The sequence below is a fragment of the Flavobacterium arundinis genome, assembly GCF_038289855.1.
GTDB lineage: Bacteria > Bacteroidota > Bacteroidia > Flavobacteriales > Flavobacteriaceae > Flavobacterium > Flavobacterium arundinis.
This window is the reverse complement of sequence record NZ_JBBYHR010000003.1, coordinates 115,343-230,685: the sequence shown is the minus strand read 5'-3', so window position 1 is coordinate 230,685 and position 115,343 is coordinate 115,343. Positions and strand designations below refer to the sequence as shown.

Annotated in this window: 109 protein-coding genes and 1 tRNA gene (1 of these 110 cut by a window edge); 45 read left to right on the top strand and 65 right to left on the bottom strand. The window is 42.8% G+C overall.

The genetic code is table 11. From position 1 onward, the window contains the following. Positions 1-28: 28 nt before the first annotated feature. From AAEO56_RS06685 to AAEO56_RS06675, 3 genes are all read left to right on the top strand, one after another. On the top strand, positions 29-646 hold the full coding sequence (locus AAEO56_RS06685; protein WP_341696259.1) for a hypothetical protein: 618 nt from the start codon (positions 29-31) through the stop codon (positions 644-646). A 163-nt stretch (positions 647-809) separates the two neighbouring features. Continuing rightward, positions 810-1,043 (top strand): hypothetical protein, encoded by a 234-nt coding sequence (locus AAEO56_RS06680; RefSeq protein WP_341696258.1) that lies wholly within the window; start codon positions 810-812, stop codon positions 1,041-1,043. 163 nt (positions 1,044-1,206) lie between these two features. Beyond that, on the top strand, positions 1,207-1,437 hold the full coding sequence (locus AAEO56_RS06675) for a hypothetical protein (protein ID WP_341696257.1): 231 nt from the start codon (positions 1,207-1,209) through the stop codon (positions 1,435-1,437). 41 nt (positions 1,438-1,478) lie between these two features. Here the strand turns inward: AAEO56_RS06675 and hisS are convergent, their stop codons facing one another. Continuing rightward, entirely contained in the window at positions 1,479-2,903 is a 1,425-nt protein-coding gene (hisS, locus tag AAEO56_RS06670) for a histidine--tRNA ligase (protein ID WP_341696256.1), read from the bottom strand. 180 nt (positions 2,904-3,083) lie between these two features. Between hisS and AAEO56_RS06665 the strand changes: the two genes are divergently transcribed. Further along, entirely contained in the window at positions 3,084-4,322 is a 1,239-nt protein-coding gene (locus AAEO56_RS06665; protein ID WP_341696255.1) for an ABC transporter permease, read from the top strand. 71 nt (positions 4,323-4,393) lie between these two features. Here AAEO56_RS06665 and prmC read toward each other — a convergent pair whose 3' ends face one another. Together prmC and AAEO56_RS06655 are read right to left on the bottom strand one after the other, a co-directional pair. Continuing rightward, complete coding sequence (prmC, locus tag AAEO56_RS06660; protein ID WP_341696254.1) at positions 4,394-5,239, bottom strand: peptide chain release factor N(5)-glutamine methyltransferase; 846 nt, start codon at positions 5,237-5,239, stop codon at positions 4,394-4,396. A 96-nt stretch (positions 5,240-5,335) separates the two neighbouring features. Then, on the bottom strand, positions 5,336-5,833 hold the full coding sequence (locus AAEO56_RS06655) for a GNAT family N-acetyltransferase (RefSeq protein ID WP_407934955.1): 498 nt from the start codon (positions 5,831-5,833) through the stop codon (positions 5,336-5,338). Positions 5,834-5,886: 53 nt separating this feature from the next. On the opposite strand from AAEO56_RS06655, the gene ribD reads away from it, so the two are divergent. Together ribD and AAEO56_RS06645 are read left to right on the top strand one after the other, a co-directional pair. Next, the gene (ribD, locus tag AAEO56_RS06650) at positions 5,887-6,984 is read left to right on the top strand and encodes a bifunctional diaminohydroxyphosphoribosylaminopyrimidine deaminase/5-amino-6-(5-phosphoribosylamino)uracil reductase RibD (RefSeq protein WP_341696253.1); all 1,098 of its coding nucleotides are present in this window, start codon (positions 5,887-5,889) and stop codon (positions 6,982-6,984) included. Continuing rightward, positions 6,977-7,594, top strand: coding sequence for an HAD family hydrolase (locus AAEO56_RS06645; RefSeq protein ID WP_341696252.1), 618 nt, complete (start codon positions 6,977-6,979; stop codon positions 7,592-7,594). Before ribD ends, AAEO56_RS06645 begins: the two co-directional genes overlap by 8 nt. Before the next feature lie 156 nt (positions 7,595-7,750). Here the strand turns inward: AAEO56_RS06645 and AAEO56_RS06640 are convergent, their stop codons facing one another. The 3 genes from AAEO56_RS06640 to AAEO56_RS06630 are packed head-to-tail and all read right to left on the bottom strand — an operon-like array spanning position 7,751 to position 9,269. Then, positions 7,751-8,317, bottom strand: coding sequence for a hypothetical protein (locus AAEO56_RS06640; protein ID WP_341696251.1), 567 nt, complete (start codon positions 8,315-8,317; stop codon positions 7,751-7,753). A gap of 15 nt (positions 8,318-8,332) precedes the next feature. After that, a complete protein-coding gene (locus AAEO56_RS06635) occupies positions 8,333-8,920 on the bottom strand; it encodes a transglycosylase domain-containing protein (protein WP_341696250.1) in 588 nt (195 codons plus the stop codon). 4 nt (positions 8,921-8,924) lie between these two features. Beyond that, positions 8,925-9,269 carry a hypothetical protein gene (locus AAEO56_RS06630; RefSeq protein WP_341696249.1) on the bottom strand — a complete coding sequence of 115 codons (345 nt, stop codon included), beginning with the start codon at positions 9,267-9,269 and terminating at the stop codon, positions 8,925-8,927. Positions 9,270-9,363: 94 nt separating this feature from the next. Here AAEO56_RS06630 and AAEO56_RS06625 point away from each other — a divergent pair, with 94 nt between their 5' ends. Then, positions 9,364-9,975, top strand: a complete 612-nt coding sequence (locus AAEO56_RS06625) for an IMPACT family protein (RefSeq protein ID WP_341696528.1) — start codon at positions 9,364-9,366, stop codon at positions 9,973-9,975. A 60-nt stretch (positions 9,976-10,035) separates the two neighbouring features. On the opposite strand, the gene AAEO56_RS06620 is transcribed toward AAEO56_RS06625, so the two are convergent. Then, a complete protein-coding gene (locus AAEO56_RS06620) occupies positions 10,036-10,440 on the bottom strand; it encodes an acyl-CoA thioesterase (protein WP_341696248.1) in 405 nt (134 codons plus the stop codon). A gap of 188 nt (positions 10,441-10,628) precedes the next feature. On the opposite strand from AAEO56_RS06620, the gene dnaA reads away from it, so the two are divergent. The 6 genes from dnaA (at position 10,629) to AAEO56_RS06590 (ending at position 16,808) form a co-directional block, all read left to right on the top strand. Further along, positions 10,629-12,056, top strand: coding sequence for a chromosomal replication initiator protein DnaA (dnaA, locus tag AAEO56_RS06615; RefSeq protein WP_341696247.1), 1,428 nt, complete (start codon positions 10,629-10,631; stop codon positions 12,054-12,056). A gap of 3 nt (positions 12,057-12,059) precedes the next feature. Continuing rightward, positions 12,060-12,524 (top strand): low molecular weight protein-tyrosine-phosphatase, encoded by a 465-nt coding sequence (locus tag AAEO56_RS06610; RefSeq protein WP_341696246.1) that lies wholly within the window; start codon positions 12,060-12,062, stop codon positions 12,522-12,524. Beyond that, positions 12,521-13,237, top strand: a complete 717-nt coding sequence (locus tag AAEO56_RS06605) for an SAM-dependent methyltransferase (RefSeq protein ID WP_341696245.1) — start codon at positions 12,521-12,523, stop codon at positions 13,235-13,237. The genes AAEO56_RS06610 and AAEO56_RS06605 overlap by 4 nt, the downstream gene beginning before the upstream one ends. 119 nt (positions 13,238-13,356) lie before the next feature. Continuing rightward, complete coding sequence (locus tag AAEO56_RS06600) at positions 13,357-14,928, top strand: vWA domain-containing protein (protein ID WP_341696244.1); 1,572 nt, start codon at positions 13,357-13,359, stop codon at positions 14,926-14,928. Between the two features lie 91 nt (positions 14,929-15,019). Then, positions 15,020-16,198, top strand: coding sequence for a Na+/H+ antiporter NhaA (gene nhaA / locus AAEO56_RS06595; protein WP_341696243.1), 1,179 nt, complete (start codon positions 15,020-15,022; stop codon positions 16,196-16,198). A 199-nt stretch (positions 16,199-16,397) separates the two neighbouring features. Then, positions 16,398-16,808, top strand: coding sequence for a hypothetical protein (locus AAEO56_RS06590; RefSeq protein WP_341696242.1), 411 nt, complete (start codon positions 16,398-16,400; stop codon positions 16,806-16,808). A gap of 23 nt (positions 16,809-16,831) precedes the next feature. Here AAEO56_RS06590 and AAEO56_RS06585 read toward each other — a convergent pair whose 3' ends face one another. The 4 genes from AAEO56_RS06585 to dapF form a co-directional block, all read right to left on the bottom strand. Further along, positions 16,832-17,482, bottom strand: coding sequence for a peptidoglycan-binding protein LysM (locus AAEO56_RS06585; protein ID WP_341696241.1), 651 nt, complete (start codon positions 17,480-17,482; stop codon positions 16,832-16,834). Between the two features lie 269 nt (positions 17,483-17,751). Then, positions 17,752-18,792, bottom strand: a complete 1,041-nt coding sequence (mltG, locus tag AAEO56_RS06580; RefSeq protein WP_341696240.1) for an endolytic transglycosylase MltG — start codon at positions 18,790-18,792, stop codon at positions 17,752-17,754. Positions 18,793-18,810: 18 nt separating this feature from the next. Next, positions 18,811-19,335: a GNAT family N-acetyltransferase gene (locus AAEO56_RS06575; protein ID WP_341696239.1), complete on the bottom strand. Its 525-nt coding sequence runs from the start codon at positions 19,333-19,335 to the stop codon at positions 18,811-18,813. Beyond that, entirely contained in the window at positions 19,329-20,111 is a 783-nt protein-coding gene (gene dapF, locus AAEO56_RS06570; protein WP_341696238.1) for a diaminopimelate epimerase, read from the bottom strand. The genes AAEO56_RS06575 and dapF overlap by 7 nt, the downstream gene beginning before the upstream one ends. A gap of 107 nt (positions 20,112-20,218) precedes the next feature. Here dapF and AAEO56_RS06565 point away from each other — a divergent pair, with 107 nt between their 5' ends. Next, positions 20,219-21,616 (top strand): S1C family serine protease, encoded by a 1,398-nt coding sequence (locus AAEO56_RS06565; RefSeq protein ID WP_341696237.1) that lies wholly within the window; start codon positions 20,219-20,221, stop codon positions 21,614-21,616. A gap of 108 nt (positions 21,617-21,724) precedes the next feature. Here the strand turns inward: AAEO56_RS06565 and AAEO56_RS06560 are convergent, their stop codons facing one another. From AAEO56_RS06560 to AAEO56_RS06510, 11 genes are all read right to left on the bottom strand, one after another. Continuing rightward, entirely contained in the window at positions 21,725-22,429 is a 705-nt protein-coding gene (locus AAEO56_RS06560) for a hypothetical protein (RefSeq protein ID WP_341696236.1), read from the bottom strand. Then, complete coding sequence (locus AAEO56_RS06555; protein ID WP_341696235.1) at positions 22,430-22,924, bottom strand: hypothetical protein; 495 nt, start codon at positions 22,922-22,924, stop codon at positions 22,430-22,432. It lies immediately after the preceding gene. A gap of 86 nt (positions 22,925-23,010) precedes the next feature. Next, entirely contained in the window at positions 23,011-23,637 is a 627-nt protein-coding gene (locus tag AAEO56_RS06550) for a DEAD/DEAH box helicase (RefSeq protein ID WP_341696234.1), read from the bottom strand. A gap of 16 nt (positions 23,638-23,653) precedes the next feature. Next, entirely contained in the window at positions 23,654-24,409 is a 756-nt protein-coding gene (locus tag AAEO56_RS06545) for a hypothetical protein (RefSeq protein ID WP_341696233.1), read from the bottom strand. Positions 24,410-24,418: 9 nt separating this feature from the next. Next, positions 24,419-25,582 carry a sigma-54-dependent transcriptional regulator gene (locus tag AAEO56_RS06540; RefSeq protein ID WP_341696232.1) on the bottom strand — a complete coding sequence of 388 codons (1,164 nt, stop codon included), beginning with the start codon at positions 25,580-25,582 and terminating at the stop codon, positions 24,419-24,421. Between the two features lie 147 nt (positions 25,583-25,729). Further along, positions 25,730-27,025, bottom strand: coding sequence for an ABC transporter permease (locus AAEO56_RS06535; protein WP_341696231.1), 1,296 nt, complete (start codon positions 27,023-27,025; stop codon positions 25,730-25,732). Then, positions 27,026-27,958 (bottom strand): ABC transporter ATP-binding protein, encoded by a 933-nt coding sequence (locus AAEO56_RS06530; protein ID WP_341696230.1) that lies wholly within the window; start codon positions 27,956-27,958, stop codon positions 27,026-27,028. A gap of 352 nt (positions 27,959-28,310) precedes the next feature. Further along, positions 28,311-29,444: a molecular chaperone DnaJ gene (gene dnaJ, locus AAEO56_RS06525; RefSeq protein WP_341696229.1), complete on the bottom strand. Its 1,134-nt coding sequence runs from the start codon at positions 29,442-29,444 to the stop codon at positions 28,311-28,313. Between the two features lie 32 nt (positions 29,445-29,476). Further along, entirely contained in the window at positions 29,477-30,046 is a 570-nt protein-coding gene (locus AAEO56_RS06520; RefSeq protein ID WP_407934954.1) for a nucleotide exchange factor GrpE, read from the bottom strand. Positions 30,047-30,218: 172 nt separating this feature from the next. Then, positions 30,219-31,124, bottom strand: a complete 906-nt coding sequence (locus AAEO56_RS06515; RefSeq protein ID WP_341696227.1) for a TIGR01777 family oxidoreductase — start codon at positions 31,122-31,124, stop codon at positions 30,219-30,221. A 175-nt stretch (positions 31,125-31,299) separates the two neighbouring features. After that, positions 31,300-31,755, bottom strand: a complete 456-nt coding sequence (locus tag AAEO56_RS06510; RefSeq protein ID WP_341696226.1) for a DUF4442 domain-containing protein — start codon at positions 31,753-31,755, stop codon at positions 31,300-31,302. A gap of 146 nt (positions 31,756-31,901) precedes the next feature. Between AAEO56_RS06510 and AAEO56_RS06505 the strand changes: the two genes are divergently transcribed. From AAEO56_RS06505 to AAEO56_RS06480, 6 genes are all read left to right on the top strand, one after another. Further along, on the top strand, positions 31,902-32,354 hold the full coding sequence (locus AAEO56_RS06505) for a DUF4870 domain-containing protein (protein WP_341696225.1): 453 nt from the start codon (positions 31,902-31,904) through the stop codon (positions 32,352-32,354). 152 nt (positions 32,355-32,506) lie between these two features. Then, positions 32,507-32,839 carry a PadR family transcriptional regulator gene (locus AAEO56_RS06500; RefSeq protein WP_341696224.1) on the top strand — a complete coding sequence of 111 codons (333 nt, stop codon included), beginning with the start codon at positions 32,507-32,509 and terminating at the stop codon, positions 32,837-32,839. Between the two features lie 3 nt (positions 32,840-32,842). Beyond that, the gene (locus AAEO56_RS06495; RefSeq protein WP_341696223.1) at positions 32,843-34,606 is read left to right on the top strand and encodes a PspC domain-containing protein; all 1,764 of its coding nucleotides are present in this window, start codon (positions 32,843-32,845) and stop codon (positions 34,604-34,606) included. A 17-nt stretch (positions 34,607-34,623) separates the two neighbouring features. Further along, entirely contained in the window at positions 34,624-35,361 is a 738-nt protein-coding gene (locus AAEO56_RS06490; RefSeq protein ID WP_341696222.1) for a head GIN domain-containing protein, read from the top strand. Between the two features lie 74 nt (positions 35,362-35,435). Further along, on the top strand, positions 35,436-35,927 hold the full coding sequence (locus AAEO56_RS06485) for a nuclear transport factor 2 family protein (RefSeq protein ID WP_341696221.1): 492 nt from the start codon (positions 35,436-35,438) through the stop codon (positions 35,925-35,927). Positions 35,928-36,146: 219 nt separating this feature from the next. Next, positions 36,147-36,980, top strand: a complete 834-nt coding sequence (locus AAEO56_RS06480; RefSeq protein WP_341696220.1) for a GIN domain-containing protein — start codon at positions 36,147-36,149, stop codon at positions 36,978-36,980. Positions 36,981-37,346: 366 nt separating this feature from the next. On the opposite strand, the gene trxB is transcribed toward AAEO56_RS06480, so the two are convergent. Further along, the gene (trxB, locus tag AAEO56_RS06475; protein ID WP_341696219.1) at positions 37,347-38,300 is read right to left on the bottom strand and encodes a thioredoxin-disulfide reductase; all 954 of its coding nucleotides are present in this window, start codon (positions 38,298-38,300) and stop codon (positions 37,347-37,349) included. 336 nt (positions 38,301-38,636) lie between these two features. On the opposite strand from trxB, the gene AAEO56_RS06470 reads away from it, so the two are divergent. From AAEO56_RS06470 to AAEO56_RS06455, 4 genes are all read left to right on the top strand, one after another. After that, positions 38,637-38,840, top strand: coding sequence for a hypothetical protein (locus AAEO56_RS06470; protein WP_341696218.1), 204 nt, complete (start codon positions 38,637-38,639; stop codon positions 38,838-38,840). Between the two features lie 74 nt (positions 38,841-38,914). Further along, positions 38,915-38,989 (top strand) — tRNA-Pro (locus AAEO56_RS06465). Between the two features lie 300 nt (positions 38,990-39,289). Further along, a complete protein-coding gene (locus AAEO56_RS06460) occupies positions 39,290-40,549 on the top strand; it encodes a site-specific integrase (protein WP_341696217.1) in 1,260 nt (419 codons plus the stop codon). Positions 40,550-40,558: 9 nt separating this feature from the next. Next, on the top strand, positions 40,559-41,578 hold the full coding sequence (locus AAEO56_RS06455; protein WP_341696216.1) for a PDDEXK nuclease domain-containing protein: 1,020 nt from the start codon (positions 40,559-40,561) through the stop codon (positions 41,576-41,578). A gap of 159 nt (positions 41,579-41,737) precedes the next feature. Here AAEO56_RS06455 and AAEO56_RS06450 read toward each other — a convergent pair whose 3' ends face one another. Genes AAEO56_RS06450 through AAEO56_RS06435 form a run of 4 tightly spaced genes read right to left on the bottom strand, consistent with a single transcriptional unit; the run spans position 41,738 to position 47,896 of the window. Further along, the gene (locus AAEO56_RS06450; RefSeq protein ID WP_341696215.1) at positions 41,738-42,703 is read right to left on the bottom strand and encodes a hypothetical protein; all 966 of its coding nucleotides are present in this window, start codon (positions 42,701-42,703) and stop codon (positions 41,738-41,740) included. Then, on the bottom strand, positions 42,700-45,933 hold the full coding sequence (locus tag AAEO56_RS06445) for a DNA repair protein Rad50 (protein ID WP_341696214.1): 3,234 nt from the start codon (positions 45,931-45,933) through the stop codon (positions 42,700-42,702). Before AAEO56_RS06445 ends, AAEO56_RS06450 begins: the two co-directional genes overlap by 4 nt. Next, complete coding sequence (locus tag AAEO56_RS06440; RefSeq protein ID WP_341696213.1) at positions 45,930-46,577, bottom strand: condensin complex protein MksE; 648 nt, start codon at positions 46,575-46,577, stop codon at positions 45,930-45,932. The genes AAEO56_RS06445 and AAEO56_RS06440 overlap by 4 nt, the downstream gene beginning before the upstream one ends. Beyond that, a complete protein-coding gene (locus AAEO56_RS06435; RefSeq protein WP_341696212.1) occupies positions 46,547-47,896 on the bottom strand; it encodes a hypothetical protein in 1,350 nt (449 codons plus the stop codon). The genes AAEO56_RS06440 and AAEO56_RS06435 overlap by 31 nt, the downstream gene beginning before the upstream one ends. 415 nt (positions 47,897-48,311) lie before the next feature. On the opposite strand from AAEO56_RS06435, the gene AAEO56_RS06430 reads away from it, so the two are divergent. Genes AAEO56_RS06430 through AAEO56_RS06390 form a run of 9 tightly spaced genes read left to right on the top strand, consistent with a single transcriptional unit; the run spans position 48,312 to position 53,545 of the window. After that, on the top strand, positions 48,312-48,761 hold the full coding sequence (locus AAEO56_RS06430) for a single-stranded DNA-binding protein (protein WP_341696211.1): 450 nt from the start codon (positions 48,312-48,314) through the stop codon (positions 48,759-48,761). A gap of 28 nt (positions 48,762-48,789) precedes the next feature. Further along, positions 48,790-49,833, top strand: a complete 1,044-nt coding sequence (locus AAEO56_RS06425; RefSeq protein WP_341696210.1) for a DUF932 domain-containing protein — start codon at positions 48,790-48,792, stop codon at positions 49,831-49,833. A gap of 48 nt (positions 49,834-49,881) precedes the next feature. Next, the gene (locus AAEO56_RS06420) at positions 49,882-50,070 is read left to right on the top strand and encodes a hypothetical protein (RefSeq protein ID WP_341696209.1); all 189 of its coding nucleotides are present in this window, start codon (positions 49,882-49,884) and stop codon (positions 50,068-50,070) included. 6 nt (positions 50,071-50,076) lie between these two features. Continuing rightward, a complete protein-coding gene (locus tag AAEO56_RS06415) occupies positions 50,077-50,724 on the top strand; it encodes a prtrc system protein e (protein WP_341696208.1) in 648 nt (215 codons plus the stop codon). Next, a complete protein-coding gene (locus AAEO56_RS06410; RefSeq protein ID WP_341696207.1) occupies positions 50,669-50,887 on the top strand; it encodes a PRTRC system protein C in 219 nt (72 codons plus the stop codon). Before AAEO56_RS06415 ends, AAEO56_RS06410 begins: the two co-directional genes overlap by 56 nt. Positions 50,888-50,909: 22 nt before the next feature. Next, a complete protein-coding gene (locus AAEO56_RS06405; protein WP_341696206.1) occupies positions 50,910-51,083 on the top strand; it encodes a hypothetical protein in 174 nt (57 codons plus the stop codon). A 23-nt stretch (positions 51,084-51,106) separates the two neighbouring features. Next, on the top strand, positions 51,107-52,090 hold the full coding sequence (locus AAEO56_RS06400; RefSeq protein WP_341696205.1) for a hypothetical protein: 984 nt from the start codon (positions 51,107-51,109) through the stop codon (positions 52,088-52,090). After that, complete coding sequence (locus tag AAEO56_RS06395) at positions 52,059-52,760, top strand: PRTRC system protein B (protein WP_341696204.1); 702 nt, start codon at positions 52,059-52,061, stop codon at positions 52,758-52,760. Before AAEO56_RS06400 ends, AAEO56_RS06395 begins: the two co-directional genes overlap by 32 nt. After that, positions 52,760-53,545: a PRTRC system ThiF family protein gene (locus AAEO56_RS06390; protein WP_341696203.1), complete on the top strand. Its 786-nt coding sequence runs from the start codon at positions 52,760-52,762 to the stop codon at positions 53,543-53,545. The genes AAEO56_RS06395 and AAEO56_RS06390 overlap by 1 nt, the downstream gene beginning before the upstream one ends. On the opposite strand, the gene AAEO56_RS06385 is transcribed toward AAEO56_RS06390, so the two are convergent. From AAEO56_RS06385 to AAEO56_RS06325, 13 genes are all read right to left on the bottom strand, one after another. Further along, entirely contained in the window at positions 53,531-53,683 is a 153-nt protein-coding gene (locus AAEO56_RS06385; RefSeq protein WP_341696202.1) for a hypothetical protein, read from the bottom strand. The genes AAEO56_RS06390 and AAEO56_RS06385 overlap by 15 nt on opposite strands. Before the next feature lie 88 nt (positions 53,684-53,771). Then, a complete protein-coding gene (locus AAEO56_RS06380) occupies positions 53,772-54,935 on the bottom strand; it encodes an IS3 family transposase (RefSeq protein ID WP_341696201.1) in 1,164 nt (387 codons plus the stop codon). Between the two features lie 30 nt (positions 54,936-54,965). Continuing rightward, the gene (locus tag AAEO56_RS06375) at positions 54,966-56,072 is read right to left on the bottom strand and encodes an IS3 family transposase (RefSeq protein WP_341696200.1); all 1,107 of its coding nucleotides are present in this window, start codon (positions 56,070-56,072) and stop codon (positions 54,966-54,968) included. A gap of 129 nt (positions 56,073-56,201) precedes the next feature. Next, complete coding sequence (locus AAEO56_RS06370; RefSeq protein ID WP_341696199.1) at positions 56,202-56,453, bottom strand: hypothetical protein; 252 nt, start codon at positions 56,451-56,453, stop codon at positions 56,202-56,204. A gap of 286 nt (positions 56,454-56,739) precedes the next feature. Then, the gene (gene traN, locus AAEO56_RS06365) at positions 56,740-57,630 is read right to left on the bottom strand and encodes a conjugative transposon protein TraN (protein WP_341696198.1); all 891 of its coding nucleotides are present in this window, start codon (positions 57,628-57,630) and stop codon (positions 56,740-56,742) included. Positions 57,631-57,647: 17 nt separating this feature from the next. Beyond that, complete coding sequence (traM, locus tag AAEO56_RS06360) at positions 57,648-58,943, bottom strand: conjugative transposon protein TraM (RefSeq protein WP_341696197.1); 1,296 nt, start codon at positions 58,941-58,943, stop codon at positions 57,648-57,650. Between the two features lie 31 nt (positions 58,944-58,974). Beyond that, positions 58,975-59,208, bottom strand: coding sequence for a hypothetical protein (locus AAEO56_RS06355; RefSeq protein ID WP_341696196.1), 234 nt, complete (start codon positions 59,206-59,208; stop codon positions 58,975-58,977). A 12-nt stretch (positions 59,209-59,220) separates the two neighbouring features. Then, positions 59,221-59,844: a conjugative transposon protein TraK gene (traK, locus tag AAEO56_RS06350; RefSeq protein ID WP_341696195.1), complete on the bottom strand. Its 624-nt coding sequence runs from the start codon at positions 59,842-59,844 to the stop codon at positions 59,221-59,223. A 17-nt stretch (positions 59,845-59,861) separates the two neighbouring features. Next, a complete protein-coding gene (gene traJ, locus AAEO56_RS06345; RefSeq protein ID WP_341696527.1) occupies positions 59,862-60,857 on the bottom strand; it encodes a conjugative transposon protein TraJ in 996 nt (331 codons plus the stop codon). 15 nt (positions 60,858-60,872) lie between these two features. Further along, on the bottom strand, positions 60,873-61,502 hold the full coding sequence (locus AAEO56_RS06340) for a DUF4141 domain-containing protein (RefSeq protein WP_341696194.1): 630 nt from the start codon (positions 61,500-61,502) through the stop codon (positions 60,873-60,875). A 24-nt stretch (positions 61,503-61,526) separates the two neighbouring features. Continuing rightward, on the bottom strand, positions 61,527-64,022 hold the full coding sequence (locus tag AAEO56_RS06335; RefSeq protein ID WP_341696193.1) for a TraG family conjugative transposon ATPase: 2,496 nt from the start codon (positions 64,020-64,022) through the stop codon (positions 61,527-61,529). Continuing rightward, a complete protein-coding gene (locus AAEO56_RS06330; protein ID WP_341696192.1) occupies positions 64,019-64,351 on the bottom strand; it encodes a DUF4133 domain-containing protein in 333 nt (110 codons plus the stop codon). The genes AAEO56_RS06335 and AAEO56_RS06330 overlap by 4 nt, the downstream gene beginning before the upstream one ends. Before the next feature lie 10 nt (positions 64,352-64,361). After that, positions 64,362-64,667, bottom strand: coding sequence for a DUF4134 domain-containing protein (locus AAEO56_RS06325; protein ID WP_341696191.1), 306 nt, complete (start codon positions 64,665-64,667; stop codon positions 64,362-64,364). 273 nt (positions 64,668-64,940) lie between these two features. Between AAEO56_RS06325 and AAEO56_RS06320 the strand changes: the two genes are divergently transcribed. Further along, positions 64,941-66,506 carry an SIR2 family protein gene (locus tag AAEO56_RS06320; RefSeq protein WP_341696190.1) on the top strand — a complete coding sequence of 522 codons (1,566 nt, stop codon included), beginning with the start codon at positions 64,941-64,943 and terminating at the stop codon, positions 66,504-66,506. Positions 66,507-66,643: 137 nt separating this feature from the next. Here AAEO56_RS06320 and AAEO56_RS06315 read toward each other — a convergent pair whose 3' ends face one another. From AAEO56_RS06315 to AAEO56_RS06305, 3 genes are read right to left on the bottom strand one after another with little or no spacing between them, the layout of a single operon-like run. Further along, on the bottom strand, positions 66,644-67,210 hold the full coding sequence (locus tag AAEO56_RS06315) for a conjugal transfer protein TraD (RefSeq protein WP_341696189.1): 567 nt from the start codon (positions 67,208-67,210) through the stop codon (positions 66,644-66,646). A 2-nt stretch (positions 67,211-67,212) separates the two neighbouring features. Next, positions 67,213-67,623 carry a DUF3408 domain-containing protein gene (locus AAEO56_RS06310; protein WP_341696188.1) on the bottom strand — a complete coding sequence of 137 codons (411 nt, stop codon included), beginning with the start codon at positions 67,621-67,623 and terminating at the stop codon, positions 67,213-67,215. Between the two features lie 5 nt (positions 67,624-67,628). Next, entirely contained in the window at positions 67,629-68,396 is a 768-nt protein-coding gene (locus tag AAEO56_RS06305; RefSeq protein WP_341696187.1) for a ParA family protein, read from the bottom strand. Between the two features lie 647 nt (positions 68,397-69,043). Between AAEO56_RS06305 and mobA the strand changes: the two genes are divergently transcribed. Next, on the top strand, positions 69,044-69,481 hold the full coding sequence (mobA, locus tag AAEO56_RS06300; RefSeq protein WP_341696526.1) for a conjugal transfer protein MobA: 438 nt from the start codon (positions 69,044-69,046) through the stop codon (positions 69,479-69,481). Positions 69,482-69,483: 2 nt separating this feature from the next. Further along, positions 69,484-70,752, top strand: a complete 1,269-nt coding sequence (mobB, locus tag AAEO56_RS06295) for a conjugal transfer protein MobB (protein ID WP_341696186.1) — start codon at positions 69,484-69,486, stop codon at positions 70,750-70,752. A 35-nt stretch (positions 70,753-70,787) separates the two neighbouring features. On the opposite strand, the gene AAEO56_RS06290 is transcribed toward mobB, so the two are convergent. Further along, entirely contained in the window at positions 70,788-71,702 is a 915-nt protein-coding gene (locus AAEO56_RS06290) for a helix-turn-helix domain-containing protein (RefSeq protein ID WP_341696185.1), read from the bottom strand. Between the two features lie 69 nt (positions 71,703-71,771). Next, a complete protein-coding gene (locus tag AAEO56_RS06285) occupies positions 71,772-72,545 on the bottom strand; it encodes an SDR family NAD(P)-dependent oxidoreductase (RefSeq protein WP_341696184.1) in 774 nt (257 codons plus the stop codon). A 230-nt stretch (positions 72,546-72,775) separates the two neighbouring features. Between AAEO56_RS06285 and mobC the strand changes: the two genes are divergently transcribed. Beyond that, positions 72,776-74,776 (top strand): conjugal transfer protein MobC, encoded by a 2,001-nt coding sequence (mobC, locus tag AAEO56_RS06280; protein WP_341696183.1) that lies wholly within the window; start codon positions 72,776-72,778, stop codon positions 74,774-74,776. A gap of 40 nt (positions 74,777-74,816) precedes the next feature. Here the strand turns inward: mobC and AAEO56_RS06275 are convergent, their stop codons facing one another. The 6 genes from AAEO56_RS06275 to AAEO56_RS06250 all read right to left on the bottom strand — a co-directional run bounded on the left by AAEO56_RS06275 (position 74,817) and on the right by AAEO56_RS06250 (position 81,308). Continuing rightward, positions 74,817-76,880, bottom strand: a complete 2,064-nt coding sequence (locus AAEO56_RS06275) for a type IA DNA topoisomerase (protein ID WP_341696182.1) — start codon at positions 76,878-76,880, stop codon at positions 74,817-74,819. Positions 76,881-76,897: 17 nt separating this feature from the next. Next, complete coding sequence (locus AAEO56_RS06270) at positions 76,898-78,289, bottom strand: DUF3945 domain-containing protein (protein ID WP_341696181.1); 1,392 nt, start codon at positions 78,287-78,289, stop codon at positions 76,898-76,900. Between the two features lie 74 nt (positions 78,290-78,363). Beyond that, the gene (locus tag AAEO56_RS06265; protein WP_341696180.1) at positions 78,364-78,672 is read right to left on the bottom strand and encodes a helix-turn-helix domain-containing protein; all 309 of its coding nucleotides are present in this window, start codon (positions 78,670-78,672) and stop codon (positions 78,364-78,366) included. Positions 78,673-78,815: 143 nt separating this feature from the next. Next, the gene (locus AAEO56_RS06260; RefSeq protein ID WP_341696179.1) at positions 78,816-79,658 is read right to left on the bottom strand and encodes an RteC domain-containing protein; all 843 of its coding nucleotides are present in this window, start codon (positions 79,656-79,658) and stop codon (positions 78,816-78,818) included. Between the two features lie 63 nt (positions 79,659-79,721). Further along, positions 79,722-80,558, bottom strand: coding sequence for a helix-turn-helix domain-containing protein (locus AAEO56_RS06255; RefSeq protein ID WP_341696178.1), 837 nt, complete (start codon positions 80,556-80,558; stop codon positions 79,722-79,724). 51 nt (positions 80,559-80,609) lie between these two features. Beyond that, positions 80,610-81,308, bottom strand: coding sequence for a hypothetical protein (locus AAEO56_RS06250; protein ID WP_341696177.1), 699 nt, complete (start codon positions 81,306-81,308; stop codon positions 80,610-80,612). 317 nt (positions 81,309-81,625) lie between these two features. Between AAEO56_RS06250 and AAEO56_RS06245 the strand changes: the two genes are divergently transcribed. Then, positions 81,626-83,308, top strand: coding sequence for an AraC family transcriptional regulator (locus AAEO56_RS06245; protein WP_341696176.1), 1,683 nt, complete (start codon positions 81,626-81,628; stop codon positions 83,306-83,308). Between the two features lie 100 nt (positions 83,309-83,408). Here AAEO56_RS06245 and AAEO56_RS06240 read toward each other — a convergent pair whose 3' ends face one another. The 9 genes from AAEO56_RS06240 to AAEO56_RS06200 all read right to left on the bottom strand — a co-directional run bounded on the left by AAEO56_RS06240 (position 83,409) and on the right by AAEO56_RS06200 (position 96,901). After that, positions 83,409-84,821: a 5-methylcytosine restriction system specificity protein McrC gene (locus tag AAEO56_RS06240; protein ID WP_341696175.1), complete on the bottom strand. Its 1,413-nt coding sequence runs from the start codon at positions 84,819-84,821 to the stop codon at positions 83,409-83,411. Next, a complete protein-coding gene (locus AAEO56_RS06235) occupies positions 84,821-86,845 on the bottom strand; it encodes an AAA family ATPase (protein ID WP_341696174.1) in 2,025 nt (674 codons plus the stop codon). The genes AAEO56_RS06240 and AAEO56_RS06235 overlap by 1 nt, the downstream gene beginning before the upstream one ends. 48 nt (positions 86,846-86,893) lie before the next feature. Further along, on the bottom strand, positions 86,894-88,192 hold the full coding sequence (locus tag AAEO56_RS06230; RefSeq protein WP_341696173.1) for a restriction endonuclease subunit S: 1,299 nt from the start codon (positions 88,190-88,192) through the stop codon (positions 86,894-86,896). Continuing rightward, on the bottom strand, positions 88,182-89,801 hold the full coding sequence (locus tag AAEO56_RS06225; RefSeq protein WP_341696172.1) for an HsdM family class I SAM-dependent methyltransferase: 1,620 nt from the start codon (positions 89,799-89,801) through the stop codon (positions 88,182-88,184). The genes AAEO56_RS06230 and AAEO56_RS06225 overlap by 11 nt, the downstream gene beginning before the upstream one ends. Positions 89,802-89,806: 5 nt before the next feature. After that, positions 89,807-92,881, bottom strand: coding sequence for a DEAD/DEAH box helicase family protein (locus AAEO56_RS06220; protein WP_341696171.1), 3,075 nt, complete (start codon positions 92,879-92,881; stop codon positions 89,807-89,809). A gap of 137 nt (positions 92,882-93,018) precedes the next feature. Then, a complete protein-coding gene (locus AAEO56_RS06215; RefSeq protein ID WP_341696170.1) occupies positions 93,019-93,939 on the bottom strand; it encodes a restriction endonuclease in 921 nt (306 codons plus the stop codon). Positions 93,940-93,964: 25 nt separating this feature from the next. After that, a complete protein-coding gene (locus tag AAEO56_RS06210; RefSeq protein WP_341696169.1) occupies positions 93,965-94,702 on the bottom strand; it encodes a Shedu anti-phage system protein SduA domain-containing protein in 738 nt (245 codons plus the stop codon). Positions 94,703-94,750: 48 nt separating this feature from the next. Then, a complete protein-coding gene (locus AAEO56_RS06205; RefSeq protein WP_341696168.1) occupies positions 94,751-96,502 on the bottom strand; it encodes an OLD family protein in 1,752 nt (583 codons plus the stop codon). Between the two features lie 132 nt (positions 96,503-96,634). Continuing rightward, entirely contained in the window at positions 96,635-96,901 is a 267-nt protein-coding gene (locus tag AAEO56_RS06200; RefSeq protein ID WP_341696167.1) for a helix-turn-helix domain-containing protein, read from the bottom strand. 572 nt (positions 96,902-97,473) lie between these two features. Here AAEO56_RS06200 and AAEO56_RS06195 point away from each other — a divergent pair. The 3 genes from AAEO56_RS06195 to AAEO56_RS06185 are packed head-to-tail and all read left to right on the top strand — an operon-like array spanning position 97,474 to position 104,504. Then, positions 97,474-100,491, top strand: a complete 3,018-nt coding sequence (locus tag AAEO56_RS06195) for a SusC/RagA family TonB-linked outer membrane protein (protein ID WP_341696166.1) — start codon at positions 97,474-97,476, stop codon at positions 100,489-100,491. Between the two features lie 12 nt (positions 100,492-100,503). Then, complete coding sequence (locus tag AAEO56_RS06190) at positions 100,504-101,877, top strand: RagB/SusD family nutrient uptake outer membrane protein (protein ID WP_341696165.1); 1,374 nt, start codon at positions 100,504-100,506, stop codon at positions 101,875-101,877. After that, positions 101,877-104,504, top strand: a complete 2,628-nt coding sequence (locus AAEO56_RS06185; RefSeq protein ID WP_341696164.1) for a S9 family peptidase — start codon at positions 101,877-101,879, stop codon at positions 104,502-104,504. The genes AAEO56_RS06190 and AAEO56_RS06185 overlap by 1 nt, the downstream gene beginning before the upstream one ends. A gap of 59 nt (positions 104,505-104,563) precedes the next feature. Here AAEO56_RS06185 and AAEO56_RS06180 read toward each other — a convergent pair whose 3' ends face one another. The 4 genes from AAEO56_RS06180 to AAEO56_RS06165 all read right to left on the bottom strand — a co-directional run bounded on the left by AAEO56_RS06180 (position 104,564) and on the right by AAEO56_RS06165 (position 107,630). Next, positions 104,564-104,863: a DUF6520 family protein gene (locus AAEO56_RS06180; RefSeq protein WP_341696163.1), complete on the bottom strand. Its 300-nt coding sequence runs from the start codon at positions 104,861-104,863 to the stop codon at positions 104,564-104,566. Positions 104,864-104,953: 90 nt separating this feature from the next. Then, positions 104,954-106,444, bottom strand: a complete 1,491-nt coding sequence (locus AAEO56_RS06175; RefSeq protein WP_341696162.1) for a MauE/DoxX family redox-associated membrane protein — start codon at positions 106,442-106,444, stop codon at positions 104,954-104,956. A 167-nt stretch (positions 106,445-106,611) separates the two neighbouring features. Continuing rightward, a complete protein-coding gene (locus AAEO56_RS06170) occupies positions 106,612-106,857 on the bottom strand; it encodes a hypothetical protein (protein ID WP_341696161.1) in 246 nt (81 codons plus the stop codon). 8 nt (positions 106,858-106,865) lie between these two features. Further along, positions 106,866-107,630 carry an XRE family transcriptional regulator gene (locus tag AAEO56_RS06165; RefSeq protein WP_341696160.1) on the bottom strand — a complete coding sequence of 255 codons (765 nt, stop codon included), beginning with the start codon at positions 107,628-107,630 and terminating at the stop codon, positions 106,866-106,868. Between the two features lie 87 nt (positions 107,631-107,717). On the opposite strand from AAEO56_RS06165, the gene dinB reads away from it, so the two are divergent. The 4 genes from dinB to AAEO56_RS06145 all read left to right on the top strand — a co-directional run bounded on the left by dinB (position 107,718) and on the right by AAEO56_RS06145 (position 115,076). Then, the gene (gene dinB, locus AAEO56_RS06160) at positions 107,718-108,872 is read left to right on the top strand and encodes a DNA polymerase IV (protein ID WP_341696159.1); all 1,155 of its coding nucleotides are present in this window, start codon (positions 107,718-107,720) and stop codon (positions 108,870-108,872) included. Positions 108,873-108,874: 2 nt separating this feature from the next. Then, on the top strand, positions 108,875-111,952 hold the full coding sequence (locus AAEO56_RS06155) for a DNA polymerase III subunit alpha (protein ID WP_341696158.1): 3,078 nt from the start codon (positions 108,875-108,877) through the stop codon (positions 111,950-111,952). A 68-nt stretch (positions 111,953-112,020) separates the two neighbouring features. Next, a complete protein-coding gene (locus tag AAEO56_RS06150) occupies positions 112,021-112,632 on the top strand; it encodes an alpha-ketoglutarate-dependent dioxygenase AlkB family protein (protein WP_341696157.1) in 612 nt (203 codons plus the stop codon). A gap of 656 nt (positions 112,633-113,288) precedes the next feature. Further along, complete coding sequence (locus AAEO56_RS06145; RefSeq protein WP_341696156.1) at positions 113,289-115,076, top strand: hypothetical protein; 1,788 nt, start codon at positions 113,289-113,291, stop codon at positions 115,074-115,076. Positions 115,077-115,184: 108 nt separating this feature from the next. Here the strand turns inward: AAEO56_RS06145 and AAEO56_RS06140 are convergent, their stop codons facing one another. Then, positions 115,185-115,343, bottom strand: partial view of an IS1182 family transposase gene (locus AAEO56_RS06140; RefSeq protein ID WP_341696155.1) — the 3' end only. It continues 1,389 nt past the right edge of the window; 159 of the gene's 1,548 nt are visible here — the last part of the coding sequence; its start codon lies off the right edge, out of view; its stop codon occupies positions 115,185-115,187.

The following is a 115,343-nucleotide window of genomic DNA, read 5'->3' as shown; positions in this document are numbered from 1 at the left end:
CCTATCTTTACGTTTTAATCAAATTTCTATGAAAAAATTACTTGCTTTATGCGGGCTGCTGCTTATCCTGACAGGCTGCGATTCGGCCTCTTCCGGAACTAACGCGCCACAATCATTCAGTGCTGCTTCAGAGAAAGGCCTTGCCATCGGTACCATTACTTTTGAAGGCGATACGCCGGCCAATGATATTTACCGATTTTTCTATGGCCCAACATCCGGCGACAAAAAATTCGTAAGGCGCAATGCCGGGAAAATAATGATGAAGGCAGGAAGGGAGAACGGCAGGAATTTTACCGGAGATTTTAACGACAGTAAAACCTATCTCTTTATTATTGAAGCAGATCCCGGCAGCTACGCTTTCACACAGTACAATCACCTTGACCATATAGGCCCTATGGGCACGCTGACCAATAGCCGCAAATTCGCCATACCTTTTGAAATAAAAAAAGGAGAAATAGCGTATATAGGGGAACTCAATTACAAGGACAAGGCTGAAGCGGGGACACCTAAAATATTCGTCTCAGGCTCTTTTGAGCGGGACATGGCTGAATTTATGAGGAAATTTCCGGGCATCGACTGGAGCAGTACACAAAATAAAACTGTCAAAACCGGCGACAAAGGCAATGGGATGGTTGAGTTCCTGTAAGAATTTCAATACCATTTAATAATTTTAACAAGAATTTATACATTAATCCAAACAAAATAGCCTGTCAATGTTAAAATATTAACTTTTAACAGTTTTTATTGCGATTTTACCAAAGCCTCTTCTTACATTTATATGAATTAAACTTATAAACTTAATTAGGCTTATGGAAAAAATTACTTACGACGGAATGAGGAATTTTATTATTGAAAGAGAATTGACTGACAGCGTAGCACTATCGCTTCACCCTGACAGTTTTGACGATTTGGTAATGGATTATCTTGACATCAATGGCAACCAAATTGAACGCCCTTTTGAAATCCTTGGGATCGAGATCCTGCAGGACAATACGGGAAGCGTTCCTAAAAACCTCGTGCAGGTACTTGACATGGTCGGATAAGCACGGTTTACTCATCTTACAAAAATTATCAAAAATCCCGTTCACGCAACTGAACGGGATTTTTCATTGGGCAATTTTGTAAGTATTTTGGCCAATTGCATAACACATAAGTAAGATATTTTCGCCTGCTTGCGCTATATTTTCAACAACTAAAAAAGTAGCTATGTACAGCAGCATGATGAATTTTGACGGAATGAGGAATTTTATTATTGAGAATGAATTAACAGATAGCGTGGTGATAGCACTACACCCCGAAAGTTTCGATGCCCTGGCTCTCGACTACATCAGGATACACGAAACCATAGAGCGCCCTTTTGAGATTTTAGGCATCGCCATAGTGGAAGACACTTCGGATACTATACCGAAAAATAAAATACATATAATAGAGCTATAACTCTATATACCGAGAAACCCTGCTTTGCGGCAGGGTTTCTTTTATTTTATCTTTTCAGCAAGTTCTGCCAGGCTCACGCTTTCCTGTGTACCTGAAGCCAGATCCTTCAGCGTGAACGTTCCCGCTTCCATCTCTGCATCGCCTGTCAGTACAGCGAAAGGTATCCCCCGCTTGTCGGCATGCTGGAACTGCTTCCCTATCTTGGCGGCATCAGGATACATTTCTACCTTGATGCCCGATTTTCGCAATTCATTCACCGCCTTCATCGCGTATAGCGCTTCTTTGTTGCCAAAATTTATAAACAATGCCCTTGTGATTTCGGTAACGGTAGCAGGGAAAAGCCCCAACTCTTCAAGAACAAGATAGATCCTGTCCAGTCCGAAAGATATGCCCACACCACTCATATTCTTTAACCCGAAGATTCCGGTTAGGTCATCATACCTGCCGCCGCCGCCAATAGATCCCATCGCTATTTCTTTCGGTGCGGTAACTTCGAATATCGCACCGGTATAATAGTTCAAACCCCGCGCAAGGGTAACGTCAAGGTCAAGCTCGCTTTTTCCAAGGCCAATTTCCATTACATTTTCGCAAATGAAACGCAGCTCTTCAACACCTTTCATTCCTTCTTCCGAAGAAGCAAGCAGTTCCGCCAGTTTTTCAAGCTTTTCAGATATTGTCCCTGTAAAATTAAACAGCGGCTGGACTTTTTGAATAGCATCAGCGGTAATGCCTTTTTCGAGCATTTCTTTCTTAACGCCGTCCTCGCCTATCTTATCCAGCTTATCTAATGCGACGGTAAAATCGATCAGCTTGTCTTTTGCTCCAATAACCTCAGCAATGCCGGAAAGTACCTTGCGATTATTTATTTTGATCGCTGCGCCATTAAGGCCAAGCGTTGTAAATACATTATCGTATAACTGCACCAACTCCACTTCCTGCCATAATGAGGTCGAACCTACCACATCGGCATCGCACTGGTAAAACTCGCGGAAACGGCCTTTCTGCGGACGGTCGGCACGCCATACGGGTTGTATCTGGTAGCGTTTGAATGGGAACTCGATCTCATTCTGGTGCTGTACCACATAGCGGGCAAATGGTACGGTAAGGTCGTATCGCAGGGCTTTTTCGGATATCCTTCCTGTGAACTTATTCAATTCAACTAACTGTTCCGTAGTAATGGTTTCAGAAGAATTTACCAATAGCTCTTCAAGTGAATCAGGCAGTTCGATTTTCTTCTTATCGAAAAAGAAATTACCCGAGTTGAGTATCTTAAAAATAAGCCTGTCGCCTTCCTCGCCATATTTTCCCATCAGGGTTTCGGAATTCTCAAACGTAGGCGTTTCGATAGGCTGGTACCCAAAAGTCTCGAAATGATGTTTTATCGCCCCTATAATATATTGACGTTTAGCCACCTCTGAGGGTGAGAAATCTCTTGTGCCTTTTGGAATACCCGGTTTCTGTGCCATTTTATCGAAATTACGTTTGTGCAAATATAGTCATTTCAGATTTTAGATTTCAGATTTCAGATTCCACTCAAACCCTGTAAATCATGCGTAATCTTATGCGGCAAGAGTGAAGCTCAATCTGAAATCTAAAATCTAAAATCTGAAATAATTACGTACATTAGTGCCTTAAAACGACATTCTATGTTCAGCCTGATCAGGGAGAATAGTAAAATAGCCTTCGATTCTATAAGGAGCCAGAAGCTCCGCACCTCATTGACCGTACTCATTATCGGCATCGGTATATTTGCATTGGTAGGAATACTCGCTGCGGTGGCCGTGCTGAAGAGCAGCATTATGGGGAACTTTTCGTCTATGGGTGCCAACACATTCTCTATTTCACGTTACGATTTTTCGCAGCAAATAGACAATGAGAACACAAAGGTAAACCCGATAATCAGCTACCCGCAGGCAAAGGAATTCCAGGAAAAATACACGTACCCTTCGGCGGCCACATCGCTTTCGTTTACCGCAGCCAGTAATGCCGAAGTAAAACATGAGGACAGAAAAACAGATCCGGAGATCACGATATTGGGTGCAGACGAATACTTTCTGCCCAACTCCGGCCTTGAAACCACGAGCGGGCGGAACTTCAACAATTTCGATATCAGTAATAACAATTATGTATGTATTGTTGGCTCCGACTTCGAGAAAGGGCTTTTTAAAGATATGAACCCTATCGGGAAAACCGTTTCGGTAAGGGGGGCAAGGTTTAAGGTGATCGGTGTACTAAAGGAGAAAGGCTCTACCTTTGGCAGCCGCCAGGATTTAAGGCTCATCATCCCGATACAGGTGGCACGTTCGCTTTTTACAGCACCAAGGATCGACTATGAAGTTAAGGTAATGATCGCAAACGGTGATATGCTGGCATCTGCGGTAGATGAAGCTGAACTCACCATGCGCCGCGTGCGCAGGCTTAACCCTGTTGCGAAAGATGATTTCGGCATCGAGCGCAGTGATGAACTTTTAAAGCAGATGATCGAAGAGCTATCGTTCCTTGGTATGTCCGCATGGGTAATTGGCATAATAACCATTTTTGGTTCCTCTATAGCGCTTATGAATATTATGCTTGTTTCGGTAACTGAACGAACCCGCGAGATCGGTGTACGAAAATCATTGGGAGCAACAAAACTGACCATTGCCATGCAGTTTTTTACCGAAACACTTATCATCAGCCTTATGGGCGGCGCAATAGGTATAATCCTCGGATTGCTTGTTGGTGGCGTGGGAGTGTCGCTGATTTTAAATATTGCATTCCCAATGCCATGGGAAGCGATCATATGGGCGTTGGTTACGGTAATACTTGTCACGCTTGTCTCCGGACTTGCACCTGCTGTTAAGGCCGCCGGGCTTGATCCTGTTGAGGCGCTGCGTTATGAGTAGTTTAGTTTTCAGTCGCAGTCGCAGTTTTTCAGCGCTTCCGTCATCTCGAGGAACGAAGCGATCTTTCCAAGTCAACGAATAGCACTAACCATTCTGTCATTACCGTAAATATCCTTTTTTAAAGTAACCTCACTGAATTTATATTCCTCAAGCATTTCAACCGTTTCATTTCCCAAATACTGGTTGATCTCAAAATAAAGCCTGCCATTTTCCGTAAGCCCACTTTTTGCAAGGAGCGCTATTTTGCGGTAAAACAAAAGCGGGTCGGAGTCCGTTACGAATAATGCCAGATGGGGTTCGTATTCCAAAACGTTGGGATTAATCTCAGCCTTTTCAAGCTCGCGCACATAAGGAGGATTTGAAACAATGATATCAAACGTATCAGGGAGCGACACAGCTTCCAGTATATCCTGAAGTAAGAACTTTACGGTAACGCCATTAGTGCCGGCATTTTTTTTGGCTACAGCCAATGCTTTTTCCGAGACATCAATGGCAAAAACTTCGGCGTCCGGAAGATTCTTCGCTAACGAAATGGCAATGCAGCCGCTGCCGGTACCAATATCCAGTATCTTTATTTGACCCTTGTACTCATTTTCTTTTATGATCCACTCCACCAGTTCTTCAGTTTCCGGCCTGGGGATTAGGGTATTCTCATCCACTTCAAACTCCAAACCGTAAAAATGTGCCCTGCCAAATATATACTGTATGGGCTTGTGTTTTTCAAGTTGTTCAAGAACATTGTTCCATTGTATAATCTCATCATCCTTCAAAACCGCATCAGGGTTCATGGCAAGATCAATGCGCTTCCATCCTTTCAACTCCTCTAATGCAATATTGAAAAAGCTCTCTGCCTCCATAGCATCATATAAAGGAGTTAGTTTTTCGAGAAAAGAAGTACGGTAGTCTTTTAGTTTCATTATTTGAGTTTCAGTTGGCCTCACCCCAACCCTCTCCAAAGGAGAGGGAGGAGCTACACTCTTGCCTATTAAATACTGAGTTACACATTACTCCGTTTACTCCCCCTTTGGGGATAAGGGGGCTAACATCCACACCTGGCAGGAGCTGTGGCCGGTATCGCCCATCGGGGCATCGAGGTATTCAAATCCGTTCTTTAAATATAGTTTCTGTGCGGCTTCCATGTACGGCATCGTTTCGAGATAGCATTGGGCAAACCCAAAAGCTACAGCTGTATTTAGGCATTTCGCTATCATTTGGGAGCCAACGCCAAGTCCGCGTGCTTCCACAAGAAAGTACATCTTCTGGAGTTCGCAAGTATCTACGGGGCCATTTTCCAGAGGTGCAGCTCCTGCCCCACCGATAACCCTGCCGTCTTTTTCCACGACAAAATAAGCGGCATTGGGCTGGTTATAGGTCTCGAACATACAGTCCAGCGAGACATCGGCATAAGCGGTACCAACTTTTGGCACATTGTGCTCAATAAGTACATCGCGTATCACTTTCGCAATCGCGGCGTTGTCTTCTTTTGAAATTTTCCTGATTATAATGCTCATGATGCAAAGCTAATCATTTTGGTAACGCCGGGAAACTTTGTAACTTTGAGACTTTGCAACTTTCAACGAAAAAAGTGACCCACGAAACCTACATGCAGCGGTGCCTCGAGCTTGCCCAGAACGGATTGCGTGCGGCAATGCCCAACCCATCCGTTGGCGCTGTGCTGGTACATAATGGCAGGATCATTGGCGAAGGCCATACCTCCCCTTACGGCGGCCCACACGGCGAAGTGAACTGCATCAATTCGGTTACCGAAGCAGACCGGCACCTTATTCCTGAAGCCATACTATACGTTAGCCTGGAACCGTGCAGCCACTATGGTAAAACACCGCCTTGCTGTGACCTTATAATCCATAACCATATAAAGAATATAGTTGTTGGCACCATAGACCCCAATGAAAAAGTGGCAGGCAATGGCATCCGGAAACTTCGCGAAGCCGGAAAAAATGTGGTTGTAGGCGTACTGGAAAAAGAATGCCGCGAATTCAACAGGCGGTTTTTTACGTTCCATGAAAAGCAGCGACCTTATATTATACTTAAATGGGCCGAAAGCGCCGATGGATATTTAAGCCCATTAAACAGAACATTAGATTCTTCGACTGTTGGATCGTTAGGGGATAAGAAACCTGTATGGATCACGAATACCAATTCCCGGCAGCTGGTACATAAATGGCGCAGTGAGGAAACAGCCATACTCGTTGGTACCCAAACCGTGCTGGACGACAATCCGCAACTGGATGTGCGTGACTGGAATGGACCAAATCCGGTGCGTATTGTACTGGACAGAACCGGTAAAATATCAGATCATTATTTTGTTAAAAATCAAAAAATAAAGACAATTGTCTTGACAGAGCAGGCAGATTTACCTAACTTAGAGAACCTGCTATACGAACAGGTGTCTTTTGATGACAACCTGCCACATGCAATTGCAACAGTTTTACACAGGTACAACCTGCTGTCGGTAATTGTAGAAGGCGGCCGCCAGACCCTGCAAACGTTTATAGATTCAGGGCTGTGGGATGAAGCTAGAGTTTTTAAAGGCACCACTGTTTTGCACGGCGGAACGAAGGCTCCTGATTTTGAATGGAAGCCCGTAACCCGGCAGGAACTACTAAATGATGAACTCTTAATTTTCAGGAATTATGGTTAACGCAATAATATTTGATTTGGGCGATGTGTTTTTAAACAAGGATGGCGATGCGAAACGCGCAGCTTTTGCAGAACTTGGCCTGCACGACTGGAATGATGACCTCGAAAAGCTGGAGAAAAAACTGGAAACCGGAAAGATTGACGAAGAAGGTTTCCTGAAAGGGATACAGCCGTTTACCAATAACGCCTCCCTGGAACAAATAAAGGAGGCCTGGAACCTGGGTATTGCCGATTTCCCATTATACCGGCTGGAATTCCTGCAAAAGCTGGCTGCCAATTACCGCCTGTTCCTGCTTAGCAATACCGATCCTATCCATATAGAGAAGTTTGAGCAGGAGGCCGGGGCTTCTTTCTATAGTGACTTTTACCAGTGTTTTGAAAAGATCTATTTTTCCCATGAAATAGGCTACCGGAAACCGGATGGCGAAGCTTATGAACACCTTATTAACAACCATGACATCCAGCCAAAGCGTGTGCTATTTGTAGACGACAAAAAATTCAATACCGATGCTGCCGAATCGTTGGGCTTTCGCGTTTGGAACCTGCAGGTAGGCGAAGAAGATGTGGTAGACCTGTTTGACAAGAAAATAATAGAGCCGGATGAGGTTTAGACAGTTTTCAGTCGCAGTCGCAGTTTTCAGTTGGACACGTCATCGCGAGGCACGAAGCGATCTTTCCTTAGCAATCATTAATTGACCAATTTATATTGTTTAAGGCTCTCGTCCAGTTTACCGGCAAATTTGCTAATAACAGCCTGATAGCTATCATCATATTTTTACTAGTTTATTCTTAAGAGCTTTGACTTCGTCATTGATAACATCATATTCATTAACTTCATGTGTAATAAATACCTCGCCCATTACATAGCGGGCCCAATTCTCCATATCTTTATCGTTAAGAATAGGTGATTCAGCAAAATATTTGGAAAACGCTACAGTATGGTTCAAGACAAATCTATATGACGAATAATCCAGTGCTTCTGAATAAAAACCGTCAGACCCATTCATCGATTTGGTGAAAACCATAAAATAGAAGAAATCCTTTTTTGTATCCCTACTGAACAGGCTATCCGTAATGGTTAGCATCTTATCATCATCTGCTATGACAAGCCTTCCTTTCGTATAAGTTTCCTTATAGTAATCATCTATTAAAGGATCATTCAAGGCATTATTAAGTTCTTTTTCAAGTGGAGTTACTTGTACTGCTTCGGTAATGACTTTGGTTTCAGGCTTATGCTCAGTACCCATTTCATCGCCTGTAAAATATATAAATACAAAAGTAACCGCCATTGCTACAACAGCTATCAGCAGGAATATTTTAAATGCGTTTTTCATTGTATTCAGGGATTATTAATTCTTCATCTTCTCCCTCAAACGCTCCACTTGTTTAGCAAGTCTTTTCGGGTGATTTTTTTTATTAAAAAAATATGGATTTTTTGACATTGCTATGAGTTCAAGCATCTCATCATCATTCAGATTTTCAAGCTCCTTATTATAATAGTAGCGGGTCGCTTCCTGAATGTTGTTCGTATTGTAGGCAAATACGGTATTATTCAGGGAAAATTCGAGGCACTGGCGTTGTGTTACATATTCTTCCAAAAAAAATGTAAGCTGTGCTATTTTATAAATCTTTCCTGAAGCCATTTTAACCGCTAAATCTGCTGCTGCATCCTGACATGGACAATCGGATTCGTCACCAAAAACCTTGCTTGCAAATGTTCTCCGGAAAGATTCTTCTAAGCCTGGATGTGTTGCCATATAGAGTTTTACAAAATCATCGGGAAGGTTTGGTGAGGAAGTTACTGCAGCAATCGCTATTTCCCTTTGTGATGTGTCAAAAGAAAAATACGCCCCATATGCCAGGAAGCAGTAGCTGCCTGCCAAAATAATCATAAAAAACATGACAAGTTTAATAAGGATGCGCTTTGTTTTATTCATAATCCTAACTATTTATATCAAAAATCGCTATAATAACTAATAATAAAACAACGGCAAGCACCGCCACCAAATACAGTTTTTGAACTTTCCTGCTATCTGCAATATCATGCATAGTGATAGTATCTGTAGATGCAGGAATACCTATATCCATTATAATGGCATCGATTTTTTCCCGGTAATCATCCGGCAGGAAATAGCGTATGTCACTACCCAATGTCGACTGATTATCATCAATATGGTATGGAATACCCTGCTCCATAAGCTCAGCCTCAAAAGAGATCTTGTTTTTAAGGCTTACCCAAAGCTTAAAGTGGCTTCCTTCCTTTATATAAAAAGTATCTGAACTCATGTTTAGAATCTTTCCACAAGTATAACGATTTTTCCGTCTCAAACTGAAAACTGTGGCTGCGACTGAAAACTTATTTTCTACCTTTGCAGTCCTTATGGAAAACGACACTTATAAAACCCTTGCTTCACCCTCTGAAGAAACGCTGTACAAGGAAAAGAACAGCAAGTTCTTCGGGCTGGCTTTCCCTGTAAGCAGTGAAGACGAAGTGAAAGCTATCCTTGAGGAAGTGAAAAAACGGCATCATTCGGCACGTCACTGGTGCTATGCTTTCCAGCTGGGTACCGAAAAGGTATATTACCGAGCCAATGACGATGGGGAACCTAACAATTCGGCAGGGATGCCCATTTACGGGCAGATACAGTCGTTTGGCGTTACCAATGTACTGGTTGTGGTAGTGCGTTATTTAGGCGGTGTAAAGCTTGGTGTGGGCGGACTCATATCGGCCTATAAAATTGGGGCGCAGATGGCGCTTGAGGCTTCGGATATTGTGGAGAAAACCATCGATGTGCATTATACCATAAAATTCGGCTACAAGGATATGAACAAAGTGATGCGTGTTATTAAGGAGAAGAACCTCGACATCGTTTCACAAAAAATGGAAATGGACTGCGAGATCGTGATCAGCACGCGCAAAAAAAATGCTGCCCCGGTTGAAGCAGCATTTGGAAATTTGTATGAAGTGATAATAGCCACCGAGGCCCCCTAACCCCAAAAGGGGGAATTGCCACGATTGCTAAACCATCCGGGGGAGTTCCCCCTTTGGGGGTTAGGGGGCTGGATTTATCTTCTCCAGCACATAATCAGGTGGTAAAACAGGCCGGCCGGTTTCCATGTTTACAAACACTAAAACCGAGTTGCCGGTTGTTAATAACTCACCCATTTCACTATAGATTTCATAGTCAAATTCTATCTTTACAGACGACTGTTTTTTGAAGATCGTACGCACTGTTAAAAGGTCGTCATAACGGGCAGGTTTTTTATAATTTATTGTTAAAGAAACGACAGGAAGCATGATCCCGTTCTTCTCCATAAAGCTATAGCTAAGTCCCAGATTACGAAGCCATTCAACACGCCCCATCTCGAAGTATTGTGCGTAGTTCCCGTGATAAACAACGCCCATCTGGTCGGTTTCCGCATACCTTACACGTATATTAAATTCGTGAAATTCCATATATTTTAAATGTTAATTTTCTATTAAAAAAACCTAAATAATGCTTACAATTTTTTTTTATTAAAATCAATATGGAAACAATTTTTTTTTACAATTTTTTGTTATCATATTTGTTCTCCCGAACCGGAACGAAATTCATTCCTTCCAATTTGTAAGACAACCTTTAATAAACGACTAATATTCAGTGTATGACGAAAACTGCTCAATCGGTATGGGACAACTGTCTTGTGTTCATAAAAGACAATATCCAGGATCAGGCCTATAAAACCTGGTTCGAACCTATCAGGGCAGTTGAGTTGACCGACAGCGCGTTGTACATACAGGTTCCAAGTAAATTCTTTTACGAATGGCTGGAGGAACACTACGTGAAACTGCTGAAAGTAGCACTTACCAAAGAACTCGGGACCAGCGCAAAGCTACTGTATAAAATTAAGATGGAAAACACTTATGGCAATAAACAGCCTTTTACAGAGCAGTTGCCAAGTGCCCATCGTTCGCCAATGAAGCCACAGGAAGTGGATGTCCCCCTTCAAAATAAAAACCCGGAGCTTAAAAATCCTTTTATCATACCCGGTATCAGGAACTTAAAGATTGAATCGCAGCTGAATGCCAATTACAGCTTCGACAACTTTTTCGAAGGCGACTCCAACAGGCTTGCCCGTTCGGCAGGTTTGGCTGTAGCCAATAAGCCCGGCGGTACATCGTTCAATCCGCTATTGATATTTGGCGGCGTAGGACTGGGCAAGACCCACCTTGCTCATGCCATTGGTATAGAGATTAAAGACAAATACCCTGAAAAAACCGTATTGTATATTTCTGCCGAAATATTCACACAACAATATATTGATTCCGTTAAAAGGAATACCCGTAACGACTTTATCCACTTCTACCAGCTGATAGATGTGCTGATCATTGACGACGTGCAGTTCCTTTCGGGCAAGACCGGTACGCAGGATGTGTTTTTCCACATCTTCAACCACCTGCACCAAAACGGTAAGCAGGTAATCCTTACATCAGATAAGGCCCCTGTTGATATGCAGGATATTGAGCAAAGGCTGCTTTCCCGTTTCAAATGGGGGCTTTCTGCCGAACTGCACCAGCCTGATTATGAAACAAGGATCTCTATCCTTAATAATATATTGTATCGCGACGGTGTGGAAATGCCGGAAGAGATCGTGGAATATGTAGCCAAGAACATCAAAAGTAATGTTCGCGAGCTTGAAGGGGCCATTATATCCCTGATAGCACAGTCATCGTTCAACAAGCGTGAGGTGAACCTTGAGCTGGCAAAAATGGTTGTAGAGAAATTCGTAAAGAATGTAAAGCGCGAAATATCAATCGACTACATCCAAAAGGTTGTATCTGATTATTTCCAGCTTGATGTAGATACATTGCAGTCAAAAACCAGGAAGCGCCATGTGGTGCAGGCAAGGCAGCTTGCTATGTTCTTCGCCAAGAAATTCACAAAGGCTTCTTTGGCAAATATCGGCTCCCAGATAGGCGACCGTGACCACGCCACTGTGCTCCATGCCTGCAAAACGGTGGATAACCTTGTTACTACCGATAAGCAGTTCCGCAAATTTGTTGACGATATCAACAAGAAACTATCCATATAATACATGGTTAAGATTTTGATGGTTTGCCTCGGGAACATTTGCCGCTCTCCGCTGGCAGAAGGCATCCTGCAATTCAAATTGCCGACAGATAAATTCATTGTCGATTCGGCCGGGACAGGCGACTGGCATGTTGGGCACCAACCCGACAAAAGGTCGGTACTCACGGCAAAAAACCGCGGCCTCGACATAAGCTGCCAAAAGGCGCGTCAGCTAAAGCAATCCGACTTTGAGCACTTCGACCATATTTATGTTATGGACACCTCCAATCTGCGCGACGTAACACAGCTTGCACCCCATGCTGAAGCAAAAGCAAAAGTAAAGCTGATGATGGATGAGATTTTCCCCGGACAGAATGTGAATGTACCCGACCCCTACTTTGGCGGGCAAGAGGGATTTGACAAAGTTTATGACATGCTGGACGAAGCCTGCGAATTGGTTGCCCAAAAACTTTTAAAAGAACACGCATGACTTTAGGAAAGTTATACCTCCTGCCTGTACCCCTTGGCGACGATGCCGACCCGAAACAGGTACTTCCTGATACCGTTGCGCGTACTATTGAGTTCATAGACCATTATATCGTTGAGAACGAAAAGACCGCAAGGCGCTTTATCAAGGCAATACTCCCAACCAAAAAACAACCCGACCTGATACTATCGTTACTTAACAAGCATACCGAGCCATCGGAGCATCTTGATTTTATAAAACCCTGCCTTGAAGGGAAAAATGTTGGATTAATGTCGGAAGCCGGATGCCCGGGTGTCGCCGATCCCGGTGCCGTTATCGTAAAGATAGCCCACGAAAAAGGGATACAAGTGGTTCCGCTAGTTGGCCCCTCCTCTATCCTGTTGGCCCTTATGGCCTCAGGCATGAACGGGCAGAGCTTTGCATTCAATGGCTACCTTCCCATAGACAAATCGGATAAGAAAAGTGCGCTGAAAAACCTTGAGAAACTATCGCAGGATAAAAAGCAGTCACAGATCTTTATGGAAACGCCTTACCGTAATAACAAATTTGTTGAGGATATACTGGATACGCTACAGCCTTCAACACACCTGTGCATTGCTGCCGATATCACACTCCCAACAGAATACATTAAGACAAAAACCATTGCGCAATGGAAAAAAGAAAAGGTCGATTTGCACAACAGGCCATGCATTTTTATAGTGCATAAGTTTAATTAAAATAAGGAATACTGCAAAACTTAAAAATTGTAGTAACAATATGAAATATTCTTAATAGAATATCCGTTGATTTAATGATTTGATTATTAAAATAATATCAACCATTAAACCAACCCCACATGAGACCCACCTCGTTATTTTTTGCTGCAGCCTGCCTATGTATGGCAATAGGCTGTAAAACTTCTGTAAAATCTGAAGAATACGAAACTACAACAACGGCAGAGCCTGCTGTAATGTCGGTATCGGAAGCTGATGAAGAAAAAGCCCAAGGTGCAGTACACAACACCGAAGAATACGACAATATTGTAGAAAATGATTTTAAGGAAGCAAAGGTCAATCCGCTCTCTACTTTCTCTATAGATGTTGATAACGCTTCTTACTCCAATGTACGCCGTATCATTGAAGCGGGCAGGATGCCCGAAAAAGGCGCCGTCCGAATAGAGGAATTCATCAACTATTTTGATTACAGCTATCCGCAGCCCGAGCATGATAAACCTTTTTCCGTTACAACAGAAGTCTGGGACACTCCGTGGAAAGATGGTCACCAGTTAGTACGAATCGGGCTACAGGGAAAATCGCCTGATTATGAGCACCTGAAGCCTTCCAGCCTGGTATTCCTGCTGGATACTTCCGGCTCAATGGAATCGCCCGAAAAGCTGCCTTTGCTTCGCGATGCCTTTATGATGATGGTGGACAACCTGAGCCCCGGCAGCCGTGTTTCTATCATTACCTATGCAGGCAGCGCCGGACTGGTACTGCCTTCTACTTCGGTTGATAATAAAAACGCGATAAAAGAAGCATTATCAGGACTTCAGGCAGGCGGTTCTACAGCAGGCGGCGAAGGGCTGGAACTTGCTTATAAAACCGCAGCATCCAATTACATAAAAGATGGCAACAACAGGGTAATACTGGCTACCGATGGCGATTTTAACGTTGGTGTAAGTTCGCGGTCCGGCCTTATGGAACTGATAGAAAAGAACAAAGGGAACGACATTTTCCTTACCATCTGCGGGTTTGGGATGGGCAATTATAAAGACGGCACCATGGAAGAAATAAGCAACTGGGGCGATGGCAACTACTTTTATATTGACTCTATGAAGGAGGCCAAAAAAGTTTTCGGGAAGGAGCTTACCGCCAATCTCTTCGTGATCGCTAAAGATGTAAAAATACAGGTAGAATTCAATCCTGCAAAAGTGCAGGCCTACCGCCTTATCGGGTATGAGAACAGGGTAATGAACAATGAGGATTTTAATGACGACCTTAAAGATGCCGGGGAGCTTGGCGCAGGCCACCGCGTTACAGCATTGTATGAGGTAGTACCTGTAGGCATCGCTTTTGAAAACCGACCGACCGACAAGCTAAAATACCAGGAACCAGGCAAAACCCTATCAGGTACAGACGAATTACTTACCGTTAAATTACGCTACAAACCCCTTGATTCCAACACCAGCCTGCTGATTGAAAAACCGGTAGCAGCTAAGTCTGTACCATGGAGCCAGGCCACGAAGGATTCCAAATTTGTTTCGGCTGTAGCAGGCTTTGGTATGCTGTTGCGCGATTCCAAATACAAAGGTTCGCTTGATTATAAAATGGTGCAGCAGCTGGCAAAGGATGGTTTTGCAGGGACCGACGAATACAAAACAGAATTCCTGTCGCTGGTGGAAGAAGCACGGATCATCAGCAGTAAATAATTAACCGCCCATACTTACCAAACTCCCTGTTTTTCGGGGAATTTCTTATTTAAAATTGCCGTATTCTATTGTATTTCGTATTTTTGTAATAATGGCAAAACTTATAAACCTCTCAGTATTCAGCGCATTTTTCAGGTCATCGTCGGCGGGCGGGATCTTATTGCTAATTTGTGTAGCAGTTTCGTTGGGCATTGCCAATACCGGAATGGCTGGCAGTTTTGAAAATTTCCTGCAATACCCTTTTGGTTTTCAAAACGAAACTGTGCAATTGCGCTACCCTGTACTGTTGTGGATAAATGACGGATTAATGGCCATATTTTTCCTGTTAGTAGGCCTTGAAATTAAGAGGGAGGTTGTTGAAGGCGAGCTTTCATCTTTGAAACAGGCTTCGCTTCCGGTGCTTGCCGCTATAGGTGGTGTAGTCTTGCCGGCTGTTATCTATTCGCTTTTCAACAGTGGGGAAGCCACTGCCAATGGCTGGGGAATTCCAATGGCTACCGATATTGCGTTTGCGTTGGGCATATTATCACTCCTTGGCGACAAAGTACCTTCCGGCATCAAGATATTCCTGGCAGCGCTCGCCATCGTAGACGATCTTATTGCCATACTTGTAATAGCTATTTTTTACTCGTCGGAACTGCATACCGATTATCTTATGTATGCCGGCGGGATTTTCCTGCTGCAGATAGCCTTTAACCGTATGGGATTAAAGAATATATTTTTCTATGTACTACCGGGCATCGTAATGTGGTATTTCATCCATCATTCCGGTATCCACGCCACAATTGCCGGTGTACTTACCGCACTAACACTCCCTACGACAGAAGACGACACCGAATCCTCGCTTGAAAAACTGGAACATGCGCTTACTAAGCCGGTCAACTTTATCATCATGCCCATCTTTGCCATTGCCAATACAAATATAACTTTTGAAAGCAATATGCCCGGGGGCCTTCTCGGGAATATGGGGCTCGGCATTGTTTTGGGGCTGTTCCTTGGCAAACCTGCCGGGATTTTCCTTATGTCGTGGCTGTCTGTAAAATCGGGATTATCGGAACTACCTGAGAAAACAAAATGGGTGCACGTTCTCGGCCTGGGATTGTTAGGAGGCATCGGATTTACAATGTCTGTCTTTATCGCACTGCTTTCATTTAATGATGCAGGCCACCAGACAGAGGCAAAATTTGCAATACTTATAGCTTCGCTCTTAGCAGGTATTGCCGGTTTTATGGTATTGCATCGGTATAATAGCGCAAAAAGTGAAAAATAAACATTGTCACAGCGCATTGCCTGCCTTTAAAAAGGCCTGTAAGCCCTCAAAAAACGTATAAACTACGGGCCTGTATAACTAAATTGTTAAGTTGGGAATTCGTTTTTTATCAAAATAATAAATTTTAACAAATAGCATATTTTGTAGGTTTATTTATCGGATTTAGTAGTAAATTAGCACCGCACCAACTACTAAAAATATGTCCAATCTACCTGAAATCATTGGAGCAGGCGTCTTGCTGCTCCTACTGTTATTCTATTTTATCAATTCCCGCCCAAAGTATAAGGAAAACAAAAAGGCCTTATTAGCCAAATACAGGCGCATCAGGGTAAAATCATTAAATGTCCAGGATGCCGTTACCCAGTATATCATTGAAAATGATGCATTGAAGCAGGAGTATAAAGACGGGATGACCTATTCACAACTTTTGAACCAGCTGAAAAAGAACCACATCAACAACCTTTCAGAAAAACATTTCCTGAAATTAAAAGCTACCAATAACAGGCTGTTATTGAGCAAAACTGATAAAATGCTGGATGAGCAGGAAGTAAGGCTTGATGAAACAGAAAAGCAATTTGAAGCATTAAAAAAAATAAACCCTGCAAATTAGCAGGGTTTATTTTTTTAATTTTTTTATTTAAGCCTTACCTTAGGTTCCGGGTGGGCTATAATATTGGAAGTATCATATCCCCCGAATTTTTTGATATAACTTTTAAGGGAAGTGCCAAAACCATCACGGAAACCTATTTTGCCGTTGCTGTTTAAAAAGTTCTTCACAGAGTTGGCGCCAGAAAGGTGTGCTGCTGCCAGCAAACCTGATTCTGTTATTTTAACGCCTTTAATCACTTTTCCTTCGAACCTGCTGATCTCATTGCGAAGCTCCCATTTGTTTTTGGATAGAAGCGCTTTGAATGCACGTTCCTGGAGTCCGGGGTTGTTAAGGAAATTTTTTGTGTCTTTAATGCCCAGGGCACGCAATGCAGATTTACCAAACTGGTATTTGCCCATGTAGCCGTAACGGCTGACAAGCTTGTAAAGGCCTTGTGATTCTTTAATTCCTACCGCCTGCTTAAATCCGATATAGGATTTTCCGGTAAAGGGAAAATTGAGGTTAACCTGTGCGGTTTCGTCAATTGTAGGTACTGTGTAGTTGGTAATTTCATTTTCAGCTAAGTGAAATCCTTCGATTTTCCCAAACTGCTTTACATCTTTTGCTTTAAAACCGGAACTTACAATTGTAATGAATGCGGCTAAGCTTAAAAAATATGCCCATCTTTTTATCATGTGTTTTTATTTCTCATGGCCTGTCACCCCATGAATTTCACCGGAGCAAATATACAAAAAAATAGCGACCTGATTTACAACCACTTACCCTCACAGGCAACTTTAACAAAATGTTAAGGCAATTAATCGGTGAAAGAAAATTCCTTAACCCGCGTGAAACAAGGGGGTTACAAAGAATACCTTTCACTATCCTTTAAGCTCTTTTTGGCGCAAAAAAAATCCGGAAAATTACTGTTTTCCCGGATTCTGAAATTTATATTTGTAAGAATTTACCTCTTTATCCCCATCTTTTCTACCCAGGCAACATACTTTTGGCGGTTTACTTCATGTTGTGCTGCCGTAACAGCAAATTCATGGTAGCCAAAATTAGTAACGCTCGCACAGAAATAGATGTAATTGTGCTTCTCGGGATTTAAAACCGCATCAAGCGCTGTAATATCCGGCATTGCGATGGGACCCGGTGGCAGGCCTTCGTACTTGTAAGTATTATACGGCGAATCGATAACAAGGTCTTTATACAATACCCGCTTTATGACTTGGTCAAAATCGCCGGTTTGCTTTTTCATGGAGTAAATGACCGTAGGGTCCGCTTCCAGCTTCATGCCTTTTTGAAGACGGTTAAGGTATACTCCTGCCACGCGCGGGCGCTCATCGGTCTTGACTGTTTCTTTATGGACTATCGATGCTAATGCCGATACTTGCAGTGGCGTAAGGTTCAGCGCTTCGGCTTTGGCAAGCCTTTCCGGTGTCCAGAATTTCCTGTACTCCTTCGCCATCTTTTCCCTTACCTTATTAGCCGATGTGTTCCAGAAAAACTCATAGGTATTCGGGATAAAGATGCTCAGTACATTATCCTCATTGAAGCCATTCTCCTCAAGGAATTTTTTATCCGTAAATGCTTTTAGCAAGGTAAGGCTGTCCGGCTCTATTTGCTGTGCAATGCGCCCTACTGCCCTTTGCAGCGTTTCCTGGTTATTAAAAGAGATGTTTACCGGTACCGGCTGGCGCAACGCATTAATGATATCGTTGCTGCCCATGCCTTTTTTAAGGATGAATTTACCGGCCTTTACATTATCCGGGTATGATTTTTTATCGGCAGTCGAATTGAAGCGGCCCATATCTTCGATGTAAGGCGTCACTATTTTTTGCACGTCTTCAAATGATGAGCCTGTAGGCACGAAAACAGCCATACGGTCTTCATTGAATTTTGTATTTGCCGAATAAATGTCTTTGTATAACATATAACCATAAATGGTGCCTGCGGTAACTACAACCAGCGAAAAAATGCCGACTATCTTTCTTAATTTCAAAATTTTATATTTTTTTGGTTAACGGATGAGTTGGTACAAAGCCTCATCAGCATACGAATTATTCGTCCTGATCCAGTCTTTTTTTATCCCAACTAATTGGAAGCCAAAATTAGTAAAAAGCGATACACTCGCAACATTTGCCATAGCTATATTTGCATACAATTGGTGCAGTTGCAGTTTTTGGAAAGCATATTCGATCAGAAGCCCCAATGCTGCTTTTCCTATACCGGAATTACGGTTGTCTTCCTGCTCTATGATTATCCCGACACCAGCACGCTGGTTCACAGGGTCAAAATCAAAAAGGTCTATGAGCCCAATGGCATCAAAACTCCCGTTCCTGCAAATAGCAAGCCTTAGCTGTTTTGCCTCGTAAATGTCCTGGTGGGCATTTTCAAGATATTGATGTATAAGGAAGCGGCTGTATGGGGTTTGGGTGTTGCTTACTTCCCAAATTGTTTCATTATTCTCCAGCCGGTACACAAACTCCAGGTCATCAGGCTCCAGCGCCCGTAAATAAACAGTATCGCCTTTCAGGGTTACCATTCGATATCGCCTTTAAAAACAAATTTGGCAGGGCCTGTAAGGTATACCTGCGTAAATTGTTTCCCTTCCTGTACAAACGAAACCTGCAATTCCCCGCCGGGTGTTTCGAGCTTAACGGCATTCGAATGTGTTTTATTAAGCACTTTCATGGCAATCGCAACAGCAGTCACGCCTGTACCACAGGATAGGGTTTCATCTTCAACGCCGCGCTCATAGGTGCGCACTGAAAATTTGTCAGTGCCAAACGGAGCGACAAAATTTACATTCGACCCTTTGTCGCCATAAAGGCCGCTGTACCTGATGCTGGCGCCCACCTTTTTTACATCGAATTCATCCAGCCCGTCTACGAGCTCTACATGGTGCGGTGAACCGGTATCCATAAAAACATAATTTTCATAAACCGAAACCGTATGCACATCTTTCATGTGCAGGGAAATCGTTCCGTCATCGGCAATTGTAGCGTGATGCCTGCCGTCTATGGCTGTAAAATCGGTCTCGTCATCGATCAGGCCTAATAAATTAGCGAAAGCTACAATACACCTGCCACCGTTGCCGCACATGGTGCTCTCATTACCATCAGAATTATAGTAGACCATACGAAAATCAGTAGCATCGTCGTTTTCTAATAGTATAAGCCCATCGCCCCCGATGCCAAACCTGCGATCGCATAAATGCCCGATGAGTTTGGTATCATTTTTGGGAAATATATTTTCACGGTTATCCACCATTACAAAGTCGTTTCCGGTGCCCTGGTATTTGTAGAAAGTAAGTTTCATTTATATAGGTATTAAGGCAAAAGTACAAATATTAATGACATATAAAATGGTTGGCTGCCCGGCTTTTATTATATGTTTAACCATAAAATTAAATACTGTTTTTACTTATGAAAAGATTTTCAGGATTATTGCTTGTGGGCCTTCTTAGCGGCGCCACTACACTTGGAGCTTACAAACTGGTATTTGATAACGACACACCCTCATCTGCCTTATCAATAGCTCCCGACCAATCTAATTTTTCCCGCACTGTGGGCTATAACGGCGCCGAGCAGGTTGATTTTACCCAGGCAGCAGATAAGGCGGTACACACGGTAGTACACGTCAAGAATACGTCCTATGCCACCGTACCGGAAAGCCCGTGGGATTATATGTTCGGCTATCGCGGCAGCGGGCAGCAACAGCAGCAGGTGGGTACAGGATCAGGTGTTATCATTACCGAAGATGGCTATATCGTAACGAATAACCACGTGGTGCAAAATGCTTCCGAACTGGAGGTGACGCTTAATAACAACCAGTCCTATAAAGCGAAACTGGTGGGCACCGACTCCAAAATGGACATCGCACTGTTAAAAGTGGAGACTAAAGATAAACTGCCGTTTGCAACTTTTGGCAATTCCGACGATATTAAAGTGGGTGAATGGGTGCTCGCCGTTGGTAACCCTTATAACCTAACCAGCACCGTAACAGCTGGTATAGTTTCGGCGAAAGCCAGGAACCTCAGCAAGGATGGCATACAATCGTTCATACAGACAGATGCTGCGGTAAACCCGGGAAACAGTGGCGGCGCACTGGTAAATACAAGGGGTGAGCTCATCGGCATCAACACCATGATATCATCTATGACGGGCTCGTATGTGGGCTATTCCTTTGCCGTTCCGTCGAATATTACCCGCAAGATCATCGAGGACCTTATGCAATACGGCAACGTGCAGCGTGGCGCACTTGGCGTTAAAGGGGGCGAACTTAACAGCGCGCTTGCGAAAGACCTTGGTATCGATGAAACAAAAGGTTTTTATGTAAACGATGTTATTGCCGATTCCGGAGCCAAGAAAGCGGGCATCAAAAAAGGTGATATTATTACTAAGATAGATGAGAAAGAAATAAACGGCTTTGCGGACATAAACGCCTCTATTGTGACCAAACGACCTAATGACATAGTTAAAGTTGCTGTAAACCGCGATGGCAAAATAATGACAGTCCCTGTAAAACTTTCCAAGAACGAGATCAACAGCTTTACATATGATGGCCTTGAACTGGAAGATGTTACCGATGCCGACAAAAAGAAACTTAAGATCGATTATGGTGTTAAGATCAAGGAGATCACGGATGAAGACTGGATGCCTTACTATGACGAACTAAAAGATGGTATTATACTGAGGATAGGCAACATGAAAGCCACCGATATTGAGAGTGTCTCGAAGGTGCTTGAAAACAAAAGGCCTAACCAGAAAGTACGCGTTGAGATGCTTACCAAAAATGGACAGGTGGTGCAGTTTCTAATCTAATCACACCTTTATATAATGATGAAGCCCCTGCAATTGCGGGGGCTTATTATTTGTATTAATTAGAATCTGTTTTAAACAGCGTGAATTTTAATATCCGTAATAAATAAGTTAATTTTTAATAAAGTCATCCAACTTATTTAAATTCATAATACGCACATTAACTCGGCTTTCATCGATAAAATTCCAAGGCCATACTCTACAACGCATATCATGAGGAGATTGAACAATGTCTGCCCCTTGAATTTCAAAATCTTCAGCTATCTCTTTGCAAGGTTTGCCATCATATAGATATCCTGGAATGTGTGCACAACCTTTTATATTTAGACCACAGATACTACAGCTTGCCTTTTTAACAAGTATAACTGGGCTCATGTATATTCCCTTCCCAAAAAGATCGTAAAAACAATGTTCCAATTTTTTTAACTGTTGTAATAGAAATTTAAAAAGATTTTTATTCCGACAGTGACTATTAAAAATATCTAATCTCTCCTTTGCATCCCACAGCACCTGCCAAATACTTTCAGTTTTCGCTTGATCATTTGGCCAATTTTTGTTCGCTGTTAATTCAACCAATTTGATTACATCTTCGAAAGATTTACTAAGAATCATAAAAATATACATGCAGCTATAAGATTCTTTTGCTTGATCAGTATCGCCGTAAAGCCTATCATTATATATTGGTTTTAAATTTGTAATAAATTTCTGCGAAAGTTCTAAGCACTCTTTATAATTTTTTTTTGCATAATTTTCCTTCCAAGAAGATACTAAATCATTACAGTAATGTTCTATTTGGTCAATAGTTGGTGGAGTCATTTATTTTTTCTTCTTTTTTCCATTGTCAATTGCTTTAAGTATTTTCATCAAAGTTTCTGGATCTCCTGTATAATGAATTTCTTTTTTTCCTTCTTTACTAATAATTGTAATATCTGTATGTACATTTCCCACAGGCTCGCGTAAATCTTTTCTATTTTTCCAGTCGGTTATTAAACTTGCCAACACTGAACCAATTACACCAGTGACAATTGGCAAAATAACATCATTCAAAATGTAAAGCTGCCCTAGCCAAATATCATTACTTCTTCTTTCCTTGGTAGGTAAATCAAAACCTAAATCAAACGAGTTGGCACATTTGACACCCTCCGCTTTTAGTAACTTACTTAAGGTAATTGAATCTTGGGCATCATATTGATCGTCAAATTTTGCATCAAAATTCTCAGGCAATAAAATCATTTCTAAGCCTTCTATCTGTTTTGGTGTAACACCACTTGCAAAAAGACTTTTTAAATCTAAGCTTGTTTCTAAATCCATGTTTGATTATTTATCTTGTTTCGTTTGCCTTCAAAATTCCACAAATATTCTCACTTAAGAAATTCTATAACTGTTATTACTAAAATTCAATCCTCTTCTTCCCCATCGAATTCATAGAAGAACGGCTCTATCATGAGCCTGTCGGCCAATACTTCCACCCTTTCGGTGATCTCATCGGTAAAGAAAAGCCGCTGGGTTTTGGCAATGCTGTCGGATATCCTGGCAATACGCGTATCGTGCCTCAGCTTCAGTATCTCGTTAGCATCGTCCAAAATAAACATCTTTAGCTGGTTGACATCGAATCCCGCTGAAGAGAACATATCGCTCAGCCTTCCCGGTGTGCCTACAAGCACATCAATACCAAGGGATATCTGGTTTTTATCCCAGTCAATATCGCCTTTATCATGCACGCCGTAGATACGCAGGTCGGTGTAGTTACCAAACTTTTTGAACATTTCCATCGCCTCCAGCATTTTTTCCTTATCCTTCACTATGATAAGCGCCCGGGGCGATTCCTGGAACGACTTTTCCAGCCGTTGTATCACATGGATCACTATCGCTGTTGTCTTGCCTTCTTCCTGCCCGGCAACCAACAAACAGTCGGCGCCGCTTTTTATGGTCCCGAACGTTTCTTTCTGCAACTCAGTTGGCTCAGTAAGCCCGGCTTCTTCAAGCGCTTCTGAAAGGTTTGGGTTTATTTTTTTTAGTTTCATTTAAATTTATCAATTGTTACAGCCACCATTTTTCTAACTCTTTTTTCCGGGCTGCTTTTGTTTCAGGCTTGTCGGGATCACAGCAATACGAGTCATAATAACTCTCCCAGCCTTTGCTCCTATATTTCTCCAAAACCGAAAATTCCCCTGCGCCTACATCTAAGCCCCTGCTTTCCGGTATGCGGTAATCGCCCCAGTTGCATTTTTTGGAAGCGCCGGTTTTATAACTTGTCCATGTTCCCGTGAACTGGTTGTTGCGAAATCCGTCAGCCATTAGCATTAATGCGTTATAGCTTAGTCTCCCTTTCGCATCAAAAAACGCATCGGTAATGAGTGTGCCCTTTATTATACCCGAGCCGTTTTGTAGCTTGTCTTCGTAAATCACGACATTGCTCACAATAGATAGTCCCCTTTGACCCGGACCGATGATCCCTTCAAGCGAATCATCATACTCCGCTGAGACCACGCTAATAGTTCCTGCAAAATTACAAATGTTATTCTTAAAATTCGTCTTGCCTTTTACATTATATACAAGCGGGTTAATCCTGCTCTTTGTGAAAGATGTGAAGTGTATCCGGAACCTTTCATAGTCATTGCCCATGAAGCCCAGAGATTCAGCAGCTTCTATTTTCTCTAACGTGTCATCGCTGATACTGTCGGGATGGATTACCTGCGAGAGGTCGTACCCTTTTAATTTTTCTAAAAAATCCTCCTGTGCCAGTGATAGATTGGCAAAAAAAACCAAAAGGAAAATATTGAGCGTTACTTTCATAAACCCGGTTTACTTACTTGCGAAAAGAGCCACATCGGTTTCCGAAATTTCGTTACCACCCAGGATAATAAGGCGCTCCACCACATTGCGCAGCTCGCGGATATTACCCGTCCAGTCGTACTCCTGCAATAGCCTGATGGCTTCGTCGGAGAATTTTTTAGGCGCACTGCCCTGCTCTGTCGCTATTTTTTCGGCAAAATGGTTTATCAGTGTCGGGATGTCGTCGCGGCGGTCGTTTAATGATGGTACTTTTACCAATATCACTGCCAGGCGGTGGTAAAGGTCTTCCCGGAAACGCCCTTCGGCAATCTCTTTTTTCAGGTCCTTATTGGTGGCAGCAATTACGCGCACATCTACCTTAATATCTTTCTCGGCGCCCACGCGCTGGATCATGCTCTCCTGCAAGGCCCGAAGTACTTTGGCCTGCGCCGACATACTCATATCGCCTATCTCATCAAGGAATATCGTGCCTTTATCAGCAGCCTCGAACTTGCCTGCCCTGTCTTTCACAGCGCTGGTAAATGCACCTTTCACGTGGCCGAAAAGCTCGCTCTCTATCAGTTCTGACGGAATAGCCGCGCAGTTCACCTCGATAAAAGGAGCACCAGAACGCTCACTTTTTTCGTGCAGCCAGTGGGCCACAAGCTCTTTACCGGTACCATTTGGGCCTGTAATGAGTACCCGCGCATCGGTTGGGGCTACTTTTTCTATGATACCTTTTATATGGTTGATGGGCTCGCTGCTTCCCACCATCTCGTAGTTCTTGCTGACTTTCTTTTTCAGCATCTTATTTTCTACTACAAGTACTTTTCTATCAAGGGCATTGCGCACTGTATTGAGCAGGCGGTTCAGGTCGGGCGGCTTTGATATATAATCAAAGGCACCAAGGCGCATTGTATTGATAGCTGTATCAATATCGCCATGCCCTGATATCATTACAAAAGGTATCTCCGGCTTTATTTTTTTTACTGCCTCGAGCACCTCAACGCCATCCATTTTAGGCATCTTGATATCGCACAGCACCAGGTCATAATCGTCGTTCTTTATCTTTTCAAGGCCAGCCTGCCCGTCTTCGGCTTCCTCTACCCGGTAGGTATCGTTCTCTTCAGAAAGTATTTTTCCCAGCACCCTGCGGATGGCGGCTTCGTCTTCTATGATCAGTATTTTAGACATCTTCGGATTGATTATTTTTTATTGGCTATTTTCTATTGCCAATCAGTATAAATTTATTTTATAAACAGCTTACCTGCTAAACGATTAACAAATAACTAACTAATGCTTGGCCAATCACTGCGACTGTGACTGTGACTGAAAACGCGACTAGTATTTAAGCCATTTGAATATTTCACTATAAGTAGGTTTTTTACCGTACATAAGGATACCGATGCGGTATATTTTTGCGGCAAACCAAACCACCCCAAAGAATGTTGCGAATAGCAGTGTTACCGATACTGCCACCTGCCATAGCGGGACACCAAACGGGATGCGCATAAGCATTACTATAGGCGATGTTAGCGGTATCATCGAGAAAACGGTGGCCACAGTGCCATGCGGGTCGCTGATCACGCTGAAAAAGCCTACATATACCCCAAGCATCAAAGGCAGGATTATAGGAAGCAGGAATTGCTGTGAGTCGGTTTCGCTGTCTACGGCCGCACCAATAGAAGCGTAGATAGAGCTGTAAAGGAAAAAGCCGCCTATGAAATAAACAATAAAGGATATGAAAATCGTGAGAAGTGGCAATTTCAGGAATTCACTGATATAGAGCTGTAAATCGCTCATTGCTGCCTGGGTTGCCTGCTGCACTTCGGGCGTATTTGCAGCTGCACCTACTTTCACATCAAAGAGCATGGTAAGTACCAAGAACAGGCTGACCCCTAAAATACTCCATATTATAAATTGCAAAATACCGGCAAGCGATGTACCGATGATCTTGCCCATCATCAGTTTAAAGGGCTTAACCGAGGATATGATGATCTCGATGATACGGTTTGTCTTTTCCTCGATAACGCTGCGCATAACCATATTGCCATAAATGATTACGAACATCATGATAAGATAGCCGGAAAGACCACCGATAACCATTTTTATAATACTGCCTTCTTTAAAGGTTTCCTCTCCTGAAAACTTACTGAGGTGCACCTGCGATTCCACCCTTGCCTTTTCTATCTTGTTATAGTCAAAGCCTAAATGCTGGAGGTTGTCTTTGGTGACCTTGTCATTAATGATGTCTTCAATATCGGAAACGAAATCAAGGTTAGGCGACTCATTCGTAATGTATTCCACCTTTTTGGAAAGTGCGTTCAGGCTGTCCACCTGTGGTACATATATAAGGCCTTCATACTGTTCTGAAGCCGTTTTCTTTGCCGTTGCCACCGGCATCGCCGAAAGGTCCACGTATTTGATATGGCCGGAATCTTTAAAATCTTTTTTCAGGTAGCCTTCATGGTCGTGTACAGCAACCGTTACGAGCTCGTTGTTGTTCAGGCTGGTAAGGTAGGCGATCAGGCAGCCCATGCCCACAAAAAGAATAGGGCTAAGGAACGTCATTACGATAAATGACTTGTTACGCACTTTGGCAGTAAACTCTCTTTTTATAATAAGGGAAAGGCTCATTTATCTTTTGCTTACGGTTTGAATAAATATATCGTTCACACTCGGGATCTTCTCAACGAAGTAGGTCACATCGCCTTTTTGCATAAGGTAGTTCAGCAGTTCGCGCGACGTAGTACCTTTTGGGAGGGTTATCTGGAGTTTCAGCTCATCATCAAGCGTCTTGAAATTGGCTTTCTGGCTTACATAAGGCGTGTTCAGGCTCATATCGGCAAAGAAATGTTCGATATTGCCCGGCGCTATCCCCACTTCAAAGGTATTGCTACGGTATTGCTTCTTCACATCGTCGAGCTTTCCTTCGATAAGTTTGTTCGATTGATGGATGAGTGCGATGTCGTCGCACATCTCCTCAACGCTTTCCATACGGTGGGTAGAGAAAATGATGGTGGCTCCCTTATCCCGGAGCCCTAATATTTCATCTTTTATCAGGTTGGCATTCACCGGGTCGAATCCACTGAAAGGCTCGTCGAATATCAGCAGCTTAGGCTGGTGCAGCACCGTTACCACAAACTGTATCTTTTGCGCCATCCCTTTGGAGAGCTCCTGTATCTTTTTATTCCACCAGCCTTTTATCTCCAGCTTTTCGAACCAGTATTCGAGTTGGGCTTTGGCTTCTTTTTTCGAAAGCCCTTTCAGCTGTGCGAGATATAAGGCCTGCTCGCCTACTTTCATGGATTTGTAAAGCCCCCTTTCTTCCGGCATATAGCCGATCTGGCTGATATGATGTGGCGATAATTTTTCGCCGTCAAGAAAAACTTCGCCGCTGTCGGGCATGGTGATCTGGTTGATGATGCGTATAAGCGAGGTCTTGCCTGCACCATTTGGCCCGAGGAGCCCATATATGCTGCCCTTAGGCACTTGTAGCGAAACACTGTTAAGCGCGGTATAGTCGCCGTACTGCTTTACAACATTTCTTACTTCTAAGATTGATTCCATTCCGTTTTATTGATTGTGATTGTAAAAATACCAATATATGGCGAATAAAGACGGAAAAAGTTACCGAACTGTAAGGATAATTGTCATCGCAATTGTATATCGCGAGTACAGGGAGATAGAGAGCGGAAAGATTGCTTCGTCGTTCCTCCTCGCAAAGACGGTACGGAGGGAATTCTGTATTTATGAAATTAATTTTAAAAAAAGTTTATTTTTCAGGTAGGGTAAAATAACTTTCAACTGTTCTAATAAAAAAACCCACCCTTATCTTGCGATGAGGATGGGAAAAATTGCTATGAAAAAGAAAAATTCACTATTTGCATAGTGAATTTCAAATATATAATTTTTTCTTAAATTATGAAAACATATCCTTAACTTTTTCAAAAAAAGATTTATCCGACTTTTCCGGATGGGGTATGAAGTTTTCATCTGTAAGTGATTTCTCAAAAAACTGACGCTGTTCTTTATTCAAAGTCTTTGGAGTCCAGACATTTACATGCACAAGCAAGTCACCATTACCATAGCTGTTTATACTAGGAATACCCTTGCCTTTCAGCCTTAAAATCTTGCCCGACTGGATACCTTCCTCAAGTTTTATCCTTACTTTACCTCCCACAGCCTCAATATCTTTCGATGTTCCGAGCGCTGCTTCGGCAAAACTGATGTAAAGATCAAGATGCAGGTTCTCACCCTCACGTTTTAATGTATCGTGCTCCACCTCTTCTATAGCAACGATAAGGTCGCCCGATATGCTGTTGCTTCCCGGCGCATCATTACCTTTTCCGCTCACTTTCAGCTGCATGCCGTCAACCACTCCTGCCGGTATTTTGATAGATACGGTTTCGTCTTCCATAATCATACCCTGCGCATCCGCCTGGCCCGGTTTGGTCTCTATGATCTGGCCGCTGCCTCCGCAGGTATGGCAGGTAGATGCAGTCTGCATCCTTCCTAAAATGGTGTTGGTTACTTTCATTACCTGCCCCGCACCATTACAGGTAGGGCATGTTTTATAAGTAACGCCTTTGGCCTGGACTTTTCTTTTTACCTTAACTTTCTTCTCAACGCCATTAGCAATTTCTTCGAGGGTAAGCTTTACCTTGATGCGAAGGTTGCTGCCCTTTACCCTGCGCTGGCCGCCACCGCCTCCAAAACCACCGAAGCCGCCGCTAAAACCACCGCCGCCCCCAAAGGCACTGCCAAAAATATCGCCAAACTGGCTGAAAATGTCGTCCATATTCATGCCGCCGCCGTTAAAGCCTCCACTGCCGTCAAAAGCTGCATGGCCGTACTGGTCGTAGCGGGCTTTTTTATCGGGATCGCCCAGGACTTCATACGCCTGTGCCGCCGTCTTAAAGTTTTCCTCTGCCTGCTTGTCGCCCGGGTTTTTGTCAGGGTGGTATTCAATGGCTTTTTTACGGTACGCTTTTTTTATCTGCTCTGCCGTAGCGCCTTTGTCAATTCCCAGTATTTCGTAATAATCTTTTTTCATCTCACTTTATCTTTATACTGCTCCGGCAGTTATTAATTCCCTAATACCACTTTAGGGAAACGGATTATCTTATCGCCCAGTTTATAGCCTTTCTCTACAACATCTACAATCTTTCCTTTAAGGTCGGGTGTAGGTGCCGGTATCTGGGTTATGGCTTCGGCAAAATCAGCATTAAAAGCGTCGCCTGCTTTAATGTCTACCTGCTCCAGCCCTTTAGACACCAATGTATCTTTCAGTTTGTTATGGATGAGCTCTACACCTTTCAGCAAAACCTCATCTTCTGCTTTAGCAATTTGTGCCAGCGCCCTGTCAAAATCGTCCATTACCGGCAAAAGCGCCTGTAGCACTTCCTGGTTGGCAGTCTTGAAGAGGTCCATTCTTTCTTTAGCGGTCCTTTTTTTATAGTTTTCAAATTCGGCAAACAGGCGCAAAAACTTATCTTTTTCTTTAGCGATCTCTTCGCGCAGCTTCTGTTCTTCAGTCAAGTCTTCGGCAGAGGGAATCCCTGCTTCAGTTGTAGTATCAGCAGCATTTTCGGCGTCATTGATCAATTCTTCCTGTGTTAAGTCTTTCTCCACATTTTCAGAATTTTCCTGGCTCATATTTTTAAATATTTTCTTAAACATTAAATTTTATAATAGTTCGCTGAAGCGAAGTGCAAAAGTATTGCCAAAAGATTTAAAGTGTCAAATTGTCACGGTTTTATTTTTGGCACAAATAAAGACCCCAAAGGTATTAAACCTTTGGGGTCAGGATTGTCCGAACTGAACACTATTAATGCAGCTCGTGCTTTAATGCTTTTTCCAAAGAGAGGTATTTGAACTGGTAGCCTTCGCCAATTATTTTCTTTGCGCTTACATTCTGGCTCATGTAGAGCAGGTCGTGCATCTCGCCCATTACGGTTTTCATAACGAATTTAGGGATGCCGGGCAGAAAATAAGGCACATTGAGCACATCGGCTACGTTTTTTACAAGTTGTTTCTGTGTGACAGGATAGGGTGCAACAGCATTGAAAACACCTTCGAGCCTGTGGGTAAGCACAAATAGGTAAATACCCACCAAATCCTCAACATGGATCCATGATTGTATTTGATTTCCGTTGCCAAAAGCAGCGCCAAGACCAAATTTAATGGGCCTCACCAACTCTTTCAGCATACCGCCTTTGTGTGACAATACCAGCCCTGTCCTTATTTTGGATACCGTAATGCCCAGCTTTTCGATCTTATCTGCGGCGCGCTCCCATTTTAATACCACCTGCCCTAAAAAAGACGTGTCCACTTCATTGCTTTCTTCTGAATATACTTTATCCGGGCTATCAGGATAAATACCTATTGCAGATGCTGTAATGAAATGCTTTACATTATTAGGATTGTTTTTTAAAAGGTCATACAGCATATCGGCAGATACCACACGGCTTTCCAATATCTCTTCCTTATACGAATCGGTCCATCGTTTAGAAATGGATGCACCCGCAAGGTGTATTATAGCATCAACATCATCAATACAATCCTGGTCTATCTCTCCTTTTTCAGGATTCCAAAGAAACCCTTTGTATTGTGTTTCATGCTGTAATTTTTTCTCAGAAGTAGTAAGGTAGTGTATATGAATCCCGTTCTTAAGCAGCAGTGACACCAGTTCATTCCCTACAAGCCCCGTGGCCCCGGTAATTAAAACTTTCATATCATTCTATTTTTCAGTGCAAATTTAAAGTCGCCATCCTAAAGCTACGTTAAAGATAAAGCGTTTAACTAATGTTTATGATGTTTATTTTCTATTTCTTTTTGCAGGCACTTAATGCACCGGCTTTTCAGCGCAATAAGTGAGCATCTGTATCCCGAACATACGGTTTGGGATATTATTGCTTCACCCTGATACTCCATTCAAAATCCATTTCTGAAACTTTATCCCCTTCATGATCTGTCCCTATTGATTTCATCCAGAAGGTTTGCCCTTCGCCTGTCGCTATCGCTCTTTGGATGGCCTCTTCGATCAGGTGGCCATCGTTGCAGCTAAATGTTATCCTGCCGCGCGCTTTTTTCGAAAAATTACCTTTGTTATTGGCCACCAGCATCGATATTTTTTTTCCGCTTTTCTTTATTTGGTACATAACCAGGGCGCCTGTTGTGAGCTCTGCCGCCATGGCCTGCACAGCAAAATACATCGAATCGAAAGGGTTTTGGTTGAACCAGCGATGCTTTACCGTAGCGACGCAGCGATTAACAGAAATTTCTTTGACCCTCACCCCGCTCCAATAGGCAGAAGGCAGTTTAAAGAAAAGGAATGTGTTGAGTTTAGACGGCGTGAATTCCATTGTTTGCTATATTTCCTGCTAAAATACAGATAATTATCCATATTTCTAAATGTTAATATTTTGTTAAATATTAGTACTTTGCATTGCACAATACCTTCTTATGACCATATATTTGCATAGAATATTAACTGACATAAGCATCTACTATGGAAACCACATCCAATAAAAATACATCGACACTGCTCCAGCTAAGCGCTTTTGCACAATATGTGTTCCCGCTGGGAAACTTTATATTCCCCGCACTTATATGGAGCCTTAAGAAACAGGAATCGGAATTTGTAGACTATAACGGAAAGCAGGCCATCAATTTCCAGCTTAGCCTTTTCATGTATTCAGTCCTGCTAATGATCATTGCCCTGCCAATCTTCCTCTATACATTATTCAGCGACGTGAGTTTTCAAATGGTAAATGACCATCACTGGGTGATAGAGCAATTTAGTGCCGGCAGGATAACAGGGTTGGTAATTATAGGTGCCGTTGCCGCGTTCCTGGTGCTTATCCTTAAGGTGGCAGAGTTCTTCCTTATACTGTATGCCGCCGTAAAAAACAGCAACGGACAGCGTTACGATTTTCCTTTAACCATTAAATTCATCAAATAATAAAACATATCCTCCGGAAGCCACAGGCATCTGCCGCGCCTTCGGAAAAAAACAACCGGGAGTAATCAACCTGGTGAGAGTTCAATCATCAATCAATCATCATCAATCATCAATCAAAAAATGGACAGTTTAATCATTAAACACGAAAGCTTATGAACATTGAGAATACCAAAGCACAAATGCGAAAAGGAGTTTTGGAATTCTGTATCCTGTGTGTGTTGCAGAAAAAAGATGCCTACACCTCAGAAATCCTGGATACTCTTAAAAACGCTAAACTGCTTGTTGTGGAGGGTACCGTATACCCGCTGCTCACCAGATTAAAAAACGACGGGCTTCTAAGCTACCGATGGGAAGAATCGACATCGGGCCCGCCACGGAAATATTATGGCCTTACCGATGAAGGGCACGAATTTTTAAAAGAATTAAACACTACCTGGACGGAGCTATCCGATGCAGTAAATATTATAACCAGTCAAAAAGCATAAGTCATGAACAAAACAGTAAGTATAAATTTAGGAGGCCTTTTCTTTCACATCGATGAAGATGCCTATCAAAAGCTGAATCGCTACTTTGATGCTATAAGGAGTTCGCTTTCGGCCGATGGCAGGGACGAGATCATGAGTGATATTGAAGGCAGGATAGCGGAGCTGCTGACAGAAAAGCTTAAAAATGACAAACAGGTTGTAAGCGTCCGCGAGGTAGAGGAAGTAATTGCGGTGATGGGCCAGCCCGAAGATTACAGAATAGACGACGAGTCTTCCGAAAAAGCAGACAGCGGCTATTCAGCATACAATTACGGTTACTATCCTTTTAAAACCAAAAAGTTTTACAGGGACAGCGACAGGGCCCTGGTAAGCGGTGTGTGTGCCGGTATCGCCCATTATTTCAGGATAGACCCGCTATGGGTACGAATCATCTTTATCATATCGCTGTTCATTACCTTCTTTTCAAGCCTTATCGTATATGTGCTGCTATGGATACTTATCCCGAAAGCCATTACGACCACAGAAAAGCTTGAAATGACCGGCGAGCCTATCAACATCTCCAATATCGAGAAAAAAGTGAAGGAAGAGATCGACCAGGTGAGCGAAAGGCTGAAATCGCTGGACTATGACAAGATGGGCGCCAACGCAAAGTCGGGTGCCGAGAAAATAGGGAGCGGTATAGGCTACGTATTCATGGCACTATTTAAAGGCCTTGCCAAAGTGATAGGGGCCATTATTACAATATGTTCGGCATTGACACTTGGAGGGCTGATCGTGTTTTTCCTGACAACGCTTTTTACAAGCACTATGACCAATACCCCATGGTTTATGGCGCACAATATGCTTAATTACACCGAAACGCCATTTTGGGTAGTGGGACTGTTAGCGCTGTTTACATTCGGCATCCCTGTATTTTTCATGTTCCTGCTTGGGCTTAAGATACTGGTAGAAAACCTGAGGCCTGTAGGCAACATAACACGGTATACGCTTTTGGCAATCTGGATCATATCGCTGTCGGTATCTATATATTTAGGTATAAGACAGGCTACCGAGATTTCCCATGAAGGAAAAACAGTAAAAGAGCTCCCGGTGAATATGGTTGGTGACGACAACACACTGAATGTGAAATTGCGTTACAACTCACTGTACTCTAAAACAGTAGATTATCATACCGACTTTAGTATTATCCAGGATTCAACCGATAACGATATTATCTATTCTACCAATGTTGATATCCATATTATCAAAACCGATAAGGAAAAGCCTTTTATCCAGGTAGAAAAGCTTGCGGAAGGAAGTTCTACCTCTGAAGCGAGAAAAAGGGCAGAAAAAATAAATTATAGTTTTGAATTAAACGGAAATGACTTAATTTTAGACAATTACCTTACGACCGACCTTACCAGCAAATACAGGATGCAGCGCGTAGAAGTATATGTGTATATTCCTGAAGGAATGCTGCTGCAACTGGACCGGAACACTAGGGATTATATACGCTCTGATTATTCTGACCTTTTTGTACAGTGGAGCGACAAGAACCAGCTGTACCTACTGGAAGGCGATGAGCTGAAGTGCCTTGACTGCGAGAGTGAAGATAATATAGGAGTGGAAGCAGTGGAACCAGTAGAACCAGATGTGGATGATGTGGAGAATTTGCACATAGAGTTCGATTCGGATGACACTATACATACTACAAATAACAATGTTGATGTTGAAATGAGCGCCAACAAGGATGGCTTTAAAATAAAAACAACAACTAAGCGAAACTAACATAATACTCTATCACCATGATTAAAGTTATCACCCATGTAGCCAAAGCAATTGTAGCCGTTGCGGCAGCGCTGCTGTTCTTTTCCTGCGGCATTGATGTCAATTTCAAACAAATGGACGGCAGCGGTAATGTTGTTACCAAAGAGCGTAAGCTGACCGGCGACTATAAAGCCATCTCTGTGGCCAGGGGGCTTGAAGTGGTTATTGAGCAGGGCAGCAACTATGCGGTAATTGTAGAAGCCGACGACAACCTGCAGGATCATATCACGACAGAAGTAAGCAACGGCGAACTGAAAATTTCTGCCGATGTGAATATACGCAACGCGACTTCAAAAAAAGTGATCGTAAAACTGCCACATATTGAAAGTATTGAAGCCAGCAGCGGTTCAAGCATAACCAGCAGAAACACGCTAAAAAGTGAATCCATTGATCTTTCGTCAGGCAGCGGCAGTTCACTTGATGTGACTATCGAGGCAAAAGACAGCAGCTGCGAATCGGGCAGCGGCAGCACACTGACACTTGCCGGAAAGGTTGATAACCTGCAAACAGAATCTTCAAGTGGAAGTTCTTTAAACGCAAGGAAACTTACCGCCAAAAAGGTGATTGCAGAGGCATCGAGCGGCAGTACGAGCACCGTAAATGCCGTGGAATCGCTTTCTGCGCAAGCCTCGAGTGGCGCTAGTATCAATTATGTATCCACTCCTGCAAATCTTACCAAGAAAGCTTCTTCAGGCGGATCTGTAGGACAGGAATAAATAAATAAATATAAAATGCCCGGGCAACAACGGGCATTTGCTTTTTCAATCATCATCAATCAAAAAACAAAACCATGAAACAATTATTCCTGGCTGTAATGCTATGCCTTTCGGGCATTGGCTATTGCCAGCAAAAAGAAGCAGGTTATCCCACTTCGCAAAAGGAACTGGAGCAAACAATAATAGCACTGGATGCTGCGGCTTTTGACGCATACAACAACTGTGATCTGGAAAAATCCAGGACATTTTTTACAGAAGATGTTGAGTTTTATCATGACAAAGGCGGCTTTATGAAGGGCGTTGATAAGCTCATGGAATCGACGAAGAAAAACATTTGCGGTAATCCTAAGCAAAAAATAAGGCGCGAGGCAGTGACCGATACCTTTAAAGTGTACCCGCTTGATGGCTATGGAGCCATACTTACCGGAGATCACCTTTTTTACATCACCGAAAATGGCAAAGAGCGCCTTACGGGAAAAGCGAAATTTACCCATGTGTGGCTGCTGAAAGACGGCAAGTGGAAAATGGCCAGAGTACTTAGCTACGACCATCAGGGCGCACAATAACTTCTGATTTTTTTTATTGAAAACCTTTCCCTTATTGCCATTTGGGAAGGGTTTTTCTGTTTATATAGCTCTAACTAGTCCGTGTGTCAATTTCTTTGATTGGTTATGCTAAACTTCATTGCCAATTATTTAGAGCCAATTCAATTTGCAGGACGAAACCTAAGCCTGCAAGGCTGTTTTTTATATATTTGCCTCAACCAATAAATGTCAGGACTACAAATGAAAAAATTTCTTCCTGTGGTAATAGCGCTGCTTTTTACCACATTCGCATTCGCGCAGAAAAGAGAGAAAATAAAAGGCTCTAAAACTGTAACCGTAACCCAGAAAGAAATCCAGGGCTTTGAAAACCTTGAGGTAGAAGACAACCTTGAAGTGTTCCTTGTAAAAGGCGATACCCAGGCACTGGAGATAGAAGCCGATGATAATCTGCATGAGGCTGTAATGGCCGAAGTAAATGGCAACACGCTTCGCATCTATACTTCAAAAGAAATAACAGGCGCTAAAAAACTCAGCGTAAGGGTTATTTATACTGACAACCTCAAAACAATTACAGCCAAACACGAAACCGTACTCAATGCGCTGACCGACCTTGAAGTACCTTCTATACTTATAAAAACGCAGGACTTTTCCAAATGCTTTCTTAATGTGAAAGCAGGCAGTTTTACGCTGCAAATGAATGACAAGACCAAAGGCGAACTGAACCTTAAGGCCGAAAACGCTGTAATTGAGCTTAGCAAGAATGCGGAGCTAAAAGCGCTTATTGCCAGCCCGGCGCTCAAGTTTGACATGTACCAAAAAACGAAAGCTGTTATAGAAGGCGATGCGGCTGCAGTGCAGTTGCGGCTTGATAATAACGCCTCATTTACAGGAAAAAAATTCACCGCAAAAACCATGGAGCTTACCGCGGAAGGCTATACCACCTGTAATGTAATGGTTACAGACCTTGTGACTATTTCCGCCTCCGGAAAATCGGAAGTTGAATTGTTCGGCAAGCCAAAAGTGGCAGTAACGAATTTTGCAGACAGCGCGATTATTTATAAGAAAGAACAATAGGAGTTTTCAGTCGCAGTCGCAGTTTTCAGTAAAGAGACCTTGACAAGTTTTAACACATATGTGTTAGGAAAGGTTATGATAATTCACATGTCACTCCTCCGGAGTTCTAAGTCACTTGTGCTTAATATCTCTATAAACATACCGACCCGCTGGGACTGACACCGATGAGTCCCGGAGGGAAGGAATATTTATAGCAAAAAATCTGAGAGAAACCTACTTGAGCTCCAGAGGAGCGACATATAAATATTAACAATAAGTCTTATTACATATAAAAATCAAATAAAAAAGCAGTACACTCTAAAATGTACTGCTTTTTCTATTTTATACCCATGCAGCTGAAAACTGCGACTTCGACTGAAAACTTAATTAATGGCTCTCCAAAGTCGATAAGTAGCGCTCAGCATCCAGCGCTGCCATACATCCCGAACCTGCAGCGGTAATGGCCTGGCGGTAGTCTTTGTCCTGTACATCGCCGGAAGCGAACACACCCGGGATATTGGTTTTAGCAGACTTGCCCTGGGTAATCAGGTAGCCGGTCTCATCCATATCCAACTGGCCTTTAAAGATGTCTGTATTTGGCTTGTGCCCAATAGCAATGAACAATCCTGTAATGGCTATTTCCTGTTTTTCGCCGGTAACGTTATTTACTATCCTGAGGCCTTCTACCACCTGGTCGCCGATAACCTCATCCACCTCGCTGTTGTAAAGGACTTTTAGGTTTGATGTGTTTTCAACGCGGTGCTGCATCGCTTTAGACGCCCTCATGAAATCCTTACGCACAAGCATGGTAACGCTTTTACAGATATTGGAAAGGTAGGTAGCTTCTTCGGCGGCGGTATCCCCTGCCCCTACGATCGCTACATCCTGGTTGCGGTAAAAGAAACCATCGCACACGGCACACGCCGAAACACCACCGCCCCTAAGGCGCTGCTCACTTGGCAGCCCAAGGTATTTGGCCGTCGCCCCGGTAGATATGATTATAGTATGTGCATGCACTTCTTTATTGCTATCGATAATGACTTTGTGCCATCCGCCGGGTTCTTTGCTAAATTCAACTGCGGTAGCCATACCGATGCGCACCTGTGTACCAAAACGCTCTGCCTGCTGCTGCAATTGAACCATCATGGTAGGTCCGTCGATGCCTTCAGGATAGCCCGGAAAGTTATCAACTTCGGTAGTGGTGGTAAGCTGGCCGCCCGGCTCCATACCGGTATATAATACTGGATTCATATCGGCTCTGGCGGCATAAATTGCTGCTGTGTAGCCCGCAGGCCCCGAACCAATAATAAGGCATTTTATCTTTTCTATTGTATCTGACATGATTATATTGTGGTGATTAAAATGGTACGCAAATGTAAGGTTAAATTAAAAAACTTACTACACTTCGGCATCAGTTTTACCTATCGTGAAATAAATTTCACAAATCTGCTCCCAGCGTAAAATTATATCCATCAGCTATACCTGCGCACATAGAACGATGGCTTATACCGGTTAGCTAAGCCTTACTATCTATTGTAAAGAAAAGGTTTCCCAAAAATCCGCCTATGTTATATTTTTCTTATAATGTGCTAAAGTTTTATTAAGCCGTTTCCTCACAAAAAAACCTATTGCTAATTTTAGTGAAATTATTCAACCTAACAACTAAAATATAAAGCTATGTACATCTCTATTTTCAGGACACTTTACAAAAATGTTACCGACAACGAAAGGATCGAACGTTTACTAATGCGCAACAATATCGCATTCGAGAAAACATTAAACGAAAAAGGCTCACGTTACAAAATAGCCTACGACAATGAAGAAACCCTGACAACGTTCAGGAAAAATCTAAGGACTATGTACCCACAGATTTGTTTGTAATAAAAATAAACGGACTTATACTTTGACAAATCAATTTTAGTAGTATATTTGCATCCTCGAATTGAGACAATATTCGGGGTGTAGCGTAGCCCGGTCATCGCGCCTGGTTTGGGACCAGGAGGTCGCAGGTTCGAATCCTGCCACCCCGACTTTGAAGTCTTTCTTTGGCTTCTGTTGGCCCGCAAATACTCAGTATTTGCGGGCTTTTTCGTTTTATACCTTGAAGTGAAAACGGCAATTATATCAATATTTTTGTGAGTAATTAGGTGAGTAAATTTCAATGCGAAAAAATTTACTCACAAAAACAGGGTTAAAAAATTGAATAACAGTTTGTTACGGTGTTTTTTTAACATTTATTACTGCCAAATGTAGCCTCTTGAAGCCGCTCACGATTCGCAAGCATTTTGAATCGGTACTTAATGTCATGTTTAATTTAAACCACATTTGGTATGAAGAGCACAAACACCTTTGGCATCCAGTTCATCATCAGGGTTCCAAAAAATGAAAAAACAACAGAGGCAGCTGTCTATGCGCGAATTACAGTAAACGGGCGAAGGTCCGAAGTTTCATTGAAGAAGAAGATTGACCCAAAATTCTGGGACGAAGCCAAAGGGCGCGCTAAAGGAAAAAGGGATGAAAGCGCCGGCCTTAACAACTACATCGAGCGTATTAGGAGTATAATAGCCGATGGCTACCATAACCTTATACAGGAAAGAAAGCCAATTAATGTTGATAGCGTCAAAGCGCTGTTTACTGGTCAGGACGAAGATGCTATAACAATCAAAAAGCTTTTTGAATACCATAACCAGGAGGCAGCTTACAAACTTGCACCGGGTACCATGAAGAATTACGGCACGACCCAACGCTATATCGGCAAGTTCCTGCGGGACAAATACCACCGGCATGATATACTGCTCTCAGAGCTTACCTACCGTTTTTTGTTGGATTTTGAAAGCTATCTCCGGTCATACGTGCCAAAAGACCACCAGCAGCGGCTGCACAACAATGGCATTATGAAGCATATTGAAAGGCTTCGTAAAATGGTGAACCTGGCTATTAAATTGGATTGGCTTGAAAAAGACCCTTTTGCCCATTTTAAAAAGCATTTCGACAAAGTAGAGCGCCAGTGCCTGACCGCTGAAGAACTCTCGCTGTTGGAAAAAAAGGTATTTAAAATTGAAAGGCTGAAAAACGTAAGGGACATGTTTCTGTTCTGCTGCTATACCGGGCTGGCCTTTATAGACCTCGTCGGCCTGACCCCTGATAATATCGTTACGGGTATTGATGGCGGCTTGTGGCTCTACACGAGCCGTGCTAAAACTGATACCAGCGTTCGTGTACCGATTTTACCGCAGGCAAGACGGATCATGGAGCAATACAAGGATAACCATAAAGCTCAATCTAGCGGAACAGTTTTTCCTGTGCTTTCCAATCAAAGGATGAACGGGTATCTTAAAGAGATTGCCGACCTATGCAGCATTTCCAAAAAATTGACCTTCCATATCGCGAGGCATACTTTTGCTACAACGGTGACACTCAGCAATGGCGTACCGATTGAAAGCGTATCAAGGATGCTTGGGCATACCAGCATAAGGACAACACAGATATACGCAAAGGTCCTTGAGAAGAAAGTCAGCGAGGACATGGGCAGGCTGAAAGAGCGCCTATGTGGAAATGAAGCCGATAATTTTGCTATTGCCAAATCTTAATTCAGAGCCATGGAACCAACACGAACAAATGAGTTGGCGCAGAGGATATCTCTGCTGCTTACTGAAGCAAGGGGCAGGATTGTCCAGTCGGTAAACCATACTATGGTAATGACGTATTACGAGATTGGGCGAATGATAATCCATGAAGAGCAGAACGGAAATGAACGGGCCGATTACGGAAAGCAGCTGACAAAAATGCTGTCAATAAAGTTAACGGCAGATTTTGGAAAAGGTTTTTCACAGCGAAATCTTGAGCAGATGCGGCAGTTTTACCTTGTATACTCAAAAGCGCAGACACTGTCTGCGGAATTTGAGGACGATAACAAAGTCGTCAAAAAATTCCAGTTAAGCTGGTCTCATTATCTCAAACTAATGCGTATCGAAGATGTAGACGAAAGAAACTTTTACGAAATTGAATCATATAAGAATAACTGGAGCCTTCGGGAAATGGAAAGGCAGTATAATACGGCACTTTTTACACGTCTGTCACTAAGCAGAGATGGATTGCAGGTTCGAAGGCTAGCCAAAGAGGGCCAACTATTGCAAAAGCCTCAGGATGCTATTAAGGATCCTTACATCTTAGAATTTATAGGGTTACCAGAGCAGTCTATGTATTCTGAAAGCGAATTGGAGCAGAAGCTTATTGAGAAACTGGAACATTTTATGCTGGAACTGGGCAACGGGTTTACCTTTGTCGCTAGGCAACAGCGTATTAGTTTCGATGAGAAGCATTTTCGTATCGACTTGGTCTTTTACAACCGCATTTTACGTTGCTTTGTACTTATCGACTTAAAGATTGGGGAACTTAAGCATCAGGATATCGGGCAAATGCAGATGTATGTCAATTACTATGACAGGAAGATGCGGCTTCCTGATGAGAATAAGACGATAGGTATCATTCTTTGTCAGGATAAAAGTGAAGCGGTTGTGGAGTTTACGCTGCCTGAAAATAATCAGCAGATTTTTGCAAGTAAGTATATGACGGTATTACCAAGTAAAGAAAGTTTAGTGAAACTTATAAAAGATTAATGAAAGCCAAAATCAGTGCGTTACGACCGTTTAACCTGCTATCCTAGGACTATAAATCCTAATAGTCAGTCTAATTAGACGGGATTATTAGGATTTATGGTTAATTGAATATTGTAGTTTACATATATTTAAATTATCTATTTCTTGCTATACAGCAATTCAAGCAGAATCTTGATTTAGAAAATTCCTGTTTTTTAAAACCTCAACCAAATCAATATTTTGTTCTTCAACCCAAATGTCATTACTGATTAGCTTCTCAATAAAAATTATTTGCTCTGCATGAAAATCTTTCTTAAGTAAACCGGAAAAAGGTTTTGTCTTCCATTTACTTTTATGATGCTTTACGCCAACTGGTAGTGTTTTTATATCATGAGGAGGAGTAATTAGGGTCAATGGAGCGCCTTTCTCTTCAATAATCTTTTTTACCCTGCTATAGATAGAAAGACCCGCGTAGTCCCAATCACATAGGTAGAAAATTGGCAACTGCAATTTTTCTTGCGAAATATTAAGTAGTGGCGCCGTATTATTACCCCCCACGTACCACAACTCTATATTGTTATCTTTATACTCCATTGGAACTTTCAGGCAATCGAGATTTTCGCACAAAACAATAACGACTGGATTTTGGCAATCTACAACAAGTCTCCACTGGTTATTTTTAGGTTCTTTATCAGGGAATGAAGCAACTCCTAAGATATCGAGCATCGCATCCCGGAGGCTCGGCTTATTAGATAAATATTTTGAATTCTGATTCTTGAATACAAATGCCGAAAAACGTGTTTCTGTAGTAAGTTTGCCTCTTAATTCATCCCTGTTGTAGTAAACAAACATAAGCCCTTTAAGATCCTCCTCAGTAAAGGCTTTTCTGGCATTATTCTCAAGGCCGGATTCGTTGAAAAAATTGCTGTAATATGCATAATACGAATGGAATTCTTTTTCGTAAACCGCCTTGTATTTTGGTGTGATGACCAAAATATCACGGCTGCCCACCTTGAATTTCACTAGTTTCCGTTGCTTCATAACAACCTGTTTGACAAAGCTATTTGTATGTATCTTAAGCCTGGTTTGCCCGGTAAGGTACAATTCATGAAGCCCTATTAGATGACGCCACTCGATTCCTTTCATAAGTATACGTTAGTCTGTCCGAAAATCGGAATCGGATCGTAGTTAATATTTGTGTTCTCTTTACTGTTTTGCAGCAGGTAAATGTATTGGTTAGTAAGATCGACTTTATTAGGATTGATAGACAATGAGAGTATTTGATAATCATTATCCAGTGCAATCTTATATAACATATCGAAATTGCTTCCCAACCCCTCCGCCTCGTCAATAGCCATGAATCGAATTGCACCTTTATCTTTCCCTTTATTTTGTGAAGAATCGATCAGTCGGAGTTTTGCCATGCAGAGCAATGCTATCGCCGAATATGCCTGGCTTGTGCTACCGTCATTTTTAACCCCATCTTTATTCCGTATTGCAAATTTCAGGCTGTAATAGGATTTGGGGTTAAGGAGCTCTTCAACTTTCGGTCTTAACAGCCTTGACCCACCTGATTTATAAAAAGACTCTCGTAATTTCTCTTGTAATGTAGGGTACTTTTCCAGGTCGTTTGATAGTATTTTTAGTGATTCAAATAGACTGTCCTCCCCCCCGAGTTCAAGGTCTTTTCCAATACTGTCTAGGAAGGCAGACATCCATTCATGATTAAATAATGGCGGTTGAAAATCCAATACAACCTTCAGGTCCCCGGTAATTATCTTATCTTCTTCGCTTAAGAACCTACGAATAAAATTCACATTGTAAATCTGGTCGCTCACTTCCTGTTGTACTTTTTCAATAATATCCTGTAGTTTAAGTAACTTTCTATGGTTTAGCTTTTTATTTTTGAGGTTAATCTCACGCAGATACAAATCAATCTTTTCTATAATTTCATTTTCGAGGGTTGTTTCATTAAATATTTCTGAAGGGAGTATTTCATGGCACAGTCCTTGGAAATCGCCCGTATTCTCATATCTCTTTGCTTTTTCTTTGAGGAAGGTATTGCACAAAGTATTGTACTTAATGATATAACGTTGCAGCACATTTGCATAATCTTCCTCCAATTTTTTTACCCTTTCCCGGCTAGGAAGTATTGTTTCAATTTGGGAATCCAGCCATTCAGGGTTTTGTGTATAAATAGTATTCCGTTGTAATTGTGTATTTTCAAGTTCTTTGTCAAGCTCTAAAATATGATCCGTAATCCCAATATAATTTATTTGTGTGGCATAAATCTCCTCAAAGGCTGCGTAATAATCTAACGCAGCATCCAGCACCGTAAGTACTTCTTCAAAAATGTTATCACTGGTTGCTCCAGTCTTAAATTTTAATTTAAGTCTATTAATATCCTGACTCTCCAAAACAGTTTTGAAATTTGAAAAGCGCCTTTCAAGGTTATCTTGTAATGTATTCAAAATGCTCCTGCTCTTATCAAGCTTGTCAAAGTTTTGCTGGCTTTCCGTAAATCTTTCAACAATATTCAAACGGTCTGCATAAGACTCCCGGAATAATTTGAATTCATTAAATTCCATATTATGCAACGGCAATAATTCAAGTTGATCCGATAACTGTATATCCGCGAGCCACGCTTCAATAAAGGTATCCACGTTATCGAATTCGCTAAACACATCCTGCATTTTCATTATCGCTTTTTGAGCTTTTTCCAGAGAATCTAATTCCATTTTCAAAGACACGGACTGATTTTCAAAGTATAACCTTATGGCATCTGTACCCTTATCAAATATAGCATCAAAATTACCGTTGACATGTTCCATTACACCCCCTAAATTCAACCAGTACCCCGATTCCGAAAAGCCTGATAGCTGCAGGCCTTCAATTAATTTCAAAGGATCGGGGATATATTTTATTGCCTCCTCAGCAGGTACGGTAGTTTTATAGTTTAAATCATGGAACTTCCGGATTACACCTTCCTGTTCTTTTGTAAGATGTTGATCGAGACTTAGCGCCCATTTGGCCAGGGAATCCGGCTCGTTGATATTATTAAGGCTTAACAGCTTTCGCTTGAACGCTATTTCAGCCTCATTCGATTTTAAAATTTCAGCGAGCTGCCCGGCAGCATTCCTGCTTTCAATTTTTTCAACTATGCGGATATCCGCATTGTGCAATTCACATTTTTCCTTAAGCTGCCTTCTCTTTTCAAGCCTTGTTTTTGATTGCTGGTGCGCATGGTAAATCGCTTCAAGCCCTTCTTCAGAAACTTGGAGGCTTAGGAGCCAGTTACTGAATTCCTGCTGGCGTTCATACTTCTTTTTCCATTCATTACGAACTTCAAATGCAGATGACCACTCGATATTCAACAGTACAAGTTCGCCTTCAATATTTTCCCTTTTCCTACTCATTTCATCCTTTAAGTTCGGAAGCAAAAGGGTTGCCTGCTCGTAATGACCTAAACTTTTTGATATTTCAGATTTCAATTTATCAATCTCCGAATTGTATAGGATATAGGCATTATTAATGTAATGCTTTTGGCTCTCTTCAGATAATTTCTTTAGTTCCAGCAACTCACTCAGGCTGAGTTGCCTTAATTTTAACTCCGCAATTTGATCGCGGTTATGTTCGAATTGTTTGAAATCTTCTGATAATTCATCTATCGCAGCAAAAAATTGTGCAACTAATTCTTTCTCTTTATCATCTCCAAAAAGAAATGATTGTAGTTTTTCACTTTTATTAATATCCAGTGATTCCCTCGAAAATGCCTGTATTATCTTTGCGTAGTTTTCAAGGGTTTTATAATTTACGGAAAGGTCGATAGGGAGAATATCATTATCATATAAAATTTTATGATATGGCGCCGTCTTGTCCCAAGATTCGCAGACGAGGCCATGGCCATCTAACAGGTAGTTTTTAAGGTCGGCAATGGGCAATATCATATTATCTTTTATAAAGTCATCAACTCCCAGCTTTACGCTAAACGTATTTAGGATAGCGCCCTGATCAAAGTTGTATCCATCCTGTATTATAAACATATTTGAGGCCCCTGAACTTTCGAGATAAATGCCAATTACGACATATTGCTCTTTGCTTTTTTCAATGTTCAAAAAGGCATATCCAACATCTGTACCGCCGCCTTCGCTTCTTAGCACAAGTGTACCTGGCTGCCTTGGTCCAGTACCCTTCGTGGGGGAATGAAAAGCCTTTGCCCCGACACAAATCAATTGCAGTAAATCCCCAATCATGCTTTTACCTGCCCCGCCCTCACCAACGAAATCGGTACGGAATGGACTAAATTCATAATCAAAACCCTGATGGCGAACAATGTTTAAAGTTGATAGCCTGGCTATCCTTGGATATTTCTTCATTGCAATTTTTTTAGAGTGTCGTCAATATTCAGGATGTATTCCTCATAAACTTTAAGAAGCCTCTTAAATGCAGGAAGTGGGCTAAAATCATCTTTATTTAGTGATATCCACGCGATCTTCCTAAATTCTTCAAGTGCGGATTGTATGGTATTGTCCAAGGAGGCATCATTTATATTACTTGGGCTTGTATTTTTGGATTTTGCAATAAGCCGATATAACCCTGGCTTATAATCTTCATAATCAATTCTTATTTTATCCTTTAGCTTTTGTACCGAATCAAGTTCAATATCCCAGTCAATGTAAATGATTTTATAGATTATGAAACCGATAAGGACAAATTCGCTCTTCATGATATGCCTATGACGGTCGGAAATGTTACCGCGGTCACTGCCATAAAAGTCCAAATAGTAATAGGCATTTGGATCCTCGCCATCCCGAACCAAGTTTACATTGAAGAATTTCTGATAATATAAAGTTAGACTTTCTTCATTAGCCTCAATAAAATTAAATTGCCTGACCTGCTTTCCTTCCTTTTGGAAATGTACACCATCTTTCAAGGCATAATCAAGATTTGCAAAAATTTCTTCCGCTGTCTCATGGAATAAAAAAGATGCTACTGTAATTTTCTGACTTCCATTTTCCATAAAGTTATGTGCTTAAATTCGTTATCGGTATACAATTCCCTAGCTGTCTCAAGTTGCATTGACGGCATCCTGGATATCTGCTTTATCGTGTTAAACAAAACTGTTACGGCTAGGGATGAATTGGTTTGCCTTGCAATAGAAAAAAAAGTTTCAGAGAGGTTTATGTAATTCCTAAGGTTTATCTCCGATAGGATATAATGCTGCCATTTCTGCGCGGTGTCAATGTCCTTAAGGAATGTAATTGCCTTTTTCCTGTTGCCCTCGATTTCGGCATTGTTCTGAATGTAGTGTTTTCTCTGTTTGGGCTTAGCGGGAAATAGTTCCTTATCCTTACTTATAATGGTAAAATTGGGAGTTGAATAACGTAACGTGGGACATACGATGCCATCAGGAAAAATTATCGTTTTTTGGGCATCAACATATTCTATTACAGATTTTTCCAAGAGGTATGTAATAAACCGTTCAACCTTAGCATTGAAAGCAGGCTTATTCAGCGATGAAAAAAGCTGCCGGATCTTTGGTTGGATGCGGTCAAGTTTCTTATCAATGGAATTAAGCCGGTCATTAATGTACCTTATGAAAAATAGCACCTCCCTGATAAGCTTCCCAATCTCTGCGTTCCCAGTATTTTTACCGTTAAGTATCTCCCGGATCATCCTCGTTTCAGCGTAGGCCGACCTCAATTCCCTAACATGGCTTTGCGATAAGCTCAAGCTTTCGTTGGTAGTAATCAAAATATTAATAAAACTACCCTTTTCAATAACTGTTCGCTGTTTTAGCTGATCAAGCGCATTAACAATCTGACGGTCAAGAAAGTCAATCTGTTCCCGAAGGTCCGGTTCATATTTATTAAACTCATCTGTCAACCAAAAGATAAGGTCTTCGTCTGTTTGTTTACTTCGAAGAGAATTGGTAAGTAGCGTGCATATCTTTTGAATTCTTGTCGGATTAAAAGCCCCTTTCAATGTATTTTTTGCGTGTTCACAAAACTTATAAGCATAGTCCTTAAAAAAATATTTTTGCGATTGCTGGTCATAATCCAAAAAATATTCTTGCAGGTCCATTATATGGGCACTGTAAAGCTCTTTTGGATAACGGTCATTTGTCCTGCATACTTTCGCAAACGCATCATGTAAATCCGCTTCTGTAAATTTTTGGTTTTCATAGAAATCATTTTTAATCCCCTCATAAATTTCGATTATAGCCATACCAACGTCCTTTGGAGGAAAAAGCAGCTTGTATGTTTTATCCTCGTTAAGTGTTTTAATAAAATCAAAATTGTCGGTCGGTTCTGTATTCAATTGCGGTGAATTTCTCATAAATATACAAATTCATTAACACATTGTACCTTAAAAATTTTTTGGTCCCATATCAATTATAATATGGTGTAGGATGGAATTTGCCCATCGTAACAATGTTTGAAGTTAGTATTAATTAGTTAAAACTTTTCCCAAGATAAACCGGTAAAAGGCAGCTAATGTATTGCGGGTAAAGCCAGTGGTAAAAGCAAAAGACTACGGCATAATGGTTTTGCTCGCGTACTCACAAACCCACCCCTTGGGACTTATTCCGTTTCCTTTTGTTTTCCCGCTTTACCCGCACTGTATACCTGCTTTCTTTTTCCGGTTTTCTTTTGGGAAAAAGTTATGCGGAGCGCAAGCGAGGCAGGACTGTAACAGATTAGAGGACTGGCAGAAGATACAAAAGGATTGTATCATTTAAACAACAACGATTATGACCATTATCGGAAGAGTGACAAGGGATGCGGAAGTTCGCAACCTGTCAAACAACAAAAGTGTAGTGAGTTTTTCGGTAGCCGTGAACCACGACTACAAAGCGAAAAACGGGGAACGTGTAACCCAAACGGAATTTTTTGACTGTGCCTACTGGTTTTCTACAGGCGTGGCACAATACCTGACCAAAGGCAGCCTTGTTGAACTCGCAGGGCGTGTGTCTGCCCGTGCGTGGATGGGCAACGACGGAGAGCCTAAAGCGGGGCTGAATTTCAACACCACCGACATTAAACTGCACGGGGGCAATAACAAAGCCGAAGCACAGGCAGGACAGCCACAAACTGAAAAACAGTCACAGCCTGTAAACCAAACCGCAGCAAGCGCAGCACCTGTGTACGAAGCCGAAGTACTACCTAATGGTGCAGCCCCTGACGATGACCTCCCATTTTAAAACCGTTTAACCTTTAAATTTTAACATCATGGCACATAATATAAATTTCAATGAGCAGACAGGGCAACACGCCTTTATGAGCGTGAAACAAACCGCTTGGCATGGATTGGGACAGATAGTGGAAAACTACCCTACAAGCCGTGAAGCGATAGCCTTTGCAGGTCTTGACTATGAAGTAACCAAAGCCTCAATTTTTGCACGTGGTGCAGGCGATTTCGACACCTACCCCATACACGACCAGTTCGCCACAATGCGCACCGATACCAAAGCCGTGTTTGGCGTGGTAGGCAAGGACTACCAAATCGTACAAAATAGTGATGCGTTTGCTTTCTTCGATGCCATTGTAGGCGGTGGAGACGGCATATTATATGAGACCGCAGGCGCACTCGGTAACGGGGAACGCATTTTTATTACCGCCAAGCTGCCCGGCTACATCCGTGTGGGCAATGGGGATGATGTAACACAAAAGTATATTTTCCTGACCACTTCCCACGATGGCAGCGGAAGCATAACCGCAGCATTTACGCCTGTGCGTATCGTGTGCCAAAACACGCTTAACGCTGCGCTTCGCAATGCAACCAATGTAGTGCGCATACGCCACACGGCAGGAGCAAAAGAACGTTTGGAACAGGCGCACAAAGTTATGGGCGTTGCCGATACCCTTTCGTTGCAGTTAGAGGGCATCTTTAACCAGTGGGCAAATGTGCGTATTGAAGATAAACAGGTAAAGCAACTGATACAGTTGGCACTCTGCCCCAACAAAGAAACCTACAGCCTTTTAAAGAAAGGGGCTACGGAGGAACTTTCGACCATGTACAAAAATGCCTGTGAGGCTGCCTTTGAGTATGCAATGGCAGATGATACCCAAACGATGGCGACCACTAAAGGCACCTTGTTTGGCGCATATAATGCCGTGACAGGCTACTACCAAAATGTACGCAGCTTCAAGACGGGCGAGGACAAACTCAAGAGCATTTGTTTAGGCGGTACAGCACAAGCACGGGGGCAAAAAGCATTTGACCTGTGCGGGGATTTTGCGAAAAATGGGGCTGTTGCCCTGCAATTCAATTGATAGTTAACCGCTGCACTGCTTAGCGGTGCAGCATAAAATTTTATTGTTATGAGCGTATTAGCACAAACCACAGAACGCAAGGCAGTAACCACCCTAAAGAAAGTACTGCCAATTATGGAAAGGCTTGACTATGTTGCCATGAGCGCAGCCGATGCCTTTGACACCGCAACCGCCCTGAATCTGATTAAAAGGGTAATCGAAAGTAACCCCGAACCGAAACGTAAATCCAAAAAATAAACCGTTATGCCAGTTACAAATTTTTTCGCCCATATCGCAGCCATCCCGTTCGAGGGCTGCCTGAACATTACCGTTAAAAAGGACGGGGAACAACTGACCACCGCTGTACTGCTCCAAAATGACGGTTGCGGGGATGCCGCTAAGAACCATATTCCACCCCTGATACTCAAGGGAAGCGCAAAGGAACTATGTGAGGGCTTCTTTGATGCCATTAGCGCACCTGTTGCCGAGACATCCAAACTGTTCGTGAACATGGAGCAGTACCTTAAAGGGCAGGAAACCGCCAGGAATAATGCAGCGATGGAAAAGAAGAAAACCGAAAAGGCGGACAAAGCCGATAAACCTGACAAGACCACTACTCCCGAAGAAATCAAAGAAATGAAATACAAAGGGATTATGGCGGAAGTAGATAAACTCGAAGCAGCAGGCAAATACAGGGAAGCGTGGATAAAAGTACCACAGGCTTCAGAGTTCCCCGACAAGACCGAGGAAATGCAAAAACGCAGGGCAAGCCTGTCCGCAAAGTTCGACCCCGACCTTTTCGGTGCTACTCCCCCTGAAACAGAAGAAAACAATGTTGAACCTAATACTGATTACGATGCTACAGACGACACTGATGCCGAGGGTATTCCTGATGAAGGAGAAAGGGAATGATATTTCCCTTTCCGACCCTGACCCGAAATGGAGCGTAGAAGCCGTGATGAATTTCTATGCCAACACCTACCCAACACTAACCACCGCCAAGACGGTAGGCCCTGAAATTACCAATGATACGGTTCAGTACCGTTTTGAAACCACGATGGGGACAAAAGGATAATTAAACCCTCATATTATGGATTATGCAAAAGTTAATAGCGGGGCAGTTACAACTACCCCAAAACAAAAGGCAAAAGCTACTGCACAAAAACGCAGGCGAGTTCCTGATAAGCCTGCAGCGCAGGAAAGACACCGCCGAAGTGCTTGCCGACCGCCTGACCTCGACCCCTGCGGGGATGCTGCCTATGGTTTTCTGAAAATCCGCTTTCTGCCCCACTACATGGGGCAGGCTTTGACAGGAGGTACAAGGAAAGATAGTTTTTACCGCAGCTTTGCGTTGCTTTGCAACCATTACGGTATAAACCCTGTTGATACCAAAGGGTATGCCTATCCATATAGCAAGGATGTTGCCCTGCACGAAGCAGGCAGGCTGCTCAACCAAAAGTACCCGCAGCATATTGAACTTGAAGTGTTGGAAAATAACGGAAATTTCATAGTACAGGCTACGGAAATCTGCTACACAGGCAACACCCTTTTTTACATTCCTGTACTGCCCGTGCATTACATGAGGCAGGATAAGAAACACCGAAAAGCAGCACGGCTGCTGCTCTGTATTTTCAGTTACCTGTACCATACCGCACATATTCCGTATTACACCGAGGACAGCTTCCTGTACTGGCATTATGAAATGGTTTCCGAATGGATAACCAACGACCCCGATGATTGGGAACAGACAGAATATTACGAGTATGTGAGCCAGTTACGGGCTGCCCTGCACTACGGGGGAACGATGTTGCGCAGGCTGTGGAATACAGTACACCTTGACCGCTTCGGGGAATGGCTTGCTGATTTCAAACCCAATGACCCTTTTGATAAGCAGTGCTACAGCGTTGCCAAAAAATTTTACACGCTGTGGCAGGATTATCCTGAAACCTCCATATATACAAACGCCGACACAAGTTGCCTGCCTAATTTCGATAATGGTGACTATGATGATTATGAGTGCATCACTATGGAAAAATATATCGGGTTTGTGGCATCGACCGAGGGGTGGCTGTATGAAAACGTACAACAATCGGTAAACGCCTACTTTAATGAAAGCGTATCAAAGCAAGAGCCTGTCCTGAAACGCTGCTTCGACGGGCAACCGCAGGACACTGACACCCTCGGTTTTGAATGCCGTTTGTTCCCGCTTTTAAATGAATTGTGCTACCTCTTAAACAATTATGACTATGACACCAAACGTTCAACTGTATCAGCCTAAAGCCGCCCTTATCGTTTTCACGGCAAGCGGTTTTGCTGCCCCGTATATTGAATATTATGACATGGACGAGCGTGGCTGCCCTGTAAACCCACACCCTTTGACCGTTAGGGAAGCACAAAGCCTCGCCAAAGCCCTTGATACCCGTGAGTACGCAGGAAAGGCATTCCTGCGCCCCGAGGGCGTACTGCCTGACAACGTTCTGCACCTCGACCCGTCCGAAAACGGCAGCTTGGTATGGTACACCAAGCCACAACGCCAAAAGCTGTACTTTGCCGAAAGCCTTGGATTGGAAAACGGCATGGTTGCACTTCCTGCACTCGTTTGGAAAGCCAATAAAAAAGAGCTGCAAATCTTTGCACTTAAAGGCATAGCCAAACCCAAGGCCGAAACCCCTTTATATCATGCACCGTTTTTTAACCTCTACCAAAAAGGCTATGTCTGTATGGGAACGGTAAATGTTGCCATTAAATCCGCTGCCAGTTTGGAGGAATTTATTAGCGCATGGCACGCCTATTTTTTTGAAAGCTATTTTTCGCACCACATAAACGAACATAACCCCGTTGGCGTAAACCTGTTTAATCTCTACAAAGGACTTATGGCAGATACTGAAAAGACGTTCCCGACCGATACACTGAGACCGACACCGCTAATCCTCAAAAATTTATTATAATGGAAACGAAAATAAAAGCGCATTTTACCGCCCCCGAACTTTTAAACCCTACCAACCCTGTAACGGTATGCCTTATCGGGGCAGGCGGTACAGGCTCACAGGTTTTGACAGGATTGGCACGGATGTCCCACAGCCTGCAACAGTTAGGGCATGCAGGTTTTCAGGTTAGCCTATGGGATGATGACACCATAACCGAAGCCAACCGTGGCAGGCAATTATTTGCCGAATGTGAAGTGGGCTTGTCAAAAGCGGCTGTTCTTGTCACACGCACCAACAGATTTTTCGGGACAGCCTGGAAAGCCGTGGAAAAGCCGTTTACCGCTGCTACCGCCACAGGCAGGTATGCGATTTATATTTCCTGCGTGGACACCGCTGCCGCACGGTTTGCAATTGCCGAAGTATTAACGGAACTGGATTTGCGTGAAAGCCATTCCGATATACCCCGTTACTGGATGGACTTTGGCAACAGCAAAGACACGGGGCAGGTTATCTTGTCTACCATCGGCAGTACCAGACAGCCCGCTTCGGAAAAGTTTATCCCCGTGGGTAGCCTGCCACAGCTAACTGAAGAATTTGCCGAACTGCTAAGGCAGGGCGATACCGAAGACCTGCCAAGTTGCTCCCTTGCAGAAGCACTAGAAAAACAAGATTTGTTCATCAATTCAGTACTGGCACAGATGGGATGCAGCCTTTTGTGGCAGCTCTTCAGGCAGGGGTTTACTACCGAAAGGGGGTTTTTCCTGAATTTGGGGAATTTTCGCAGCCAACCGTTAGCGGTTGGCTGATTGTTCCGTACCCCGGCGCAAAAAGGCAATCCCTCCCTTACGGTCGGGAACGCCTTTTTGCGTTTTAAAGCGGATGCGTCCGCCCAGCAACAGCATCGGGGAAACCCCTGCTGCATTTGCTGTCGGGCGCGCTCCCATAAAAGCTTTTGATAAGCTTTACTCGATACCGTACCTTATTTTTTAATTGAGTTCTTATCACACTTTATATGATACACACTTTAAAGCCTCATTTTAAATTATGTATTTTATGGAATTCTTCGATGGTTTTATAGCCTAAAAAAGAATGCCTCCGTTTTTTATTGTACCAATTTTCGATGTACTCATATACTTCGGCCTTCATTTGTTTTCTTGTCAAAAGTGTGCCTCCATAAATTAATTCCAACTTCAACGATCTGAAAAAACTTTCGCATACAGCATTATCATTATGATTTTGTTTACGGCTCATACTCTGCCTGACAAACTTGTGGGCATTTAAGGCCTTAGAAAACATCTTATTGGCATATTGGACACCTTTATCGGAATGAAAAATCAAATCCTCCGTAATTTTCCTGTTTCTAACCGCCATTTCCCAAGCAGGCAAGCTAGTTTCTTTAGTGGTCATTCCATTACTCAGGCTCCACCCAATAATTTTTCTGTCAAAAAGGTCCATAATTATAGTAAGATATACAAAGCCTCTGACCGTTTGAATATAAGTGATGTCTGAAACCCAGGCTTTGGCAGGTGCAGCAACAATAAACTGCCGGTTTAAAACATTTGGAAATATATAATGGTTGTGATTGGAATCGGTGGTCGGTTGATATTTCCTTTTGGTCTTACTGCGGAGGCCTAGCATTTTCATATAAAGGGTTACCTGTGAACTCTGTATCTTAAAGCCCCGTTCGTGAAGCTCTTTTGTAATTTTTCCGCAGCCATAGGTTTGTTTATGTTCATTAAATATGGACACAATCTCCTGTTTGAGTAAAATTATTCGGGATTCCGTATCTGAGAGTTCCTGATTTTTTCTTCGGTAGTAAGTAGTCCGAGACACGCCCAATACAGCACACATTTTTAAAATTGAAAATTTACCCTTATGCTCTTCAATGAATTCTTTTGTTGCAATTTTTCCCTGAATGACAGGTCCGGTGCCTTTTTTCAAAATTTCCAAAGCAACTTCAGAATCTTTAATTTTATTTTCGAGTTCAGTAACTACAGATTGGTTGGGCGTTAATTTTAAGTAACCCGCTCCACAAAAACTTCCTGCCCCATATTTTGCAAAGTCCTGCCGCCATCTGTTCAGGCAACTTGGCGTAATTCCCAGTTCGCGTTCAATAACGAGAATTTGTCCCTTGCCTCGTTCATAACTTAATTTAACGGCATACTCTTTAAAAGCACGGTCATATTTTTTTATCATCTGAAAGGTGTTGAGTTATACCCGATGCGTTTATTTGGTACAATTTCCGGAGAAGGCTATCAATGCTTCTTCGATTTGTTTTTTTGTCACAGAATTGTCTGATTGTGCCAATTCAGACTTAAGTGAGTTAAAAAAGTTCCCTGGTATAGCATTATCCAAATATTTTCCCTTCCGGCTCATACTCCTGATAACACATTTATAAGAGGCCAGTTTACGGGTAAATAGCTTATTGGCATATTGCGGACCCCGGTCGGTATGAAAGATTAATTCTTGCTCTATTTTTCGGTCTTTGATAGCCATTTCCCAGGCGGGTAGCGACGTTTCCTTTATTGTCCGCCCATCACTAAGGCTCCATCCAATAACTCTCCCGTCAAATAAATCTATAATAACTGTTAGAAACAAGAGCCCCGTTACTGTGTCAATGCTCGATATAGCCGAGACCCAAACCTGATCAGGTTTTTCAGCGTTAAATTGCCGGTTTAGAACGTTAGGAAAAATACAGGGATTATAGGGTATAAATGGTGAACTATACTTGGATTTATTGCTGGTGCTTAGCTTACTTACAAGGCCGAGTTTTTTCATATAAAAGCTAACCTGAGCAGGTGATAAGTTAGTGCCCCGGCTTTTTAATTCTTCCGAAATTCTTATATTCCCATAGCGCTGTTTGTACTCATAGAATATAGCAGTTATTTCTTGTTCCAATAAAAGACTCTGTAGTTGCCTGGGAGACTTTGCCTGGCTCTTCCATTTATGGTACGTACCCGTTAAAATCCCCAAAGCTTTACACATTTTCCATAACGGGTATTTGTCCAAATTGTCCTCAATAAAGTGGAAGATCATAGGTTTCCCCGCAGCGATATGCTTACTTGCTTTCTTAAAAATTTCAACCTGTAGTTCTGAGTCCCTTAGTTTTTTTTCCAAGTTTCTTTTTTGTTCAGAAAACCTTCTTTGCTCAGGATTCCTGATTATTTTTCCGCAAAAACTTTCTTCCCCAAATTTTTTATAGGCCTCATACCATCTATAAACGATTACATGCGCTACGCCAAGTTCTTTAGCAGCTTTAAAGCGATTCTTTTCAAGTACCAGTTTTATTGCCTTCTCTTTGAAATCGCGATCGTATACTTTGTGTTTTTCCATTTATGAAACTCCCAATTTACTATAAGCAGTTGTCTTAAGATAAGGGCTTGCTGGTAGCATTTTCAATTTTTATTTGTTTACATCGTGACCTCACAACCTCACGGGAATTGATTTCCAATTTTATTGATCTCATTGCTGCTCTTTCCAAGTTCTGTAACCTTCAAAAAGTCCTGCAATACCTTCAAATTCAATGAAAGCGATCAACTCCTGTCTGCATTTGGTTTTAAAACCTTTGAAACAGGTAATTTTTTGCAATGGGATTGCACTTAGTTCAGCAACCGAGGAAACCTCAACCATTTCAAAAAAGGAGAGCATCCTCTGGCTGAATGAAAATTTACTTTCAGAAAGCTTCATGTGAAGTTTAGATGCAATAAATGCCATGGCCTGATCTTTAAATGGTAACCAATGCGGTAAGTGCATTGACAGGGCCAAAAAAATAGGCGCAGGCAACCACACTTACGGACACTGAGGCACTGGTATACCTAGACTTCGCATAAGCGAGCGCCCACGCCGTAGCATGAGCGTCTCTACTTAGCCTCGAAGTCTTTAAAAATTACCAGTTTTCAGTGACGAGACTTAAAGCAAAAACACTTTAAGATTTTCAATATTTACAACAAAGATAGCAACCTTTGACAAGATGTGCAATGCTACACAGGCGATTGCCAACTTAGAATTTCAGCCGGAGCTTTGTCAGGGGCTCTGCCTTTAAAAGGTCTGCGTTTCTTACCTTAAGACGCTGCCCGCGCCCGCCGTTCTTCTCGACCATTTCGATTTCCAATACCTGTCCCTTAGTTAAGGTAAAAACATCCAGTAAGTACACATTCCTTTCCTTACTATTGCCTGCAACAGTAAGGAGTGGCTTGTATAAACGCAGGGGTTCCAGTGTACGTTCCTGGACTACGGTACGCTTGGCCACCTTGCGATCAACAATAGCGAAGCGTATAAAATCAGGTGTAAAGGGCACATGTGTTGTATTTTCAGTTTGGATATGGAAATAGTACTTCCCACCATGTATATAGATGCCCCGCAGTGAGAGGGCAATTCCATAGCCTTCGGATTTAACTTTAAGCTGCCTTTCATCCTTATTATAGAGGGATTCCATTAATAAGCCCGTCAGCGTGGCCGGCGTTGTACCGAGCGCTTCAAAACGGATGTCAGCAGCCTTATCCCTGGAAGATGAACGCATACCTTTCGAAAGGTTATGGCTCATGACCATTGGGTGGTCGCTATAACAAACGTCAAAGCTGTAGAATTGCCCATCCTCAGTAATTACGGAGAAATTGCTTTCGGTTTGAAAGCCGGCTACTGCCGCCTTCACGCGCAGTACGTTATCGGCATCTTCCGCTTTCCCCGCGACAATGTTATCGCTTCCCAGATCCACATACCGGATGCCGGAGGGAAAAATAATATGGGAGGTCTTTTCATAGGTTACTTCTATTGCATAGGGTTCCACTTTCCCTAAGGCGATCACCTCATCAGGGTGTACCTGTGCCAAAGTGTTATGTGCGATACCGCACAGCAGTACGAGCATTGCGATGGTAAACTGTTGTATTTTCATTTGATTTTTTATTTTAGTTATTTATCTTTTGATACGAGGAAGACCTGGTAGCCAGCATTGAGGTTCGCCTTTTGGGGCTTTACCCTTTTGGAAAAGTAGCCTGAGATGCCCTGGAGCAGCCCCCTGGTGGCATCCGATGTGAGCTGCTGCCCCGCATTGCGGTTGATCGTGAAGCCGCTGCCTGCAGCGTTACCCATATTGGCAAGGGTGCCGTTCACTGCGGTTACTTCCGGTGCGTACGGCAGGTTGAGCCCTTTCTGCCCGTCAAGGTCATAGGCCGAGAGGTCTACCGGTATGATTCGGCCATTTACTTCAAGGGATACTACCTGCAACTGCAGGCGGCTGGTCTGGAATTTCGCCGTAGCCGTTACGATAAACCCTGCGGGAAGGGTGGCACCACCAAGCCTTGCAGGCTGCAGCAGGCGCAATTGTACGCTGCCCTCACCGGTTAATTTCACGGACTGGTGCACGCAGGCCCTTAGCGAGTTGGCAGGCTGCACCATAGGTGCCGGTTTACCCGCGGTATGAAAATTGCTTTTAGCTACAAGTGCTAATTTTTGTAACGCCAGTGAATCCGGGACATTTTGTACGAGACGGGATACCACCGATTGCTTTGCCGGCAGTACTTCCAGATAGTTGTGATTATCTTCCTGTTCGGCTTTATTGCCGATGCTGTCCTTAGCCACCGCTGTTCCCGGGAAATATTTTGCTGCCATCTGGTACGATTTTTCCATGAGCTGCAGCCGGTCCAAGGTCCCGTTACGGGGCTGGCTTTCCTGCCCGAGCTGCTCCCTAAGCTTTTCATTTTCCTTACGCAACGTTTCCTGCTCGGGGTTTTCCCTGTAAAAACTGCTAAGGGAACGTTGCATGTTCCGGTAGCTGCCCAAAGCGGGGTTAGCCGCCCTGCCCTCCGTGGGAGCATCAGGCGCTTCTTCCATCAGGTCGGGCTCCTTCGTCGCCCTTGCAGTGCTGTCCACGTGCCAGTAATCCGATAAGGTCATCAGCGCTTCCCGCTTTGCCTTTTCCTTTTCCCTAAACATTTCCTGCTCATACGCCTTGCCCTTATCCGCCGGCAGCGCATCTTCGGTTGCCTGTGGTACCGCATCGTTGATGCCGATCGTAACAGCCTCTGTCTTCTCGTTTTCGGACCCCCCGCCGAAGATGAGATACAGGCACGCTATAAATAGGATTGCCATTACAGCAAATACCAGGGGCTTCTTAAGCTTCTCCCTGTTCATCCTGCTGCGATTTCCATCTCGGGCAGGCTGGCCGCTTTCCAAAGAGCGGTCCTTTTCTTGGTTATTCTCTTTCATTGTTCCCGTTTTTAAGTTCTTTTGTATTTTCTTACTTCGTTCCCTTATCTATGCCGTTTGCTAAGGGGTTCGTGATGTGCTTAATAGGCATCTCTCTTTGTTGCCCGACCTGCACGATGACCTGCACCAGTACTGCCAGCGTGATGACCAGGTAGCCAGCGAAGCTGTAGAGTACCACACGTTTCCTTTGCACCTGCGGCAGCTGCTTCCAGTGGCTGTCCATCCTGTCCAACCACGGCTCCAGCGATAATTGTAGCTTTCTCATAATTTAGGTCAGTTAACGTTCCAATACTTCCACATCCTTATTTTCTACTACGCGGAATTGCTCCATCGTAAAACCCTGGGGGTTCTCATCGGACCGTACCGAATTGACCAACAGGCAAGAGGTTACAAGGCTTCTTCGCGTAACATTGCTGGAACGGATGATATATTGCCTGGCATAGGTCCGTACCGTATAAGGATAGTGGTCAAAGTCGCACTGCACGCTGTCAACCTCAGTGCGCTGCTGCACATTTCCCGAGATGATACGGCTGTAGTAGCCTTTTTCTGCAAGGTCCTTGTAATAATTAAAGGCACTTTTATCCGCGAGGTTGAACGCCCTTCTCATGTTACTTTCAATCGCAGCCTTATCCGGCGCGAGTGTAAAAAAAAGCTCGTGGAAGCGCCTGACGTGCTCACGCGCCTCTACCGGTCGGTTCACCGCGGCATCCTGCGAAAGGGCGACCATCAGCGACTTGCCCTGATCCAGTACATACACCTTTTCACGCTGCTCGCGGGCAAAGCGATACGATTCCCAGATCGCATACCCAGTGATGCACAGACAGACCGAGGAAAAAATAATGGCATACAGCCGGATCTGCCTGAAACTGTTCTCTATGTTTCTTAAGGTTTTAAATTCCATAATTCTGTTTTAAAAAGTTATTGGTTCATAAGCCTCCCACTAATGTTTCCCGTAGCGGCTCCCGTTGTTGCGCCTGCAATATTGCCGGCCTTCTGGGTCGCCTGGTTGACATTTCGGGTATAGTTCCCGGCGCCACCCGCCTGTATGATCCAGCCTGTTACCGTCGGGATGGTAAAATAGCCGATAATGCCGATGATCATAAAAATGATGTACACCGCATTGGAGGTGTCCGGTATAAAGGTGGGGTCGGAAAGCTGCTCAATGTCCCGCTCCAGGATCAGTGACTGTATCTTAGCCAGCATGGCGCTGAACAAATCCGACACCGGAAGCCACAGGTATACGCTGATGTATCGGGTGAGCCATTGGTGCAGCGTGGACTGGAAGCCGTCCCAGACGGAAATAGCGAAAGCGATTGGTCCCAGTATCGACAGCACAATCAGGAAAAAAGTCCTGATGGTATCAATGACAAGGGCTGCTGCCTGGAATAGGATTTCGAGCAGTTCCCGAAACGCATTCCGTATATCCTGCTTCAACTGGTACATCCCACGTTCAAGGTACATCCCCGACATGGTTGCAAGGTCGGAAGGCGACCAGCCCAGCTCTTCGAGCTGGCGGTCAAACTCCTCGTCCGACACCAGGTACGCGGTCTCGGGGTTGCGTAGCATCGCTTCATGCTCCAGCTGGTCTTTTTGCGCCTGTAGTGCATTAAGGTCAAGTACCTGTCCCTCCAGTATGCCATGCGTGCCGGTAACCACCGGGCTAAGCACCGCATTCATCGTACCGAGCACCATAGTGGGGAAAAACATGATACACAACCCTAAAGCAAAAGGCCTGAGCAGCGGGAACATATCGATAGGTTCGGCACGGCTGAGCGCCTGCCAGACCTTCAGTGCCACGTAGAAAAGCGCACCCAGCCCTGCAAGCCCTTTAGCCACAGCCGCCATCTCTGCCGAGAGTGGGAGCATCTCATCATAGAGTGTGCGCAGCATCTCGTGCAGGTTGCTGAATTCAATTTGCAGCACCATAGCCTACCAGTATTTTTGCCCGGAGGTTCCGTAGAGTTCCAGGACACGCTGGGTGTCGTTCCTCTTCTTGGCCCTTATAAAACTGACCGAAATATTCTTATGGGTGTAGTAGCGGACCAGGTTGTAGTAGTCCCTTACTTCGTTGTAAACCCTTTCGATAATGTCCATACGTTCCTTATCGTTAAGGGAAAGCGACGAGGCATTGATGATCTGGCTCAGCTCATTGAGCAGTTCCGTACTTTCATTGAGCAGCCTGGAATAGCCAAAAGCTATGGCGTTCAGCTCCTGCGGTCTAAAGTTGGGGTCGTTCAGCATATGCCCAAAATTCGTGACATACATATCCGAGATATCGCCTACCAACAATACTGTCTGCTGTACCTTGCGTGCATCCCTGACCAGGTTGTTGACGGCTTTCAGGGCATCATAATATTCCTTGCCCTGTTCGTACACTTTCTTCACCTCTTTAAAGCTGTCCAGCGTGTTGCTCGCCGTCGCCGATGTTTCGATAATCTCGTTAGCCGTATTAATAATACCCTGCGCATAACTTCCAGGGTCACTTACAACCCATTGCGCCTCTGCCGGCGCGGCTGCCAGCAGCAGGGCAGCCCACACCAAATAAATTGCTTTTTTCATAATATTGATTTTAAGTGTTTATAATTATTGCTCGCGGCGCTGTGCCGCGATACGCCGGATGGCGAGCTCTACATTGCCACCCAACTCGGCGGCCAGTTCCATCACTTCCAATTTTTCGCTTTCCTCTGTGGTATAAGCGAGGTATTCCTCAAGGCTCACTTCAGTGGCATACACTGCCGACTGGGTACCCCCAAGGCCGATCCATACTTCCTTGTAAAGCCTGGAGGGATCATTGTTCATGTTAATGGATAGCACCTGCGCTTTTTCTTTTTCAGTCAGTCCCAGCATGGCCTGGATGTCATCAAACTTGTTCATGTACTTGCGCTGGTCCAGCAATATCTTGCAATCCGAATTGTTGATGATGCTTTCCTTTACAATCGGCGACTGTATGATGTCGTCGACTTCCTGCGTAACCACGATGGCCTCCCCGAAGAATTTCCTGACCGTCTTGAACAGGTACTTGATGTACTCCGCCATACCTTCCTTGGCAATAGCTTTCCACGCTTCTTCAATAAGGATCAGCTTCCGCTGGCCCTTGAGCCTGCGCATCTTGTTGATGAAGACTTCCATGATGATGATCGTCACGATCGGGAACAGTATCTTGTGGTCTTTAATGGCATCGATCTCGAAGACGATAAAGCGTTTCGCCAGCAGGTCGAGCTGCTTTTCCGAATTAAGCAGGTAATCGTATTCTCCGCCCTTATAGTAGGGTTCCAGTACATTCAGGAAATTGGCGAGGTCAAAGTCTTTTTCCCGGACTTTCTTGCCTTCCAGTACCTCCCTATACTCGTTGCGCACATAGTCGTAAAAGCCATTGAAGGAAGGATGTTCCTCATCCTGTTTGATCCTCAAGATATAACCGCTCACCGCATTGGAAAGCGCGACCTCTTCTGAGCGTGTTGGCGGTTCGTCGTCCCGTTTCCATAAGGTCAGGATCAGGGTCTTGATACTTTCCCTTTTCTCGATATCAAAGACGCCATCATCGGTGTAGAAGGGGTTAAAGGCAATGGGGTTATTTTCCGTATAGGTAAAATATACACCATCCTCCCCTTTGGTCTTCCCGTGGATAAGTTCGCAAAGCCCCTGGTAGCTGTTACCGGTATCGACCAGTAAAACATGGGCACCCTGCTCGTAATACTGCCGCACCATATGGTTGGTAAAAAACGATTTCCCACTGCCCGAAGGCCCCAGAATAAATTTATTACGGTTGGTAATAACGCCTTTTTTCATCGGCAGGTCGGAAATATCGAGGTGGATGGGGTTTCCGGTCAGCCGGTCGGCCATCTTCAATCCAAACGGTGACGGTGAATCCCTGTAGTTGGTTTCCTGGCTAAAGAAGCACAGTGCCGGTTCTATGAAAGTATAGAAGCTTTCCTCGCTGGGGAAGTCGCCCGAGTTTCCGGGGATGCCTGCCCAATATAGGGTGGCCGCATCGGTGGTATTGTGCCTGGGCTTGCATTCCATCAGTGCCAGGGCGCTGCCGGTATCGTTCTTGAGCTGCTTGAGTTCTGCGGGATCATCAGACCATGCCATTACATTGAAATGGGCGCGGATGCTCGAAAGGCCGTACGAATGGGCTTCGTTCAGGTAGCGCTCGATCCATTCCTTGTTGATTTGGTTACTGCGGCTGTAACGGGCGAGGGAGTGCATGTTCCGGGCAGACTTCTCGAATTTGTTCAGGTTGTCCGCGCTGTTGTCCAAAAACAGGTACTGGTTGTAAATATGGTTGCAACCCAAAAGCAGCCCGACAGGCGCAGCAAAGGACAGCCTGCAATCACTGCGGTCGGTAGAGAGCTTTTCAAATCTCGTATCGGCGCTGACGCTGCCCGGCAGGTCATCGGTATCGGATAGGGTATGCATACACAGCCTTTTGTTGCCTACACGCACTTCTTCCCCATGCAGGGCTATATCCTGAAGCGGCTCGGCTTCTGCTGTGGATAAGGTCAGGTATTGCTCGAGCAAACCCATACGTTCCTCCGTACCTACAATGTCCTCTTCACTCATTCTTGTGATTCTCACAAGTCCTGAATCGTTGATGATACGCTCAAATTGCGCTACGGCTTCCATAAACTGGTGCACCGTTTCTTTATCACGGGCCTCTTTAGGCACCAGCCTGCCACGGCACAGCGATGAGAAATTGCTTTGCATTTGCATACGCTCCTTCGTGGTTTTCGTCAGGAACAGGTAGCAGTAATGGTTCAGGAAGGGGCGCTCGTTAAAATGTTGCTTATACGACCTGCCTAAAAAACTTAGCCCGTCTTCGGCAAGGTCAGGCGTATAGCTTTCCTTGATATACCAGTCCTGCTTATGTACTACCGAATAGTCGGGCAGTGTCTTGACCGCTTTATGCCACGCGGCATGGATGGCCTCATATTCTGCCGAGGCGACTGTAAAAAGTTCCGGCACCTGCACCATAAAGCAGGCTGTGATATCGGCGTCTTTGCTCAGGATGCAGTTCTCCTCGACAGCCAGTAGCGGGAACTTTTCTTCAAGTGTCCTTTTTTTGGAAGTATTCTTCATTGTTGTTCTTTTTTTAGGTTGGACCTGATGAATCTGCCTGGTTTCCTGCTGCTGATGATATACTTCGGGTGCCGCTTTTTGGCGGCGAGCTTCATAAGCCCATGTTCGCCATGCTTTTTGTTTAAAGAAAACGTCTGCCATACGAGCAGCGAAGCGCCACCGACCCCGATACCAATGCAGGCGTAAGAGCTTACCCCGGCTATGTATAGGATCATGACCAGCACCAGTATCCCGAGCAGCCCTCCGGCAAAGATGAAGAGGTATTGTGCCTTCAGTCCCTTAAACTCCACCGTCCTTCCAATCCCTTTGTTGATATTGTACTTGTTCATACTATCCAGGTTACAGGAAGAAGGATTGCAGGATCGTAGCAGCCACAATAAGGAATATGCAGGCTCCAAACCAACTGGCTGCTGTTTTGCTGGTGTCCGGGTCGCCGCTGCTGAATTTGTTGTAAACCTTTACACCCCCTATGAGCCCCACGACTGCGCCGATGGCATAGATGAGTTGTGTGGCCGGGCCGAAATACGAGGTGACCATCTGTGTGGCTTCTGTGATACCTGCCGAACCGTCTCCCTGGGCGAAAGCCCCGGATACTGCCAGTAGCAACGCTGCTGTAAACAGTAGTTTTCTGTTTTGATTTTTCATAACATTTACCGAATTAACTGATTATTAATTGCCTGCTAAGGGCAGGATTACAGTAAAGGTTAAAAACAGAATTATAAAATTCTGAAACTGGCCATTTAGCTCTTTTTTTGGCACTCTTTGGCACAATTACAAAATATTTTATCATTTATCACAAAGAATAACATCAAAGCACACTGCAACCTTAACATATTTTTTACATTTACGATGTCATCTAATTTTTATAACTGATGGCTTAAATACAAAAGTTAAAAATCTATATAATCTGACTTACTGATGAATTTTGAATCGGACTTTGAATTACATTTAAAAAAGTTTAATACTTCCCCCTATTTTTTTATAGGCTCTGGTTTTTCCTCTAGGTATATAAATAATGAAGGTTGGGCTGATCTTTTATCGAATGTTACCAATGAATTAAAATTAAAATCAAGTTTTCATTACTATAAATCTAAATCTGCTAACGATTTAACGGCAGTGGCAACATTAATGGCTACAGATTTATTTGAAGATTGGTGGAAAGAAGAAAGATTTGAAGATAGCCGTAAAGAATTTGAGAAGAGTGTTCAAGACACTGAAAGCCCTCTGAAGTTTGAGATATGTAAATATCTTTCGAAAAATGAGATGACAATTAATCCTGAGTTGATTTCGGAATATAGACTTCTTAAAAAAGTTAATATTGAAGGTATTATTACCACAAACTGGGATTTACTTCTTGAAAAGACTTTTCCAGAATTTAATGTCTTTGTTGGCCAGGATAAGCTTATTTTTAATAATTCAATAGATGTTGGTGAAACTTATAAAATACATGGGTGCGTTACTCATCCTGATAGTCTTGTGGTTACAAGTAAAGATTATGAAGAATTCCATCAAAAAAATCCGTATTTGGCGGCAAAGCTACTCACAATCTTCATGGAACATCCTATCATTTTCTTAGGCTATAATATTGGAGATAAAAACATTCATTCTATACTTGCGTCTATAATTAAGATCCTAGATAGAAAAACTATCGATAAACTGAAAGATAGGTTGATTTTCTGTGAAAGAGATTTATCGGTAACTGAATGTATTATGAGTGATGGAAATTATTTAATAAATGAACTAAATTTACCTATCAAGCGTATAAAATATAGTTCACTTGATGAGGTATACAAAGTTTTAGCAAATAATAACCGTAAGTTGCCAATTAAGATTTTGCGCCATATGAAGCATATGGTTTACGATTTTGTCAAAAACTCAAGATCTAAAAGTAAAGTTTACTTAGCCGATGATTCAAACATTAATGACTTAGATATGGAAAAGGTTCAGTTTGTATATGGATTCGGTATCAAAGAAAACTTATCAATCTTAGGCATCAAAGGTATAACTTCAAGAGATTTATTACTTGATGTAATCAATGATAATTTAAACGTTAACCCTTCAGCTTTATTATCAGCAATTCCTAATTTGCAAGGGAAGTATTTTCCTTATTTTAAATATCTGAGGTCAGCGAATTTGTTAGACGAAAAAGGAGACATACCAGCCAACGATGAAACGAAAGAGCTGTCACCTGCATTTATAGAGAAAGCAAATAATATAAGAATTGAAGATTTTTATCCGGCGACTCAATATCATTCAAAGAAAGAGTACATTAATAGTAAGTATAATTCTGTCAATGAATTAATTGCTGGGGAGTCAGATGACCATGTACCACTATTTATCCCTTTTCTCGATTTAGATAAAATTGATCCGAAGAATCTATTAGATTATATAAAAGGTAAAGATTTGAAAATTGAAGATCTAAAAACCCATGTTAGAAAATTGATTTGCCTCTACGATTTTATTAAATACAAACAACAAAAGTAATTTGCTGTATGAGTAGCAACTTTGGACATTAAAAATTTATTTTTTTAAATAATACGAGAATGCAAATGATGTATTCTTGATAGCAAACTTTCCTGTCACAGATATTAGAATTATATAATTCCACAAGAAGGAAACATTTAAATTTCATCGACAAAACCTTTATCCAGTAGCATTGCTATCTTTCTCGAAGTTTCACCAATCTTGCTTTCTAGCAAACTTAAAAGTTCAGTTCCATCAATTTTTGAAACTATTGCTATCGCTTCTTTCTCCTCGGCGGGCTCAAGTTCCTTGCGCCCCAGCATCGCTTGCACGGTAATAAGTTCATCAAAGGTAATCCCCAGAGCAAAACCATTTTCTGTGCCCAAAGCTCCATAGTTTCGCATTTCTTCTTCCTCTTCGCGCCAATCCGGCTCCGCGTTAGCCTTATCAGGCTCTTCCTGCGAAATTTTAGCAGCTTGAGCTGCGGCCTCATTTCTTGTGACAAAATTATCAGTTGCGCCTATAACACTCTCCATTTTGCTTTGAGTGTTAGTACTAGGAGATGAATAGCTGGGAGTGCCTTTTGGCCTCCCAACAATATCAGGCAAACCGGCCATTGGTTTTTCTTTTTGTAGTAAGCTATTATTCCCTTTCTTTCCTTGCACTATTACATATATTAATAACGCAACCGCCACTACTAACAGGCATATAATAATTGTTTCCATAGTTACAATATTGGTTTATACTTATCATCAAAACTCTTTTTAATCTCGTCACCAAACTCTTTGAAGTGATACTCCAGTAAGTTTTCCAGATAGGAATAAAGGCTTACTTTGTCTTCACCTATAACCTGTACAATACGGGTAAGCCTCTCATGGAAATCCTGACGGATATAGACTGATTTTCCCAAACGGGCGTTCCCTTCCGTATTTCGTAAAAACAAGCTTTCGTAGTCCTCTGTGGTATTTTTTCGCTGCTTTTTCTCTTTACTTACTGAAGGCTCTTTCGTGGGGTTTTGCCCATTTGGGGCAGCTTTCGGCTCAAGCCCTTCCTTACGGACGCCGCCTGCCATCATGGACATCAGGTACTGCTCATCAATTTCTCCGCTGTTGCTTTTTTTTCTATCATCCTTTTCCATATCCATTACAATTTCAGTATTTGTAAAAACTCGTTGATAAAGGCATCAAGGTTACACCCCTCCATCAGGCGCTCATCGGCTGGTAACAAGGTGGACCGAAATACTGCCTTTGCAGTAGGCTCGCTTTCTTTCCTGAAGCGGACGCTGTTTGCAATAGCAGCTTCCATTAGGTTAAGCCCAAGCGACCGGATAAATTTTCCGTAGGATTCATATAATGGGTTACGTTCCCTGCCATCTACCTGGTTCCAAAAGAGATAAACTTCTTTGATACTGACATTTTGTTGTTTCATCAGTACATCGGTGATTAACTGGGTAAAAACCAGGGTGCTTTCCATCACCACCCGGTCGGCAATAATTGGCGTAAATACGTAGTGCATCCCCGCCAATGCTTTAATGATTCCTGCCGAATTTACCGTTCCGGGCAGGTCAAAAAAGAGTAAATCTATGGGTACTTCTGACGACGCGATAAACTCCTGGGCAGCTTCAAGCGCGTTTTCTGCTTTTTGCTGAAGGATCGGATAGGCTTTTTTATTAAGGGTCAGGAATTGCCGGTGCGCCATCTTTTTAAACGCTTCATTTTCCATAACAGCTTTCATATCCCGTTCACGCATCTGGGCCAGGCTGTACTGAGGGAAATCGCAGTCAAATACCGCAACATTGTATCCCAAACGGTAGTGCATCGCACTTGCTACAAGACTTGTAAAAGTGCTTTTACCAACACCTCCCTTTTGGGAAGCAAAGGTTACAAATAATGTGTTGTGCTGTGTTTCCATATTGTTCTCCGTAATTATTTATAGTTATTTATGATGCCATACCATTTTACCGATATAGTTATAGTTATACAGTTCTGCGTAAGCCGGTATTTATGGCTGCTATTATGTGTATAGTAGCGGACAACGGTATGCGGCTTAGGTAACATGACTATACTTATATTGACACTTGCATATCTAAATCCTTACTTTTTTATTCATCTGTTTATAAATGTTTGGCAGTCTACCTATACCGCATCACTTGTATTCTGGTGTACCAGTGTAGCTACGTAATTACGTTTATACATATCAACCTAGTTACAGATGCAGGAACAATAGTACACAGCTAATTCGCAGATTTTCTTCTTTGGAAGCCATGGACATTATACGTCTTTCCTTGGCACTGATTTGACTATCAATGATTTGAACAACAAGCCTTTACTTTGCAAGTACCAAAGTGATTATCCCCAAATATGGATAAACGGCAGGAAGCCGTTTTCATCCGGGCTAAACTTAATCTGTCCAGCAGGGCGGATTTTCCTTTCGCGGGAAAGGAGCAAGTTATGTTTTGAGGCACCCGAAACTCAATGGTGCCTCAAAACAACTTGCCCTTGCAGGGAGCTGGAACATCCCTCCGAAGTCGGGTGTTTTAACTTTAAAATGGATTGATGATGAATGAACGGAATAACCAACATAGAAAAAAAGGGGGGCGTAAGCCAAAGCTTAACCCAAGTACCCACCGGCATGTATTTCGTCTCAATGACGAAGAAAACACAAAACTGTTGTCGCTGTATGAGGCCTCCGGCATGCACAATAAAGCAAAGTTTATCATTTCACTTTTGATGGAAAGGGAAATTAAAGTGGTAAAAATTGATATGCAGGCGATGGAATACCATACGCAGTTGACAAAATTCTATGCAATTTTCAGGTCAGTAGGTGTGAATTATAACCAGGTAGTCAAGATACTATACCGCAATTTTTCTGAAAAAAAAGCAGCAGCTTACCTCTTCAGGCTGGAAAAGCAGACCATTGAAATGGCTGCGTTGTGCAACAAAATAATTGAGCTAACCAAGCTATTTGAATCACAATACCTCAGTAAAGAACAGTAATTATGATTGCTAAAATTGGTAAGGGAATGAATATTTTCGGTGCTGTTTCCTATAACCAACTCAAAGTGGATAAGGAAAATGGCAAGGTATTACTTGCCCATAAGATACCTGAGCCGCTTGATGGCCACCTGACTGTAGCACAAATCTGTCGGTCCTTCGAGCCGTACCTATTGGCTAATAATAAAACTGAAAAGCCGGTCAGGCATATCTCCCTTAATCCCGATCCTTCCGATAAAGTCAGTGATGAGCGCTTTATGAAGATGGCAGAGCAATATATGAAGGAAATGGGCTACGCCAGCCAGCCTTACATTGTCTATAAGCACACTGATATTGAGCGTACCCACATCCATATCGTGACAACCTGTGTACAAATCGATGGCAGCAAGATCAACGACAGTTATGACCACCACCGTTCCATGGCTGCCTGCCGTAACCTTGAAAGGGAATTTAACCTGGCACCCGCAAATGAAAAAACACAGCAAAGTGACAAGCCTTTTTTTAAGCCTGTTTGCTATACCAAAGGCGAAATAAAAAGCCAGCTTTCAGCAGTTATCCGGTATTTGCCTCAATATTATTTGTTCCCTAACCTAGGTACATACAATGCACTACTTTCCCTTTTTAATATTACCTGCGAGCTGGTAAGCGGTGAAGCCAATGGCAAGCCCAAAAAAGGGCTGGTCTATTTTGCACTTGACGCTAAAGGAGAAAAAGCGGGCAATCCGTTTAAATCATCCTTGTTTGGCCGGCATGCAGGGCTGGACCATCTCGAAACGCATTTTGAAAAGTCTAAAATGGTAATGGCAAAGCATCCTTCAAAGACAATACTTAAAAATACTGTTGAAGCTGCTATGCATATGGCTACGGGGGAGATGGATTTTAAAAAGCAACTGCTCGGACAGGGTATCAATGTAGTTGCACGCCGTAATGCCGATGGACGCGCCTATGGCATAACATTTATTGACCACGAGTCACGAAGCGTCTGGAATGGCTCGCAGTTAGGTAAGCACCTTTCCGCCAATATATTTGATGACTGGTGGGGCAAAGGAGTAAAAACAAATACCGCCCCAGGGTTTCTTAATAAGCAAGCCTCCCCTGAGAGTAAAGAAGACGAGCTGGCCGGGCCTTTTCAATTCTTGGATGTGAATCGTGATGACGGACTGGTTAATGCTTTAGGAAGCCTGTTGCCGGATAGCCAGGGGGAAGACTATGAAGAACGTGCTTTTGAAAATCAGATGAAGAAAAAAAGAAAATCCCGAAGGGGAAACCAGTAAATAGAAAGAAACGAACATAGATGATCTCCTGACTCTTAATTAAACGACTGCCTGAATTCTAATGGCGAGAGTTTCGTCTTTGACTTAAACAGTTTACTGAAGGATTGGGGATGTTCAAAGCCCAATTCAAAAGCGATCTCGCTTACCGTTAAATGGGTAGTAGATAACCTTTCTTTCGCTTTTTCTATAAGCTTCAGGTGAATGTATTGTTGTGCGTTTTGCCCTATCTGTGACCGGAGCAAATCACTTATATAACCGGGCGACAAATGCAGTTGTTCCGACAGGAATTGTACCGTAGGTATACCTTTGTTTAGCGTCTGCTGGGTATTAAAATAGTCATCTAAAATGGCTTCGGTTTTTTGCAGGACATCATTATTTACCGCTTTTCTGGTAATGAACTGCCGCTTGTAGAAACGGTTGACGTAACTCAGCAACAAGTCTATTTGGGAAACGATTACTTCCTGGCTAAACTCATCGACACGGGCATTGATTTCCTGTTCCATGATTTTATATACCGACAAAATGATCTCCCTTTCCTGGCTGGATAGATGCAACGCTTCATTCATCGAATAGGAGAAATAACCATACTGCTTTATTTTCTTTGCCAAAGGGTAGCCCAACAAAAAATCAGGATGGATAAGCAGCAAATAAGCATAGGTATTACTATTGTATTCCGTTGTCCCCACCAACTGGTTGGGCGCTGTAAACAGCATACTGCCGTCATCATAATCATAATAATCCTGTCCATATTTCAACCTGCCACTGTTTTTGGTAATAAAGGTGATCTTATAGAAATCAAGCACATCATAAATTGGAGCCATTTCCGTATTAAAAGGATTGTTTTCACTAAAATGGATCAAACTGATTAACGGATGCTGGGGCTTGGGTAACCCAAAAGCCTCATGGCTTTCCGATATGGAGCGAAACCGGACTATGTTTTTCTTTTTCATTGTTCAAATCTAATTAAAATACCTACGGCAAGTATTGCTATTGCCATAGGTATTTATTCTTTTAAAATATTACCACGGAAGTGCATTGCCTTCCCCGGCAAAATCAGCCGGTCCGGTAAAGCTTCCATTGGGTAGGCCTTCTGCCAGCGCTACGCGGATCGGTTCCAAAGAACCGTGCTCCACAGTATCAGTCCCCTGAAAATTATTCAAAGCTGTTGCTGTAAAACCGGGGCTTACCAAATGAACTTTGATATTTGTGCTTTCGAGTTCTATCGCTAATGACAGAAAAATTCCATTGAGTGCTGTTTTAGATGCGCCATATACCGCATCAAATGCCGCACGGTACGGATTGTGGGGATTTGCATTTAAATTAAGTGAACCCAAGGCACTGGATACGGTAACAATACGGGCAGATGCGGCGTTATGCAACAGCGGTAAAAATGCCTGCGTTACAGCAAGCGTGCCAAATACATTAGTGTCCCAAACCGTGCGCATTTCGCCAATTGATGCAATGCTTGGTTTTTGCGCCGCCAATATTTCTTCCATCGTACACCCGGGTTTTCCCGCATGTGAAATGGCGGCATTGTTAACCAGTAAAGTAAGGTAACCAAATTCATCATGAATTTTCGCTACTGCCGCAATAATAGATTCAGTATCTGTTATATCCAATTGGATGGCTTTGGCATTGCTACCGATTTTATACACTGCTGCTTCCCCTTTTTGTATGTCCCTTGCTGCCACATATACCGTGTACCCATCGTTGGCAAGGGCTTTGGCAACTTGGAACCCTACACCGGTATTGGCACCTGTTACAAGTGCTACTTTCTTTTTATCTGTATCCATAATTTTAAACTTTTAAGATTTAACTCAGCAAAATTCTATTATTCTGATAGGTGACCTGTAGCCAAATCAGGAATTATTGTAGCCTAATTGATGATAGCTTCTATGCTGTTTTATGGTAAATCCAGCAAAATAAGTGCTGAAGGCTGCAATCCACTGCCTGTCAAAGCCATAACACGGTAGAACACCTTTAAAGCTTTTAATTCCAGGCTCTAACAATTAAAAATGATATCATGCAGGGAGAAGATGATTTACGGGGGCTGGCCAAAATTATGGCATTCATGCGCGCAGTAAGTATTTTGCTGGTACTCATGCATTTTTACTGGTTTTGTTACGGAGTATTTAACGATAAGGGCTGGACGTTACAACTGGTCAATAAAATTTTGTCTGGTTTCCAGGACAAGGCAGGCCTGTTCGCTGAGGTGTTGTACACAAAGCTATTTGCTTTGGTATTGTTAGCCCTCAGCTGCCTGGGTACCAAAGGGGTTAAAAATGAAAAGGTCACCTGGCGAAAGATCAACATTGTGCTTGCCGTGGGGTTGCTGTTGTTTTTCTTCAATACACCACTGTTGAGGGCTTTTGGTACTACTGGGGTAATCCTGTATATTCTTACAACAGGCACGGGATATATTTCCGTGATGGTGGCAGGTGTCTGGATGTCACGTTTGCTGCGTAACAACCTCATGGATGATGTATTTAACATGGAGAACGAAAGCTTCCTGCAGGAAACACAATTAATGCACAACGAGTATTCGGTAAACCTTCCTACCAAATTCTATTATGAGGGGAAATGGAACAACGGCTGGATCAATATTGTAAACCCCTTCAGGGCGACCATTGTGCTGGGAACGCCCGGTTCCGGCAAGTCGTATGCCGTGGTTAACAATTATATCAGGCAGCACATTGAAAAAGGCTTTTCCATGTACATCTATGATTTTAAGTTCGATGACCTTTCCACCATAGCTTACAACCACCTGCTCAGGCATGCAGACATGTATATTGTAAAGCCAAAGTTCTATGTCATCAACTTTGACGACCCACGGCGCAGTCATCGCTGCAATCCCATAAACCCCGACTTTATGACCGATATCTCCGATGCCTACGAATCGGCTTACACCATTATGTTGAACCTCAACAGGAGCTGGATACAAAAGCAGGGCGATTTCTTTGTCGAATCTCCCATCATCCTTTTGGCAGCTATAATATGGTATTTGAAGATCTATGACAATGGCAGGTACTGTACGTTTCCCCATGCTATAGAATTACTGAATAAAAAATATTCCGATGTGTTTACCATCCTGACATCCTATCCCGACCTGGAGAACTATCTCTCGCCATTTATGGATGCCTGGCAGGGCGGTGCCCAGGATCAATTGCAGGGACAGATCGCATCGGCGAAAATACCGCTGTCGAGGATGATCTCGCCGCAGCTCTACTGGGTAATGACAGGGGATGACTTTTCCCTTGATATCAACAACCCGAAAGAACCCAAAATACTGTGCGTGGGCAACAACCCCGACCGGCAGAATATTTATTCAGCCGCCCTCGGGCTTTACAATTCAAGGATTGTCAAACTGATCAATAAAAAAGGCCAGCTAAAAAGCTCCGTGATTATTGATGAGCTGCCTACCATTTACTTCCGGGGGCTGGATAACCTCATTGCCACCGCCCGCAGCAACAAAGTGGCCGTATGCCTGGGCTTTCAGGATTACTCACAGCTTACAAGGGATTACGGGGATAAGGAAAGCAAGGTGATACAAAACACCGTGGGGAATATCTTTAGCGGCCAGGTAGTTGGTGAAACCGCCAAGAGCCTGTCAGAGCGCTTCGGTAAGGTGCTCCAGAAACGTCAGAGCATGACCATCAACAGGAATGATAAATCTACCTCTATATCTACGCAACTGGACAGCCTTATCCCTGCCTCTAAAATTTCAACCCTCACACAGGGTATGTTTGTAGGTGCAGTATCGGATAATTTTGACGAACGCATCGAACAAAAAATCTTTCATGCAGAAATCGTTGTGGATACGGAAAAAGTTGCTGAAGAAGAGAAAAATTATAAGAAAATTCCAAACATTAGGAATTTTATTGACAAGGATGGGAATGATACATTGAGGAGGGAGATAGAGGACAATTACAGGCAGGTGAAACTGGACATTGTAAATATTATTTACAGTGAACTGGAGCGTATTAAAAACGACCCTGAATTGGAACACCTTAAACCTAAACACTAAAAAAGGGTTTGCCATCGCAAACCCCATTTTACTGAATGTATTATTTTTCAAACGCAAAGACAACCTGCTGCACATCGCCTAAAATCAATCGTGCGTTGAATTTCTTGCCGGATTTACTGACCATCCCTTTAAGCAGGTTCGTTGTCCTTTTCTGAACAAGATTTTCGATTTCTTCAACAGACAAAGCTACACCGCAGACATTCCTGAATTGAAGCCATCCACAATTACTATTCGGGCATTTAGTTACCTTTTCGGTAATTGACAGGTAATGCTGCCTGCATTTGGGACATAGCAGTTCCGGGATAGCTTCCTTTTTAACAGGAGCTTTAAGTAACTCATCTGTGATGATTTTGGTATAAGCCTCGATTTCAGACTGGAACTTTTCGCTGGAAAATTTGGCTTGTTCGATACCTGCCAATGCGATTTCCCAATCTGCCGTCATCGTTGCTGAGCTTATACGCATATTTGCCACTATATCATATACAGTAAGTCCTTTCGATGTGGGGATCAGTGCTTTCCCTTTGCGCTCAATGTACTGCCGATCCAGCAGGCCTTCAATAATGGCTGCCCTCGTCGCTGGTGTCCCTAATTCGACCGTTTTTAAATCTGTTATCGACGCTATGGTACTGGTTTTGGAAATGATATGTTCCATAGTGGAAAGAAGGCTGGCTTCGGTGTACAGCTGTGGCCCTGCAGTCTGTTTTTGCTTGATAGCACTAGCAATGATGCTTACCTGGTCTCCTTCTTTTAACTCCGGGATATTTCTTTCTTCAATTGCACTTTCGTCAAAGGCAATTTGGATGGACCTCCAACCAGGCTCTAGTACCTCTGCCGCGGTCAAGCCGAAGTCATAATGCAGCACTTGCAATGTAATGCGGCTGATTGCTTTTGTACAGGCCTCTGAGACGGATTCCAGTAAGCGCAACGCTATCATTTTGTAAATGATAGCCTCTTTTACCGACAAGGCAGACGGCAGCTTTTCGGTAATGAGCAGGCCGTGGTGGTCGGTGACCTTACCTTCGTTGACAATATGCTTGTTTAGCCTGCCGAACTTTATTTTTGAGATATGTTTGCCAAGTTCCTGATCGTGTTGAAGGCCTCTTATGAGTCCCGGTATTTCGGCCCATAGATCCTGAGTCACATAGTTGCTGCCCGTACGCGGATAGGTGATAAACTGCTTTTCATATAAGCCCTGGGCTATATTAAGTGTCTCAGATGCAGTTAACCCGTACTTCCGGTTAGCTTCCTTTTGCAATGCCGTCAGGTCGAACAGCAATGGCGCTGGTTCATGAACGGTTTCCGATAGTATTTTGGATACTGTGGCATGGCCCTGGCGCTGTATCGATTTTAAAGATTCTTCGGCTTGCTGCTGTGTATCGAAATGTAAAGCACCATCGCTTCTGAATTCTATAAATGATTTGGTATGTGCCAAATGAATCTGCCAGTATTTTGTGGGTTTATGGTCACGGTGTTCCAAAAACCTTTTGCAGATTAAGCTCAAAGTGGGCGTTTGCACACGGCCAAGGGAGTAAATCCCTGTACCTGCTGCTATACTGAGCGCCTGCGAAGCATTGATTCCGACCAGCCAGTCCGCACGGCTCCTCGCCCTGGCGGCGAGGTACAGGTTCTCGAAGTCTTTTCCCGGCAATAAGTTGGCAAAACCATGCCTAAGTGCCTTTTCGGTAAGGGAGCTGACCCAAAGCCTCTTAAAAGGTTTTCTGCAATTTAGGTATTCGTATATATAGCGGAAGATGAGCTCTCCTTCGCGGCCGGCATCCGTCGCTGCGATAAGGCTCTCACTTTTTCTGAACAGTTCCCCAATAGTAACCAGTTGCTTTACCATCCTTTTGTCCGGCAGCAGCCGTTCATTTCCTGATCCTTTTCGCGGGGTGAGGATAAAGGGGGCAGGGATAATGGGGAGGTTATCCTTTTGGAAACCGCTCAGGCCATAATCTTCAGGTAATCCTAAAGTCACAAGGTGCCCAAGGGCCCAAGTGACATAATAACCATTTCCCTGAAAAAATCCTTCTTTTTTTTCCGTAGCGTTTAACAGCGCAGCCAGTTCACGGGCCACGCTGGGTTTTTCTGCAAGTACTGTAATCATGGTGCTTCATTTATGTTTTACATTTTCCTGCCCCTCTTTTTCGTTGGGGTATCTTCCTGGTCCGGCTGTTTATCAGCAACATTTTCTTTTTGTTGTTTCTTATCGTCATCCTTTACAGGATTATTTGCATGGTTCATCTTACTTTCAGCAGTTGCTTGTGAAGTTTGCGGGCTTGCCTCAGGCAGGGCCTCCTCTTTTGATTTGGAAGGGTTGTTAAAGGAGAAGCCTACTTTTCCGCTATCTTTGTTGTAGGTAATGTACCCTTGGTATTCCTTATCATTCTTGTCTATCAGCCCTGTAATATAGACGGTCGCTCCTTCCTTGAACTTACTGTATTGTTCCTCGGTCAGTTCTTTGCCCCTGAATTCCCTGGGTGCTTCATCATAGGTTTTGCCTTGCGACTGGCCCGGATTGCGGTCAAATATAAATTCGACATAGCGCTTGTCGGCATTAAACTGTACCGTGGCATCAAAGGGCTCTCCATTCTTTGAGGTCATTCCTTCTAGGTAAAGTGGCTTGCCTTCCTGCAGCGCCTGCTTTTGCTGGTCATCCAGTTTGATACCTTTAATTTCATCAGGTATCTGCATCCACTCTGCCTTGTAAGCTACCAGTTCGTTGGTCTTGCGGTCAACGCTGATTATTGACGGCACGAATTCGCTTGTTTTTTGGTTGTACAGGTCGACGACCCTTCCCATATTGCCTGTTTTAAGCAGGTTCTCTTTATCTTCTTTGGTAAACTCATGTCCAAAGAACGGGTAGTTTAAATTGGGTTCCTTTCGTATCCCGTGCATTGCCACTACCACCTGCCCCGCATCATTGGTCTGAAGCGAAAGTCTGGCATCCAGTTTTGCCACAGCATCACCCATGGTAAGCGTTAATGGCACGACATCATTGGTTTTAAATCCCTTGAGAAGGGGCTCTATCAGGTTCATCTTTTCAAGGCGCTCCCTGCTTAAGCCTAAATTGTGCAGTGATTCCCAATTCACTTGCTCGGGCTTGAATTTGTACTCTTCTGTTGTTTCCATTTTACTATGATTTTTATGTTGATATTCGGAGTTTATAGCGTACTTAGAAAGTAGTTTCTGCGCATCTTCCCCCAGGTCATTAAGGTAGCCCTGCAATTCGCGGCCAATTTCTAAACCCGCCGAAAAGGGCACGCGGAAAAAATCAAACCGTGTCGGTTCTTTGAGCTGTCGCGTGAAGTTGCCGAAGAAGTTGGAGAAAAAGTCACCATGCCGTTCAATCCGTAGAAAATCCGGTTGGTTCTTGTTATCGATGTCCGCTGCTTTTACTTCGCCGTTCCTCGTTAGCTGTGTCACTGACTTGATTTTATTTTGCTTCTTGTCCAGTACAAGCAGCATCTCATTCAGTTCATCAGGATGTTCTGCATGGTTTTGATTGTCTTCCATAGCTTCTGTTTTGATTATAAAACTATGTGTCTAGATATTTGTAATGATCTATGGGAAACGGCACGCAGTACTTGTCATTCTTTGGCTTGCAATCCCGGTAAGCGTTTTTGGAAACTGTCACGGATAAATTGGTGCACATCGGAAAGCTTGTAGTACAGTTTTCCGCTAATAGTGTAGTAAGGTAGCCTTCCGCCGGAACGGTAGCGTTGCAGGGAACGTGAACTGATCTTCAGCATTTGCAGTACGTCCTGATTGTCCAATAACTCTTCGCCATCAATAGCAGTATGGCGCTGTTCCACCTGTAGGATTTTTTCGGCCAGCAAGTCAAAGCGTTGCATTACACGTTCCATCCAGGCATGAAATTCATTTCTGTCGATGTTCATGATAGTATGATTTAGAATTAAACTGGATGCAAGTTTGTAATTGCCCTAAACTTTATCTGCCAAGTTGTGCCAATGGGTATGGAAAATTTTTTAAAAGGTTGCCACAAAAGCCATAAAAAAAAGCAGCCTTCACGGCTGCTTCATTACAGGTGTTTATCCATGTATTCTTCCAACGAATCTCTTAGATGGTCGATGAAGAGGGTCCGCTTACCCGCTCGGTCTTTCATGCGGTGGAAGGCATGGTGGATATCGCCAAGCGGAATTTTAAAGAGGCTTTGAAAAATCAGGCTCACCTTCCGGATGCCTATTTTACCATGGGATAGCACTCCCGAAATATATAAAGCGTAAATGAGTTCTATAAGTGCATTTTTAGTACCTGTCCACTGCAGGTCATCCGGAATATCCAGCGACCCAAAGTTAAGTGGAGTTTCAGGATAAATCCTTGACAAAATGTAAACGTAGGTCAGGTCCTGTGCTATAAATCGGGCAACCAGATGGTCATAATACGTAGAATACTGGCTGTCCATCTCAAAATAGAAGCTATCTAAAACGGTAGCGTAATGTACCTGCTCCCGCAGAAAATAGTCAGCATCTTTGTCAGTCCTGCCCGAACGGTAGTAACGGTAGAAGTCCATATCCAGCTGGCTTGCATTATGCTGTTTTAAAAGCTTCAGTTGCCCTTCGAAATACTTACGGTATAGCTTTCCGCCTCTAACTGGGCACGTAGTCTCAATCCTGTATACATTATTGTAGTAGATAAGCTTACCCAAAACCATGGGCTTCACTTCCTTAAAAAACTCAATTTCCGCGATCACGTCGGTAAATCCCGATATGCCTACCTGTTCCTTAACGCGTACAAGAATCTCCTGTAACAACGCAATCATAATGCGGGACTGTTCAATAAGTGACGTATCGCCCAACGACAGGTCCTGCTCCTTGGTATCTATTTCTGACAGTATCTTCTTAAACATCGCTGACCGTACCATAACTCAAAATTGATATAGCCGTGCACCGACAAAAATGATAGCACTGTTATCTGTGCATGCCTGTTATTTACCGTATTCTTTCCTATAGTCCATAGGCGTTACAGCAGTTTGCCTTTTAAAGAACCTGCTGAAGCTTCCCGAAGAATTGAAGTGCAGCTGCTCGCTGATGGTTTCGATTGAATGTTGTGAACTCATCAGTAAATACTTTGCCTCGCTGATAAGAACCTCTGTAATACATTTTATAACCGTTTTTCCCGTTACCTCACGGACTGCCTTAGTAAGGTAGCCACTTGTTACAAATAGTTGCTTAGCGTAAAATTCCGGGCTATGATGCTCTCTGTAATTTTGGATCAATAGTTTCAGGAATTGCATGGTAAGCAATTCTTTCCTGTTGAAAGATGTGTCGGCTGGATTCATATCCCGCTGCCATGCCGCCTGAAATATCAGTAGGCTCAACGCCGCTGTAAAAGATGCCTGGGGAAAGCGCTTCGGATTTGTTGCAGTCTCATAGTAATAGTGAAGTAGTTTCATTATCCGGGCAAGAACTTTAGCATCGAACAGATCGGGAATAATTTTAGTACTCTGCTTACTAACCAGTAGCTCTATAAATTGGCCTGACATTTTAATATCTGTTATAAACTGCCAGCGCACCTTCACAAAATAACAGGCCATTTTTTTATTGTAGCTGTGCACTTGGTAATAATGCCTGCATAATGCTACTACAAGTTCATTTGAAGTGCAGGAAATCTTATTTCCGTCAATCACTGCCCTCAAAATTCCTGACCTGACGTAGATGAAAAAGAAATATCCGCTGCAGCTCACTTTCTCGTTAGGGATTCTGCTATCCTCCCCGTTATAATAATGTACTTCTGCCGGAAACGCGTCTGATGTAAATTCCATATGCAAGTAATTATAAAGCCCGACAGGATAGCCTGCGGGCTTTGAATTATTCTACAATTCGATTTTTTCCAATCCGGCAATGCTGGTTATTAGTGAGTATTCTACAGCTGCCTGGTTACTTTCCAGAGCCCCCGCCAGCGCAGCAATGATATTACCGACCGATTTTCCCCAGTCCGTGTCCTCACAACACGAATGGTGAAGGGAGTACCGTGTGATGGACGTTACAATAAATATGATCCGTTGCTCTTCATCTGATAAGCCGGGTGAGTTCAGCGTCCTGTTTTCAATAGCAATTATATCACTGTAAGCTTTGCCGAATGGTTTACTGGCCAAAAGGTCGTAACTAGCAAAAAAATCGGATAGAATTGTTACGGCCGATTGGCTCAGCGAAGGGCTTTGCAGAACTTGTTCGAGTGCTGTATCAGGTGTATCCATGCAAGAGGCTAATAACTGCTGCGTAGTTGAGTCGAATGTGGTTTCCAACGCGCCGCCGGACAGATTCTGGACAAGCAACAAGAGATTTTCATAATTGTTTGGTCTGTTTCCACTTGCTTTGTAGAGTGATAAGCCGTTTCTATAGGATTGCCCTGAGGCATCGTAGGGATTGTTTTCATTACCGGGATTGTTGCCGAGCGTTTTCAAATATGTGTTTTGCTGGCTAGCAACAGTATTTAATTGATCGGTTTCGTTAGTACATGCCAACAGCATAACCGATAAGATACCCATCGGGATTAAGTTTACGATTTTCATTTGTTTCGTGTTTAAATGTGACTGATTCGTTTAATCAGTTCATTCATCCGGATGACAAACTGGTCGGGCTGCAGGCAACCCTTGGCTTGTGAATTCAAAACAAAGCTATGGGCATTGTTTAGCCTCGGCAAGCGCATTAGGTTGGGGATTCTGAATTCTAACTGTGGATTTTCTGAAAATACACACTCTTAAAATTTGTTAAATCATAAGTGAATATTGGGATATTGGCTACATTTGATTTACCCCGACACTACGTTTATTTCTACTACTGCTCTTTTCTAAATTAATTGCTAAGAATTAAATTAACGTTGCAAGAAATGGCATTCAGTCGCGTATCTATTATACTACTACATTGTATTATTACCCTTACCTCCCAGAAATCATTGGGGGCGTCTGTCCATGACTCTTTACAAAAGAAAGATTTCAAGTACCTGTTCACTATGATAAGCAGTTCTAAAGACAAACCTGCTGAACAGAAAATATACCTTCAGGCATTCCTGGCTAACGCCAAAGCAGCAAAGGACTGGGAACTCATCGTAAATGGTTATAAGAACTATGCCGATTATGCCGATGAAGACGTGGCCATCACTTATACCGACAGCATGGTTTACGCGGCCAAGCAATCGCGTGACGACAAATTAATCGGGTCAGCCTATCTCTCGAAAGGAATTGCGTATTATGTCTTTAAACGGCATGAACTGGCGTTGGAGAATTACCTAACGGCCAAACCATACATTGAAAGGTCTGCAGATGAGTACTTAAAATACAAGCTCATCTATAATATTGCCCACGAAAAGTATTATTTGGGAAAAAATGCCGAGGCTATCCGCCTTTTTAATGCCTGCCTGCACTATTTTAAGGATACAAACCCCAGAGCGTACTTGAATACGCTCCATTCATTAGGCTTAGTTTACAATAAGGCCGGCGACTACGGCAAGTCCCTTGATATGGTACGGCAAGGAAATGCTGCCGCCAAAACCTTAAACAACCATAGCATGGATGCTTATTTCCTGCATCTGGAAGGCATAAATGAATATTTCAGGGAGAATTATGCATCCGCCATAGAACATCTTAAGGAATCGATCCCCGAAATAAAGGATAATAAAGACCATGGGAATGTTGCGGTGGCTAATTTTTATATTGGTAAGAGCCTTTGGGATTTAAAGAAATACAGGGAAGGTGTGCCCTATTTAAAACAAGTGGATCAGGCGCTGATCGATAACGACTATATTCGGCCTGATCTCAGGGAGAGTTTCGAGCTGTTGATTGACTTTTATAAAGACAAGGGTGAACTGAAAAAGGTGCTGTATTATGTGGACCGGTTACTTGTCGCCGATAGTATCCTAACTACAACCCATGATAAGCTTTACGACAATATCCACGTCAATTATGATACGGTTGAACTGCGGCAGGAGAAAAAGAATATTGAGGCGCAACTTTCTCAGGAGATGACTTACAGGAAGTTATTAATTTTTGGATCTGTCTGCCTGGCTATAATCATTATAGTACTTACCATTGCTTTGTACAGGCACCGTAGGCGTAACCGTATTTTCCGTGAATTGATGGAAAATAAAAAACCAACAGGTAAGCCTGTTAGCGACGCACCCAAGGAACTACTTATTCCACAGGAAAAAGCAGATAAAATTCTGTCTCGCTTAGAGAAGTGGAGGCAGTCCATGCGATATCTTGACCCCAACATTACCCGTGCCTCAATGGCGGTGTATCTGGAGACAAATGTGCATTATGTGTCAGATGTAATTTTACACTATTACGGCAAGAGCTTTACGGAATATATAAATGACCTTAAGATAGACTATATTATTGATCAACTCAAAACCGATAAGCACAAGCGTATGTTTACCCATGAGGCACTCGCCAAGGAAGCGGGGTTTGGGACTACTCAAAGCTTTGTTATTGCTTTTAAAGCACGAACCGGGATTTCACCTAACTTTTTTAGTGCGAAGATCAGGAAAGAGATGAATGAAAAAGAAATTCAATGAAAAATAATCTTTTTAATTACTGTCCCTTTTCATTTTTGAAGAGATCGTATAGATGTATAATTTATATTTTAATTGTATGATTTAAGGCCACTTATAGAATTTAAGTATTACCATATATTGCCGGCAACTTTACACCCAACTTATAAACTTTGTAGTAGGCAGGTATTACTGTAAAACTATCTCTGATATTTTCTAAAGAAAAATCTTCAATCCCGTTTTCCATGTCAGGATAAATTATTAAACAAGGTATATTTGTATCTCCGGTCACTTTCAATTTTTCCCGGACCTTTTTCAAACGTGCATATCCGGCTACTTGACGAATATCATCGTGTACCTGTCCATGTTGATAATGGAGTTTGTATTTAGCATCAATTACCATTTGAAAATCAGGTTTTGATACTAAAATATCTAGTGCATTGCCATAAGTTTTAAATTGGAAATGGATTTCTTTTCTACCTGACGGATTGGCTTCTATCATTTTACTATAAACATACAATTCGAATAACCGGGGCATGTCTATCCAGAATGGTGGTGTTGCAATTTCTTTGGAACTCGTCTGTGTAATGTTATAAGCAAAACGCTTTAAGATATGACGGCCCGTCTGCAGGGCTTCACTATATTCTTTATAAAACGGGTTGTACTTGGTTTGCTTCAACTCATAGTCGCTTACTTCATTCGAAATCAATGTAAAAGCGGGACGACAATAGTTTATAATATGTTGTATATCCGAATAAATCGTTCCAAAAAGAGATTTGTTGTTTTCCACATAGGCCGTCGCAAATTGCAACACCTTCTTTAAAAAACGGTTTTCAGGATGGTCGTAGCCGAATTGCTGGTACTCACAGTATGTAGTTGTAAATCGATTCTTAAAAACATTCTGCTTAATATGTTGTCCAACCAATATTTTGCCCTTAACCCTGTTGTTAAGGTTTTCCTGCACTTTGTAGTAATTTTTCTTTAACCCTTTACGGACAATGTTTTTCAGTATCTGTAAAAAACATACCATCAGGAAAGGGGTTAGCCTATCATCCTTTTGTTCAATTGTGATGGGTTGGGCAAGCCAGTCTATCTTTACCAGGTCTTTAATTTCTTCGTTACTCTCCTCAACTGACGTTACCTGCAATAGCATACTTAGGTAATCCAGTTCAAATATAGAACCGCCAACTTCTTTTGACTTTTCGTGCTTTGTGTTATCATCGGGATCACGTTCGCTTTTTTTATCAAACAGTTTAGCATACTTACTGTTTATTTTTGGCTCAACATACAAGTACCTGTCCGTTTTTCCAAGCCAGTCAAGCCCAATACAGTAATCTGCTTTCAGCTCATAATCTGCTTCTTTTCTCTGAAAAAGAAAGCAGTGACTGCTATGATTGAACGGCTTAGAAACTAGTGATTCAAACAGTTCAAATGTTGAGCGATGAATATTTACAATGCCTTCTTCTTTCGGCTGTAACTCTTCATCATCTGCTAAGCGAATGGATAGGCTTCTGTGTTCTGATAAACGGATCCCCATTATATAGACGGAGCTAAAGCTTCAATTTTTTCTTTGATTTTTTCGCCGGTTAAAACGCCATCTCTTACATACTCCCGTAATATCGGTTTGATTTCATATTCCAGACGAATATCCATTGAGGCGCCATCCTTGTCATTAGCTTTATCAATAAAATAGGAGTGGCCTAACTGAACATCTTTCTTCTCAAATTCGGCTGATAGGTTTTTATCAAACAAAGCCGTTACGTTATCAAATAAATCGCCGTCAAATGCTTCTAATCCTTGCGTTACTTTAAGGTTCTCTGCCGGTACGTCTATAAAAGCAAAACGCCTGCGGATGGCGTAATCAATATGCCCCACAGAACGGTCGGCGGTATTCATAGTACCTATGATGTAGAGATTAGGAGGTAAAATGAGTTCATTGTTTTCCTCAATAGCATAGATACTTTCAACGGCTTCACCGCGATATTCCAACGCATAGATGAGTTCTCCTAATACAGAAGAAAGGTTAGCTCGGTTAATTTCATCGATTACAAGTACAAAGTTTTTTAGAGTCTCTGAATAAGATTCGCCTTTATATTTATATTCATCAAAGAAAATTTTAAGAAGGGCATTATAATAAGTATAACGATAAAGCGCATGGATAAATTTCTCTTTATCCAATTGTCTGTTCGACAATTCAAGTTCTCCAGAAACTATAGCCTTAACCAAACTTTTGAATTCGCTAAATTTTAAATAACCAGGTGTTTGCCAAGATTGGGCATACTTGAAATGAGAATCTGTTACTTCATAAATCTTGATATTATCAGAAAGTGTCAATTGTTCTTCCGGCAACTTTGCTTCAATATTACTTTTGAACTCTTCAAATTTAGAATCTATCCATCGTTCAATGTTAGATTCTACAGATCTATTATTACTTGCCTTAAAATTCTTTAAAGCTTTTTCAGCAAACAAACCTAGTGTTTTATTTATATTCTTATATTCAATTTTCTCACCTTTTGATTCTGCTATGATACCACGGACAAAGTCTTCGTAAGTATAACTCGGGTGGAATTGGATTAATTTGACTTGTTCTAGGTCCTTTTTATCAGCACTTATATTTTCTCTTATATATTTAGCTAATGACATTTCATACGCTTCAACATTTTTTAACGTTGAGGTTTTCCAATCTAAATTATCTTCATAGTATTTTAATATCCCAGAAATTGTCGCCAGACGATTCTCACCTGATGTAGCAATTTCAATATTGTCCTTATTAATTGAAAGTATTTTGTAGGTCTCTCTCCCGCCAACACTACTAAATTCTAATCCTACATTAAGATTATTCTTTACAAACTCTTTATCAATCTTATTTTTTCCAACTAATTGTTGTGCAATTTCTTTTGCTAATTTGGTCTTCCCCGTTCCCGGAGGGCCTTGTAAAATAATCTGCTTTTTGTAGCTAAGTAAGTTTACTTTTTTAGTTATCTCTTCCAATCGTATTTGTTGATGCAAAAGAATTTCATTTTTGCTATTGTTTAATTCAAAAACCATACTGTATACTTCAAATTGTTTTCTTAAGTCTGAAATCATAGATTGATAATCAGCATCGCTAAGTGTATTATCATTTAAATAAGGAATTGAATTTCCAAAGAGTAAAAACTCCTCTTCCTTCATGTTACCTAATTGGCCTTCTGAACCTATTCTAAAGGTGTAGTTTGGAAGAACATTTTTTATCTTAGTATATAATTCTTTAAAGGAATTGCCAAAAGAATTTGCAATTTTTACAGGATCATCATTATTGAAAGTTCCTCTTTGGCTATTAATTCCGAGTCCATAGCCCAATTCCCCATTTCTTAGATATAGATGATACTGAATTTCTTTTTTTCCGCCCCTGTTATAAACCCATTCCGACCTATCTTTATCATATTCTGAAAAAAGTATTCGATTAGGTAAGTTAGTAAGTCCAGCAAATTTTCTTCTCGCCTCCCGAAATTTTTGAATAAAATCATCGCCAAGATCTGTTTCAATCTGTCTTATTAATATTTCAAAATTCTGAAAATCCATACTTATTATTTAAAAAGCTTTGATGTGATTTTTTTTAACATCTAAATATTATTTATATTTCATACTCCCCTCAGCTACCATTCCCATTTTCTCCTCAGTCTCACCTACAGTAACCTGCCCATTCATTAACATAGGCAACAACCAATCTCTCAATTGGGTAAGTTCCTGGTTTTCTTCTCCCATTTTATTTTGTTTTTCGAAACATGGTTTAGTAATAGTATTGTACTTTTCTAATATTTTTGAAGAAGGTCTTACTACTTTTAAAGAAAACAAATCGTCTTTAGTAATTGAACCAAAAGTTGTTCCGTTAACATTTCTTCTATCAAATATTTGTTTCAAATCAATCATAACTTCGTACAAATAAGACATACAATTGTCTTTACTATTTAGTGCTGCAAGACCGCGACCTATGCAGCAATCTTCTTTAGCAACATTCATTGTCCCAACCGGTGCTCTTACACTTAATAAAATATCCCCCTGTGTAGCAAATCTGGAAGGAGATGTTGTGAACTTTCTAATTGTTGGATATCTATTTCCAAAATCTGTAGAACCTTGATAAAATACACATCCACTTCCATCTTCATTATAGCTTTCTCCTGGCGGTGATTGCCCCATAGTAATATTTGCGATGTCACTTAAACAACAAACCTCCCACCCCATAGGAATCTCCCTCTTCAACGCTTCATCCCAAACCATTTTCCCGCCCGATGATTTATAAGGCTTACCGTTAGCATCAGGAAAATCAAACTGTACAAACCAGTAATCATACAGGGTTTTGGTCATGGACTCGAGCTCCACATTGATTTTATTGTTCAATTCTATTTTATCGTCTAAAGCTGAAAGGACAGAGACTATCTTTTGTTGTGTGGGAAATTCTGGAATTCTTAATTGTAGCTTCTCTAAATAATCAATATTTATATTATCTTGAATGCTACCTTGCACGGAATTTTGAATCCTTTGTCTTATAAAAGCAAAAAGGTAGTGCATGAAAACGCTCGTGGTTTCCTTTTTGAAAGGTATAAATCCTACAACGCTATCGGGAAAACACATTTTTTTCTTTAAAATAGCTGTTTCAGCAATATTTGCAGCAATCGTGATACAGAGTGTATCTTCATCCCAAAGTTTACTTTGTTTTAAACCGACTTCATTGTAAAATTCTGTTGCTTTTTCGATATATAAATTAGCCGCTTTTATATCTCCAGTTTGAATTAAAGGAATCTTTCCATTAAGAAAAAGTTTGGAATCATTTCTTGGTCTATGTTTAGACTTCCCTCTCTTAAATTCTCCAATCTGATTAAGTTTTTTTAAAGGCCAGTGACTATTTAATGATGTTTCATTATATCCCATTCCTCAATTCCTTTAACTGTTGCTGTATTCTTTCATCTAAGGCATTGCCTTCAATAAAAAGGTTTTGTAGACTACTTTCAAATCCGTTCATTTTTTTGGCAAATTCCTCAGCACTAATATCTGAGTATTCAATTTTTACATCAAAATGCTGCCCCGCACTAAAGCTGTAGCTTTTTTCAATTACCTGTTCTTTGGTAACCACTACGGAGAGGTCGGGCACGGCCTGTTTGGCAATAAAGGTTTCTATAATATGGTTTTCTTCGGCAGGGGTAAGTACCGTGCGCTGATTTTTACCTTCCTTAACCGTTTCACCCAGCTTAGAGGCATCCATCAATACAATATGTTCGCTATCTGCTTTCTTATCTAAAAACAGCACCGAAACGTTAGTACCCGTACTGGCAAAAATATTACTGGGCATGCTTACCACACCGCGTAGCCAGCCGTTGTTAATTATGTGCTCACGGATTTTCTTCTCAATGCCGCTCTGTGCCGTAATAAATCCGGTAGGTACTACAATAGCCGCTTTACCTGTGTCGCTCAATGAGTACATGATGTGTTGTATGAACAAGAGATAAATAGCCATTGATTCTTTTTTGCTTTTGGCGATATTCGGAATCCCGGCAAAAAAACGTTTTTTAAAAGCATCTTTATCTAAATCCGCATGAAAATCAGAAAAATCTAATTTAAATGGCGGATTAGAAACAATGTAGTCGAACTTTTCGTCCAAATAGTTCGGTTGCGCTATCGTATTGGTCTTGATAATATTTGGGATAGAATGCGTCAGATTATTAAGCACCAGGTTTAAACGTAGCATATTGCTCGATTTCTGCGAAATATCCTCGGAGTAAATGGTACAGTTCTCTTCGCCAATCTCGTGGGCTATGCTCATTAATAGCGTGCCCGACCCCGCCGATGGGTCATACACTTTTGCCCCTTTTACCGGCTCGGGCACCATAATTTGCGCCATAATGCGGGCAACCGCATGAGGCGTATAATACTCGGCATATTTCCCGCCACTGTCGGTGTTGTAATCTTTAATAAGGTATTCAAAGATTGTAGCGAAGAAATCGTATTTCTGCTCAAACATCTCCTCAAAACTAAACTCAAACAGTTTGTTGACTAAAGCTTTTGCGAAGGCATCACGCTGCGAGGAATCTGAAATAAACTGCGTTAAATCGTCAAATAAACTGTCTTTAGCCCCGGTAAAAGACTTTACCGAAAATACTTCGGCGTTTTCAACCGAAACCTGTCGCAGGGTGTCGTCAAACGTTTTACCAAAATCAGGATCATTCTGGATGGTAAACAAATGCGAGATAAGGTGCTGTGGTCTTAACCGCGGAATATTTGGGTCTAAAGAAGCTACCAAAAAACTGTAGTCCTCATCATTTAGATTACGCAGGGCTTCCGAGAAATTCTCAGCTTCATTTAAAGCAGGCATTTCCTGCTTTACGGCATACCTGAATTTATCATTTAGAAATTTATACAGGAATACCTGGGTAATAATTTTAAATTCGTTTCCATCATTTCCTAAGCCATAGTTAGCACAGACACTTTTTAGGTTATCTATAAGTGCCTTAGTTTTAGTCATGAAGTTAATGTCCTGGGTCATGTATATTATCTGTATTGATATTGTTGTAAATACTCGTTTACAATTAAGCTATTTATTGATTCTGTGGTTGGGAAATCCAACGGTATGTTTTCTTTTTTCTTGAATTCCTGTACTACCAGCTGCAGCAGGTAGCGTTTAAAAAAGGCTTCGTTCTTTAGTACATCTTCCTGGCCTTCGAGTTTACTGTCTACGTGCTGCTTTACTTGCATTAGGGCCTTGTGCAATTGCATTTCTTTACCGTTTAGCGTACCTTTTTCATTAAGCCGCTTATGCACGCGGGCATACTTGTCATCGTTTTCATACTTGGCTTTCAGCAAAGCATTTTTACGGTTTAGCTCTTTTGCCCGGTCGTAAATTTTTTGCAGTAAATGCATGTTCTCTACCATATCGGCCTGAGAAATTTCGCTTAGGTTCCTGTTCTTAAAAATGCGTTCCAGTTCTTCGCGCAAACTTACAAATTGTGGATCAATTTGGTCAAAATTATGCTGCAGCGATTCCCTGGTTTTACGTAAAATATTTTTAAACTCATCTGCTAATACAAGTTCGCTCTCGTCTACTTTAATAAACTGGAAAATAATATCTTCTAAAGCCGTGTTTAGCAAGTTGGCAGAAGCCTCTTCATTACCTATGCTTTCAAGGAAATTAAGGTTATCCAGACGGTGTTGCGCTTCAAGCAGCAGGCGGTTCCATACCTCAAAATCGGCTATGCCATCAAGCGCCTCATAACCGTTTACGGCAATAATATTTTTAAGTTCTTTGGCAGTACGCAAAGCCCTTATCAATCGCAGCAGCTCATTTTTATCGGTAAGCCGGGCAATTTGCTGAGAAAACAGCTCCATGTTCTGCGTATCGTAATGAAATAAGGTTTCCCTGATTTCCTGTATTTCCTTCCGGATTTCCTCCTCTGTTTTAAACAGGTGGGAATACATTTCCATTTCGTCGCCCAACTGTTCCTGCAACTCGTCAAAATACAGCTTGTTGGTACGGTCAAACGCTTTGGAGATGTCGGCAAAATCCACTACATAGCCATACTGGTATTTCTTATAAGGGCGGTTCACACGGGTCAGGGTCTGTAATAAGTTATGATCCTGGATTACGCGCGCGAGGTATAATTTCTTTAACCGTTTGGCATCAAATCCGGTAAGCAGCATATTGTAAACAAACAATATATCTACTTTACCTTTTTTATAGGCATTAATTAACTCTTTACGAACGGCTTTGTCGTTAACATCATGTAAAATCAGGGCCGCGCTCAGGGCTGGCTCGTCATGTAAGCCGTATTTGGCTTTGGGCTCTGCCGCCATTAGCAGGCTGGCATCGGTTTCCTGCACGCCATATTTCTCCTGAAACAGGTGGAAAAGCTCCTTCGCCTGGTCGGCTGAATCGCAAACTACCATACCGCCCAAACATGTATCCTGGTGGTCTCTGCGGAATTTGATTAAATCTTTAGTAATATAATCGAGTAAAGGCACAGCAAACTTAGGATGCGCATATATTTGTCGCGTCGTAATGTCACCCTGCAACACCTTGATTTGCTCCATAACCTCTTTCATTTCCATTTTGAAGTTGCCCTCAATCTGTTCGCGAATAAGGCGAAGTGTGTAGCCGTCGGCAATCGACATGTTATAGTAGTACTTGTGGATGTAATTGCCAAACAACAGTTTCGAATCGTAGTCCTTGGCGACTTCTTTCAACAAGGGTGTTCCGGTTAAGGCTATCATTACCGCCGAACGGTCAGAATTAAACAGATGCCCCAAATAGCTCCCTTTCGGGTTGTAACTACGGTGGGCTTCATCTAAAAAGTAAACCCTTTGTACGTTGATATCGTACATAAGATCTTTAGCTGAAACGGCATCTTCTGAAAATTTCTGAATGTTGACTACTGTAATTTCAGGCTCTCCGGAATCGTTATGCAAAGCGCCGACTACCTGCAAGTCTTTAACAAATTCATCTTTAGAATTTACCTGCTTTACCCTTAGGCCCCGGTTGGCAAATTCGCCGGAAGCCTGGATTAACAAATCCAAACGGTCAACTATAAAATAGAATTTGGGAATAACTTGTTGCTTAGCATAATAATCGGTTAGATATTTTACATTAAAATAGGCCAGGGCTGTTTTACCCGACCCCTGTGTGTGCCAGATAATTCCTTTGTTTTGACCTGCCTGTAGCTTTGCCTCAATTGCCTGCGTGGCAAATAACTGAGGATAGCGCATAATGTGTTTTTGGTACGAAATTTTACCGTCAGTATCTTCCTTTACATAAGCAATGGCGTATTTCAGTAAAAATTGTAAGCGCTCTTTACTGAATAAAGAAGTTAGAATACGATTTGTTGGTGTCCTTTCCTGTTTGTTGGTAAGGTATTCCGGACTGTTTTTAATAACAATCAGGTTGTTATCCTTAAGCAATTCAATTTCCGTTTTTTCATCAATTGTAAGCAGCTTTTGCTTTACAGGATATTCCTCATCTTCCCTGAAGAAATTGAAATGAACCTGATCGTAAGACGGAGTTCCGTAGAATGCCCCAAAAACAGGGTCTACTATTCCGTCTTCATATTCCATATTGTTAGAGAACACCAATAACTGTGTTATATTAGCAAAACGCTGGAAGTGTTTATTAGCGAAGCGTTTATTGATACGATTCCGTTCAGCGATAACCCCCTCTTTATTGTGTGGTTTCTTAACCTCAATAAATGCCAAAGGCATTCCATTAATTAAAACGGTAATATCAGGGCGAAACTCTTCATCACCCGTTTTGCAGGTTAACTCTGTAGTGACATGAAATTCGTTATTGGAAAAATCTGCAAAATCCATCAGTTTCAGGCCTGATGTAGCCACCAACCGCTCATAGAATTTTTTACCTAAATCTTCATAGTCGAGCTCTAAATTAATTTCATCGAGTAGACGCTGGGCATCTTGCTCAGAAATATTATTTATGGCAGCTATCTTTGGAATAAAAATAGAGGGGAAGATATTGTTTTCTTCTATCCTAATCTGCTGGTTTAACGGAATGTATCTATACCCCAGGCGCATCAAATGCAGTAAAGCTGGAATTTTTACCCGGGAATCTTCATTAAACGTCATATAGAAGGAGTTGATTTCCTGTAAAAATAGGGATTTATTGTATCAATCCGTTAACATTAAATTAAGGAGTAGTTTAAGTTTAACGTAAATTCCGCCCCTGACATACACAGCGCGTCCGAACTTGGAACACCAATCGCTTAAACTTTTTTAGTAGACGTATCAACGATTATTCCACCGTCAGAAACCACAAATGTTTGTTGTTCAAAAATCTTTTCCATTAGGAGCCACACCCTGTCAACAATCGAAAAGACCTTCTTCTCAGTTGTATCTTTAACTGTCAGTGAGCCTGTATAAGTAATACTTTTTAATTTATGTACATTGGTAGGGAAATATAGTAAAGCCTGCTGGTGGGAATACTCTTTGCTCACTGTTATAGTGGGATCTTGTTCATTAAGATAATTTTTAAACACCATTATCTCATCAAATAAATTGGTTATTTTTCCACTTACATGCTTTACAAAAATGTAATATTGATCCTTCTCGTCTAATTTAATCTGGTTACCATCAGTATCCGTAGCGATAATGTTTGTTACCACCGGACGTCTTCTGGTTATTCCAACGTTTATACCTAAATCAAAAAGATGCAATGGTTTTTGGTAGTCAGGATATTCTTTTCCGGCTTCTTTAAGTTGGACAATTAAGATGTTCCTATATTTTGCGAACAGTTGTGCGTCTGGTGTAAAACCACTTTTTGATACTATTATACCACGGTGTATTTTGGCATCATTCATAGTTTCCGAAAGTTTCATCACTGTATCTTTGGTAACCTTCGTATTCAAATATTTGCATTCAATTGCAGTTCGAAAAATCCCTGTATCATCTGTTTCTAAAGTTAAGACATCTATCTGATGTGTAACTCCTGATTCACCCCTGACTTTACAGTCGTTACCCCAGCCTTCAATAGTAATATTATAGCCTCCTAAGGTTTCATAAATATATTTTGTTATCAACTCGTATTGTTGCCAGTCTAGTTTGTTTTGATCTTCCATCTCAAGTTTAGTCAAATTCACACCATTTACTTCTAAAAGCGCTTTTGATAATGTCGTGAAATCTATCATATAAGTCTTAAACAGAAATATTTATTTACCATAAATATTTGGGGCCTTCAATTGCTTTTCTTATCAAATTATCGTAAGTACGAATTCTGATGTTTTGTTTTGAGTAACCATTATTCAGGAAAACTAACCTCCTTTTCTCGTTATCATCAAGTTTAGCCCATCTGCCTATAACGATAGTATATGAAAAGTAGCATGATTCTATACCACCAAACCCTTCCCAAATACTCTGAATCCGATTTTTTGCTGCATAAATAAAACTGCCTTTTTCAGATTTATGAGGGTATTTCGGAGAATCCTTTAATAGCTTCATACAGCTATTAATAAAAGTTTGTTTATTGTGCTGTATATATTGCTCCCAATCTAATACTTGACCTAAAGCTGTTTGTAATTTATTAGCTGGAGTTAATTTCTTAGTCAAGAGTCTGTCGCTCGGTTTTTCGATCTCTACTAAGTGGATGTGACATCCTCCTTGGCTTATAGAGAAAATTGCATAGTCCGCGAGATGAAAATTACCTATAGGAGGTTTCGCTAAGATTCCCAATGTACTTTCATCTGTTGACACAGCTGTTCGTATCAAAAAGTGTGGATGCTCCGAAATAAACTTTTGATACGATTCTTCAGAGCCATCTAATCCAATTAATTCTGCAAAATCATGAATCTCATTAAAAGACGGTGATTTTGATAACTTATGTGTTTTTATTTCATCTCCTAAAATCAAAGGATCAAAAATTTCCTGTAGAATAGTCTCTACCTTGTTATCCATACTGTTTCTATTACGTTGTTTTCACTTCTATAAGAGGATTATAATATATTACTTCCTACATGTTTCATGAATTAGTTGTTTAATTGTAAGATTTTCTAACTTAAAAGCCAAAGGATTGGTTATGTTTTGTCCATTATAGAGGTGTAAAGATGTGTTATATATTATTCCTAACAGAAAGTACGTTTCTGGTATCACAATTCCTAACGACTGGGCGTAAAGTAATTTGTTTTTGGTTCCATGTACTTTCAAAAAAGCATCTTTTTGGACAGCATTGTGAATTAAGTTATAAACTTTCATTTCAATAACTTTCCTTAATGCGAAGCAAATTGCTAATGGGTCGTATTTTTTTCCATCTAAATAATTTTCGACCTCTCTATATATTTTTCTATGGAATTTATTTGTGTCACCCCATTCCTTAACAAGTCCCAGAGCATCAAACTTATTTTGAATATCAATTTGTTGTGGATTAAAGTGAAAAAAATACTCATCTAGTTCTGCTTTAATACTTGGCTCTTCACGATTATAAATGATTTTATGAAGATTTAGGCTTTGATCTATGTTATATTCCTTTAAATAAAAAACTTTTAACTTACCATCGCTAAAGCAAAAGTGATTGAAAAAATTAGGATCAAGATGAGTTAGTAGTACTGAGAAAAGATTAATACCTCTATGCACTGCTCTATCTATAAGGTCTGTTAAAAAATATTGAAAGGATATCAGATTCGCATCATCCAAATAATCGAATACTTCGTCAATAACTAGTATTTGATTTTGTTTATTAAGATCTATTCTCGCTTTTAAAAGCAACGCGACAAAATTTAAAATGTCTCTCTGACCATTAGATATCTCATGCGCTTTAGGCCAATTTACCACTAACTTTTTCTTTTCGACTACTGGTGCGATGCTAAATCGTGTGGTATTAAAGTCAGATATTAAGCGAGTTGTATATTCAGAATATTCAATGAAATCACAATAATTAAAAACTTTTTCAACTTGAGTTTTAGTCATTGGATACATCAATTTAATTAATTGCCAAGCTACTAAGAAGGATTTTGCTAAAGTTTCTTGACCTGGAAATTTCATCTGGTTTATTATGCGCGTAAGCTTATTAATCTCAACATTAGCTTCTAAAAAGGTCTCAACATTTTGATCAATATATTGAAGTACATTACTTGCTACGCCATTGACTCCATTTATTTGATTTAAAAAAATTTGAAGAGGATTCAATGTCCTACCGAGTTTTAATTCGTTAATATTAACTTGTGATAATATTCTTCTTAATAATACAGGATTATGGATTATCCCATTTACATTATCTAACACTTTTGAGTTAGCTCCAAAACTTTGATTCAAAACAGTTTTTCTGTAATCAAAATTTGCTTGGTTGGGGATTTTTTCCACCAAAATAGTTGGCTGAATATCAAGTGAAAATCTGGAAATTGTTCTCCCACCATAACGTTGAACTGTACCGGATGCTTTAAGTTGACTATTTATTACAAATACGTCGAATTCATCTCTTATTTGATTCATAGTATGGTCTGCTACTAATAATCTTGAACCAGCTGTATCTGTTACACTCAACTTTATAACTGGAAGGTTTCTAATATCTCCATTATGAAGATGCTTTTCATCTAATTCAATTTTTGAAGAATTTAAACTCTTAAATCCTATCCCAAAAGAGGTTTTTCCGAAACCATTGGGGGCGACAAATATATTGACTTTATTAGGAACCAATTCAGCGTTCAAATTAAGGTTTGCAATTCCTTTAATGTTGTCTATCTCAATTGCAGTTATTTTCATAAATAAGAAATTTGCAGGAAAATACTAAGTTATTCTATAAAAATAGTACGTAAAAATACCTGTTTTAAAGAAATGTTAAAATACCTATTAGTAGGTAATTATTGGAAACGAAAAAAGATGCTCTCGCATCTCTTATCTTATCTTTAATTTTGGATTTTCTTTTTCAACCCTCTTAAAGAAATCTGATAAGGATATTTTGTAATATTCGCATAATAAAAATAGCGTGCTTGGAGAAATGTTTCCTTTGCCAGTTTCGATGCGGGCTAAGTTAATTGTAACACCTTTTAACTCTAAGATATCAGTTATTACAGAACCTTGAACCAAAGCAGCTTCAGCGCGTAAGCCCTGAAGAACTGCGCGCATCGCTAATAAAAGTTCATTATTTTTTATCTGCTCCATAATATTTCAAAGGGACAGATAAAAATTTATCATTACAACGACATATATGTCGGTAAAATGTTTTACCTTTCGCAAATTATTATTCTATTTAATATTATTTTTGCGATACTTCTAATAATATGAAGCATTCGCTTGGAATCCCGCCTTAGGAAACTGGTAATTTTTGCAACGGGATGATAAGTGTACATGCTCACGCCATATGGCGTGGGCTCACTTATTGTTGCATGGTATACCAGTACCTCTAAGGCAGTAAGCTGAGTTTAAACCCACGCCTCCTTTTTAGGGGTTATTACTTCATTCTCAGCTTGTATTCTTAGCGCATTCTTCATTTTTTTTATCGGGCTTCGCAAACGTTGTAGTTTAACCCTTAACCCGTTTTGCGTATGGTTTAATTTTTTCATAGTTAAGTAGCCCGGCCTGTACTGGTATTCCCTTTTCGAGTTGGTTGGGGAAAGGCCGGGTATCTTTTTTTTTCTTATCAGTACAAAAAAATAACCCTCAGACGTCGGCAAACTAACCTGAGGGCTGTAGATCAACAAACCCAAATTGTTTCATTAATCTTAACCAATGTTATGAAATTTATTTCAGCTAACAAAGGGCTAAGGGTGCTTTTCTATTCTCTTGCATTAGCTACCCTGCCACTCAGTGCCTTAGCCCGGGCACATGCTTCACCATCCGGTAAAGCTTTTTTTCAACAGTCAGTATCTGGAACTGTTTCCGATGGTTCAGGGCCACTACCCGGTGCGGCCATTGTCATAAAAGGCAGTGGCCGATCAGCGACTACGGACGCCGAGGGTAAATTCTCCATCGCGGCTACACCTGACGATATTCTTATCGTTTCCTTTGTGGGATTTAAAACAGTAGAATTGCCTGTCGGCGCGCAGGCTGTTATAAATGTTGTCCTTCAGGAAGACAGCCTGCAGCTTGAAGAAGTGACCATTAATGCCGGTTACTACAACGTTAAACAAAAGGAAAGCACGGGTAATATCTCCCGCATTACTTCAAAAGATATCGAGACCCAGCCTGTCTCCAACGTGTTGGCCACCATGCAGGGGCGTATGGCCGGTGTTTCCATTACCCAGGATTCCGGTGCGCCCGGTGGTGCCTTCCAGATACGCATCCGTGGGCAGAACAGCCTCCGTGCGGAAGGCAATGACCCATTATATATTATCGACGGGGTTCCGTTCTCCTCCGAGACGATCGGCTTCAGCGAAACCTCGGGTTTTAACCCGAGCATGACCAGCCCGCTTAACGGGATCAATCCCGCCGACATTGCAAGTATTGAGGTGCTCAAGGATGCCGATGCTACGGCCATATATGGCTCACGTGGGGCTAATGGTGTCGTGCTGATTACAACCAAAAAAGGTAAAGTTGGGAAAACGGCATTTAGTGTCACGGCTTCCACTTCCGCAGGTAAAGTGACCACGATGCTCGACCTTATGAAGACGGAGCAATATCTTGCCATGAGACGGCAGGCCTACGCCAATGACGGCATAACGGAGTACCCTGCCACTGCTTACGATGTCAATGGCACGTGGGATCAAAACCGTTATACTGACTGGCAGAAGGAACTTATCGGCGGGACAGCACAGATAACCAGCCTGCAGGCTTCGGTATCAGGCGGTAGTGAATCCACACAATACCAACTCTCCGGCGACTACCGCACCGAAACCACGGTCATGCCCGGTGACTTCAGCTACGACAGGGGCTCAGTGCATTTCAATGCTAATCATGGCTCTCCGGATGACCGCTTTAAGCTGACATTCTCCAGTGGCTATAGTTTTCAGAAAAATGATCTGCCCGCAGCAGACCTGACGACGACCTCCCGAAACCTCGCACCGAACGCACCGGCACTCTATAAACCGGATGGAACCCTGAACTGGGAGAATAATACATGGACCAACCCACTGGCAGCGCTGGAACAGCAGTTTACTGCGAACATCAATACCCTTACTGCCAGCACGGTATTATCCTATGCGGTAACGCCTTCACTTATTATCAAGGCGAACCTTGGCTATAATGAAGTGGCCAATTCTGAAAGCAAGACCATGCCCTCCACAATGTACAATCCTTCCTTTGGGTATGGCAGCGAGAGCAGCAGCATTGAGCTGAATCAGACAGGCCGTAAATCATGGATCATCGAGCCGCAGGTCAGCTGGTCGGGCAATTGGTCGAAAGGAAAGATTGAGGCACTCGCCGGGGCTACATTCCAGCGGCAGCAGACCGACAGGCTTTTCCAGTTCGGCTACGGCTTCCCGAGCAATACGCTCATGAACAACCTGGCTGCCGCATCACTGGTATATGTCTACACGGATGATATGACCATTTACAAGTATCAGGCATTGTTCGCGCGTGTCAATTACAACTGGGATGGCCGCTATATTGTCAACCTCACAGGCAGGCGCGATGGTTCCAGCCGTTTCGGCCCCGGCAACCAGTTTGCGAATTTCGGGGCGGTTGGGGCGGCATGGATTTTTTCAAACGAAGATTTCCTGAACGAAAGCAAAGTGCTGAGCTTCGGTAAGATCCGGGGCAGTTATGGTACGACCGGCAACGACCAGATCGGCGATTACCAGTATTACAACACTTACGCTACCAACGGGGTTACCTATGACGGGATTATCGGCCTTCAGCCCACAAGGCTCTATAACCCGAACTTTGGCTGGGAGATCAACAAGAAACTCGAGGCAGGGTTGGAACTCGGTTTCTTTAAAGACCGTGTCTTCGCTACCGCCTCATGGTACAGGAACCGTTCTTCCAACCAACTAGTCGGCATTCCCCTTCCCGGCACAACAGGCTTTAGCGTACTGACCGCGAACCTTGATGCCGAAGTGGAAAATAGCGGTGTGGAATTCACCCTGCGGACCATCAACATTGACAACGGGGCATTCTCCTGGTCTACCTCGTTTAACATTGCGGCCAACAGGAACAAATTGATCGCGTTTCCGGGGTTGGAGGCCTCTTCTTACGCGACAACCTACAGGATCGGCGAATCCCTGAGTATCGTAAACCTGTACGGGTACAATGGTGTGAACGCGGAGACAGGCCGTTATGAGTTTACGGATTTTAATGGCGATGGGACCATATCGTATCTTGACGACCGCAAAGCCATCGTAGACCTGACCCCGTCCTTTTTCGGCGGCTTGCAGAACCAACTCCAATACAAAGGGTTTAGCCTTGATTTCCTTTTCCACTTTGTCAAACAGGAAAATCTGGCCCCTACACCGGGAGCCCCGGGTACTGCCGTTAACCAGCGGGCCGACATAGCCGATGTCTGGAGCCAACCGGGCGACCAGGCAACCTATCAGCGCTTTACCGCAGGCTTCGATTCTGCCGCAATGCTGGCTTTCAGCCAGTTCAACAGCAGTACCGGTGCCATTCAGGATGCCTCCTTTATCCGCCTGAAGAATATTGCACTGTCCTATGATGTGCCCGCATCCCTGATCAAAGGCACAAAACTGCGGCTGTTTGCCACAGGACAGAACGTATTCACACTTACTTCCTATAAAAACGGCGATCCTGAACTCAGATTCGGCGGTTCACTTCCGCCTTTGAGGGTATTTACGGGCGGGGTACAATTATCATTTTAATCTTATACAATCATGAAAAAAATACAGTCAATTTTATATGCTGCCATAGCGCTCCTTCTTTGGGGTTGCGACAGCTTTGTCGAGGTGGACCTGCCACAGTCCATGCTCACCGGGCCACAGGTCTTTCAGGATAAAAGCACCGTGGAAGCCGCAATGTCCGACATCTACACCAAGTTAAGGGATGAGGGATTTTTGAGCGGTGGCCTTTCAGGGGCTAGCGCAAGCTTTGGGCTTTATACTGATGAATTGATAACTTACAGCGGGGCTGGAAGCCCTGAAGACAACTTGTTTACCAATTCCCTGCTCGCCTCCAATTCCGTTGTGCTTGATTACTGGAACAGGGCATATCATCATATCTATTGTGCCAACGCTATTATAGAAGGTGTTGAAGCCTCTTCCTCACTTAGCCCTGAAGACAAAAACCGCTTTAAGGGTGAGGCGCTGTTTGTACGGGCATTGGCACACTTTTACCTCACCAATTCTTTTGGCGATGTGCCCTATATCGCTACCACTGATTATGAAGCCAACAGGCGGGCTGTACGCCAGCCCGCAGCACAGGTGTATGAAAAGATGATTGCCGACCTGCAATTGTCCGTTGAGCTATTCCCTGCGAGCTATTCCGTACCCGAACGCACCAAGCCGGACAGGTCTGCAGCGTATGCGCTGCTTTCCAGGGTATATCTTTACGATGGCCGATGGGCTGAGGCAGCCGATGCCGCAACAGCGGTATTGGATGGACCGGGTTTTGTACTGGAAGAAAATCTGGACAATGTCTTTTTAAAAGAATCCCGTTCCACCATCTGGCAGTTTAAGCCAAAGATAACCGGAGGCAATGCCGATGAAGGCGCTACTTTCATATTTATGGATACTCCACCGCCTTCACTATCGCTTCGGGAGGAATTGGTTGGGGCCTTTGAAGCCGGTGACCTGCGCAGGACGCATTGGGTAAAAACACTCACTAACGGGACCTCACAGTGGCACCATGCCTACAAGTACAAGCAGAATGTGAATACCGGGACATCAGTCGAGTATTCTGTAGTCTTCCGTCTGGAAGAGCTGTTTTTGATAAGGGCTGAAGCGCGTGCTATGCTCGGTGATTTGGTCGGTGGCCTCACTGATCTCAATACCATAAGGAACAGGGCCGGGCTGGTTATTGCCGAAGCATCTTCTTCTGAGGTACTGGTTAATGCTATACTGCAGGAAAGAAGGGTCGAATTCTTTACTGAATACGGGCACCGTTTCTTTGACCTCAAGCGGACACAGAAGGCGAATGAAATTTTACCGCTGGCAAAACCTGGCTGGAACAGTACCGATATCCTCTGGCCCCTGCCGGAGCAGGAATTGTTGGCTAACAGCGCGCTGGCACCACAAAATCCGGGGTACTAATGAAAGTGAATGTAAACAGGCTGATAAAGATGGCTGCTGTATGCGTTGTAATTTTAGTTGGGCTTGTGCCTTGTCCTGTATTGGGGCAGGGCATCCAAAAAAAGCAGCTTACAGAAGAGGATTACGGCCTGTGGGGCAGCCTCAGGACTTTTGCGGTTTCTGATAACGGCCTTTGGGTTTCGTATAAGATTAGCTATCCGTCGGGTAATGATACTTTGTTTGTAAAAAGCACACAGTCCACGGCTATGTATAGCCTGCCAAAAATCCCAAACGGTTTCTTTGTGGGCAACAGCAGATATGCTTTCCTTGCCAAAGGACAGGTGGAGATTATTGCATTGGATTCGGGAATAAGGACGTTCATCCGGGAGGTAAAGGATTGCCAGCCTGTTAACGGCGGCCGGTACCTGTTGGCGACAGCATCCGACAACGATAGTACCTGCCTTAACCTTTACGATCTGGACGGCAGGCTACTCAAAAGGTTTTGCAATATCGCCGGTTATGCACTTAACAATGCGAAGGATGCATTGCTGTATACCCAATACGAAAATCAGTCGCATGCTATCTGCATTGTTAGTCTTGGTAAAAAAAGCATGAAGACAAGTATAATCAGCAATAGCAACGTGCCCTTTTCCAAACTGGCCTGGAGTAAAGATGATAATGCGGTAGCGTTCCAATCCCTGGCTGCCAATAGGAGTGTTGATCCGGGACATGTGTACCTGTATGACATAGGTACCAGTAAACTGCATAGCCTCAGCGATAAGAATGCCAAAACCTTTCCTGATGGGCAAAGGCTCTCGGCTGATAATGCGCTGCACCTCAGGATTAGCGATGACCATAAGCGTGTGTTCTTTGGGACAGAAGACAATGTAGCTTTATCAGCGGTACAAGAGGAGGATCTGGTAGAAATATGGAAACATAATGATACGATTCTGTACCCTGTGCAGCGCGAAGTGAAACGCTATCCCAGGGCGGAAAGCCATCTTGGCGTATGGAATGTGGATTTGAATAGTGCCGTAATTATTGGGAAAGGCCAGTACCGCTGGGCGCTGTTGGCCGGTAATGCCCGTTATGTAATCTCATCAGGGAATGCAACAGACTTCAGGGACCTTCGTTATTATCAACATACCGATTATTATATCACGGACGCTGTGACCGGCGCGACCTCGTTACTGCTCGCCAGCCATCCGGGACCAGATGCAACGTTCAGCCTGTCGCCTGATGGGCGTTATCTGGCCTATCTGAAGGATGGCAATTGGTGGACCTATGATACGCAGGCGAAAAAACACACCAACATTACCGTTATGCTGCAATCACAATGGGATACCAGCCTCTCTAAACCAGGATATTCCGTATTTTCATTTGGGATTATGGGATGGGACCATGACGGCAATATCCTTATTAATGATGAGCATGATATCTGGAGCGTCTCACCCAATGGTAGAGGCGGCAAAAGGATAACCAGAGGAAAAGAGGCGCAGCTATCCTACAGGTTGGCGGCAAAGGAAGGAGCTGGTTTTAATCCTGTGGCTTACTCGTCCTCGTCCTCCCGGCTGTTAGATTTACGAAAGGGTATTTACCTGTCTTGGTACAATACGCAAAACGGCGTAAGCGGCTACACCAGGTTGGAGAAAGGTAAAATAATTCCATTGTCTTCCGGGCGTTTTAATGCGGGCAACCTCCTTACATGCCAAAATCCCGGAATAGTCCTATATGAACAGCAGGGCTATGACCTTCCACCGCGTATTGTCGCTTATGATATAAAGCAGAAAGCCAGCAAAGTCATCGTTGAAAGCAATGTACACCATCGTAATTTTGAATGGGGCCATTCTGAGATAATATCCTATAACGTAGACACCGATAGCCTGAAAGGGGTGCTGATCTATCCTGCCGGTTACACGGCTGGGGAGAAATACCCGATGATAACCTATATTTATGAGCGGTTGTTGCATAGGGCGCAGGAATATGTCAACCCCTCACCTTACGATATAATGGGATTCAATATCGCAAACCTGAGCGCTAAAGGATATTTTATACTGCTTCCCGATATACGGTATAGGCCCGGCCACACCGGGCAGTCCGCGCTGGAGTGCGTTACAGCAGCCGTTGACAGTGTTGTAAGGGCAGGCAGGGTTGACCCTGCAAGAATTGGAATTATAGGCCACTCATTTGGAGGATTTGAGACCAACTATATCATTGCTCACAGCAAACTATTTGCTGCTGCTATAAGTGGTGCCGGTATTTCGGATCCGATCTATGCGTACTTGTCATATGGGGAAGGCACGACAGAAATAGATTACTGGCGCTATGAAGACCAGCAATTCCGTATTGGAAAGGGCTTTTTTGAAGCTCCGGAATTATACATAGAAAACTCGCCTCTTTTCAGTGCTGCTGACATTACAACACCCTTATTGATCTGGTCAGGAAAAAAAGACCCCGTAGTCAATCCGGATCAAAGCTTCATCATGTATGCGGCGATGAGAAGGCTCAAGAAAAAAAGCATCTTACTCTTGTATCCGGATGAAGTGCATGCGCTGGCCCTAAAAAAGAATCAAGCGGATCTGACCATGCGGACGGAAAGCTGGTTCGGGCATTACCTGAGGGGGATGAAGGCCGATTGGATTGAGTAAGCCATTTTATAAATGCACAATGCAGTTCCATTGGAACTGCATTGTCTTTTAAGGTTGCTTTAGTTGATCCTGTAAAGTACCCTTGAGCATTTGCCCGTAGCAGTGTGCTTTTCAAAAGCAGGCACCAGTGTACCCGGTGCTGTTGGGCTGGCTGCCTCACACATATTTGGTGTTGAGGAAAGGCTACAGTTCAGGTTGGTACGCTGTACACAAGTGTTCTCGTCGGGATTCTGAACCCATCCGTTAATTAGGACTGTGTCATCTGTTTTTGCTGTCTCAGCAACTTTTGTGCTTACAGCGCCTGCGCTTGCCAGTACGAATGCTACTACCGGCAATGCCATTTTAAAAAGTGGTTTCATAATTTTTAAATTTAAATGCGATCTACTCTTTTCAAGGTTTTCGATCTTCCCCTTTTTACCGGCCGGTAAAATCGTGATGGCGAATGCCAGTTATATTTTTGATAAGGTATAGCGGTGCAGATGATAGCCGAGCAGCACATAGAGATGGCGGCCATACGCTGTCATATGGGTCATCTTCAGTTTCCCCGCATCGTAGATATAAATGCTGGTCCGGTATCGCTGGGAACGTGTGTCGTAGATATCAACGATGCTTGCCTGGTCCCACATCACTTTGTCTTCAAAGCGGCCAATGACACCCGAGCGTACATAGAGTAGGCCATTGCTAAATGTGGAACTTTTGTTCACCGTATAGGGCGGTGCGGACATTTTGTACTTTTTTTGGTCTTCCAGATAAGCGACCTTTATCCGCGCTTTTGAGGTAGTATCGATCGTATTACCAAGATTTATAAGTGAAAGCGCTTCATCCATTACCAAGTATTGGTTCCTGTAACTGTAAAGGTAAAGCAGCCGCTTAGTTTCGCTGTCCCAGTGAAGCTGGCCGTCACAGTCAAAAAAGCCATCGACCTGCCGGGTCAGAAGCCCCTCCTTAAATTCCGGAACATTTGCTCCTATCAAGCTGAAATTGCCCAATATAAACTCTGTCTTTTCATTCTCAGACCTGAAGGCTACATTAGCAGAATCCATCACTACCGACTGGGAAAAGTAAGGTGTTGGTGCCGTTACAGTAAGGGCCTTCCAGTTGGAAATATGTCCTTTGAAGAAGACCGGGACAGTACCATCATAAAGGTAAAAGTAGGGGGGCGCAACCTGAACACGTACATTGGTAAAGGGCAGATCATAATCAGGCAGTGCTATCTTATGACGTATCCTTTGTTGCAGTGAAGTATCAATCTCTGTAATGTATAAAGGGGCCTTACTGTTGGCCAAATAGATGCTGCCACCGGATTGGCCTGCAAAATAGTAGTTGTTATTAGGGAGTTGTGTTTGGGCAGTCTTAACGGCATAGCCGTGGAAGCGGCGGATAAAAGGGTTGTCTTCGGTCATCCGGTGTTCCGACACTAAGAATAAGACAGTTACCAATACGGAACTTATGATAACTGATGATGCAATTCCGAAATTGGAGACAGCACGCCTAACAAATGTCCTTGCTTTATGCGTTTCAGGCCTGCGAAGCATCAGTAAGGCTGCAATCCCTAACAGGCAAAAAGCGACATTGAATATAAGGTGCTCCTTCCACCCCAGCTTTTCCAGTATACCCCCACAGGAACAGGGCACAAAGGGACTGAAGTTTAAGATGATTATAATATAAGCAGTAAACATTATCATCAGGCTAAAAGCCATATACATAGCCAGCAGCCGGTATCGGGGAAAGACCAGCAGTGCCGCAATGATAAGTTCTGATATCGGGATTATAAACGCAATCCAGCCTGCAAAGGCGCTCAGTAAGGGAGATTGCCCCAACTGGACCTGGAAATTCTCAAAATCGAGAAGCTTGCTGACTGCTGCATATACAAAGAGTATAATATAAAGCAGGCAGATAATTTCAAGGGCAATTTTCTTTGGTAAAGGTGTTGGTTCCATGTCCTGCAAAATTTCATGCTAAGCATCCGGTTTATCAGGTGGCATTAGCAGGCTTATATACAGGCAAGTTACATTTTAGCTACAGATAAAGATGTAGCCAAAACAAGCCAAAATCACTCAAAAACAGTCATTTATAAATTAACGCTGCTGTGGCATTATATCAGGAATTATAGGATTGTCACGACATCAGTCAATGCTTCCTCGGCTATAAATGAAGAAATAAAAGTAATGGCATCATGCTTTTTTTCAGAAGGAGCGGTAAAATAATGGATATAAAAATCGGCTCCATCATCATCGAAATGGATGATATCGGTGAACGATTGCGAAATGAGGCTGCCGTTAAGCTTGCGTATTTTTCGTTCGGTCGCGGCATCAATATCTTTTGGTATCCTAAAGCGTATGGTGGTAGTCATGATTCTGATTATTGTAAGTGCTTCAAAGCTTTTATTTCATTTCTAAGGCTGTTGAACATATCACGTATGCTTTGCGGTTCCAGGCTGTCCGGCTCAAATTCGTTAGTGGCAATGCTGCAGGCATACTCCCATATCTCCAGGACTTCAGATGCCTTGACCGGATAGGGCTCATAAAATGAATTATCAGAACTCAGCATAAGGCTGTTCCTGCCGTTCTTATTCAGTCGTTTGTATACGATGCCTTCGTTTTTGGTCAGCAGGATGTAGGTCCTGCCATCGCGTACTTCCCCCAGGCTTTCCACGTACTTGCCGATAATGAAGGAGCCATCGTTGTGGGGCGGCATGGAATCCCCTGAAACGGGAAAGGCCCTGAACTTTCCGTTTTTAAGGAAAGGCAATGAAATTTGCTGCAGCCCTTCAATAAATTCCGGGTCACTGTACCCATTCAGGTATCCCGCCCTGGCTTTATGGGGTATAATCTCAATCGTGTTTTCCCCGCCCGTGTCAATGGTAATCGGCAACAATATGCGGTTGTCCTCAAGTTTCAGCAGGCCATCCATATCGATCTTCCGCAGGTCGACATTCAGCAGCAGGTCGATGCTTACATGGTAATACTTGGAAATACGTTTCAGTATATCATAGGGAGCCTCAGAAGTTCCGGACTCGTACTTTACATAGCGTGCACGCGCAATTAGAAGCGCTGTGGCTAACTTTTCCTGCGAGATGTTCTTTTGAACCCTCAGGAGCCTGATGTTGTCGGAAAATAAAGACATAAGCGAATTGTTGCTATTTGGAACAGCAAATATATGTTTTTTTGTTCTAATCTGGTCTAATTTTGTTCGGTACTAAATGCTATGATTATGGAACGCTCGGTAGTACATATGGATCTTGATACTTTTTTTGTTTCCTGTGTAAGGCTTCAAAACAGTGCCTTAGAAGGTATTCCGCTGATAGTAGGTGGCGGTGACCGGGGCGTGGTGGCTTCCTGTTCTTATGAAGCGAGACAGTTTGGCGTGCATTCCGCAATGCCGATAAAATTGGCGCTGAGGTTGTGCCCTGAAGCGAAAATCGTAAAGGGTGATATGGAACTATTTTCCCGCTATTCCAATACCGTTTCACAAATTATAGAAGAACGGGCGCCAGTAATGGAAAAAGCCTCCATCGATGAATTTTACCTCGACATCACCGGTATGGATAAATTTCATGGCTCTTACAAATGGACCCATGAGCTTTCCGCTACCGTGACCCGTGAAACAGGCTTGCCGATCAGCTTTGCGCTCTCGGTAAATAAAACGGTTTCCAAAATCGCGACAGGGGAAGGCAAACCCAAAGGTAACCTGCAAATACCGCAGACCATGGTACAGCAGTTTTTAAATCCCTTATCGATCCGTAAAATACCGATGGTCGGTGATGCTACTTTTAAGTTGCTGTCCCGTATCGCCATCCGCAACATACAGACCCTTGCCGAGATGCCCATAAATGTGCTGCAGGAGATGATTGGCAAGAACGGCATTGAATTGTGGAAGAAAGCCAACGGTATCGACAATAGCCCGGTGGAGCCATATCGGGAACGTAAATCCTTATCTACTGAAGATACCTTCCACCAGGACACTACAGACATGGTATTCCTGCGGTCCGTATTGTGCACCATGGTGGAAAAATTAGCCTACCAGCTCCGTAGTGAGGGATGGCTTACCTCAAACGTGACCGTAAAGCTCCGCTATTCCAATTTCGATACCGAGACAAGGCAGGTAACTTTAGCATATACGGCATCGGACCATACGCTAACCAAAGCTGTACTGGAAGCCTTCGGAAAACTTTACCAGCGCCGTATGAGCCTGCGCCTTGTAGGAGTACGCTTCAGCAAACTGGTTCGGGGCTCGTACCAAATTAACCTGTTCGAGGACACCCAGGAAATGATGTCTCTATACCAAGCGATGGACAAGATAAAAAACCGTTTTGGTGCTAATGCCGTGATGCGCGGCAGTGGTATCGGTCGATCAAGAATGATATAAATATGTACCTTAATTGCCATTCTTTTCACAGCCTGCGCTACGGTACCATACCGGTCAGCGATTTGGTGGCCCAGGGAAAAAGCCTTGGCATTACAGCTATGGCTTTAACGGACATCAATACGGTTACCGGCATTTACGAATTTTATAAAGCCTGTAAGGATGCGGATATAAAACCCCTCGTAGGTATGGAATTCCGTGAGCAGGGTAAACTGCTTTATATCGCCCTTGCAAAAAGCCGTACCGGGATTGGGGAGATTAACCGCCATCGCACAAAATACAACCTGGAAGGTTTGTCCGTACCTACAATCGCACCCGGTTTTAAAGAGGTATTCGTAATTTACCCTGTTGAAAATGTACTGGATACGTTGCGGGAGTTTGAATTTATCGGTATCCGCCCTGAAAACCTGTCGCTCCTGATCCGTCCCGAGTGGAAAAGCAGGCTTTCTAAAATGGTGGTGCTCCAGCCGGTAACCTTTCGCAGCAAAACCGAGTATAATCTGCACCGGATATTGCGGGCTATCGACCTCAACACGCTGGGAAGCAAGCTAACCCCTTCTGATTATTGCGGTGTGGATGAGCAGATGGCGCCCCCGGAAGAGATCATGGTATGTTACAGCCAGTATCCGCAAATAATAGAAAACACCTTCGCCCTTATCAATAACTGCCATTTTGAGTACCAATTCGGCGTCCCCCGGAATAAAAAGCACTACACGGCCAACCGAGACACGGATCTGGAACTATTAACAAGCCTGGCGTATCAGGGAATGGAAAAACGTTATGGACTTGGTAATGTCGGGGCGCGGGACAGGGTACAAAAGGAACTCGCAGTGATTCATCAACTGGAATTCAGTGGTTATTTCCTGATTACCTGGGATATTATCCGCTACAGCAATTCCATGGGCTTCCTGCATATCGGCCGCGGCAGCGGTGCCAACAGTATTATAGCGTACTGCCTGGGCATTACTGATATCTGCCCCCTGGAGCTGGACCTGTATTTTGAGCGTTTTTTGAACCTTAACCGCAAAAGCCCGCCGGATTTTGATATTGACTGGTCGTGGAAAGAGCGCGATGTGATACTGGATTATATCTTCAGGCGCTACGGTGCCGAACATGTAGCGTTTTGCGGCACGAATGTCGAGTTCAAATACAAATCCATTTTCAGGGAAGTGGGCAAAGTTTTCGGCCTGCCGAAAGAGGAACTGGATGCCCTGTCGGGTACCGCTATGGACCAGCACGATAAAAGTGAGGTCGTCAAACTGGTACACCGGTACGGGATGATGCTGGAGAAATACCCCAACCAGCGCTCCATGCACTCCTGTGGCATCCTGATTTCCGAAGACCCGATCACGGATTTTACGGCGTTGGAAATGCCGCCCAAAGGCTTCCCGATCGTACAGTTCGATATGCATGTAGCGGAAGAAATAGGCTTTGATAAGTTCGATATCCTCTCCCAAAGGGGTATTGGGCATATTGATGATACGGTGAAGCTCATCAAAAATAACCGCGGCATTACAGTGAATATCCGAGACACTTCCATTTCGAAAGATGAGGCCACCTGCAATGAATACCTGGGCAGGGGAAAAACGATTGGGTGCTTCTATATCGAAAGTCCAGCCATGCGCGGGCTGCTAAGGAGGCTGAAATGCAACAATTACAAAGTATTGGTAGCCGCTTCGTCGATTATCCGCCCCGGCGTTGCCCAAAGCGGGATGATGAAGGAGTATATTTTTCGCCACAACTATCCTGATAAATTTGAATACTTCCATCCGGTTTTCGAGGAGCAGCTTGGTGAAACCTATGGCATTATGGTGTACCAGGAAGATGTGATCAAGATCGCCCTGCATTACGGAGGACTTGCGGCGGCAGACGGGGATATTTTACGGAGGGCCATGAGCGGCAAAGGACGTTCCAAAGCGGCATTGCAGAAAGTAAAGGATAACTTCTTTGCTTCCTGTGCAGCCAAAGGGCATCCCGAGCAGTTAAGTGCCGAGATTTACCGGCAGATAGAGTCGTTTGCCGGCTATTCATTCTGTAAGGCACACTCGGCATCCTATGCCGTGGAAAGCTACCAGAGCCTGTACCTGAAAGTACATTATCCTGTTGAGTTCATGGTCGCTGTCATCAACAACCAGGGCGGCTTTTACCGTACCGAAGTGTATGTACATGAGGCGCGGATGTCGGGTGCCGCGATCCATAATCCCTGTGTAAATAAGAGCGAGGTGGAGACCACCTTGTATGGCAAGGATATTTATTTGGGCTTTATGCACCTTCAGGGCTTGCACGGGGAGATTGCAAAGTGCATCGTGGAAGAGCGGCTGGCTAACGGAGAATACGATTCGTTGGAAGACTTCATCAAGCGTGTGCCTATTGGGATTGAGGGGCTACAGCTTTTGATCTATATCGGCGCATTCAGCTCAACAGGTAAAAATAAAAATGAGCTTTTAGTCTCAGCCCGCCGTATCATGATGAACTTTAAGCCGGAACACCGCCAGCCGCAGCTGCTTCCTGAGCCTGTACGGGAATATAAACTACCTGAATTAAAGCGTTCGCCGTTCGAGGATGCTTTCGATGAGATTGAGTTGTTAGGCTTTCCGGTATCGGTAACGCCTTTCAATCTTTTGAAAACCGGTTACCGGGGTAATGTGATGGCATGCGATTTGGTACATCACCATAAGAAGCAGGTAAAAATGCTGGCGTACCTTGTATCGCGCAAGCATGTGCCCACGAAAATGGGGGCCATGTATTTCGGGACCTGGATCGATGCTAATGGGGAGTTTTTCGATACAGCACATTTTACAGGTAGCCTGAAAGAATATCCTTTTAAAGGGGGCGGGTGTTATTTGCTTTTGGGTACTGTTGAGGTTGATTATCATTTCCCAACGATTACTATATCTAAAATGGAAAAAATGCCCTTTATCGCCGACCCTCGGTATAGGGAGACTGATGTAGAAAGTTCACTTACCGAGCAGAGGCTGCGTGAGGATGTTTCGATGACGCACCGCGCCCCATACCCGCAGGAACAAGAGATTAACCTGCCAAGGCATAAAATGAATACGACACAGGAAAAGAAAGCAGTATGAAAAAGACAGCGAAATAGTAGATATAAACTTCAAGCCTGAACCGACTACAACAATTGAAAATTACAGCTATGACACTCTTTAACGATACCGACCTTTTTGTAGCGGGTACCAGCCCGAAGAAATATTTTGAACTGCCGGACTTAGAACTGATGCAGTATGATGGGTTTATTCCAAAAGAAGACGCTGACAATTACTACACAAAGTTACTTCATGACACACCATGGCACGGGTACCAAATGCCCATGTACGATAAGGTGGTGACGGTACCGCGTATGATTGCATGGTATGGGGAACAGGAGGAAGCCAGTGAAGATACCCAGCCCTGGACACCGGAGCTTCTGGAGCTTCGGCAAAAAGTGGAACAGGAAACCGGGCTCACATTCAACGCGGTACTTTTAAATTTATATCGCGATGGGAATGACAGCGTAGCCTGGCATTCGGATAAAGAACATAAGATCGGTAGCAATCCCAATATAGCGTCCTTGACCTTTGGACAGACCCGCCCTTTCCGCTTTCGCCATAAGACCAACAAAGATATCGGGCAGATTGAAATTCCGCTGCATCATGGCACACTGCTTTTGATGTCTGGCAGTACGAATACGTTTTGGGAACACCATATACCAAAGTCAGCGAAGGAGATGCTGCCAAGAATAAATCTAACTTTTAGACAAGTGAAATAAAGTGCCTCTTTTTTCAAGAGTTAGGTGAGTAAATTTCATTATCGAACACTTACTGTGATGAAGATATTCAGTCATAATTCATTGGAATGAAAGAGAAAGTGTTGTTGGTGTATGAAACAAAGGGGGATAATTTTACGGTGTGTTAAGAAATTCCCAGGTGAATTGTTATCATACCCCAAATCCGAGAAGAATAAAATTTAAAGATATATGGCAAATCCATGGCAAGAACTCCCTGGCAGTAACGGATAATGGAAAACCTTTTGTACGCAATATATGCATGGCCTTTTGACCTTCGTCTCAAACGGAGATTGCCAAAGGCGCAATTATTTTCAATGACAATTTAATATATCATATCTATGTTGCAATTTCATAAACAGGCCTGCTGTGTCACCTATGGCACATATTGAAGTTACATAATTAAACATAAGAGATGTCTGCTTCTTATTAGCAGTAAGTGCCTTATAGGCTTAATTTTATGACCAGCATCATATTCAGTTAAAATGAACTATTCTACTTTTATCAAAAATAATTCAGGTTATTATGATGAATGATTGCGAGATATGTGAGGTCCGGATAGAAAGTTTCCTCAAAAGCCTTGGGCCTGAAGAGCTCAAGATCCTCAACAGTAGCAAAACCGTTTACAATTTTAGATACACATGAAACAGATACACACTTTTCACATCCCCGTAATGGGTCTGTCTTATACTATTGATACACCGATAAGGGTGGCTCATTATGGTATTGATTCGGTAGTTTCTATCGTCGATGACGAACTTGCTGAACGGATGCGCGCCTTTTTTTGTTCCAGTTTTAACAGGCCATACATAGCTATTACAACAAAGATGTATGACTTCAGGGCTAACCGTATTACAGCCTACCTTAACCTGCTTGACGAATTGGTAAAACAAAAGTTTACCGAGTTTTACAATGAGATTGCGTGCAATCGGCAAAAGTTGGATAATTTCTTGTCAATGCTTCCTAAAACTTCAGGAATCGGAAAATCTCTCCGGAACTATTTTGTACAAAACCCAGAATCCTGTCCTAATGGAAGCCATAAAGAATTTCTGCCTGGCTCAATAGATGTAAATATCATGACTAAGGTCGACAAGGCTAACTATGACAACAAAACCTTACTGCCCTTCCAGTACAATGATGCCCATGCGGCTTTGCGTGGTTTCGCAAATAGTACGCTGAACTCCTCATTGGTTTTGTCGGCGGGCATGAATCCCTCGCTGTACAGTTATATCGCCACTTTCAAGGATTTTTTTCCTGATGAGAAGGGGGAGTTCAAAAAGCGGATTGTATTGAAAGTCAGTGATTTTCGTTCGGCTATGGTGCAGGGATGCTTCCTCGCGAAGAAAGGCATTTGGGTTTCGGAATACCGTGTTGAATCGGGCCTAAACTGCGGAGGCCATGCATTTGCGACCGATGGTCTGCTCCTGGGCCCAATCATGGAAGATTTTAAAAATCGAAGGGGAGAACTCGCTGCCACCACATATGAATTACTCGTAAGGGCGCTATGTGAAAAAAACTTCGTGATACCAATGGTGAAACCACGCCTAAGGATCACTGTCCAGGGAGGGGTGGGCACTTCTGAAGAACATGATTTTCTGCTTGATTATTACAATGTGGATTCTGTTGGATGGGGTTCCCCATTTTTGCTTGTTCCGGAAGCTACTGCAACAGATAAGGCTACCCGAAAACTTTTGGCCCAGGCGTGCGAAAGCGATTTGTACAGGAGCGATTTATCCCCTCTGGGTGTTCCCTTTAATACCGTATTGGGAACAACGAATGATTTCTACAAAATGCAGCGCATCAAGGCCCAAAAGCCAGGAAGCTCATGCCCGAAAAAACTTCTGGCCCTCAACAAGGAATTTGGAGAAGAGGGAATTTGTACTGCATCCCGTAAATACCAGCAGATCAAGCTGGACGAAATAGAGTCTGAACAGGAGCTGTTGTTGCCGGAAATAATAAAGGAGCGCAGTAGGGCAATTACTGTAAAAGCATGTTTATGTGTAGGTTTAGCCAACTCGGCCTATGTCGAAAAAGACATTCAGATCAAGGGAGAAAAGCAAGGCGTGGTGGTTTGTCCCGGCCCAAATATGGCTTATTTTGATAAAGAAGTTTCACTTCATCAGATGGTGCGGCATATATATGGCTATACTTCCATATTGGCTGACAGGTATCGACCAAATATGTTTATCAAAGAGCTTGAATTATACCTAAATTACCTGAAAAACGAAGCGGGACGGGAATTGCATGGAGCTGCAAAAGCACAGGCCAAGCGCTGGAGACTATTTAAAGACAACCTATTGGAGGGAGTCAGCTATTATGAAGCGATGTTTAACGGTACGGTACCCTTTGGTTGTGACAAGGATTTTATAATTGGTAAACTAGCTGAATACAAGACTGGAATACAAGGAATTGTCCTGCCAGAAGGGTAGCAGTGCCAAAAGTTAAGAGACCGTCTAAAAAGTAATTTTTAGGCGGTTCTTTTTTACTTAATAGTTTTAGAGATGTTTTCTTTGATTAAAAAGATTAGTGATATTGTTTCAGATTGCCAGTGTAGGGCTTGTACTGAACTTCTTAAGGTTATGTGCAAGAGCTAATAGCCCTGTTTCTACACTTACTTTATCAAGGCCCCTTAGCATAAACCTCCTGAAGTTCATGTTTTGCTTGATGTTGGCAAAGATGGCTTCTATCTCCCAGCA

What these genes read in the sequence shown, in the direction of transcription:
- AAEO56_RS06685 (WP_341696259.1), top strand. Translation starts at nt 29, where the DNA reads ATGAAAAAATTACTTGCTTTATGCGGGCTGCTGCTTATCCTGACAGGC.
- AAEO56_RS06680 (WP_341696258.1), top strand. Translation starts at nt 810, where the DNA reads ATGGAAAAAATTACTTACGACGGAATGAGGAATTTTATTATTGAAAGA.
- AAEO56_RS06675 (WP_341696257.1), top strand. Translation starts at nt 1,207, where the DNA reads ATGTACAGCAGCATGATGAATTTTGACGGAATGAGGAATTTTATTATT.
- hisS (WP_341696256.1), bottom strand. Translation starts at nt 2,903, where the DNA reads ATGGCACAGAAACCGGGTATTCCAAAAGGCACAAGAGATTTCTCACCC.
- AAEO56_RS06665 (WP_341696255.1), top strand. Translation starts at nt 3,084, where the DNA reads ATGTTCAGCCTGATCAGGGAGAATAGTAAAATAGCCTTCGATTCTATA.
- prmC (WP_341696254.1), bottom strand. Translation starts at nt 5,239, where the DNA reads ATGAAACTAAAAGACTACCGTACTTCTTTTCTCGAAAAACTAACTCCT.
- AAEO56_RS06655 (WP_407934955.1), bottom strand. Translation starts at nt 5,833, where the DNA reads ATGAGCATTATAATCAGGAAAATTTCAAAAGAAGACAACGCCGCGATT.
- AAEO56_RS06645 (WP_341696252.1), top strand. Translation starts at nt 6,977, where the DNA reads ATGGTTAACGCAATAATATTTGATTTGGGCGATGTGTTTTTAAACAAG.
- AAEO56_RS06640 (WP_341696251.1), bottom strand. Translation starts at nt 8,317, where the DNA reads ATGAAAAACGCATTTAAAATATTCCTGCTGATAGCTGTTGTAGCAATG.
- AAEO56_RS06635 (WP_341696250.1), bottom strand. Translation starts at nt 8,920, where the DNA reads ATGAATAAAACAAAGCGCATCCTTATTAAACTTGTCATGTTTTTTATG.
- AAEO56_RS06630 (WP_341696249.1), bottom strand. Translation starts at nt 9,269, where the DNA reads ATGAGTTCAGATACTTTTTATATAAAGGAAGGAAGCCACTTTAAGCTT.
- AAEO56_RS06625 (WP_341696528.1), top strand. Translation starts at nt 9,364, where the DNA reads ATGGAAAACGACACTTATAAAACCCTTGCTTCACCCTCTGAAGAAACG.
- AAEO56_RS06620 (WP_341696248.1), bottom strand. Translation starts at nt 10,440, where the DNA reads ATGGAATTTCACGAATTTAATATACGTGTAAGGTATGCGGAAACCGAC.
- dnaA (WP_341696247.1), top strand. Translation starts at nt 10,629, where the DNA reads ATGACGAAAACTGCTCAATCGGTATGGGACAACTGTCTTGTGTTCATA.
- AAEO56_RS06610 (WP_341696246.1), top strand. Translation starts at nt 12,060, where the DNA reads ATGGTTAAGATTTTGATGGTTTGCCTCGGGAACATTTGCCGCTCTCCG.
- AAEO56_RS06605 (WP_341696245.1), top strand. Translation starts at nt 12,521, where the DNA reads ATGACTTTAGGAAAGTTATACCTCCTGCCTGTACCCCTTGGCGACGAT.
- AAEO56_RS06600 (WP_341696244.1), top strand. Translation starts at nt 13,357, where the DNA reads ATGAGACCCACCTCGTTATTTTTTGCTGCAGCCTGCCTATGTATGGCA.
- nhaA (WP_341696243.1), top strand. Translation starts at nt 15,020, where the DNA reads ATGGCAAAACTTATAAACCTCTCAGTATTCAGCGCATTTTTCAGGTCA.
- AAEO56_RS06590 (WP_341696242.1), top strand. Translation starts at nt 16,398, where the DNA reads ATGTCCAATCTACCTGAAATCATTGGAGCAGGCGTCTTGCTGCTCCTA.
- AAEO56_RS06585 (WP_341696241.1), bottom strand. Translation starts at nt 17,482, where the DNA reads ATGATAAAAAGATGGGCATATTTTTTAAGCTTAGCCGCATTCATTACA.
- AAEO56_RS06575 (WP_341696239.1), bottom strand. Translation starts at nt 19,335, where the DNA reads ATGGTAACCCTGAAAGGCGATACTGTTTATTTACGGGCGCTGGAGCCT.
- dapF (WP_341696238.1), bottom strand. Translation starts at nt 20,111, where the DNA reads ATGAAACTTACTTTCTACAAATACCAGGGCACCGGAAACGACTTTGTA.
- AAEO56_RS06565 (WP_341696237.1), top strand. Translation starts at nt 20,219, where the DNA reads ATGAAAAGATTTTCAGGATTATTGCTTGTGGGCCTTCTTAGCGGCGCC.
- AAEO56_RS06560 (WP_341696236.1), bottom strand. Translation starts at nt 22,429, where the DNA reads ATGACTCCACCAACTATTGACCAAATAGAACATTACTGTAATGATTTA.
- AAEO56_RS06555 (WP_341696235.1), bottom strand. Translation starts at nt 22,924, where the DNA reads ATGGATTTAGAAACAAGCTTAGATTTAAAAAGTCTTTTTGCAAGTGGT.
- AAEO56_RS06550 (WP_341696234.1), bottom strand. Translation starts at nt 23,637, where the DNA reads ATGAAACTAAAAAAAATAAACCCAAACCTTTCAGAAGCGCTTGAAGAA.
- AAEO56_RS06545 (WP_341696233.1), bottom strand. Translation starts at nt 24,409, where the DNA reads ATGAAAGTAACGCTCAATATTTTCCTTTTGGTTTTTTTTGCCAATCTA.
- AAEO56_RS06540 (WP_341696232.1), bottom strand. Translation starts at nt 25,582, where the DNA reads ATGTCTAAAATACTGATCATAGAAGACGAAGCCGCCATCCGCAGGGTG.
- AAEO56_RS06535 (WP_341696231.1), bottom strand. Translation starts at nt 27,025, where the DNA reads ATGAGCCTTTCCCTTATTATAAAAAGAGAGTTTACTGCCAAAGTGCGT.
- AAEO56_RS06530 (WP_341696230.1), bottom strand. Translation starts at nt 27,958, where the DNA reads ATGGAATCAATCTTAGAAGTAAGAAATGTTGTAAAGCAGTACGGCGAC.
- dnaJ (WP_341696229.1), bottom strand. Translation starts at nt 29,444, where the DNA reads ATGAAAAAAGATTATTACGAAATACTGGGAATTGACAAAGGCGCTACG.
- AAEO56_RS06520 (WP_407934954.1), bottom strand. Translation starts at nt 30,046, where the DNA reads ATGAGCCAGGAAAATTCTGAAAATGTGGAGAAAGACTTAACACAGGAA.
- AAEO56_RS06515 (WP_341696227.1), bottom strand. Translation starts at nt 31,124, where the DNA reads ATGAAAGTTTTAATTACCGGGGCCACGGGGCTTGTAGGGAATGAACTG.
- AAEO56_RS06510 (WP_341696226.1), bottom strand. Translation starts at nt 31,755, where the DNA reads ATGGAATTCACGCCGTCTAAACTCAACACATTCCTTTTCTTTAAACTG.
- AAEO56_RS06505 (WP_341696225.1), top strand. Translation starts at nt 31,902, where the DNA reads ATGGAAACCACATCCAATAAAAATACATCGACACTGCTCCAGCTAAGC.
- AAEO56_RS06500 (WP_341696224.1), top strand. Translation starts at nt 32,507, where the DNA reads ATGAACATTGAGAATACCAAAGCACAAATGCGAAAAGGAGTTTTGGAA.
- AAEO56_RS06495 (WP_341696223.1), top strand. Translation starts at nt 32,843, where the DNA reads ATGAACAAAACAGTAAGTATAAATTTAGGAGGCCTTTTCTTTCACATC.
- AAEO56_RS06490 (WP_341696222.1), top strand. Translation starts at nt 34,624, where the DNA reads ATGATTAAAGTTATCACCCATGTAGCCAAAGCAATTGTAGCCGTTGCG.
- AAEO56_RS06485 (WP_341696221.1), top strand. Translation starts at nt 35,436, where the DNA reads ATGAAACAATTATTCCTGGCTGTAATGCTATGCCTTTCGGGCATTGGC.
- AAEO56_RS06480 (WP_341696220.1), top strand. Translation starts at nt 36,147, where the DNA reads ATGAAAAAATTTCTTCCTGTGGTAATAGCGCTGCTTTTTACCACATTC.
- trxB (WP_341696219.1), bottom strand. Translation starts at nt 38,300, where the DNA reads ATGTCAGATACAATAGAAAAGATAAAATGCCTTATTATTGGTTCGGGG.
- AAEO56_RS06470 (WP_341696218.1), top strand. Translation starts at nt 38,637, where the DNA reads ATGTACATCTCTATTTTCAGGACACTTTACAAAAATGTTACCGACAAC.
- AAEO56_RS06460 (WP_341696217.1), top strand. Translation starts at nt 39,290, where the DNA reads ATGAAGAGCACAAACACCTTTGGCATCCAGTTCATCATCAGGGTTCCA.
- AAEO56_RS06455 (WP_341696216.1), top strand. Translation starts at nt 40,559, where the DNA reads ATGGAACCAACACGAACAAATGAGTTGGCGCAGAGGATATCTCTGCTG.
- AAEO56_RS06450 (WP_341696215.1), bottom strand. Translation starts at nt 42,703, where the DNA reads ATGAAAGGAATCGAGTGGCGTCATCTAATAGGGCTTCATGAATTGTAC.
- AAEO56_RS06445 (WP_341696214.1), bottom strand. Translation starts at nt 45,933, where the DNA reads ATGAAGAAATATCCAAGGATAGCCAGGCTATCAACTTTAAACATTGTT.
- AAEO56_RS06440 (WP_341696213.1), bottom strand. Translation starts at nt 46,577, where the DNA reads ATGGAAAATGGAAGTCAGAAAATTACAGTAGCATCTTTTTTATTCCAT.
- AAEO56_RS06435 (WP_341696212.1), bottom strand. Translation starts at nt 47,896, where the DNA reads ATGAGAAATTCACCGCAATTGAATACAGAACCGACCGACAATTTTGAT.
- AAEO56_RS06430 (WP_341696211.1), top strand. Translation starts at nt 48,312, where the DNA reads ATGACCATTATCGGAAGAGTGACAAGGGATGCGGAAGTTCGCAACCTG.
- AAEO56_RS06425 (WP_341696210.1), top strand. Translation starts at nt 48,790, where the DNA reads ATGGCACATAATATAAATTTCAATGAGCAGACAGGGCAACACGCCTTT.
- AAEO56_RS06420 (WP_341696209.1), top strand. Translation starts at nt 49,882, where the DNA reads ATGAGCGTATTAGCACAAACCACAGAACGCAAGGCAGTAACCACCCTA.
- AAEO56_RS06415 (WP_341696208.1), top strand. Translation starts at nt 50,077, where the DNA reads ATGCCAGTTACAAATTTTTTCGCCCATATCGCAGCCATCCCGTTCGAG.
- AAEO56_RS06410 (WP_341696207.1), top strand. Translation starts at nt 50,669, where the DNA reads ATGCTACAGACGACACTGATGCCGAGGGTATTCCTGATGAAGGAGAAA.
- AAEO56_RS06405 (WP_341696206.1), top strand. Translation starts at nt 50,910, where the DNA reads ATGCAAAAGTTAATAGCGGGGCAGTTACAACTACCCCAAAACAAAAGG.
- AAEO56_RS06400 (WP_341696205.1), top strand. Translation starts at nt 51,107, where the DNA reads ATGGGGCAGGCTTTGACAGGAGGTACAAGGAAAGATAGTTTTTACCGC.
- AAEO56_RS06395 (WP_341696204.1), top strand. Translation starts at nt 52,059, where the DNA reads ATGACACCAAACGTTCAACTGTATCAGCCTAAAGCCGCCCTTATCGTT.
- AAEO56_RS06390 (WP_341696203.1), top strand. Translation starts at nt 52,760, where the DNA reads ATGGAAACGAAAATAAAAGCGCATTTTACCGCCCCCGAACTTTTAAAC.
- AAEO56_RS06385 (WP_341696202.1), bottom strand. Translation starts at nt 53,683, where the DNA reads ATGGGAGCGCGCCCGACAGCAAATGCAGCAGGGGTTTCCCCGATGCTG.
- AAEO56_RS06380 (WP_341696201.1), bottom strand. Translation starts at nt 54,935, where the DNA reads ATGATAAAAAAATATGACCGTGCTTTTAAAGAGTATGCCGTTAAATTA.
- AAEO56_RS06375 (WP_341696200.1), bottom strand. Translation starts at nt 56,072, where the DNA reads ATGGAAAAACACAAAGTATACGATCGCGATTTCAAAGAGAAGGCAATA.
- AAEO56_RS06370 (WP_341696199.1), bottom strand. Translation starts at nt 56,453, where the DNA reads ATGGCATTTATTGCATCTAAACTTCACATGAAGCTTTCTGAAAGTAAA.
- traN (WP_341696198.1), bottom strand. Translation starts at nt 57,630, where the DNA reads ATGAAAATACAACAGTTTACCATCGCAATGCTCGTACTGCTGTGCGGT.
- traM (WP_341696197.1), bottom strand. Translation starts at nt 58,943, where the DNA reads ATGAAAGAGAATAACCAAGAAAAGGACCGCTCTTTGGAAAGCGGCCAG.
- AAEO56_RS06355 (WP_341696196.1), bottom strand. Translation starts at nt 59,208, where the DNA reads ATGAGAAAGCTACAATTATCGCTGGAGCCGTGGTTGGACAGGATGGAC.
- traK (WP_341696195.1), bottom strand. Translation starts at nt 59,844, where the DNA reads ATGGAATTTAAAACCTTAAGAAACATAGAGAACAGTTTCAGGCAGATC.
- AAEO56_RS06340 (WP_341696194.1), bottom strand. Translation starts at nt 61,502, where the DNA reads ATGAAAAAAGCAATTTATTTGGTGTGGGCTGCCCTGCTGCTGGCAGCC.
- AAEO56_RS06335 (WP_341696193.1), bottom strand. Translation starts at nt 64,022, where the DNA reads ATGAAGAATACTTCCAAAAAAAGGACACTTGAAGAAAAGTTCCCGCTA.
- AAEO56_RS06330 (WP_341696192.1), bottom strand. Translation starts at nt 64,351, where the DNA reads ATGAACAAGTACAATATCAACAAAGGGATTGGAAGGACGGTGGAGTTT.
- AAEO56_RS06325 (WP_341696191.1), bottom strand. Translation starts at nt 64,667, where the DNA reads ATGAAAAATCAAAACAGAAAACTACTGTTTACAGCAGCGTTGCTACTG.
- AAEO56_RS06320 (WP_341696190.1), top strand. Translation starts at nt 64,941, where the DNA reads ATGAATTTTGAATCGGACTTTGAATTACATTTAAAAAAGTTTAATACT.
- AAEO56_RS06315 (WP_341696189.1), bottom strand. Translation starts at nt 67,210, where the DNA reads ATGGAAACAATTATTATATGCCTGTTAGTAGTGGCGGTTGCGTTATTA.
- AAEO56_RS06310 (WP_341696188.1), bottom strand. Translation starts at nt 67,623, where the DNA reads ATGGAAAAGGATGATAGAAAAAAAAGCAACAGCGGAGAAATTGATGAG.
- AAEO56_RS06305 (WP_341696187.1), bottom strand. Translation starts at nt 68,396, where the DNA reads ATGGAAACACAGCACAACACATTATTTGTAACCTTTGCTTCCCAAAAG.
- mobA (WP_341696526.1), top strand. Translation starts at nt 69,044, where the DNA reads ATGAATGAACGGAATAACCAACATAGAAAAAAAGGGGGGCGTAAGCCA.
- mobB (WP_341696186.1), top strand. Translation starts at nt 69,484, where the DNA reads ATGATTGCTAAAATTGGTAAGGGAATGAATATTTTCGGTGCTGTTTCC.
- AAEO56_RS06290 (WP_341696185.1), bottom strand. Translation starts at nt 71,702, where the DNA reads ATGAAAAAGAAAAACATAGTCCGGTTTCGCTCCATATCGGAAAGCCAT.
- AAEO56_RS06285 (WP_341696184.1), bottom strand. Translation starts at nt 72,545, where the DNA reads ATGGATACAGATAAAAAGAAAGTAGCACTTGTAACAGGTGCCAATACC.
- mobC (WP_341696183.1), top strand. Translation starts at nt 72,776, where the DNA reads ATGCAGGGAGAAGATGATTTACGGGGGCTGGCCAAAATTATGGCATTC.
- AAEO56_RS06275 (WP_341696182.1), bottom strand. Translation starts at nt 76,880, where the DNA reads ATGATTACAGTACTTGCAGAAAAACCCAGCGTGGCCCGTGAACTGGCT.
- AAEO56_RS06270 (WP_341696181.1), bottom strand. Translation starts at nt 78,289, where the DNA reads ATGGAAGACAATCAAAACCATGCAGAACATCCTGATGAACTGAATGAG.
- AAEO56_RS06265 (WP_341696180.1), bottom strand. Translation starts at nt 78,672, where the DNA reads ATGAACATCGACAGAAATGAATTTCATGCCTGGATGGAACGTGTAATG.
- AAEO56_RS06260 (WP_341696179.1), bottom strand. Translation starts at nt 79,658, where the DNA reads ATGGTACGGTCAGCGATGTTTAAGAAGATACTGTCAGAAATAGATACC.
- AAEO56_RS06255 (WP_341696178.1), bottom strand. Translation starts at nt 80,558, where the DNA reads ATGGAATTTACATCAGACGCGTTTCCGGCAGAAGTACATTATTATAAC.
- AAEO56_RS06250 (WP_341696177.1), bottom strand. Translation starts at nt 81,308, where the DNA reads ATGAAAATCGTAAACTTAATCCCGATGGGTATCTTATCGGTTATGCTG.
- AAEO56_RS06245 (WP_341696176.1), top strand. Translation starts at nt 81,626, where the DNA reads ATGGCATTCAGTCGCGTATCTATTATACTACTACATTGTATTATTACC.
- AAEO56_RS06240 (WP_341696175.1), bottom strand. Translation starts at nt 84,821, where the DNA reads ATGGGGATCCGTTTATCAGAACACAGAAGCCTATCCATTCGCTTAGCA.
- AAEO56_RS06235 (WP_341696174.1), bottom strand. Translation starts at nt 86,845, where the DNA reads ATGGATTTTCAGAATTTTGAAATATTAATAAGACAGATTGAAACAGAT.
- AAEO56_RS06230 (WP_341696173.1), bottom strand. Translation starts at nt 88,192, where the DNA reads ATGGGATATAATGAAACATCATTAAATAGTCACTGGCCTTTAAAAAAA.
- AAEO56_RS06225 (WP_341696172.1), bottom strand. Translation starts at nt 89,801, where the DNA reads ATGACCCAGGACATTAACTTCATGACTAAAACTAAGGCACTTATAGAT.
- AAEO56_RS06220 (WP_341696171.1), bottom strand. Translation starts at nt 92,881, where the DNA reads ATGACGTTTAATGAAGATTCCCGGGTAAAAATTCCAGCTTTACTGCAT.
- AAEO56_RS06215 (WP_341696170.1), bottom strand. Translation starts at nt 93,939, where the DNA reads ATGATAGATTTCACGACATTATCAAAAGCGCTTTTAGAAGTAAATGGT.
- AAEO56_RS06210 (WP_341696169.1), bottom strand. Translation starts at nt 94,702, where the DNA reads ATGGATAACAAGGTAGAGACTATTCTACAGGAAATTTTTGATCCTTTG.
- AAEO56_RS06205 (WP_341696168.1), bottom strand. Translation starts at nt 96,502, where the DNA reads ATGAAAATAACTGCAATTGAGATAGACAACATTAAAGGAATTGCAAAC.
- AAEO56_RS06200 (WP_341696167.1), bottom strand. Translation starts at nt 96,901, where the DNA reads ATGGAGCAGATAAAAAATAATGAACTTTTATTAGCGATGCGCGCAGTT.
- AAEO56_RS06195 (WP_341696166.1), top strand. Translation starts at nt 97,474, where the DNA reads ATGAAATTTATTTCAGCTAACAAAGGGCTAAGGGTGCTTTTCTATTCT.
- AAEO56_RS06190 (WP_341696165.1), top strand. Translation starts at nt 100,504, where the DNA reads ATGAAAAAAATACAGTCAATTTTATATGCTGCCATAGCGCTCCTTCTT.
- AAEO56_RS06185 (WP_341696164.1), top strand. Translation starts at nt 101,877, where the DNA reads ATGAAAGTGAATGTAAACAGGCTGATAAAGATGGCTGCTGTATGCGTT.
- AAEO56_RS06180 (WP_341696163.1), bottom strand. Translation starts at nt 104,863, where the DNA reads ATGAAACCACTTTTTAAAATGGCATTGCCGGTAGTAGCATTCGTACTG.
- AAEO56_RS06175 (WP_341696162.1), bottom strand. Translation starts at nt 106,444, where the DNA reads ATGGAACCAACACCTTTACCAAAGAAAATTGCCCTTGAAATTATCTGC.
- AAEO56_RS06170 (WP_341696161.1), bottom strand. Translation starts at nt 106,857, where the DNA reads ATGACTACCACCATACGCTTTAGGATACCAAAAGATATTGATGCCGCG.
- AAEO56_RS06165 (WP_341696160.1), bottom strand. Translation starts at nt 107,630, where the DNA reads ATGTCTTTATTTTCCGACAACATCAGGCTCCTGAGGGTTCAAAAGAAC.
- dinB (WP_341696159.1), top strand. Translation starts at nt 107,718, where the DNA reads ATGGAACGCTCGGTAGTACATATGGATCTTGATACTTTTTTTGTTTCC.
- AAEO56_RS06155 (WP_341696158.1), top strand. Translation starts at nt 108,875, where the DNA reads ATGTACCTTAATTGCCATTCTTTTCACAGCCTGCGCTACGGTACCATA.
- AAEO56_RS06150 (WP_341696157.1), top strand. Translation starts at nt 112,021, where the DNA reads ATGACACTCTTTAACGATACCGACCTTTTTGTAGCGGGTACCAGCCCG.
- AAEO56_RS06145 (WP_341696156.1), top strand. Translation starts at nt 113,289, where the DNA reads ATGAAACAGATACACACTTTTCACATCCCCGTAATGGGTCTGTCTTAT.